This is a genomic window from Streptomyces sp. NPDC088554 (genome assembly GCF_044752945.1).
Lineage (GTDB): Bacteria > Actinomycetota > Actinomycetes > Streptomycetales > Streptomycetaceae > Streptomyces.
In genome coordinates this window covers 111,237-226,579 of record NZ_JBIVMF010000001.1, presented here as the reverse complement: position 1 = coordinate 226,579, position 115,343 = coordinate 111,237, and the positions used below count along the sequence as shown (strand labels likewise).

The 115,343-nt window shown below is 72.8% G+C and carries 57 protein-coding genes and 2 pseudogenes (2 of these 59 cut by a window edge); 26 read left to right on the top strand and 33 right to left on the bottom strand.

What is annotated here, in order from left to right:
* A protein-coding gene (locus tag ACIP8W_RS00830) for an L-serine ammonia-lyase (protein ID WP_401954038.1) crosses the window boundary here: on the top strand, positions 1-746 show its 3' portion. The gene continues 637 nt to the left of window position 1, outside the view; the window shows 746 of its 1,383 coding nt (coding positions 638-1,383); the start codon falls outside the window, past its left edge; its stop codon occupies positions 744-746.
* Between the two features lie 316 nt (positions 747-1,062).
* On the opposite strand, the gene ACIP8W_RS00825 is transcribed toward ACIP8W_RS00830, so the two are convergent.
* The 5 genes from ACIP8W_RS00825 to ACIP8W_RS00805 all read right to left on the bottom strand — a co-directional run bounded on the left by ACIP8W_RS00825 (position 1,063) and on the right by ACIP8W_RS00805 (position 7,449).
* Positions 1,063-1,716, bottom strand: coding sequence for a fasciclin domain-containing protein (locus ACIP8W_RS00825; protein WP_401954046.1), 654 nt, complete (start codon positions 1,714-1,716; stop codon positions 1,063-1,065).
* 147 nt (positions 1,717-1,863) lie between these two features.
* Complete coding sequence (locus tag ACIP8W_RS00820; protein ID WP_402201609.1) at positions 1,864-3,444, bottom strand: molybdopterin-dependent oxidoreductase; 1,581 nt, start codon at positions 3,442-3,444, stop codon at positions 1,864-1,866.
* Positions 3,445-3,689: 245 nt separating this feature from the next.
* Entirely contained in the window at positions 3,690-4,445 is a 756-nt protein-coding gene (locus ACIP8W_RS00815) for an anti-sigma factor domain-containing protein (RefSeq protein WP_401954049.1), read from the bottom strand.
* Entirely contained in the window at positions 4,442-5,026 is a 585-nt protein-coding gene (locus ACIP8W_RS00810) for a sigma-70 family RNA polymerase sigma factor (RefSeq protein WP_401954051.1), read from the bottom strand. Before ACIP8W_RS00810 ends, ACIP8W_RS00815 begins: the two co-directional genes overlap by 4 nt.
* 323 nt (positions 5,027-5,349) lie before the next feature.
* Positions 5,350-7,449 carry a BTAD domain-containing putative transcriptional regulator gene (locus ACIP8W_RS00805; RefSeq protein ID WP_401954053.1) on the bottom strand — a complete coding sequence of 700 codons (2,100 nt, stop codon included), beginning with the start codon at positions 7,447-7,449 and terminating at the stop codon, positions 5,350-5,352.
* 617 nt (positions 7,450-8,066) lie between these two features.
* Here ACIP8W_RS00805 and ACIP8W_RS00800 point away from each other — a divergent pair.
* Together ACIP8W_RS00800 and ACIP8W_RS00795 are read left to right on the top strand one after the other, a co-directional pair.
* Positions 8,067-8,837, top strand: a complete 771-nt coding sequence (locus ACIP8W_RS00800; protein WP_401954056.1) for a thioesterase II family protein — start codon at positions 8,067-8,069, stop codon at positions 8,835-8,837.
* 223 nt (positions 8,838-9,060) lie between these two features.
* Positions 9,061-9,729 carry an O-methyltransferase gene (locus ACIP8W_RS00795; RefSeq protein ID WP_401954058.1) on the top strand — a complete coding sequence of 223 codons (669 nt, stop codon included), beginning with the start codon at positions 9,061-9,063 and terminating at the stop codon, positions 9,727-9,729.
* Positions 9,730-9,775: 46 nt separating this feature from the next.
* On the opposite strand, the gene ACIP8W_RS00790 is transcribed toward ACIP8W_RS00795, so the two are convergent.
* From ACIP8W_RS00790 to ACIP8W_RS00750, 9 genes are all read right to left on the bottom strand, one after another.
* Positions 9,776-10,915, bottom strand: a complete 1,140-nt coding sequence (locus ACIP8W_RS00790) for an HAD-IIIC family phosphatase (RefSeq protein ID WP_401954061.1) — start codon at positions 10,913-10,915, stop codon at positions 9,776-9,778.
* The gene (locus ACIP8W_RS00785; RefSeq protein WP_401954063.1) at positions 10,912-12,027 is read right to left on the bottom strand and encodes an acyl-CoA dehydrogenase family protein; all 1,116 of its coding nucleotides are present in this window, start codon (positions 12,025-12,027) and stop codon (positions 10,912-10,914) included. The genes ACIP8W_RS00790 and ACIP8W_RS00785 overlap by 4 nt, the downstream gene beginning before the upstream one ends.
* Entirely contained in the window at positions 12,020-12,289 is a 270-nt protein-coding gene (locus ACIP8W_RS00780) for an acyl carrier protein (protein ID WP_401954066.1), read from the bottom strand. The genes ACIP8W_RS00785 and ACIP8W_RS00780 overlap by 8 nt, the downstream gene beginning before the upstream one ends.
* A 5-nt stretch (positions 12,290-12,294) precedes the next feature.
* On the bottom strand, positions 12,295-13,167 hold the full coding sequence (locus tag ACIP8W_RS00775; RefSeq protein ID WP_401954068.1) for a 3-hydroxyacyl-CoA dehydrogenase family protein: 873 nt from the start codon (positions 13,165-13,167) through the stop codon (positions 12,295-12,297).
* Positions 13,168-13,203: 36 nt separating this feature from the next.
* Entirely contained in the window at positions 13,204-19,404 is a 6,201-nt protein-coding gene (locus tag ACIP8W_RS00770; RefSeq protein ID WP_402201513.1) for a type I polyketide synthase, read from the bottom strand.
* A 37-nt stretch (positions 19,405-19,441) separates the two neighbouring features.
* Complete coding sequence (locus tag ACIP8W_RS00765) at positions 19,442-34,882, bottom strand: type I polyketide synthase (protein WP_402201511.1); 15,441 nt, start codon at positions 34,880-34,882, stop codon at positions 19,442-19,444.
* A gap of 60 nt (positions 34,883-34,942) precedes the next feature.
* Positions 34,943-45,733, bottom strand: coding sequence for a type I polyketide synthase (locus tag ACIP8W_RS00760; RefSeq protein WP_402201509.1), 10,791 nt, complete (start codon positions 45,731-45,733; stop codon positions 34,943-34,945).
* A 70-nt stretch (positions 45,734-45,803) separates the two neighbouring features.
* On the bottom strand, positions 45,804-60,740 hold the full coding sequence (locus ACIP8W_RS00755; RefSeq protein ID WP_402201507.1) for a type I polyketide synthase: 14,937 nt from the start codon (positions 60,738-60,740) through the stop codon (positions 45,804-45,806).
* A gap of 1,079 nt (positions 60,741-61,819) precedes the next feature.
* The gene (locus ACIP8W_RS00750) at positions 61,820-62,596 is read right to left on the bottom strand and encodes an SDR family oxidoreductase (RefSeq protein ID WP_401946246.1); all 777 of its coding nucleotides are present in this window, start codon (positions 62,594-62,596) and stop codon (positions 61,820-61,822) included.
* Between the two features lie 209 nt (positions 62,597-62,805).
* Between ACIP8W_RS00750 and ACIP8W_RS00745 the strand changes: the two genes are divergently transcribed.
* Positions 62,806-63,696: a helix-turn-helix transcriptional regulator gene (locus tag ACIP8W_RS00745; RefSeq protein WP_402154311.1), complete on the top strand. Its 891-nt coding sequence runs from the start codon at positions 62,806-62,808 to the stop codon at positions 63,694-63,696.
* Positions 63,697-63,816: 120 nt separating this feature from the next.
* Positions 63,817-65,295 carry an MFS transporter gene (locus tag ACIP8W_RS00740; protein ID WP_401946252.1) on the top strand — a complete coding sequence of 493 codons (1,479 nt, stop codon included), beginning with the start codon at positions 63,817-63,819 and terminating at the stop codon, positions 65,293-65,295.
* A gap of 69 nt (positions 65,296-65,364) precedes the next feature.
* On the opposite strand, the gene ACIP8W_RS00735 is transcribed toward ACIP8W_RS00740, so the two are convergent.
* From ACIP8W_RS00735 to ACIP8W_RS00700, 8 genes are all read right to left on the bottom strand, one after another.
* Entirely contained in the window at positions 65,365-66,321 is a 957-nt protein-coding gene (locus ACIP8W_RS00735) for a CopD family protein (RefSeq protein ID WP_401946254.1), read from the bottom strand.
* 7 nt (positions 66,322-66,328) lie between these two features.
* Complete coding sequence (locus ACIP8W_RS00730; RefSeq protein WP_402153942.1) at positions 66,329-66,619, bottom strand: hypothetical protein; 291 nt, start codon at positions 66,617-66,619, stop codon at positions 66,329-66,331.
* A gap of 176 nt (positions 66,620-66,795) precedes the next feature.
* Positions 66,796-68,028 (bottom strand): hypothetical protein, encoded by a 1,233-nt coding sequence (locus ACIP8W_RS00725; protein WP_401946260.1) that lies wholly within the window; start codon positions 68,026-68,028, stop codon positions 66,796-66,798.
* A complete protein-coding gene (locus ACIP8W_RS00720; protein ID WP_401946262.1) occupies positions 68,028-68,837 on the bottom strand; it encodes a polysaccharide deacetylase family protein in 810 nt (269 codons plus the stop codon). Before ACIP8W_RS00720 ends, ACIP8W_RS00725 begins: the two co-directional genes overlap by 1 nt.
* Before the next feature lie 336 nt (positions 68,838-69,173).
* Positions 69,174-69,791: an ATP-binding protein gene (locus tag ACIP8W_RS00715; protein ID WP_401947378.1), complete on the bottom strand. Its 618-nt coding sequence runs from the start codon at positions 69,789-69,791 to the stop codon at positions 69,174-69,176.
* A gap of 195 nt (positions 69,792-69,986) precedes the next feature.
* Entirely contained in the window at positions 69,987-70,757 is a 771-nt protein-coding gene (locus tag ACIP8W_RS00710; protein ID WP_401946264.1) for an enoyl-CoA hydratase/isomerase family protein, read from the bottom strand.
* A 109-nt stretch (positions 70,758-70,866) separates the two neighbouring features.
* Positions 70,867-72,045 carry an Ig-like domain-containing protein gene (locus tag ACIP8W_RS00705; RefSeq protein ID WP_401947380.1) on the bottom strand — a complete coding sequence of 393 codons (1,179 nt, stop codon included), beginning with the start codon at positions 72,043-72,045 and terminating at the stop codon, positions 70,867-70,869.
* 355 nt (positions 72,046-72,400) lie between these two features.
* Entirely contained in the window at positions 72,401-73,621 is a 1,221-nt protein-coding gene (locus ACIP8W_RS00700; RefSeq protein WP_402201504.1) for an Ig-like domain-containing protein, read from the bottom strand.
* A gap of 147 nt (positions 73,622-73,768) precedes the next feature.
* Here ACIP8W_RS00700 and glgX point away from each other — a divergent pair, with 147 nt between their 5' ends.
* From glgX to ACIP8W_RS00670, 6 genes are all read left to right on the top strand, one after another.
* A complete protein-coding gene (gene glgX, locus ACIP8W_RS00695; protein WP_402201502.1) occupies positions 73,769-76,051 on the top strand; it encodes a glycogen debranching protein GlgX in 2,283 nt (760 codons plus the stop codon).
* Between the two features lie 73 nt (positions 76,052-76,124).
* Positions 76,125-77,939 (top strand): ABC transporter ATP-binding protein, encoded by a 1,815-nt coding sequence (locus ACIP8W_RS00690; protein ID WP_401946273.1) that lies wholly within the window; start codon positions 76,125-76,127, stop codon positions 77,937-77,939.
* A complete protein-coding gene (locus ACIP8W_RS00685; protein WP_402201500.1) occupies positions 77,936-79,828 on the top strand; it encodes an ABC transporter ATP-binding protein in 1,893 nt (630 codons plus the stop codon). Before ACIP8W_RS00690 ends, ACIP8W_RS00685 begins: the two co-directional genes overlap by 4 nt.
* A 186-nt stretch (positions 79,829-80,014) precedes the next feature.
* Positions 80,015-80,887, top strand: coding sequence for an oxaloacetate decarboxylase (locus ACIP8W_RS00680; protein WP_401946277.1), 873 nt, complete (start codon positions 80,015-80,017; stop codon positions 80,885-80,887).
* Between the two features lie 16 nt (positions 80,888-80,903).
* On the top strand, positions 80,904-81,476 hold the full coding sequence (locus ACIP8W_RS00675; RefSeq protein WP_402201498.1) for a hypothetical protein: 573 nt from the start codon (positions 80,904-80,906) through the stop codon (positions 81,474-81,476).
* Between the two features lies 1 nt (position 81,477).
* Positions 81,478-82,500, top strand: a complete 1,023-nt coding sequence (locus ACIP8W_RS00670; RefSeq protein WP_401946282.1) for a bile acid:sodium symporter family protein — start codon at positions 81,478-81,480, stop codon at positions 82,498-82,500.
* A gap of 13 nt (positions 82,501-82,513) precedes the next feature.
* Here the strand turns inward: ACIP8W_RS00670 and ACIP8W_RS00665 are convergent, their stop codons facing one another.
* Positions 82,514-83,257 (bottom strand): SDR family NAD(P)-dependent oxidoreductase, encoded by a 744-nt coding sequence (locus ACIP8W_RS00665; protein ID WP_401946285.1) that lies wholly within the window; start codon positions 83,255-83,257, stop codon positions 82,514-82,516.
* Positions 83,258-83,684: 427 nt separating this feature from the next.
* Here ACIP8W_RS00665 and ACIP8W_RS00660 point away from each other — a divergent pair, with 427 nt between their 5' ends.
* Both ACIP8W_RS00660 and ACIP8W_RS00655 read left to right on the top strand, forming a co-directional pair.
* On the top strand, positions 83,685-85,709 hold the full coding sequence (locus ACIP8W_RS00660; protein ID WP_401946287.1) for a M4 family metallopeptidase: 2,025 nt from the start codon (positions 83,685-83,687) through the stop codon (positions 85,707-85,709).
* 366 nt (positions 85,710-86,075) lie between these two features.
* Positions 86,076-86,918: a hypothetical protein gene (locus tag ACIP8W_RS00655; RefSeq protein ID WP_402201496.1), complete on the top strand. Its 843-nt coding sequence runs from the start codon at positions 86,076-86,078 to the stop codon at positions 86,916-86,918.
* On the opposite strand, the gene glgP is transcribed toward ACIP8W_RS00655, so the two are convergent.
* A complete protein-coding gene (gene glgP, locus ACIP8W_RS00650) occupies positions 86,804-89,407 on the bottom strand; it encodes an alpha-glucan family phosphorylase (protein ID WP_402201494.1) in 2,604 nt (867 codons plus the stop codon). The genes ACIP8W_RS00655 and glgP overlap by 115 nt on opposite strands.
* Positions 89,408-89,933: 526 nt before the next feature.
* Here glgP and ACIP8W_RS00645 point away from each other — a divergent pair.
* The 6 genes from ACIP8W_RS00645 (at position 89,934) to ACIP8W_RS00620 (ending at position 101,152) form a co-directional block, all read left to right on the top strand.
* Positions 89,934-91,922 (top strand): alpha-1,4-glucan--maltose-1-phosphate maltosyltransferase, encoded by a 1,989-nt coding sequence (locus tag ACIP8W_RS00645; RefSeq protein ID WP_401947383.1) that lies wholly within the window; start codon positions 89,934-89,936, stop codon positions 91,920-91,922.
* Positions 91,919-93,646, top strand: a complete 1,728-nt coding sequence (gene treS / locus ACIP8W_RS00640; RefSeq protein ID WP_401946294.1) for a maltose alpha-D-glucosyltransferase — start codon at positions 91,919-91,921, stop codon at positions 93,644-93,646. The genes ACIP8W_RS00645 and treS overlap by 4 nt, the downstream gene beginning before the upstream one ends.
* 292 nt (positions 93,647-93,938) lie before the next feature.
* Entirely contained in the window at positions 93,939-95,402 is a 1,464-nt protein-coding gene (locus ACIP8W_RS00635; RefSeq protein WP_401946296.1) for a maltokinase, read from the top strand.
* Between the two features lie 336 nt (positions 95,403-95,738).
* Positions 95,739-97,904 carry a 1,4-alpha-glucan branching enzyme gene (glgB, locus tag ACIP8W_RS00630; RefSeq protein WP_402201608.1) on the top strand — a complete coding sequence of 722 codons (2,166 nt, stop codon included), beginning with the start codon at positions 95,739-95,741 and terminating at the stop codon, positions 97,902-97,904.
* A 207-nt stretch (positions 97,905-98,111) separates the two neighbouring features.
* Entirely contained in the window at positions 98,112-99,626 is a 1,515-nt protein-coding gene (locus tag ACIP8W_RS00625; RefSeq protein WP_401946298.1) for a hypothetical protein, read from the top strand.
* Positions 99,627-99,748: 122 nt separating this feature from the next.
* Positions 99,749-101,152, top strand: coding sequence for an alpha/beta fold hydrolase (locus ACIP8W_RS00620; RefSeq protein WP_401946300.1), 1,404 nt, complete (start codon positions 99,749-99,751; stop codon positions 101,150-101,152).
* Positions 101,153-101,504: 352 nt separating this feature from the next.
* Here the strand turns inward: ACIP8W_RS00620 and ACIP8W_RS00615 are convergent.
* Positions 101,505-102,055, bottom strand: a pseudogene (locus tag ACIP8W_RS00615) (helicase); the annotation flags it as partial.
* Entirely contained in the window at positions 102,010-103,377 is a 1,368-nt protein-coding gene (locus ACIP8W_RS00610) for a mucin-1 (protein WP_401946303.1), read from the bottom strand. The pseudogene ACIP8W_RS00615 and the gene ACIP8W_RS00610, both read right to left, overlap by 46 nt.
* 206 nt (positions 103,378-103,583) lie before the next feature.
* Here ACIP8W_RS00610 and ACIP8W_RS00605 point away from each other — a divergent pair, with 206 nt between their 5' ends.
* The 7 genes and pseudogenes from ACIP8W_RS00605 to ACIP8W_RS00575 all read left to right on the top strand — a co-directional run.
* Complete coding sequence (locus ACIP8W_RS00605) at positions 103,584-104,603, top strand: LacI family DNA-binding transcriptional regulator (protein ID WP_401946306.1); 1,020 nt, start codon at positions 103,584-103,586, stop codon at positions 104,601-104,603.
* A gap of 151 nt (positions 104,604-104,754) precedes the next feature.
* Positions 104,755-106,095, top strand: coding sequence for an ABC transporter substrate-binding protein (locus ACIP8W_RS00600; RefSeq protein WP_402201490.1), 1,341 nt, complete (start codon positions 104,755-104,757; stop codon positions 106,093-106,095).
* A gap of 64 nt (positions 106,096-106,159) precedes the next feature.
* Positions 106,160-107,176 (top strand): carbohydrate ABC transporter permease, encoded by a 1,017-nt coding sequence (locus ACIP8W_RS00595; RefSeq protein WP_401946311.1) that lies wholly within the window; start codon positions 106,160-106,162, stop codon positions 107,174-107,176.
* 1 nt (position 107,177) lies between these two features.
* Entirely contained in the window at positions 107,178-108,014 is an 837-nt protein-coding gene (locus ACIP8W_RS00590; protein WP_401946314.1) for a carbohydrate ABC transporter permease, read from the top strand.
* A gap of 5 nt (positions 108,015-108,019) precedes the next feature.
* Positions 108,020-109,075 (top strand): carbohydrate kinase, encoded by a 1,056-nt coding sequence (locus ACIP8W_RS00585; RefSeq protein WP_402201488.1) that lies wholly within the window; start codon positions 108,020-108,022, stop codon positions 109,073-109,075.
* A 245-nt stretch (positions 109,076-109,320) separates the two neighbouring features.
* Positions 109,321-110,778: a glycoside hydrolase family 16 protein gene (locus ACIP8W_RS00580; protein ID WP_402201487.1), complete on the top strand. Its 1,458-nt coding sequence runs from the start codon at positions 109,321-109,323 to the stop codon at positions 110,776-110,778.
* Positions 110,779-110,862: 84 nt separating this feature from the next.
* Positions 110,863-111,240 (top strand): annotated as a pseudogene (locus ACIP8W_RS00575) (hypothetical protein); the annotation flags it as partial.
* A 215-nt stretch (positions 111,241-111,455) separates the two neighbouring features.
* Here ACIP8W_RS00575 and ACIP8W_RS00570 read toward each other — a convergent pair.
* The 7 genes from ACIP8W_RS00570 to ACIP8W_RS00540 all read right to left on the bottom strand — a co-directional run.
* Entirely contained in the window at positions 111,456-112,259 is an 804-nt protein-coding gene (locus ACIP8W_RS00570) for an SDR family NAD(P)-dependent oxidoreductase (protein ID WP_402147805.1), read from the bottom strand.
* 18 nt (positions 112,260-112,277) lie between these two features.
* Positions 112,278-113,429: an MAB_1171c family putative transporter gene (locus ACIP8W_RS00565; protein ID WP_402201485.1), complete on the bottom strand. Its 1,152-nt coding sequence runs from the start codon at positions 113,427-113,429 to the stop codon at positions 112,278-112,280.
* Positions 113,419-113,955, bottom strand: coding sequence for a hypothetical protein (locus tag ACIP8W_RS00560; RefSeq protein ID WP_402147811.1), 537 nt, complete (start codon positions 113,953-113,955; stop codon positions 113,419-113,421). The genes ACIP8W_RS00565 and ACIP8W_RS00560 overlap by 11 nt, the downstream gene beginning before the upstream one ends.
* A 119-nt stretch (positions 113,956-114,074) precedes the next feature.
* Complete coding sequence (locus ACIP8W_RS00555; protein ID WP_402147814.1) at positions 114,075-114,464, bottom strand: hypothetical protein; 390 nt, start codon at positions 114,462-114,464, stop codon at positions 114,075-114,077.
* Positions 114,465-114,888: 424 nt separating this feature from the next.
* Positions 114,889-115,080 (bottom strand): DUF397 domain-containing protein, encoded by a 192-nt coding sequence (locus ACIP8W_RS00550; RefSeq protein ID WP_402147816.1) that lies wholly within the window; start codon positions 115,078-115,080, stop codon positions 114,889-114,891.
* The gene (locus ACIP8W_RS00545; protein ID WP_402147819.1) at positions 115,077-115,301 is read right to left on the bottom strand and encodes a DUF397 domain-containing protein; all 225 of its coding nucleotides are present in this window, start codon (positions 115,299-115,301) and stop codon (positions 115,077-115,079) included. The genes ACIP8W_RS00550 and ACIP8W_RS00545 overlap by 4 nt, the downstream gene beginning before the upstream one ends.
* On the bottom strand, positions 115,301-115,343 hold the 3' end of the coding sequence (locus ACIP8W_RS00540) for a helix-turn-helix domain-containing protein (protein WP_402147822.1). It continues 833 nt past the right edge of the window; 43 of the gene's 876 nt are visible here — the last part of the coding sequence; its start codon lies off the right edge, out of view — the gene reads right to left on this strand; it ends in the stop codon at positions 115,301-115,303. The genes ACIP8W_RS00545 and ACIP8W_RS00540 overlap by 1 nt, the downstream gene beginning before the upstream one ends.

The window sequence follows — 115,343 nt, the reverse complement described above, 5'->3', positions numbered from 1 at the left end:
TCCTCGGCATCTGGCGCGTCATGCAGGCCTGTGTCGCGCGCGGCATGGCCCGCGAGGGCATCCTCCCCGGCGGCCTCAAGGTCCGCCGCCGCGCCGCCCACTCCGCGCGCCAGCTCCGCGCCGAGGGCGACCCGCAGACCCACGCCATGGAGTGGATCACCCTCTACGCCATGGCCGTCAACGAGGAGAACGCCGCGGGCGGCCGCGTCGTGACCGCCCCGACGAACGGCGCGGCGGGCATCATCCCCGCCGTCCTGCACTACTACATGAACTTCGCGGCGGGCGGTGCCACGGAGGCCGAGAAGGACGACAGCGTCGTCCGCTTCCTCCTCGCCGCGGGCGCCATCGGCATGCTCTTCAAGGAGAACGCCTCCATCTCCGGTGCCGAGGTCGGCTGCCAGGGCGAGGTCGGCTCCGCCTGCTCCATGGCGGCGGGCGCCCTCGCCGAAGTCCTCGGCGGCTCCACCGAACAGGTCGAGAACGCCGCCGAGATCGGCATGGAGCACAACCTCGGCCTCACCTGCGACCCGGTCGGCGGTCTGGTCCAGATCCCCTGCATCGAACGCAACGGCATGGCGGCGGTCAAGGCCGTCACCGCCGCCAAGATGGCCCTGCGCGGCGACGGCACGCACAAGGTCTCCCTCGACAAGGTCATCAAGACCATGAAGGAGACCGGCGCCGACATGTCCGTCAAGTACAAGGAGACGGCCCGGGGCGGGCTCGCGGTGAACATCATCGAGTGTTGAGAAACCCTCTCTGATCAGGGGTTTCTCATCTTTCAGCTCTGTCACGGCCTTTCCCGTCCACCCGGCGGATCGTCCCTGAAAGGTCCCTCCGACAGAGCTGGCACCACCCTCGGAAACCGGTTGACGACGATACGTGGCCAACCGGCAGGAGCGCGCCCTGTCGGCGAAAGCGCCGCCGTTCCCCTGCTTCCGGGGGACGGCCCATCCCTACGGTGTCCCGGCCCGAGTCCGGGCCCGCGACGGGCCGTGCGCTCCGGGGCGCCGTCCGTCGGCGACCCGGAGCAGGGAATGCCTCACGAGGGGGCGTGCCGTCGGCTCACATCTTCGGCATCAGGACGGTGTCGATGATGTAGACGGTCGCGTTGGCGGTCGGGACGTTACCGCACACGACCTTGGCGGAGCCGTTGACGGTGTAGGACTCACCCGAACCCTTGGTGGTGAGCGTGCTCTTCTCCAGGGTCGGGAAGGTGCCGTCCTCCAATGCCTTCGGGGCCAGCTTCTCGCCCACGACGTGGTACGTGAGGATCTTCGTCAGCGTGGCTTTGTCGGCCAGCACCTTGTCCAGGTCCGCCTTCGGGATCTTGGCGAACGCCTCGTTGGTGGGCGCGAACACCGTGATGTTCTCCGCGTTGTTGAGTGTGTCCACCAGACCGGCCTTCTTCACCGCGGTCACCAGGGTGGACAAGTCGGGGTTGTTGGACGCGGCGGTCGCGACCGGGTCCTTCGACATGCCGTCGAACGAACCCGCGCCGCTCTTCGGTACCGACGCGCACGCCGTACCGAACGGCTTGTCGCCCGTGCCGGCCGCGCCGTCCGTCGTGCTGGTGTCGGACTGCTCGGTGGCGGTCGCCGAGTCGCCGCTGCCCTTGGTGTCCTTGCTGTTGTCGCTGGAACAGGCGGTGAGGGCCAGCGGCAGGACGACAGCGCCGAGGGCGGCGAGGGCGGCGCGCTGGAAGCGGGTGGCATTCATGTCGTATCTCCTTGGGAAGTCGTGCGCGGAGCGTTCCGCCCACGGACGTTTTAATGGTTTACGCGGTGGTTCATCCGGGATCTCGGGCAAGGCGGTGCCGTGCCGAGGGGTGGGGTGACGTGGTGGTACGAGGGTGGTGACCGCCCATCAGGTCACCGTGACCACCACCGAGTGCCAGCCGGTGGCGCCGTTGGGCACCGTGCCGACGCGTCTGCCGGTCTGGGTGTAGCCGTCCTGGTCGGTGGCGCGGACCTCCAGCGTGTGGTTGCCGCTGGTGGCAGGCCAGTGCCACAGCCACTGGCGCCAGGTGTCCTTCGTATCCTGGGCCCCGAGCTTCGCGGTGTGCCAGGGGCCGCCGTCGACCCGTACCTCGACCCGGGCGATCCCCCGCTGCTGTGCCCAGGCCACCCCGGCGACCGGAACCGTGCCCGCCTGGGGAGAGGCGAACGGACGCGGGGTGTCGATCCGCGACTCGGTCTTGACGGGAGCCTGCTGGGACCAGCTCCGCTTCACCCAGTACGCGTCGTAGTCGGCGAACGTGGTGAGTTCGAGGTCCTGGAGCCACTTGCAGGCGGAGACATAGCCGTAGAGGCCGGGGACCACCATCCGTACCGGGAAGCCGTGGTCGAAGGGGAGCGGTTCCCCGTTCATCCCCATCGCCAGCATGGCGTCCCGGCCGTCCATGACCGTCTCGACCGGTGAGCCGATGGTCATGCCGTCGACGGAGCGGGCCACGATCTGGTCGGCGGGCCCGCCTCGCGAGGGCAGCCGGACGCCCGCCTCGCGCAGCAGGTCGGCCAGCCTGACGCCGATCCAGCGTGCGTTGCCCACATACGGACCGCCGACCTCGTTGGACACACAGGTCAAGGTGATGTCCCGTTCGATCAGCTCCCTGCGGAGCAGATCGTCGAAACTCAGGGTCAGCGGCCGGGAGACACCCTTGCCATGGATCTTCAGCCGCCAGGTGGTGGCATCGATTCTGGGCACGACCAGGGCCGTGTCCACCCGGTAGAAGTCCTTGTTGGACGTGGTGAAGGAAGACAGACCCCGGACCGTGAGATCCGCGCCCGCCGGTACCGGACGGGCCGGTGAGGAAGGCGCGGGGAGCACGACAGCGGCGCGGGAGGCCACGGCGCCGGCCGCCCCCGACGCGTTGAGCCGTTGTCCCAGTACACCCGCTCCGGCCGATGCCGTCACCGCCGTCGTGGCGGCGATGACGAAGCCGCGCCGGTCGAAGCCGCTCCGCGCGGCGGCGGTGCGGGGGGCTGTGGCTCCGTCCGTGCCCGGGGCGGCCCGGGAAGGGCGGAGCGTGAGCCGGGTGACCAGAACGCGGAGCACCGCCCCGGCCGTCAACGCGCCCACCACCGAGGGCATCGCGTCGAGGAGAGCGCCGTCGGGACGGCTCACCGCGGCCACCGCCCCGATCGCGCCGAATACCAGAACCGCCGCGGAACCGATCAACCGGTGGCGCAACGCGACTACTCCGACCGCCATGGCGAAGACGGCGAGGAGGGCCAGGATGCCGAGCTGGAGCACCAGCTTGTCGTGGGTGCCGAAGTTCCGTACGGCGAAGTCCTTCAGGGCCGGCGGGGCCAGGTCGATGGCCGCTCCGCCGACCGCCGTGACGGGACTCGATTCGGGCCGTACCGCCGCCGACACCAGCTCCGCGACCGCCAGCGCGGTGAACCCCGTGATCAGGCCGCTGAGCGCGGCCAGAGCGCCGCGCACCAGACGCGCCGTCGGGCCACGGTGACTCTCCTCGGTTGCCGGCACTTTCGGATCTTCGCTCACACCGGCCATTCGGTGCGGGATGCCAGGCGGATTGGTCGTGAACCCGAACGAAGGAAAAGTACGCCGAGAAGGTCGCGCCGGACATCGATGAAGCCGTCCCTCGCCCGCGGAAACGCTCCGCCCAACATGCGGCGGGCCGGGGCGGGGCAGCCGGTGGGGAAGGCCGGTGCCCTCCCCACCTGTCAGGCGGCCGGGAAGTCCATCAAGGCCAGCGGATCGGAGGTGGGCCGCTTCGAGCCACCGGCCGGCTCGACCGTTATGCCCATGCCGGAGGCACCTTCGAGGGAGCCGTCCATCAGTACCGAGCCGGAGCCCCCGGACAGGTCCAGCAGCCCGGCGGCGCGCATCGTGCCGCCGTCGTTGTACCAGAGTTCATACACCTTGCCGCGGGGTGGCTTCGGCATCCCGGTCGCGATGAACGCGGCCTTGCCCCGGCTCCGTGAGACCACGACCGTGCCGGTCGCGTCGGCCGTCAGCCTTCCGGTGACGGCCTTGGCGTCCGGGGCGGCCAGCACCGTCGCCAGCTCCTCGGACCGCTGCTGTTCCGCCCGCGTGTGACCACGCGCGTCACGCGCCTCCTGGTACTGCCAGCCCGCGACCCCGCCGAAGCCGACTGCGGCGGCCAGGCACGCCGCGAGCGCGAAGCGGGACAGCGCGCGCCCGCGTGCCGCGCCACCGCCGGGACGGGGCGACGGCGCCGCCTTCGGCGGATCCTGTCGCTCGGTCGCGATACGGCGGAGCACCTGCTCCTTGAGGTCCGGCGGTGGGGTCACGGCCACGGCACGGCCGAGTCTGGCGGCCGTGGCGGCCAGCTCCCGCACCTCTTGGACGCATGCCTCGCACACGTCCAGATGGCGTTCGAACTCGGCGCGCTCCCGCGGTGCCAGAGCGTGCAGCGCGTACGCGCCAGTGAGCGTATGCAGATCGGCGACGGTCATGCGTCCACCCCCAAGCAGTCGCGCAGCCGGATCAGTCCGTCGCGCAGGCGTGTTTTGACCGTACCCAGCGGGATCGAAAGCAGTTCGGCCACCTCCCGGTGGGCGAGGCCCTGGTAATAGGCCAGATTCACGGACTGGCGCTGGAGTTCGGTGAGCGTCCGCAGACAGCGGCGCACCTGTTCCCGCTCCAGGCCGGCCTCGACCTGTTCGGTGACCTCGTCATAGGCCGGGGTACGGTCCAGCAGCGCGGCCCGGTGTTCCCGGTCGCTGGACGCCTGGGCCGAGCGGACCCGGTCCACTGCCCGCCGGTGGGCGAGGGTCAGCACCCAGGTCATAGCGCTGCCGCGGCTGGGCTGGAAGCGGGTGGCGGTACGCCATAGCTCCAGCAGCACCTCCTGCGCGACCTCCTCCGACTGTGCCGGGTCGCGCAGGACGGAACGCACCAGCCCGAGGACGGGCCCGCAGACCTGGTCGTACACCCGGGAGAAGGCGTCCTGGTCGCCTCTGGCCACCTGGACCAGCAATTCCTGGAGATCGGGCCCCGCCGAGGCGTGGCCACCGATCTGTACGGCTTCTTTCACGCGGCTTCCTCCACCGTCCGAACATTCCCCCCTGGATTCGGAGCCGGTGCCCCGGTGGATTGGTCGGTGTGTGCGGCGGTCAGCCGGGCGGCCCCGGCCCTGCTGACCGCTTTTCGGCCGGCGGCCGGACAGCCGTCGCGGGCCTGCTGCGGCCCGGAGGGTCGGTCCGATACCGACGAGCGGTACGAGGGCGGAGGTGGCACCGGACCCTACCGGAATGCGCGCTGTGCGCGGGAGGTCGCCGCGCCCGCGCTGCTCGGAACGGACGCAGCGTCACGCGTGAGCGGGCGGGCCCTGCGCGGCCCTCGCCGAGGTGGCGGCGGTCAGCCGGACACGGCCCGGGGTGCGGCGGCGGACGGCAGCCGTCTGCGTAGCTCGCCGAGCAGGCGGAGGCCGACCGCCTCGGGGCCGACGGCCTCCGCCTGGGCCAGTGCCGCCCGGACGCCCGCGCTGTCGTGGTCCGTCCACTCCATGGTGTGCCGGCGCAGCACGTACGTCGTCGGCCCGTCCCCCGGGGTGAACGGCCGCCCGTTCCCGCTGAGGGTGTGCAGAAACGTCTGGAGCAGGCAGCGCAGCGTCTCCACCCGCCACTCGGGGCCCTCCTTGTCGGCGTGTTCGCGGGCGTACACCAGCGACAGGGCGTCCAGGTGATAGCGGTTGTGGTCGTACTCGACCAGCAGGTGCGCGTCCACCAGCGCGTCGAGTACGTCCTCGGCGTTCTCCTCGGAGCAGTCGAGCAGCACCGCGACGGTCTCGCGGCGGATGTACGACACGTTGCCGACGCCGAGTTTCCGGAAGGCCGCCGCGAGGTCGACACCGTGGACGGACCGGTGGTGCAGGGAGGCGTACGCGGCGTCCAGGCCGGTACGTACCGCGAGGTCGCCGACGCGTAGCTCGTCCAGCAGCCGCCGTGGCTCGGCCAGCCGGCCCGCCAGGTCGCCGAGGCGGCGGCGCGGCCGGGCCAGCAGGCGGCAGCCCACGACGCGCAGGGCCAGCGGCAGACCGGCGCAGGCGACGGCGATCCGGTAGGCGGCCTGTGGTTCGGCGGCGATGCGCCGGTGGCCGACGATCCGTTCCAGCAGTTCGAGCGAGGAGCCCTCGTCGAGTACGCCGAGCGGCACGCCGTGCGCGCCTTCGAGGTCGTCGAGCCGGTGGCGGCTGGTGACGATCACCCGGCTCTCGCCGCTGCCGGGCAGGAGCGGGCGGACCTGTGCGGTGTTCTCCGCGTCGTCGAGCACGATGAGCATCCGCCGACGGGCGATCAGTGACCGGAAGAGGGCGATCCGGTTGGCCATGCTCTCCGGTACCTCGCCGTCGGGCACCCCCAGGGCGGCGAGCAGCCGGGTGAGGCTCTCGGCGGGCTCCACGGGGCGTCCGGTGCTGCCTTCCAGCTCCACGAAGAGCTGGCCGTCGTCGAAGTCGCCGCGGACCAGGTGGGCCGTGTGCAGCGCCAGGGCCGTCTTGCCGATCCCGCCGGCGCCGGTGATCACCACCGTCGGCGCGGGACCGGCGGTCGGGGCCTCGCCGCGCAGCAGCCGGCCCACCTCGCCGGCCTCGGAGACGCGGGCGGTGAAGTCGACGGTTCCCCGGGGCAGTTGGGCGGGGGTCGGCCAGCCCGGCCAGGTGGGGCCGGGACCGTCGGACAGCTCCTGGCGTACCCCGGTGGAGCCCTGCGGCCGTGACTCCTCCCCGGCCCGCAGGATGTCCTGCTGGGTCGCCTTGAGCTCCGGGCCCGGTTCGGTGCCGAGCTGGTCGATCAGCGCGGCCCGGGTCCGCTGGAACAGGCCGAGGGCCTCCTGCTGCTGGCCCGAGCGGAACAGCGCCAGCATGAGGCGGCTGACCAGTCCCTCGTGGAACGGATACTCCTTCACCAGCCGCCACAGTTCGGGCAGGATCTCGGCGTGGCGCCCCAGTTCGAGGTTCATGTCCATCCGCCAGGTGCGCGTCTGGAGGTGCAGTCTCTGCAGATGGCCGACCTCCACGTCGTGGAGCGTGCGGGAGTCCACGTCCATCAGCGGCTGGTGCCGCCACAGGTCGAGCGCCTGGCGGAGCTCCTCGGCGGCCTGCGCGGTCCGGCCCGCCCCGGCCAGCGCGGCGGCCGCCCTCCGGTGGGCGGTGAACCTCCCCAGGTCGCTCTCGTTCTCGTCCAGTTCGATCAGATAGCCGGGCGCGCGGGTCATGATCCGCGCCCCGGCGGTCGCGCCCAGGACCTGACGGAGCCTCATGACGTAGGTGCGGACCGTGGCGGCGGCGCTCGGCGGCGGGGTGCCGTCCCAGACCAGGTCGGCGATGGTTTCCAACGGGACCACTCGGTTCGCGTTCAGCAGGAGCGTGGCGAGGACCACCCGCTGCCTGGGGGCGGGCACGGTCAGCTCCTTCCCGTCCGCCCGGATGACCAGGGAGCCCAGCAATAGGAATTCCATAAGCGCCTTACCCTCATGACGGCACGAGCGGTTCGTGCCGGTCCCACGGTTCTCACTGGGCGCGTGCCACGGGCGCCGCGGGACCGGATGAAGAAACAGGGGCGGACTGGTCCGCACGCCCCCGTCACCCCGGGTGGGAGGACGGAGCGGTGCGCACGATGGCGATGAGTGACAGTCCGGCCCGGCCCGGTCAGCCGCCCGGGAGTTCCGCGCGGTCGTCGGGAACGGGCGCCAGGAGCGGGGCGACAGGGTGCCCGCAGCCGGGCACGGCACCGGGCCTCGCGGCTCGGGCAGGGGTCCGGGAGCCGCGGTCGGCGAGGAGGAACAGGCGCATGAGGATGGCCTCCCGTTCTGTCAGAAGTAATCCAACCTTGGAATCTATCCAGGCAGTGATCTGACCTTAGACCTGTCTGGGCAGATGCCCACCCACACTTTCTACCGCCGCCGTCCGCACCGGAGCGGAAGGTCTGGGGGAACCTGCGGAACTCTGGGGGGATGCAGGGGTTCCTTCTATAGGGGCCCCTAGGGGTGGCCGCCACCAGCAGGTTCTGCCTAGCCTCCGGTTACGGTGCCGAACGGGCGGCGCATGACCGACCTTCTACGGAGGCAGGCGGACGATGGATCGACGCGCCGACGAACCGGGGCTGTGGCTCCGGCGTTTCGTGGCCGCCCCCGAGGCCCCGGCCCAACTGGTCTGCTTCCCCCACGCCGGTGGCTCGGCCGGTTCCTACCGCGCCCTGTCGGCCGCCCTGAGGCCGACGGCGGAGGTCCTGGCCGTGCAGTACCCGGGGCGGCAGGACCGATGGGCCGAGGAGTGCGTCGACAGCATCCCGGAGCTGGTCGACCGGCTGCTGCCCGCCCTGACCGCGCGGGCCGACGGCCGGCCGCTGGCCCTGTTCGGCCACAGCATGGGCGCCACCCTGGCGTTCGAGGTCGCGCGCCGGCTGGAGGAACGCGGAGAGACACGGGGCCCGGTCGCCCTGTTCCTCTCCGGACGCCGGGCACCGCACTTCGAGCGCGACGGGAGCATCCACCTCCGCGACGACCCGGGCCTCCTGCGGGAGGTGCGGCTGCTGGACCCGTCCACCGCGGCGGTGCTGGAGGACCCGGAGCTGCGCCGGATGGTCCTGCCGGCCCTGCGCGGCGACTACCGCGCGGTGGAGACGTATGTGTACGTACCGGGGCCGCCGCTGCGCTGCCCGGTCGTGGCGTTGACCGGGGACGCCGATCCCCTGGTGTCCGTCGAGGAGGTCGAGGGGTGGCGCACGTACACCCGGGGGCCGTTCGCCACGCATGTCTTCACCGGCGGCCACTTCTACCTCAACGATCACCCCGAGGCGCTGCACAGCGCCATCCGGGACCGGCTGCGCCCGCTCCCGGTCGCGTGAGAGAGGCCGGGCGCCCACACCTCTCCCGGGACGGCCACCGCTCCCGTACCCGCGTCGGCGGCCGTGCGGAGCGGCCGGGCCCGGCGCGCACCGACCGACCGGAACGCGGAGCCGTCCATGGCTCCGCTCCCCCACGTACCCGCCTGAAGGAGGGAGAACGTCCCGCAGGCGGAAGCCAATCCTCCACCGGCTGAAGCCGGTGGCCCCCCGCTAGGAGGATCCGATGGCCGAACAGATCAGCATGACCCCGGAACTTCAGGAGTACGTCACGGATTCCTCGCTCCGCGAGGACGACATCCTCCGCGAGCTGCGCCACGAGACGGCCGACCTGCCCGGCGGCACCGCCCTGCAGGTACCGGCCCAGGAGGGGCAGTTCCTCGCGCTGCTGATCCGGCTCGTCGGAGCCGCTTCCGTCCTGGAGATCGGGACCTTCACCGGCTACAGCACTCTGTGCATGGCCCGTGCCCTGCCCGCCGGCGGGCGGCTGGTGACCTGTGACATCACCGACCGCTGGCCGTCGATCGGCGCCCCGTACTGGAAGCGGGCCGAGGTGGCCGATCGGATCGATCTGCGGGTGGGTGACGCGGTGGAGACGATGGAGGGCCTGCTCGCCGACGGGGGGCCCGGCACCTTCGACGTCGTGTTCGTCGACGCGGACAAGGCGAACTACCCGCGCTACTACGAGCTGGCCATGGAGCTGGTCCGGCCGGGCGGTCTGATCGTCGTGGACAACACGCTCTTCTTCGGCCGGGTCGTCGACCCCGCGTGCACGGACGCCGACACCGAGGGCGTCCGCGCGCTCAACGCCCGGTTGCGCGAGGACGAGCGGGTGGAGCTGAGCATGCTCCCCGTGGCGGACGGCATCACCCTCGTACGGCGCAAGGACGTCTGATACGCCGGTCCTCACGGGGGTGACGCCCCCGTGAGGACCGGCCGGGTCAGGCCCCGGCCGCCACCGGGGCATCGGCCGGGGAGTCCCCGGCCAGCTCCGGAGCGAGGAGCCGGATCGTCGTGGAGGCGGGCTGCGGGGCAGCGGCCAGGTGCAGCCGCTCGATCGCCTCCTCGTCCCCGGCCTCCCCGCCGACGGCGGGTACGGCGCTGCGGCAGGCGCAGGGCTCGTCGTCGAATCCCGCGAACCGGTAGGCGACCTCCATCATGCGGTTGCGGTCCGTCCTGCGGAAGTCGGCCACCAGATGGACACCGGCCCCGGCCGCCTGGTCCACCAGCCAGCCGAGGATGACCGATCCGGCTCCGAAGGAGACCACCCGGCAGGAGGTGGCGAGCAGCTTGAGGTGCCATACGGTCGGGTGCTTCTCCAGCAGCAGTACGCCGACGGCCCCGTGCGGACCGAACCTGTCGGTGAGGCTGGTGACCAGGACCTCATGGCCGGGGTCGGTCAGCAGGTCGCGGAGCGCCCGGTCCGAGTAGTGCACCCCGGTGGCGTTCATCTGGCTGGTGCGCAGGGTCAGTTCCTCGACCCGGGTGAGTTCCTCCTCGGTGGCCCGCCCGATGTGCATCACCAGGTCGAGGGAGCGCAGGAACTCCTCGTCGGGGCCCTCGAAGGCGGACCGTTCGGCCTCCCGCCGGAACCCGGCCTGGTACATCTGCCGGCGGCGGCGGGAGTCCACCGTGCCGGCGGCGGGGCTGAACTCCGGCAGTCCGGTGAGGGCGAGCGCGTCCTCGGCCGGATAGCAGCGTACGTCCGGGAGGTGGAAGGCGACCTCGGCCCGCTCCGCGGGCTGGTCGTCGATGAACGCGATGGCGCGGTGGGCGAAGTTCAGGCCGTCGGCGATCCGCCCGACCGCCTGGGACTTGGGGCCCCAGCCGATCTCGGGCAGGACGAAGTACTCGGCGACGCCCAGCTCCTCCAGCCGTGCCCAGGCCGGATCGTGGTCGTTCCGGCTGCACACGGACTGGAGGATGCCACGCGAGTCCAGCTCGACGATCGCGGCACGTATCGCCTCGGGCAGCCGCACCTCCTTGTCCTCCAGCAGGGTGCCCTGCCAGAGGGTGTTGTCCAGGTCCCAGACCAGGCACTTCACCAGGGTCGGCGCGTCGGTACCGGTCTCGTCGCTCATGATGGCTCCACAGTCGTCAACACGTGTTCGGCGAGCATCAGTTCGCACATCTCGTTGCTGCCCTCGATGATTTCCATCAGCTTGGCGTCCCGGTAGGCGCGGGCCACCGGATGTCCGTCCTGGGCCCCCGCCGACGCCATGACCTGGACGGCCGTGGCGGCGCCGCGGGCCGCGTGGCCCGCGCTGACGTGCTTGGCCAGGATGGTCGCGACCACCATGTCCGGCGACCCGTCGTCCCAGCAGCGGCTGGCGTGCTCGCACGCGCGGGCGGCCACCTGCTCGCCGATGAACAGGTCGGCCAGATGCCGGGAGACCAGCTGGTGCCGCGCCAGCGGCTGCCCGAACTGCGTCCGGGACGAGGCGTGTGCCGTGGTGGCGGCCAGACAGGCGCGCAGGATCCCGACGCATCCCCAGGCGACCGACATACGCCCGTAGGCGAGGGCCGTGGTCACCAGCAGCGGCAGGGACAGGCCCGCGCCCCCGAGGACGCTGTCGGCCGGGAGCCGCACCGAGTCGAGGCGGACCTCGGCGTGCCCGGCGGCGCGGCAGCCCAGCGGGTCGGCGACCCGACGCACCTCGACGCCGGGCGCGTTGGCGGGCACCACGACGGCGGCGCCGCCGTCCCCCATCCGTCCGAACACGATGAGCAGGTCGGCGTAGTGAGCGGCCGTCATCCAGACCTTGTGGCCGTCGACCACCACGGTGTCGCCGTCGGCGGTGATCCGGGTGCCGATCCCGGACAGGTCGCTGCCCGCCTGGGACTCGCTGAAGCCGACGGCGGCCAGCTCGCCCGAGACCAGGCGCGGCAGCAGCTCCCGGCACTGCGCCCGGGTGCCCAGCCGTTCGATGGTCCAGGCGGCCATGCCCTGGGAGGTCATGACGCTGCGCAGCGAACTGCACAGGCTGCCGACGTGGGCGGTGAACTCTCCCCCGGTACGGCTGTCCCAGCCCAGCCCGCCGTACTCGGCGGGGGCCCCGGTGCAGAGGTACCCGGAAGCGCCGAGTTTTCTGAGCAGTTCGTCGGGGAGCAGCCCCGACCGGTCCCAGCCACCGGCCCGGTCACCGACCAGGCCGGTGACCGAGGCGGTGGCTTCGGCGAGCAGATCACTCACTGCCGTCTCCTGCGGCTTCCCGCAGCCGGCCGACCAGGGCCGCCATGCCGGTGACGGTACGGAAGTTGTCCAGGCGCAGGTCGGCGCCGCGGATCGAGATGCCGTACGCCTTCTCCAGGTGGACCACCAGCTCCATGGCGAACAGCGAGGAGAGCCCACCGGACGCGAAGAGGTCCGTGTCCTGCTGCCACTCGGTCTTGGTGCGGGCCCGGAGGAAGTCGAGGAGTTCCTTCTCGACGGTGCCTTCGAAGGGAATGGTCATGATGTTCACTCTCCGTATACGTAGAAACCGCGGCCGGATTTGCGGCCGTTCTCGCCTGCCCGGACCTTCTCCAGCAGCAGGTCGCAGGGACGACAGCCGTCGTCCCCGGTGCGTTCGTACAGCACGTTCAGCGAGTCGACGAGGTTGTCGATGCCGATCAGGTCGGCGGTGCGCAGCGGGCCGGTGGCGTGCCCCAGGCCGCCCCGCATCAGGGCGTCGACGTCCTCGACGCTCGCCGTGCCCTCCTGCACCACCCGGGCCGCGTCGTTGATCATCGGGTGCAGGATCCGGCTGGTCACGAAGCCGGGGGCGTCCCGCACCACGACGGGCTGTCGGCGCAGGGTGGTGAGCAGGGCCTGTACGGCGTCCACGGTGGCCTCGCCGGTGCGGGCACCGCGGATGACCTCGACCGTGCGGATCAGCGAGGGCGGGTTCATGAAGTGCGTGCCCACGAGATCCGCCGGACGCACGGCCGCCGAGGCCAGTTCGTCAATGGGAATGGACGAGGTATTCGATATCAGGGGGGTGCCGGGCGAGAGGACGGCGGAGACCTCGGCGATCACCTTGGCCTTGAGTTCCGCGTCCTCCGTGATCGCCTCGATGACCGCGGTGGACCCGGCCGCGTCCGACACCGACCGGCTCGTGACGAATTCCGCGTCGGGAACGGATTCCGGCAGCGCGTCCATCATCCGCGCCATGCGCAGCTCATGGGTGACCCGGGCCTCGGCGGTGTCGAGTTTCTCCTGGTCGACGTCTATGAGCGTCACCGCGACACCGTGTCCGGCGGCGAGCGTGGCGATACCGATGCCCATGACCCCGGCGCCCAGGATGGTGATTCTCGGCGCGGTCTCCGCATCACCGGAATTACTTTTCTGCATAGTACTCGCCTTTCACGCGAAGAGAAACTCCCGGATTCACTTCTTTCGATCCTCCGGAACGGATTCTGGAACAACGGAATCGAGCCATCCGGCGATGGATTCGGCAGTCGACCGCACATTTCCTTCCATGATCGACCAGTGGTTCCCGGGAACATCCAGGACGGAATGCGCGGACGGCCACGAGGCACGCCAGTCGACGCCGCTCCCCGGTGCCGGTTCGGCCAGCGGCTCCGAGGCGCGGACCAGCAGGACGGGTGCCTCGACGGAGGGCGGCGTCCAGCCGTCGAGGAGCTGGAGATACCGGCCCATCGCGGTCAGCCGGGTGCCGTCCAGCGGCGCGGCCAGGTCCTCCCGCTCGAACACGCCGCGCATCAGCACGTCGTCGAACTGGGTCATCGCCTCGTCCCCGTACCGATAGGTGTCCAGCAGCACCACGGCGTCCGGGCCGGCCCCGAGCGCTTCGAGCCGGGCGGCCACGGCGTACGCCAGGAGCCCTCCGGACGAGTAGCCGAGCAGCACCTTCGGACGGTTCCCGAGCCGCTCCAGGACGATCCCGGTCTGGAACTCCAGCACCGCGGACAGCTCCGCGGGCAGCGGCTCCTCCGGTGCGAAGCCCGGCGCGTGCAGCGCGCCGACCCCGTACCGGTCCCCGACGGCGGAGGCGAAGCGGGTGTACTGGTGTACGCCTCCCAGGGCCACGATGGAGGGGAAGCAGACCAGCTCCAGCGCGTCGTCGTGGACCTTCAGCCGCAGCAGATCCGGCCGCCACTCGGGCGGCGGCGGCAGGTCGGCGCCGGACCGGTGGGTGGGCCGGAGCCCGGCGGCCTGCTGGAGGATCCGGACGCCGTCGTCGATCCTGCCCGCCTCGCACGCCTGCTGGAACAGGGCGCCGACCGGGTCGCGCGCCGGCTCACCGGCCGACCGCCCGGCCCCCGGGCCGGTGTCACGGGCCAGTTCGGCCCCCAAGTGCTCGGCCAGCCGGACCGGGGTGCCGCAGTCCAGCACGGCGGTGGGGCGCAGCCGCAGATCGAGCGCGGCCGAGAGCCGGTTGCGCAGTTCGATGGCGGTCAGCGAGTCGAAGCCGCCCTCCAGGAAGGCGTCCCCGGCGGGCAGCGCCTCCGGGTCGGTGTGGCCGAGCACCTCGGCCGCCTGTGCCCGGACCAGCCGCAGCAGGATCCCGCCCCGCTCCGCCTCCGACGCCGCCGCCAGCCGGGGCCGCAGCGAGGTGTCCTGGGCCGGACCGGTCCGCCGGGCGGGGGTCCGTACCAGCGAGCGCAGCAGATGCGGCACCGGGCCGCTCCGGGCGGCCGTCAGGTCGAGCCCCATCGGTACGAGAACCGGGTCCTCGCTCGCGAGCGCCGCGTCGAACAGGGCGAGGCCCTCCTCGGTGGGCAGGGCACGCGCCCCGCCGCGCGCCATCCGTCGCAGGTCGGTGTCGGTGAGGTCGGCGGTGAGCGCGGTGCGCTGCTCCCACAGCCCCCAGGCCAGGGACGTACCGGGCAGTCCCGCGCGGCGGCGGGCCGCCGCGAGGCCGTCCAGGAAGGTGCTGGCGGCCGCGTAGGCGGCCTGCCCGGGGCTGCCCAGGACACCGGCGGCGGAGGAGAACAGGACGAACGCGGACAGGTCGTGATCGCGGGTCAGCTCGTGCAGGTTCCAGGCCCCGTCGGCCTTCGGGCGCAGTACGGCCGACAGCCGCTGCGGGGTCAGCGCCTCCAGCAGCCCGTCGTCCAGCACACCGGCCGTGTGCACGACGGCCCGGAGCGGGTGGCTCCCGGGGATCGCCGCGAGGACACCGGCCAGCGCTTCCCGGTCGCCCGCGTCGCACGCGGCGACGGTGACCTCGGCGCCCGCCCCGGTCAGCTCGTCCGCGAGGGCGGCGATGCCCTCGGTGGCGGCGCCCCTGCGGCCGAGCAGCAGCAGGTGCCGTACGCCATGGGCGGCGACCAGGTGCCGGGCCACCAGGGAGCCGAGGGTGCCCCCGCCGCCGGTGACCAGGACGGTGCCCTCCCCGTCGAACGGGGCGGCCGGTGCACGGTCGGCGGCGGGCGGGCGGATCAGCCGGGGGATGTGCACGGTGCCGCCGCGCAGCGCCAGTTGGGGTTCGTCGGCGGCGAGGGCGGCGCCGAGGGCGGCCGCGAGACCGTCGCCGCCGTCGGTGTCCAGCAGCGTGAAGCGGCCGGGGTGTTCGTGCTGCGCCGTGCCCAGCAGTCCCCGGACGGCGGCGGCCACCGGGTCGACCGGGATGTCACCGAGGTCGATCGCGCCCCGGGTGAGGAACACCAGGCGCGTACCGGTGCAGCGGGGCTCCGCCAGCCAGCGCTGGACAAGGTCCAGTGCCGCGTCGGCGGCGGCGCGGACCGCCTCGGGTCCGGTGCCCCGAGCCGGGGGGCAGAGGGCGAGTACGGCGTCGGGCGGTCCGGCGCGGTCCGCGGGGGCTGCGGGGTCCGCCGGGGCCGCCAGATCTGCCGGGGCCGCGTACCGCCTGGCCGGGAAGCCGGCCGGCAGCAGCCCCTCGTCCACGGGGCCGAGCACGCCCCACGTACCGGTGGCGGGGCCACCGGCCGACGGCGACGGCGTCCAGTCGAGGCGGAACAGCGACCGCTGGGACACGGCGGGCGCGGCGGCCGCCCGTACGGTCAGCGCGCCGACCGTCACGACCGGGCGGCCGGTGCGGTCGGTGACCCGCAGGGCGACGGCGCCGTCGCCCTGGGGCGCGGGGCTCAGCACCACCCGCAGGACCGGGTCGGCCACCGGGGCGACCGCCACGTCGTGCCAGGAGAAGGGGAGCCGTACGCCTCCCGTCCGGTCCTCGTCCGCCGCCCCGGGGCGCAGGGCGATCGTCTGCAACGCGGCGTCGAGCAGCGCCGGGTGGACCGCGAAGCCGGTCTCGCGCGCGCCCTGCGCCGCCTCGGGCAGGGCCACTTCGGCGTAGACCTCCTCGCCGAGGCGCCAGGCGGCGCGCAGGCCCTGGAAGAGCGGGCCGTAGTGGACCCCGACCGCCTCGAAGCCGTCGTACACACCGTCGATGGCGAGCGGCTCGGCGCCGTCGCCGGGCGGCCACGGCCCGGGTTCACCGGCGTCCGGCGCGGGGACCTGGGCGAGAACGCCCTCCGCCTGGAGCAGCCACGCCTCGGCGCTGTTGGGGTCGTCGGGGCGGGAGTACAGCGCGATGGTCCGGCGCCCGTCGGGGTCGGGCGGGCCCACGGTCAGCCGCAGCCGCAGCCCGCCGTCGGCGGTCGGCACCAGCGGCGAGACCAGGGTGAGTTCCTCCACCGTCGCGCAGCCGACATGGGCGGCGGCGTGGGCCGCCATCTCCAGGACCGCGGCGCCCGGCAGCAGGACTGTACCGGAGACCGCGTGGTCGGCCAGCCACGGATGGGTGCGCAGCGAGAGCCGCCCGGTGAAGAGCACGCCCCCGCCGTCCGGCAGGTCCACGGCGGCACCCAGCAGCGGGTGGCCGGTGGGTTCCTGGCCGGCCGACTCCGGGTCCCCGGCCGACGCGGGCACGTCCAGCCAGTAGCGCGCGCGCTGGAAGGCGTAGGTCGGCAGGTCGGTACGGCCGGCCCCGGTGCCGTCGAACTCCCGTCGCCAGTCGACGGATACGCCGTGCGCGTGCGCCTCGCCCAGCGCCAGCAGCATCCGGCGCCGGTCGCCCTCGTCGCGCCGCAGGGTGCCCAGGACGACGGTGTCGTCGGCCCCGGCGTCGGCGGCGGCGTCGGTGATGCCGTAGGCGAGCAGCGGGTGCGGGCTCACCTCGACGAAGGTGCGGTGCCCGGCGTCGAGCAGCAGGCGTACGGCGTCGTGGAAGCGGACGGTCTGCCGCAGATTGCGGTACCAGTAGTCGTGGGTGAGGTCGTCGGGGCCGATCCAGTCGGCGTCCACCGTGGACAGCAGGGGTACGGCGGGGGCGCGCGGGGTGAGACCGGCCAGGTCCTCGCGCAGCTGGTCCCGCACGGTGCTCACGTCGTCGGAGTGCGAGGCGTAGTCCACCGGGATGGACCAGGCCATGACGCCCTCGGCGGCGAGTTCGTCGACGAGCGCGCCGACCTCGTCGCCGGTGCCGGTGACGACCTGCACCCGGGGGCCGTTGACGGCGGCGACCGTCACCTTGCCCGAGTGGCGTTCCAGGTACGGGGCGAGTTCGGCCGGGGAGAGCAGCACGGTGGCCATCCCACCGCCACCGGCCAGGCCCGACAGCGCCCGGCTGCGCAGCGCCACCACGCGGGCCGCGTCCTCAAGGGTGAGGGCGCCCGCGACGCAGGCCGCGGCGACCTCGCCCTGGCTGTGGCCGACGACCGCGGCGGGCTCGACCCCGTACGAGCGCCAGAGCGCCGCCAGCGACACCATCACGGAGAACAGGACGGGCTGGATCACGTCCACCCCGTCCAGGGCGGGCGCGCCCGGCTCGCCGCGCAGCACCGCGCTCACCGACCAGCCGGTGTACGGGGCGAGCGCGCGTTCGCACTCGGCCATCCGCCGGGCGAACGCGGGGGATTCGTCGAGCAGTCCGGTGGCCATGCCGGGCCACTGCGTGCCCAGTCCGGGGAAGACGAAGACGGCCTTGCGGACGGTGGCCGCGCGGCCCGTCGCGACCGCCGGGTCGGGCCGTCCCCCGGCCAGCGCGGCCAGACCCGCCAGCAGGGCGGGGCGGTCCTCGCCGACGACGACGGCGCGGTCGCGGAACAGGGACCGCCCGGTGGCCAGCGAGAAGCCGACGTCCAGGGGGCGTACGGAGGGGGCGGCGGACAGATGGGCGTGCAGGGCGGCGGCCTGGCCGCGCAGCGCCGGCTCGTCCCGGCCGGACACCACCCAGGCGACGGGTCCGCGCGCCGTGTCCTCGGCCGGGGCCTCGGGTGCGGCGGGCGGGGCCTCCAGGACGGCGTGGGCGTTGGTGCCGCTGATGCCGAAGGAGGAGACCCCGGCCCGGCGCGGGTGGCCGGTGTCCGGCCAGGGGGTGGCGGCGGTGAGCAGGGCGACGTGTCCCTCGCTCCAGTCCACCTGCGGGGTGGGCCGGTCGACGTGCAGGGTTTTGGGCAGCAGGCCGTGCCGCATCGCGAGCACCATCTTCATGATGCCGCCCACCCCGGCGGCGGCCTGGGTGTGGGTGACGTTCGACTTCATCGAGCCGAGCAGCAACGGCCGGTCGGCGGGCCGGTCCTGGCCGTACGTGGCGAGCAGCGCCTGGGCCTCGATGGGGTCGCCGAGCCGGGTCCCCGTGCCGTGCGCCTCCACCGCGTCGACCTCGTCCGCGCGCAGCCCCGCCGAGGCCAGGGCCTGACGGATGACACGCTGCTGGGAGGGGCCGTTGGGGGCGGTCATGCCGTTGCTGGCGCCGTCCTGGTTGACCGCCGTGCCCCGGACCAGCGCGAGCACCGGATGGCCGTTGCGCCGCGCGTCCGACAGCCGCTCCAGCAGCAGGACGCCGACGCCCTCGCCGAACCCGACACCGTCGGCGGCCGCGGCGAAGGACTTGCTCCGGCCGTTGGCCGCCAGACCGCGCTGGCGGCTCATTCCGACGTACGGGTTCAGGGTGGACATCACCGTGACACCGCCCGCCAGGGCGAGGCCGATCTCGCCGGACCGCAGCGCCTGGCAGGCCAGGTGGACGGCGACCAGCGACGAGGAGCACGCGGTGTCGACCGTGACGGCCGGCCCCTCCAGCCCCAGGGTGTAGGCGACGCGTCCGGTCAGAACGCTGGGCACCGTGCCGCCCATGAACGCCTCGACGTCCTCGGGCAGCCGGGTGAACCGCGCGAGGTACTCGTTGTACATGATCCCCGCGTAGACGCCCGTGGTGCTGCCGTGCAGCGACTTCGGGTCGATCCCGGCGCCTTCGATCGCCTCCCAGCAGGTCTCCAGCAGCAGCCGGTGCTGGGGGTCCATGGCCTGTGCCTCACGGGGCGAGATCCCGAAGAACGCCGCGTCGAAGTCGGCCGCGCCCTCCAGGAAGCCGCCCTCCGTGACGTACGAGGTGCCCCGGACGTCGGGGTCGGGGTCGTACACCCCGGTGATGTCCCAGCCCCGGTCGGTGGGGAACCCGGTGACGGCGTCGCGCTCCTCGGCCAGGAGCCGCCACAGCTCCTCGGGGGTACGGACCCCGCCGGGGAACCGGCAGCTCATCGCGGTGATGGCGATCGGTTCCCGGGAGACGTCCAGCAACCGCCGGTTCTCGTCGCGCAGCCGCTCGTTCTCCAGCAGGGAGGCGCGCAGCGCCTCGACCACCTTGTCCTGGGACATCCCACTCCTCACAGATCGTTCCGGGGCCGGTTCGGTGTCAGGCACTCTCGTCCCCCAGCGCCAGCCGTACGAGGGCGTCCGCGTCCATCTCCTGGATGCGGCCCGTGGGTTCGGCGGACTCCGGGGCGCCGTCGGCGCCGTCCCCCGCTCCGTCCGGCTCCGCCAGCTTCAGCAGGGCCTGGAGCAGGCCGGAGGCGCGGAGCCGGTCCGCCGGGATACCGGCCAGGGTCCGGCTGATCTCGTCGTCGGCCACGGCGGGTGCCGGGGCCGCGGCGGTGGCCGTGACGAGCCGCTGCGCGCAGTACGCGGCGACGGCGGCCGGGCGCGGGTAGTCGAACACCAGGGTGGCGGGGAGCCGCAGCCCGGTCGCCGTGTTGAGCCGGTTGCGCAGCTCCACCGCGGTCAGCGAGTCGAACCCGAGCTGGCTGAAGGCGCGTTCGGGGTCGACGGCCGACGCCCCGGCGTGGCCGAGCACATCGGCGGCGTGCGCGCACACCAGGTCGGCCAGGACCGTACGGGCCTCCTCGTCGGACAGGCCCGCCAGCCGTTGGCGCAGCCCGTCCGCGCCGTCGGCGCCGACGCCGGTGGCCGCCGTACGGCGCTCCGCGCCACGTACCAGCCCCCGGAAGAGGGCCGGTACGCCGACGGTGCCGGCCCTGGCCCGCAGCCGGGCCAGGTCGAACCGGACCGGCACCAGCACCGCGTCGGTCCTGGCGAGCGCGGCGTCGAACAGGGCCAGCCCCTCGTCGGCGCCGAAGGCCCCGACCCCGCTGCGGGAGACCCGCCGCAGGTCGACCTCGTCGAGGGTGCCGGTCAGGGTGGAGCGGTCGGCCCACATGCCCCAGGCGAGCGAGTGGGCGGGCAGACCGGTGGCGCGGCGGTGCTCGGCCAGCGCGTCCAGGAAGGTGTTGGCGGCGGCGTAGTTGCCCTGGCCCGAGCTGCCCAGGGTGCCGGAGGCGGACGAGAAGAGCACGAAGGCGGAGAGCGGCAGCTCCCGGGTCAGCTCGTGCAGGTGGACGGCGGCGTCCGCCTTGGGGCGCAGGACGTGGTCCAGGCTCTCCGGGGTGAGCGAGCCGATCACCCCGTCGGCCAGGACACCGGCCGCGTGGACCACGGCGGTCAGCGGGTGCGGCTCGGGGACGGCCGCGAGCAGCGCGGCCAGGGCGTCCCGGTCGGCGGTGTCGCAGGCGGCGGCCGTCACCTCGGCGCCCAGGGCGGTGAGTTCGTCCACCAGGGCGAGCGCCTCGGGGGTGTCGGCGCCGCGCCGCCCGGTCAGCAGCAGATGGCGCACCCCGTGGGTGGCGACCAGATGGCGGGCCACCAGGGAGCCGAGGAGGCCGAAGGCTCCGGTGACCAGCACCGTCCCTTCGGAGTTCCAGGGCGCGGCGACGGCGTCGTCGGGCGCGGGTGTCCGCGCCAGCCGGGCCACCAGCGTCCGCCCGTCCCGTACCGCGATCTGGGGTTCCGCGGCGGCGAGGGCGGCGGGCAGGGCCGCGAGGGCCTCGGCCGGGTCCTCGGCGTCCGCGAGGACGAACCGGTCGGGGTGTTCGGACTGTGCCGAGCGCACCAGTCCCCATACGGCGGCGGCGGCCAGGTCGCCGATGTCCTCGCCGGGCGCGGTGGCGACGGCGCCCCGGGTGATCAGGGCCAGCCGGGTGTCGGCCCAGCGGTCGTCGGCCAGCCACGCCTGGAGCAGCCGCAGCGTCTCGGCCAGGACGGTACGGGCGGCGTCGGCGCTGTTCCCGCCGGACGGGCAGACCGCGACGACCACGTCGGGCAGGGCCGCGTCCGCGTTGTTGACGGACTTGGTGAGCGCGTCGAGGTCCGGGTGGGTGTCGGGCAGCAGCGCTCGCGCGCCGAGCGCGGCCCACCGGCCGACGGGCGGTCCCGCGAGGGCGGGCAGCGCGGTCCAGTCCAGCCGGAACAGCGCGTCGCGCCCGGTCCCGACGGCGCCGCGCAGGGCGTCCTCGGTGGTCGACCGGGTGACCAGCGCCGCCACGTCGACGACCGGCAGGCCGGCCGGGTCGGTGGCGCTGACCGCCACGGACCCGCTGTCGTCGGGGCTGAGGCGGACGCGCAGCTCGGTGGCGCCGGAGGCGTGCAGGCGTACGCCTTCCCAGGAGAAGGGCAGCCTGGCGCCGCCGGACTGCTCCCCGTCGGCCGCGAAGACCGGCCACAGGCCGTGCAGGGCCGCGTCCAGCAGCGCCGGGTGTACGCCGAACCCGGCGGCCTGGGACCGCTGGTCCTCCGGCAGCCGTACTTCCGCGTAGATGTCCCGGCCCAGGCGCCAGGCGGCGCGCAGACCGTGGAAGGCGGGGCCGTAGCCGTAACCGCCCTCGGCGAACCGCTCGTAGAGGTCGGCGACGGGCAGCGGCTGCGCCCCGGCGGGCGGCCACGCCCTGCCGTACGGGTGCCCGGCCGGACCGTCCGCCTCCGTCGCGGGGGCGAGGGCTCCGGTGGCGTGCCCGGTCCACGGCGTACCGATGCCGTCCGCCCCTCGGGAGAACACGCCGAGGGTGCGCCGTCCGGCGCTGTCGGGCGCGCCGACCCGTACCTGGATCTGGACGGCCGCGTCCCGGTCGAAGACCAGGGGGGCTTGCAGGGTCAGTTCCTCGACCCGGGGGCAGCCCGCCTCGTCCCCGGCCCGTACCGCCATCTCCACGAAGCCCGTGCCGGGCAGCAGCACCACGCCGAAGACGGCGTGGTCCGCGAGCCAGGGGTGGGTACGCGTGGACAGGCTTCCGGTGAGCAGGAGCTCCCCGGTGTCGGCGACCTCGATGGCGGCGGAGAGCAGCGGGTGACCGGTGGCGCCGGGGCCCTGGTCGTGGTGGGTGGCGGGCGGCAGGATCCAGTAGTGGCGGCGCTGGAAGGCGTAGGTCGGCAGTTGCGTCCGGCCCGCCGCGGGGATGCCCGCGGCCCAGTCCACCGTGCCACCGCGGACCCACAGTTCGGCCGCGGACAGCAGGACGCGGCGCGGTCCGCCCTCGTCACGGCGCAGGGTGCCGAGCACCAGGGCCTGGCGTCCGGCGTCCTCGACGGTCTCCTCGATCGCCATGGTCAGCACGGGGTGCGGGCTGACCTCGACGAAGGTGGTGAACCCCTCGGCGGCCAGGGCGCGCACGGCCGGGCCGAACCGGACGGTCCGGCGCAGGTTGCGGTACCAGTACCCGTCGTCGAGGCCGGCCGTCTCCAGCCAGCCGCCGTCGACGGTGGAGTACATCGGTACCTTCGCCCCGACCGGGGTCAGTCCGGCCACGGCGTCCATGACCTCGTCGTGGATCTCCTCGATGTGGGCGGTGTGCGAGGCGTAGGCCACGTTGATCCGCCGGGCCCGTACGCCCTTCGCCGCACAGTCCGCGAGCAGCGCGGTCAGGGAGTCGGGATCGCCCCCGACCACGGTGGTGGCGGGGCCGTTCAGCGCGGCCACCGACAGGGCGTCGGCCCAGGGCGCGAGAGCGGCCCGCGCCGCGTCCTCGGGGAGCGCCAGCGACACCATGCCGCCGCGTCCGGACAGCGCGCCCAGGGCCTGGACACGCCGTGCCACCAGCCGCGCGCCGTCCGCCAGGGAGAGGGCTCCCGCCACCACGGCGGCGGCGATCTCGCCCTGGCTGTGGCCGACCACCGCGTCGGGTTCGACGCCGTACGACCGCCAGAGCGCGGCCAGCGACACCATCACGGCCCACAGGGCGGGCTGGACCACGTCGTCCCGCTCCAGCGAGGGGGCGCCGGGCTCCCCGCGCAGGACGGCGGTCAGCGACCAGTCCACGTACGGGGCGAGGGCGGCCTCGCACGCGGCCAGCCGCTCCGCGAAGACCGGGGCGTCGTCCAGCAGCCCGACGGCCATGCCGACCCACTGGGACCCCTGGCCGGGGAAGACGAACACGACGGGGCCCGAGGTGTCGGCGACGCCGTGGACGAGCCCGGACGCCGTCGCGTCGCCGTCGGCGAGCGCGGCCAGCGCGGCGGGGTGCCCGGGGCCGTCACCGACCAGGACGGCGCGGTGCTCGAACGCGGTACGGGCGGCCAGGGCCCGGCAGATGTCGGTGGCCGGGAGGTCCGGCGCGCCGTCCAGATGCGCCGTCAGCCGCTGCGCCTGGCCGCGCAGGGCGTCCGGGGACTTCGCCGACAGCGGCCAGGCGACGACGGGCGGCGCGGCGCCGGTCCCGGGCTCCACCGGGCCGGAGGCCGGCTCCGGGGCCTCCTCCGGGGCCTGTTCCAGGATCACGTGGACGTTGGTGCCGCTGATGCCGAACGCGGAGACACCGGCGCGGCGGGGGCGGCCGGTCTCCGGCCACGGGCTCGGGGCGGTGGCCACCTCGACGGCGCCCGCCGTCCAGTCGATCCGGGTCGAGAGCCGGTCGGCGTGGAGGCTGGACGGCACCTGCGCGTGCTGGAGCGCCAGGACGGTCTTGATCACGCCCGCCACACCGGCGGCGGCCTGGCTGTGGCCGATGTTGGACTTCAGGGAACCGATCAGCAGCGGCCGGTCCCCGGTGCGCTCCTGCCCGTACGTGGCGATCAGCGCCTGGGCCTCGATGGGGTCGCCGAGCCGGGTGCCGGTGCCGTGCGTCTCGACGACGTCGACATCGGCCGGGGAGAGCCGGGCGTTGGCCAGGGCGGCCCGGATGACCCGCTGCTGGGAGGGGCCGTTGGGCGCGGTCAGGCCGTTGCTGGCGCCGTCCTGGTTGATGGCGCTGCCGCGCAGGACGGCCAGCACGGGGTGACCACGACGGCGCGCCTCGGAGAGCCGCTCCAGCAGCACCACGCCGACGCCTTCGGCCATGCCCATGCCGTCGGCGTCGTCGGAGAACGCCTTGCAGCGGCCGTCGGCGGCCAGGACGCGCTGGCGGGAGAAGCCGACGAAGACGCCCGGGTTGGCCATCACCGCGACGCCGCCGGCCAGCGCGAGCGAGCAGTCGCCGACGCGCAGGGACTGGACGGCGAGGTGCAGTGCGACCAGGGAGGCGGAGCAGGCCGTGTCGACGGTGACCGCCGGGCCCTCCAGGCCGAGGGTGTAGGAGATCCGGCCGGAGAGCACGCTGGCCGCGCTGCCGGTGAGCAGGTAGCCGTCGTTCTCCGGGGACTCGGCCGCCCAGATGCCGTAGTCGTGGTAGTTGGCCCCGGCGAAGACCCCGGTGGCGCTGCCGCGCAGCTCTTCCGGGTCGATGCCGGCCCGTTCCAGGGCCTCCCAGGTGGTCTCCAGCAGCAGTCGCTGCTGCGGGTCCATCGTGACCGCCTCGCGCGGCGAGATACCGAAGAAGTCGGCGTCGAACTCACCGGCGTCGTGGAGGAATCCGCCGTGCCGCACATAGGAGGCGCCGGGCTGGTCCGGGTCGGGGTCGTACATCTTCTCCAGCGGCCAGCCCCGGTTGTCCGGGAACTCCGAGATGACGTCGTCACCGTCCGACAGCAGCTGCCACAGCTGTTCTGGGGTCTGCACCCCGCCGGGGAAGCGGCAGCTCATGGAGACGATCGCGATGGGCTCGTCCTCCTGTGCCGCGGTGCTGGTGGACGCGGGCGGTACGGCGGCGGGGGCCTCGCGTACGCCCAGTACCTCGGCGCGCAGATGCTCGGCGAGGACGGCCGCGGAGGGGTAGTCGAAGACCAGGGTGGCCGGCAGCGCCAGGCCGGTGGCGGTCCGGAGCCGGTTGCGCAGTTCGACGGCGGTGAGCGAGTCGAAACCCAGCTCCCGGAACGCCTTGCGGGCGCTCAGGTCCTCCGGGGACGCGTGGCCGAGGACGGCGGCGGCGTGGGTGCGTATCAGCTCCAGGGCCGCGCGGCGCTGCTCGGCCTCGGCCAGCCCCGCCAGCCGCTGCCGGAACGCGGAGACGGCCGGGGCCCCGGCGTCCGTGCCGGTGGCGGCCTCCTCCAGCTGACGCCTGGCCTCCGGTACGCCGGTGAGCAGACGGCTGGGGCGTACGGAACCGAAGACCGCCGCGAACTGCTCCCAGTCGATGTCGGCGAGGCCGATGACGGTCTCGTCGTCGTCCAGGACCTGCTGGAGTCCGGCGAGCGCGGGCCCGGACTCCAGGAGCCGCAGCCCCTGCTTCCGCACCCGGTGGACGGTCTCGGCGGCGGTGCCGTCGGCCCGGTTGGCCGCCGCCCAGATGCCCCAGTCGACGCTGGTGGCGGTCAGCCCCCGGGACCTGCGGTGTGCGGCGAGGGCGTCGAGGCAGGCGTTGCCCGCGGTGTAGGCGGCGTGGTCGCTGCTGCCCCACACACCGGCGATGGAGGAGAACAGGACGAAGGCGTCCAGTTCGCGGTCGAGCAGTTCGTCCAGGTGGCGGGCGCCGTCCGCCTTGGCGGCGACGGCCTCGGCGAAGTCGGCGAGCGAGGTGCCGTCCAGGGTGCCGAGCCGGATGTGGGCGGCGGCGTGGAAGACGGCGGTGACCGGGGTGCCCCGCTCGTCCAGCGTGGCGAGCAGCCGGGCCAGCTGGTCGCGGTCGGAGACGTCGCAGACGGGCAGGGACACCTGGGTGCCCAGCTCGGCGAGTTCGGCCCGCAGCGCGTCCGCTCCCGGTACGTCGGCGCCGCGCCGGCCGGGCAGCACGAGGTGTTCGGCGCCGCCCCGGGCGAGCCAGCGCGCGATGTGCGGCCCGAGGCTGCCCGTACCGCCGGTGAGCAGGACGGTGCCGCGCGGCTTCCAGGCGGGCCGGGTGCCGGTCGGGCGGGCGGCCCGGACCAGGCGGCGGCCGAGCAGCCCGGACGGGCGGAGGGCGAGCTGGTCCTCGCCGGTGGCCCCGGCGAGGACGGCGCGGAGCCGGTCGCGGGAGGGGGCGTCCAGGGCCTGCTCCAGGTCGATCAGGCCACCCCAGCGGGCGGGGTGTTCCAGCCCGGCGACCATTCCGGCGCCCCAGATCAGCGCCTGGTGGGGGGCGGTGAGCGGGTCGGTCCCGCCGGTGGACACGGCGCCGCTGGTGGCGCACCACAGCGGGGCCTCGATCCCGAGGTCGCCGAGCGCCTGGACGAGGACGAGGGTGAGGGCCGTGCCCGTGGGGATGGCGGGGTGGTCGGTGTGCGGCTGTCCGGCGATGGCCAGCAGGGACAGGACGCCCTGCGGGGTGTGGCCGTCCAGGGCGGCGGTGAGCAGCTCCGCCAGGGCGGCGCGGTCGGCGTCGCCGTCCGTGAGCCGTACGGTCACGGGCGCGGCCCCGGCCTCGGTGACGGCCAGGGCGGCGTCCCGGACGAGCGGATCGTCGTCGTGCCCGGCGGGCAGGACGAGCAGCCAGGTGCCGGACAGCGTGGCGGCGGACGGGTCGGGGACCGGCTTCCAGTCGACGCGGTAGCGCCAGGTGTCGACGGTCGCGTTCTCCCGCTGCCTGCGGCGCCAGGCGCTCAGGCCCGGCAGCACCGTACCGAGCGCTTCGGCATCCACCTCCAGGTCGCCGGCGGCCCCGGCGGCGTCGCCGCCCTCGACGAGCTGCCAGAACGCGGTGTCCACCGCGTCCGTGGCGCCGGTACCGGCGGCCGGTTCGGGGGCCTTCGGCCAGTAGCGCCGGTGGTCGAACGGGTAGGTGGGCAGCTCCGTACGGCGGGCGTCCGTGCCCTCGAAGAGGACCGGCCAGCGCACCGGGACACCGCGCACCCACAGTTCGGCCGCCGAGGTGAGCGCGCGGGCGAGACCGCCCTCGTCCCGTCGCAGCGTGCCGGTCACCACGGCCTGCGGGGCGTCGGCGTCCTCCAGGGTCTCCTGGAGGGCCATGCCGAGGACCGGGTGGGGCGAGACCTCGACGAAGACCTCGTGCCGCTGGGCGGCCAGGGCGCGTACGGCCCCGTCGAACTCCACGGTCTCGCGCAGGTTCTGGTACCAGTACCCGGCGTCCATCTCCGTGGTGTCGAGCCAGTCCCCGGTGAGGGTGGAGAAGAGCGGCACCCGCCCGGCGACGGGCCGGATGCCGTCCAGCGCCGTCAGCAGTTCCGCGCGGATCCGCTCGACGTGTACGGAGTGGGAGGCGTAGTCCACCGCGACGGTACGGGCCCGTACGCCGTCCTGCTCGCAGACGGCGAGCAGCTCGCGCAGCGCCTCCGGGTCACCGGAGACGACGACCGCGGACGGTCCGTTGACGGCGGCGACGGAGAGCCGTCCCGGCCACCGCTCGACGAGGGCGGCGGCCCGCTCGCGCGGGACCGCCAGCGACATCATGCCGCCGTGCCCGGCGAGGGCGAGCAGCGCGCGACTGCGCAACGCCACGACCTTGGCGCCGTCCTCCGGACAGAGCGCTCCGGCGACCACGGCGGCGGCGATCTCGCCCTGGCTGTGGCCCAGTACGGCGTCGGGCTCGACGCCCCAGGAGCGCCACAGGGCGGCCAGCGAGACCATCACGGCCCACAGGGCGGGCTGGACGACGTCGACCCGTTCGAAGGGGGGCGTGCCCGGTTCGCCGCGCAGGACGGCGCCGAGCGACCAGTCGACATGCGGCCGCAGGGCCTGCTCGCACGCGTCCATGGACGCGGCGAACACCGGTGAGGTGTCCAGCAGTTCCACCGCCATGCCGGCCCACTGGGCGCCCTGTCCGGGGAAGACGAACACCCGGCGGCCGTCGGTGTCGGCCTCGCCGCGGATCAGCCCGGGGGCGGTGTCGTCGCCGTCGGCCAGCCCGTCCAGGGCGGCCGTCGGGGCCGTACCCCCGGCGCCGATCAGCACCGCGCGGTGTTCGAAGGGGGCGCGGCCGGTCGCCAGCGAGTAGCCCGTGTCCAGCGGCTCGGGGGCGCCGTCCCGGCCGAGGTGGTCGCGCAGCCGCTGGGCCTGGCGAGCCAGGGCGCGCGGGGTCTTGGCCGAGAGCGGCCAGGGGACGACGGGCGCCGCGCCGGGCGCGGGCCGCCGCGGCGCGGGCTCGGCGGGGGCGGGCGGGGCCTGTTCGAGGATGACGTGCGCGTTGGTGCCGCTGATCCCGAACGACGAGACGCCCGCCCGGCGTACGCGGTCGGCGTCGGGCCACTCCCGGGCCTCGGTCAGCAGCCGTACCGCGCCCTCGGTCCAGTCGACCTCGGGCGTCGGCTCGGTGACGTGCAGGGTCTTCGGCAGCACCCCGTGCTCCAGCGCCAGCACCATCTTGATGATGCCCGCGACCCCGGCGGCGGCCTGGGTGTGCCCGATGTTGGACTTCAGCGAACCGAGCCACAGCGGCCGGTCCTCGGGCCGGTCCTGGCCGTACGCCGCCAGCAGGGCCTGCGCCTCGATCGGGTCGCCGAGCCGGGTGCCCGTGCCGTGCGCCTCCACCGCGTCGATGTCGGTGGTGGTCAGCCCGGCGTTGGCCAGGGCCTGGCGGATGACGCGCTCCTGCGACGGGCCGTTCGGCGCCGTGAGCCCGTTGGACGCGCCGTCCTGGTTGATCGCGGAGCCGCGTACCACGGCGAGGATCCGGTGGCCGTTGCGCTCGGCGTCGGACTGCCGCTCGACGAGGAGCATGCCGACGCCCTCGCCCCAGCCCGCGCCGTCGGCGGTGGCGGAGAAGGACTTGCAGCGGCCGTCGGCGGACATGCCGCCCTGCTCGGAGAACTCGACGAAGAGGCCGGGCGTCGACATGACCGTGATACCGCCGACGAGCGCCATGTCGCACTCGCCGGCCCGCAGTTCCCGTGCCGCGAGGTGCAGCGCGACCATGGAGGAGGAGCAGGCCGTGTCGACGGTGACCGCCGGGCCCTCGAAGCCGAAGGTGTACGACAGCCGGCCGGACATCACGCTGAGGGCCGTGCCGGTCAGCGCGTGGCCCTCGGCGTTGTCGGACGCCTCGTGCAGCCGGGTCCGGTACTCCTGGTCGAAGCTGCCCACGAACACGCCGGTCATGCTGCCCTTGAGGCCGGTCGGGTCGATGCCGGCGCGTTCGAAGGTCTCCCAGGCGGTTTCGAGGACGAGCCGCTGCTGCGGGTCCATCGCGAGCGCCTCGCGCGGGGAGATGCCGAAGAAGCCCGCGTCGAAGCCCGCGGCGTCGGCGAGGAAGCCGCCCCGGTCGGTCACGCTGGCGCCGGGGGCGAGCACCCAGCCCCGGTCGTCGGGCAGTCCGGTGGTCGCGTCCGTGCCCGAGGCGACCAGCTCCCACAGCTGTTCCGGGGTGGCGATCCCACCGGGGAAGCGGCAGGCCATGCCCACGATCACGATCGGGTCGTCGGCGGTGTCCGCCCTGGCCGGTACGCGGGCGGCCGGGGCCCCCGCGACGGCGCCGCCGAGCCGCTCCAGCAGATGGTCGGCGAGTACGCCCGGGTTGGGCCGGTCGAAGACGAGGGTGGCGGGCAGCCGCAGTCCGGTCGCCTCGTTGAGCCGGTTGCGGAACTCCACGGAGATCAGCGAGTCGAAGCCCAGCTCCTTGAACGGCCGGTCCGCCGAGAGCGCGTCGGTGCCCGCGTGGCCCAGCACCGCGGCCGCGTGCCGCGCCACCAGCTCGACGAGTACGCCCCGGCGGTCCGCCTCGGGCAGCGCCGCCAGCCGCTCGCGCAGCCCGCCGCCGAAGCCTTCGGCGTCCAGGACCGCGCGGCGCCTCGGCGCCCGTACCAGCTTCCGCAGCAAGGACGGCACCCGGCCGCCCGACAGGGCCCGCTCCCGCAGCACCCGGAGGTCCCAGTGGACCGGGACCAGCAGGGCTTCGCCGCTGCGCCAGGCCGCGTCGAGGAGGCCCATGCCCTCGTCCTCGGTGAGCCCGATCACGCCGATCCCGTCCAGGCGGCGCAGGTCGGTGTCGCTCAGGTTGGCGGTCAGCGCGCTGGCCGTCGCCCAGAAGCCCCACGGCAGCGACAGCGCGGCCAGGCCCTGGGCGCGCCGCTGCTGGGCGAGCGCGTCGAGGAACACGTTGGCCGCCGCGTACCCGGCCTGGCCCGCCGAGCCCATCACTCCGGACAGGGACGAGAACAGGACGAACGCCGCCAGGTCCAGCTCCGCGGTCAGCTCGTGCAGATGGAGCGCGCCGTCCACCTTGGGGGCCAGCACCCGGGCCAGCCGGGTGGCGTCGAGGCCGGTGACGATGCCGTCGTCCAGGACGCCCGCCGTGTGGAAGACACCGGTCAGCGGGTGCTCCGGCGGGACGGCGGCCAGGAGTTCGGCCACCGCCGCGCGGTCGGCCACATCACAGGCGGCGGTCCACACCTGGGCGCCGAGGTCCGCCAGCTCCTGTACGAGGGTGCCGGCGCCGTCCGCCCGCTCTCCCGAACGGGAGGTCAGCAGCAGGTTCCGTACGCCGTGTTCGGTGACCAGGTGCCGGGCGAGCAGCCCGCCCAGCAGGCCGGTGCCACCGGTGATCAGGACCGTGCCGTCGGGGTCCAGGGCGCGCGGCACCGTCGGTACGGCCTCGCCGGTGTGCCGGACGAGCCGGGGGAGGTACGCCTGCCCGCCCCGGAGGGCGAGCTGCGGTTCCTCGTCGTCGGTGAGGGCTGCCAGGGCCTGCCAGGACGCGGCGGAGCCGTCGGTGTCGACGAGCAGGAACCGGCCGGGGTTCTCGGACTGGGCCGACTTCACCAGCCCCCAGACGGCGGCGCCGGCCAGGTCGGTGAGGAGTTCGCCGGGGTGCGTGGCGACCGCGCCCCGGGTGACGACGATCAGGCGCGAGCCCTCGAAGCGGTCGTCGGCGAGCCAGTCCCGCACCCGGCCGAGCGCCCGCTCGACCGTGCCGTGCACCTGGGCGGCGATGCCGTCCGCCGGGGTGGCGCCGACGACGGCGACGACCGTCGGCAGTACGGCATCGGGGGCGGTGCCCTCGACCAGCGTCACCGCGTCCGGGTGGACCGGGGCGTCCGGCCTGGGAGCGTCACCGAGCACCGCGGGGAGGGTGCCGGGGTCGGCGAGGAAGGCGTACGCGGGGACGTCGGGGGCGGGGTCGCCCACGAGTTCGGGGGCGTGTTCCCAGGCGACCCGGAACAGGCTGTCCTGGGTGGTGTCGGTGTCGCTCTCGCCGGAGGTGAGGTCGCGCAGGGCGAGGCTGTCGACGACGGCGACCAGGTCACCGGCGCGGTCGGCGACGGTGGCCGACATGCCGTCCGTACCGGACCGGGTCAGCCGGACCCGCAGGGCCGAGGCGCCGGACGCGTGGACGCCCACACCGGACCAGGCGAACGGCACCCGCAGCCGGCCCTCGCCCTCCTGCGGGAGGACGAACAGCGAGGCGTGCAGGGCGGCGTCGAGGAGGGCCGGGTGGAGGGCGTAGGAGGCCGCCTCGTCCCGTACCGCGTCGGGGAGCCGGACCTCGGCGTAGACCGCGTTGCCCTGCCGCCAGGCGGCCGTCAGCCCCTGGAAGGCGGGGCCGTAGCCGTACCCGGCCTCGGCCAGGTCATCGTAGAAACCGTCCACGGGCAGGGCCTCGGCGGCCACCGGCGGCCAGGTGCGGGCCCAGTCGGTGTCCACGGGGGCGGCCGCGTCCTCGGTCAGCAGGCCCTGGGCGTGCCGGGTCCACGGGGCGCCCTGGTCGGCGTCCTGCGGCCGGGAGTACACGGCCACCGGCCGGCGGCCCTCGGCGTCCGGGGCGCCCACCGTGACCTGGACGGCGACGCCGCCCTGGAGCGGGAGGACCAGGGGCCGGGTCAGCGACAGCTCCTCCAGGCCCGCGCAGCCGGCCTCGTCACCGGCCCGGACCGCCATCTCCACCAGCGCCGTGCCCGGGACGAGGATCGTGCCCCCGGCGGCGTGGTCCGCCAGCCACGGCTGTGTCCGGAGCGACAGCACACCGGTGAGGAGGAACCCGTCGACATCGGCCAGCGCCACGGTGGCGCCGAGCAGCGGGTGGCCGGAGGCCGACAGACCCACCCCGCGGACGTCCCCGCGGCCGGTGCCCGGACGCGGCCAGTAACGGGTGTTCTGGAAGGCGTACGTCGGCAGCGCGGCCGTCGGGCCCGCACCGAGCACGGCGGACCAGTCGACGGGGACGCCGTGGGCGTACAACTGGCCCAGGGAGGAGAGGAGTTCGCGCTCGTCCTCCCGTTCCCGGTGGAGGGTGCCGACGACCACGTGCGCGGACCCGGTGTCCGCCAGGCTCTCCTGGAGCCAGACGGTCAGCACCGGGTGCGGGCTGGACTCGACGAACGTGTCGTGGCCCGAGGCGATCAGCGCGCCGACGGCCTCGTGGAACTCCACCGGCTCCCGCAGATTGCGGTACCAGTACGCGGCGTCCAGACCCGTGGTGTCCAGGACCCCACCGGTCACGGTCGAGTAGAAGGGAACGTCCGAGCGGCGCGGGGTCACCCCCGCGAGCACGTCCAGCAGCTCCTGGCGCAACGCGTCGACCTGGGGCGAGTGCCCGGCGAACGTCACCCCCGGGATCATCATCCGCTGCACACCGTCCTGGGACAGCTGCTCGCCGAACTCCTCCAACGCCTCCGGATCGCCCGAGACCGTCACCGAGGCGACCCCGTTGACCGCCGCGACACCCAGCCGGTCGCCCCAGGGCGCCAGCCGCTCCCGTACCTCGGCCGCCGACCTGACGACGAACAGCATCGCCCCCCGGTCCGCCAGCGCGAGCAGCGCCCGGCTCCGCAGCGCGACGACCTTCGCACCGTCCTCCAGGGACAGCGCACCCGCCACCACGGCGGCCGCGATCTCCCCCTGCGAGTGCCCGATGACGGCCGCCGGCTCGACACCGTACGACCGCCACACCTCCGCCAGCGACACCATCACGGCCCACAACGCGGGCTGCACCACATCGATCCGCTCCAGCGAGGGGGCGCCGGGCTCGCCGCGCAGAACGGCGACGACCGACCAGTCCACATACGGGGCGAGAGCACGTTCACACGCGGCCAGCCGCTCCGCGAACACCGGCGAGGAGTCCAGCAGCCCGGCCGCCATCCCCTCCCAGTGCGACCCCTGCCCCGGGAAGACGAAGACCGCGCCCGTGCCGAAGTCCCCCGCGTTACCGGCGTTCTCCCCGGCGGCCACGGCGGCGAGCCCGTCCAGCAGCTCCTGCCGGTCCCGGCCGACGACCACCGCGCGCTGCTCCAGCGCCGCGCGCGTGGCGACCAGCGAACGGGCCACGGTCGCCGGGGTCAGCTCCGGCCGCTCCTCGACGTACGACCTGAGCCGCTCGGCCTGTCCCCGCAGACCCGCCGCGCCCCGGCCCGACACCACCCACGGCACGAGACCGGTCCCCGCCGCCACGCCCGGGGCGGGGTCGGCGGACGCGGACTCCTCGGCCTCGGGGGCCTGTTCGACGATGACGTGCGCGTTGGTGCCGCTCATGCCGAAGGAGGAGATGCCCGCCCGGCGCGGCCTGCCGGTCTCCGGCCAGGGGCGCTGCTCGGTCAGCAGCCGTACGCGGCCGGAGTCCCAGTCCACGTGCGGGGTCGGCGCGTCCACGTGCAGGGTCCGGGGCAGCACCCCGTGCCGCATCGCCATGATCATCTTGATGACGCCGGCCACGCCCGCGGCGGCCTGGGTGTGCCCGATGTTCGACTTCAGCGAACCGAGCCACAGCGGCAGTTCCTCGGCGCGGTCCTGGCCGTACGCCGCCAGCAGCGCGTCGGCCTCGATCGGGTCGCCGATCCGGGTACCGGTGCCGTGCGCCTCGACGGCGTCCACCTCGGCGGGCGACAGCCCGGCGTCGGCGAGCGCGGCCCGGATGACCCGCTGCTGGGAGGGGCCGTTGGGCGCGGACAGGCCGTTGCTGGCGCCGTCCTGGTTGACGGCGCTGCCGCGCAGGACGGCGAGCACGGGGTGGCCGTTGGCGCGGGCGTCGGACAGCCGCTCCACCAGGAGCACGCCGATGCCCTCGCCCCAGCCGGTGCCGTCGGCCGCGGCGGCGAACGCCTTGCAGCGGCCGTCGGCCGCGAGGTTCTTCTGCCGGGCGGTCTCGACGAAGACCGTGGGGGTGGCCATCACGGCCACGCCACCGACGAGCGCGAGTGAGCACTCGTCGTTGCGGAGGGACTGCGCCGCCAGGTGCAGCGCGACCAGCGAGGCGGAGCAGGCGGTGTCGACGGTGAGCGAGGGCCCTTCCAGACCCATGACATAGGAGATACGCCCGGACGCGACACTGACCGCGTTGCCGGTCAGTACGAAGCCCTTGACCTCCTCGGGCGCCCCGTCGGTCAGCGACATATAGCCGTAGTCGATGGTGGAGGCGAACACTCCGGTACGGCTGCCGCGCAGCGAGAGCGGGTCGATCCCGGCCCGTTCGACCGTCTCCCAGCAGGTCTGGAGCATCAGCCGCTGCTGCGGGTCCATGGCCAGCGCCTCGCGCGGCGAGATCCTGAAGAAGTCCGCGTCGAAGTCGGTCGCGTCGTCCAGGAAAGCCCCGTGGAGAGGTGCTCCCGAGCCGGCCAGCGCCTCGATGTCCCAGCCGCGGTCGGCGGGCATGCCCCCGTAGACGTCCCGGCCGGACTCGACCAGCTCCCACAGATCCTCGGGGTTGCGCACACCCCCGGGGAAACGGCAGTTCATCGCGACCACGGCGATGGGCTCGTGGCTGCGCTCCTCGACGTCCTGCAACCGCCGCCGGGTCTGCTGGAGATCGATCGTCACGCGGTTGAGGTAGTCGCGGAGCTTCTGTTCGACCTGCTCACTCATGGGGCATCTCGCCTTCTCCGGCAAACGGCGTACATAGATCGTGGGGGTGGGCCGTGGGTGTCACGAGATGCCCAGTTGGTTGTCGATGAGGTCGAAGATCTCGTCGTTGGTGGCGCATTCGATGCGGTCCGCGCTGACCGCGCCGTCCGCCGCTCCGCCCGCCTCCAGGCGGGCCAGTACCTCCCGCAGCCGCTGGGACAGCCGGTCGCGGTCGGGGGCGTCCGGCGCCAGGCCGGCGACCAGTTCGGCGAAGCGGTCCAGCTCCGCGAGCGGGGCGGGGGCCTCGGCCGGGCGGCGCCGTCCGGTGGCGCCGATATGGCGGGCCACCGCCTCGGGGGTCGGGTGGTCGAAGACCATCCCTGCGGGCAGCCGTATGCCGGTGGCGGACGTCAGCCGGTTGCGCAGTTCCAGCCCGGTGAGGGAGTCGAAGCCGAGCTCCTTGAAGGGCCGTGAGGTCTTGAGCAGTTCGGGCGAGGCATGGCCGAGGACAGCGGCGGCGTGGGCCTGCACCAGGTCCAGCAGCGCGCGGTGGGCGTCCGCCTCGGAGAGCCCGGCGAGCCGGTCCATGAGGCCGACGGTCTCTCCTCCGCCGTTGCCGTGCGCGGCGGCGGTGCGCCGACGCGGTGTACGGACGAGGTCGCTCAGCATCGCCGGGACGTCCTGCCCGGTACCGGCGCGCAGCGCGGCGATGTCCAGCCGGGCGGCCAGCAGGTACGCCTCCTGCGAGACGAGGGCCGCGTCGAACAGCGCCAGCCCTTCGGCGGAGGTCAGCGTGGTGATGCCGGCCCGGCGCAGCCGGAGCAGGTCCACCTCGCCGAACATGCCGCTGCTCTCCTCCCACAGGCCCCAGGCGATGGACAGGCCCGGCAGTCCCTCGGCGCGGCGGCGCTCGGCAAGTGCGTCCAGCGCCGTGTTGGCGGCGGCGTAGTTGGCCTGTGCGCTGCCCGCGAGCAGGGTGATGGAGGAGGAGAACAGGACGAAGGCGGCCAGGTCGGCGTCCCGGGTCAGCGCGTGCAGGTTCAGCGCCGCGTCCGTCTTCGGACGCAGCACCCGCTCCAGCCGCTCGGGGGTCTGCGAGGAGAGCACCCCGTCGTCGAGCACCCCGGCCGCGTGGACCACGGCCGTCAGCGCGTGCTGGGCGGGCACCGCCGCCAGCACCGCCGCGAGCCGGTCGCGGTCGGCCGCGTCGCACGCCTCGATCCGCACCTCGGCGCCCAGCGACACCAGTTCCTCGCGCAGCGCGTCCGCGCCCGAGGCCTCCGGACCGCTGCGGCTGGTGAGCAGCAGATGACGCACCCCGTGCTCCGTCACCAGATGGCGGGCGACCTTGGCGCCGAGCAGACCGGTACCACCGGTGATCAGCACCGTGCCCTCGGGATCCAGCGGGGCCGGCGGCGGCGCCAGGGTGCCCGGCCGTCCCGCCCTGGCCAGCCGGGGTACGGACGGGGTCCCCGCGCGTACGGCGAGCTGCGGTTCCCCGGCGGCGAGGGCCCCGGCGAGCACCTGGCCCAGGGCGTCCGCCGACGCGTCGGCGCCGTCCAGGTCCACCAGGACGAACCGGTCCGGGTGCTCGGCCTGGGCGGCCCGCACCAGCCCCCAGGCGGCGGCCTGCGCCGGGTCGGCCGGGTGGCCGCCGGGTCCGGTCACGACCGCGTGCCGGGTGAGGACCACGAGCGGGGCGTCGTCGGGCCGGGCGTCCGCCGTCCACTGCCGCACCACGGCCAGCGCGGCGGTGGCGGTGTCCCGGACGGCGTCGGCCGGGTCGGGGGCGGTGGCGGGGGGGCAGGTCCAGACGACCGGCGTGGCCGGATCGGCGCCCCGGTCGGCGTACGACACCCACCCGGTGAGGGGTGCGACCGCCTCGGCGCCGCCGGGCAGCGGTGTCCAGGCCAGGCGGTACAGCCCGTCCCGGCCCGCGGCGGCGGCCGCGAGCAGCCCCGGGGCGGGCGGGCGCAGCACCAGCGACTCGGCCGACAGGACCGGCTGCCCGGCCGGGTCCCAGCAGTCGAGGACCACCGTGTCGGTCCCGGCCCGGCCGATCCGTATCCGCAGCGCGGTGGCCCCGGTGGCGTACGGGGTGACGCCGTTCCAGGAGAAGGGCAGCAGGGCCGCCGCCGACCCGCCTTCGAGCAGGGTGGACGCCTGTACGGCGCCCTCCAGCAGGGCCGGGTGGAGCAGGTAGCCGGCGCCGTCGGGCTGTCGTTCGAGCGCCGTCTCGGCGTAGACGTGGGTGCCGGTCCGCCAGGCGGCGCGCAGCCGCTGGAAGGCGGGGCCGTACCCGCAGCCGGCCTCGGCGAGGTCGTCGTACAGACCGGTCAGGTCGACCGGCTCGGCGCCGGGCGGCGGCCAGGCCGCGGGCGCGGCGGGTCCTTCGGCGTGGTCGCCGGGGGCGAGGGTGCCGGTGGCGTGCGAGGTCCAGTCGGCGCCGGGGTCGCGTTCGGCCCGGGAGTACAGGCCGAGCGGTCGCCTGCCGCTGTCGTCGGGCGGTCCGACGCGCAACTGGACCTGGACGGCGTCCTGTTCGGGCAGGACCAGCGGGGTGTGCAGGGTCAGTTCGTCGATCAGGACCCGGTCGACCTCGTCGGCGGCGCGGAGCGCGAGTTCCAGGAAGGCGGTGCCGGGGAGCAGGTTCGTCCCGGTGACGGTGTAGTCGGCCAGCCAGGGGTGGGTCCTGGCCGACAGCCGTCCGGTGAGCAGTTGCTCACCGGAGTGGGCCAGATCGACGGCGGCGCCCAGCAGCGGGTGGTCCGTGGCGCCCAGCCCGGCGGCGGTGACATCGCCGCCCCGGGCCAGGACGTCCAGCCAGTAACGGCTGCGCTGGAAGGCGTACGTCGGCAGCGCGGCCGTCGGGCCCGCACCGAGCACGGCGGACCAGTCGACCGCCACGCCCCGGACATGGGCCTCGCCGAGGGAGAGCAGCAGCCGGTCCAGCCCCCCGTCGTCGCGGTACAGCGAACCGACGACCACGCCCGTGGCCTCGGCGCCCTCCAGGCGCTCGTGGAGCCAGACGGTCAGCACCGGGTGCGGGCTGGACTCGACGAACGTGTCGTGGCCCGAGGCGATCAGCGCGCCGACGGTCTCGTGGAACTCCACCGGCTCCCGCAGGTTGCGGTACCAGTACGCGGCGTCCAGACCCGTGGTGTCCAGGACCCCACCGGTCACGGTCGAGTAGAAGGGAACGTCCGAGCGGCGCGGGGTCACCCCGGCGAGCGCGTCCAGCAGCTCCTGGCGCAACGCGTCGACCTGGGGCGAGTGCCCGGCGAACGTCACCCCCGGGACCGGCAGCCTCGGCACACCATCGGCGGACAGTTGCGCGCCGAACTCGTCCAGCGCCTCCGGATCGCCCGAGACCGTCACCGAGGCGACCCCGTTGACCGCCGCGACGCCCAGCCGGTCGCCCCAGGGCGCCAGCCGTTCGCGTACCTCGGCGGCGGGCCGGGCGACGAACAGCATCGCCCCTCGGCCCTCCAGTGCGAGCAGCGCCCGGCTCCGCAGCGCGACGACCTTCGCACCGTCCTCCAGGGACAGCGCACCCGCCACCACGGCGGCCGCGACCTCGCCCTGGCTGTGGCCGATGACGGCCGCCGGCTCGACACCGTACGACCGCCACACCTCCGCCAGCGACACCATCACGGCCCACAACGCGGGCTGCACCACATCGATCCGCTCCAACGACGGAGCACCCGGCTCGCCGCGCAGAACGGCGACGACCGACCAGTCCACATACGGGGCGAGAGCACGTTCACACGCGGCCAGCCGCTCCGCGAACACCGGCGAGGAGTCCAGCAGCCCGGCCGCCATCCCCTCCCAGTGCGACCCCTGCCCCGGGAAGACGAAGACGGTGCGCCCGACGGCGGTCGCCGTGCCCTGGGCGAGGGTGGCGCCGGGTGTGCCGGTGGCGCCGGGTGTGTCAGTGGCCAGCGCCCGCAGTCCGGCGGCCAGTTGCTCGCGGTCACCGACCAGAACGGCCCGGTGGGTGTGCGGGGTACGGGTGGTGGCGAGGGCGAGACCGATGGCGGCGGCGCTGTCGTCGGGGTGGGTGTCCGCGTGGTCGGCGAGCCGTCCGGCCTGGGCGCGCAGCGCTTCGGGGGTGTGGCCGGAGAGCATCCAGGGAACGTCGGTGGCGGGCCGCGTGTCGGCGGCGGGCGCCGGCTCCTCGATGTCCTCCAGGATGACGTGGGCGTTGGTGCCGCTGATGCCGAACGAGGAGACCCCCGCACGACGGGAACCGCCGGGAGCGACCGCCCAGGGACGCTCGGCGATGAGCAGCTCCACCCCGCCCGAGGACCAGTCCACCTCCGGCGTCGGCGCGTCCACATGCAACGTCCGGGGCAGCACCCCGTGCCGCATCGCCTCCACCATCTTGATGACACCACCCACCCCGGCAGCCGCCGAGGTATGACCGATGTTCGACTTCAACGACCCCAGCCACAACGGCCGGCCCTCCGGACGCTCCCGCCCGTACGTCGCCAACAGCGCCTGCGCCTCGACAGGATCACCCAGCCGGGTGCCCGTCCCGTGCGCCTCCACCACGTCCACCTCGGAAGCGGCCAGCCCGGCATCGGCCAGCGCCGCCCCGATCACCCGCTGCTGCGAAGGACCGTTCGGCGCGGTCAGGCCATTGCTCGCGCCGTCCTGATTCACCGCGGAACCCCGGACCACCGCCAGCACCCGACGCCCGTTACGCCGCGCGTCCGACAGCCGCTCCAGCAGCAGCACGCCGACGCCCTCGCCGAAGCCGACGCCGTCGGCCGCGGCGGCGAACGCCTTGCAGCGGCCGTCGGCCGACAGGCCGCGCTGGCGGCTGAACTCGACGAACAGCTGGGGACTGGACATGACCGTGACGCCACCGGCCAGCGCGAGGGAGCACTCGCCGGACCGCAGCGCCCGCACCGCCAGGTGCAGGGCGACCAACGAGGACGAGCAGGCCGTGTCCACCGTCACCGCCGGACCCTCCAGGCCCAGGGCGTAGGAGACGCGGCCCGATACGACGCTGCCCGAGTTCCCCATGCCGAGGAACCCCTCCACGTCCTCGGGAACGTACGGCAGCCGGGAGGCGTAGTCCTGGTGCATCACACCGGCGAAGACGCCGGTCGTACTGCCACGCAGTGTTGCCGGGTCGATGCCCGCGCGTTCCACGGTCTCCCAGGACGTCTCCAGCAGCAGCCGCTGCTGCGGGTCCATCGCCAGCGCCTCGCGCGGCGAGATCCCGAAGAAGTCCGCGTCGAAGTCGGCCGCGTCGTCCAGGAAGCCGCCGGACCGGGTGTAGGAGGTGCCGTGGTGTCCGGCGGAGGGGTTGTAGAGGGTGTCCAGGTCCCAGCCCCGGTCGGCCGGGAAGGCGGAGATCGCGTCGGTGCCGGAGGAGATCAGGCGCCACAGGTCCTCGGGCGAGCGGACGCCGCCGGGGTAGCGGCACCCCATGGCGACGACCGCGATCGGGTCCTCCTCGGCCGTCGCACCGCCGGTGGCGGCCGGGGTGACGGCCCGTGGGGCGCCCTCGCCCAGCAGTTCGGCGCCGAGGTGGACCGCGAGGATCTCGGGGGTGGGGTGGTCGAAGACGAGGGTGGCGGACAGCCGCAGCCCGGTGGCGTTGCCCAGCCGGTTGCGCAGGTCGACGGCGGCCAGCGAGTCGAAGCCGAGGTCCCGGAAGGCGCGTCCGGCCTCGATGGCGTCGGATGACGGGTGGCCGAGTACGGCGGCCACCTGGCCGCGGACCAGGTCCAGCAGGGCGCGGCGGCGGCCCGCGGCGTCCAGCGCGGCGAGCCGCTCCAGCAGCGGGTGCCGGTCGCCGTCGGCGGCGGCGAGCGCGGCCTGCCGCCGGGCGGGCAGCCGTACCACTCCGTGCAGCAGCCGGGGTACGGAGTCGGTGGCGGCGCGGGCGCGCAGCGCGGCGGTGTCCAGTCGCACGGCCACCAACAGCGGTTCGTCGACCGTGAGCGCGGCGTCGAGCAGGGCGAGGCCCTGTTCGTCGGTGAGCGACGGCAGGCCCGAGCGGGCGATGCGGCGGACGTCGTCGTCGCTGAGGTGGCCGGTCATGCCGCCGCGCCGCTCCCACAGCGTCCAGGCGATGGACTGCCCCGCCAGGCCCTTCGCCCGGCGGTGGTGGGCCAGGGCGTCCAGGAAGACGTTGGCGGCGGCGTAGTTGCCCTGTCCGGCGCCGCCGATGGTGCCCGTGGCGGAGGAGAACAGGACGAAGGCCGCGAGGTCCATGCCCTCGGTCAGCTCGTGCAGGTGGAGCGCCGCGTCCGTCTTGGGACGCAGCACCCGGTCCAGCCGCTCGGGGGTCAGCGAGGAGAGCACCCCGTCGTCGAGCACCCCCGCCGTGTGGACCACGGCGGTCAGCGGATGCCCGGCGGGCACCTCCGCCAGCACCACCGCGAGCAGGTCACGGTCGGCCGCGTCGCACGCCTCGATCCGCACCTCGGCGCCCAGCGCCTCAAGCTCCTCGCGCAGCGCGTCCGCGCCGGAGGCCCCCGGGCCGCTGCGGCTGGTGAGCAGCAGATGACGCACCCCGTGCGCCACGACGAGGTGCCGGGCGACCTGGGCGCCGAGCAGACCGGTGCCACCGGTGATCAGCACCGTGCCCTCGGGATCCAGGGCGGGTGCCGCGCCGTCGGATACGGGGACCCTGGCGAGCCGGGGTACGTACGCCTGGCCGCCGCGTACCACGAACTGCTCCTCGCCGGTGGTGGCGAGGACGGCCGCGAGGGCGGCCGACGGGTCGGTGTCCGCGTCGAGGTCGGCCAGGAGGAAGCGGTCGGGGTGCTCGCTCTGGGCGGAGCGCGCCAGCCCCCACACCGCGCTGTGCGGCAGGTTCGGTACGTCCTCGCCGGGCCGGGCCGCGACCGCGCCACGGGTGACCAGGACCAGCCGCGCCCCGGTGAACCGGTCGTCGGCCAGCCAGTCCTGGAGGAGTTCCAGGGCCTGGTGCGTGCCGGTCCTGGTGGCGTCGGCGAGCGCGTCGGCCCCGGTGTCCGGTCCTGCGGGGGCCGGGCCGAGGTCGGCGAGGACCAGCTCCGGTACGGGCGCGCCGGAGTCGAGGGCGGCCCGCAGCGCGGCGAGGTCCGGGTAGGTGCCCGCCGCGCCGGGGTCGCCCACCGGGGCCAGGAGCGCCCAGGCCGCCGGGGCGGAGCCCGGGGTGGGGCGGAGGGGGGTCCAGTCGAGGCGGTACAGCGAATCGTGGTGGCGCTCGCCGCCCGGCGCGGGGAGGTTCCCGGGGGTGGGCGAGCGCAGGGCGAGACCGGCGACGGTCAGGACGGGCCGGCCGGCCGGGTCGAAGGCCCGCAGCGACACGGTGTCGGGGCCGGCGGGGGCGATGCCTACGCGCAGGCTCGTCGCGCCCTGGGCGTGCAGGGTGGCCCCGTTCCAGGCGAACGGCAGCCTGCCCTCGGTGGACTCCCCCAGCCCGGTGGCGTGCAGGGCGCTGTCCAGCAGGGCGGGGTGCAGCCCGAACCGGGCGGCCTCCGCCTGCTCCTCGGACCGCAGCCCCACCTCCGCGAACACCTCGTCACCCCGACGCCACACCGCACGCAACCCCCGGAACGCGGGCCCATAACCGAACCCACCCGCCGCGAACCGCTCGTACAGACCATCCAGCTCCACCGGCTCGGCACCCACCGGCGGCCACACCACCAGCTCACCCGGACCGGCCTCACCCACCGGACCCAACAACCCCCGGGCATGACAGACCCACGCCTCATCGGCGGACGCGTCACCGGACCGCGAATGCACACTCACCGGCCGCACACCCGAACCATCCGGGCCACCGACCGACAGCTGCACCACCACCCCACCCCGCTCGGGCACCACCAACGGAGCCTCCAGCACCAACTCCTCGACCAGACCACACCCCACCTGATCCCCGGCCCGCACCACCAACTCCAGGAACGCCGTCCCCGGCAGCAGCACACTGCCGAGCACACCGTGATCCGCCAGCCAGGGATGGGTGTGGGTGGAGAGGCGGCCGGTGAGGATCAGGCCGTCGCCGTCGGCGAGGGTCACCATCGCGCCGAGCAACGGGTGGTCGGCGGCGGCGAGTCCGGCGGAGGTCATGTCGCCCGGGGAGGCGGCGGTCTCCTCCAGCCAGTACCGCTGCCGCTGGAACGCGTAGGTGGGCAGGTCGGCCCGGCCGGGGCGGTGCCCGGCGTAGGCGGCCCGCCAGTCGACGGGGACGCCGTGGACGTGCAGTTCGCCGACGGCCGCGAGGAAGGTGTCCCGGCCGCCGTTGTCACGGCGCAGGGTGCCGGTCACCACGGCTCCCTCGGCCCCCGCCGACCGGGTGGTCGCCTCCATCGGGACGGTGAGCACCGGGTGGGGGCTGACCTCCAGGAGGATCTGGTGGCCGTCGGCCAGCAGGGCGCGGGTGGTCTGTTCGAACTCGACGGTCCGGCGCAGGTTGCGGTACCAGTAGTCGGCGTCGAGGCCGGTGGTGTCCAGCGGCTCCGCGGTGACCGTGGAGTAGAAGGGGATGTCCGAGGGGCCGGGGCTGATGTCGGCGAGCAGCCGCAGCAGTTCGTCCCGGATCCGCTCGACGTGGGCGCTGTGCGAGGCGTAGTCCACGTCGATGCGCCGGACCCCGAGGTCACGGGCGGTGAGCAGACCGACCAGGTCGTCCAGCGCGGACCGGTCACCGGAGACCACCACGGAGGCGGGCCCGTTGACGGCGGCGACGGACAGCCGGTCGTCCGTCAGCAGGGCGCGGACCTCCTCGACCGGCAGCGGTACGGAGACCATGCCGCCGGCCCCGGACAGCGCGCCCAGGGCGCGGCTGCGCAGCGCGACCACCTTGGCGCCGTCCGCCAGGGACAGCGCCCCGGCGACCACGGCGGCGGCGATCTCGCCCTGGCTGTGCCCGGCGACGGCCGCCGGTTCGACGCCGTACGACCGCCAGAGCGCGGCCAGCGACACCATCACGGCCCACAGGGCGGGCTGGACCACGTCCACCCGCTCCAGCGAGGGGGCGCCGGGCTCCCCGCGCAGGACGGCGGTCAGCGACCAGTCCACGTACGGGGCGAGGGCGGCCTCGCACGCGGCCAGCCGCTCCGCGAAGACCGGGGCGTCGTCCAGCAGCCCGACGGCCATGCCGGCCCACTGGGACCCCTGGCCGGGGAAGACGAACGCGGTCTCGCCGCCGGACGCGCCGGTCCCGCGCACCACTCCGGGCGCGGGGGTGTCCTCGGTCAGGGCGCGCAGGCCGCTCAGGAACCCGTCCCGGTCGGCCGCGACCACGACCGCGCGGTGTTCGAGGGCGGCCCGGTGGGTGGCCAGGGCGTGGCCGACGTCGACGAGTTCCTGTCCGGGGTGCTCGTCGAGGTGGGCGGCGAGGGAGCGGGCCTGGGCCCGCAGGGCGTCGCGGCTGCGGCCGGAGACCGGCCACGGCAGGGCCTGCGGGGGTCCGGGGACATCGGACGCGCCGGTCCCGTCGGGGCCGTCCGCCGCCTCCTCGGAGGGGTCGGGTCCGGCCTCCTCCAGGACGACGTGCCCGTTGGTGCCGCTGATGCCGAAGGACGACACGGACGCCCGGCGGGGCGCGCCGGTCTCCGGCCAGGGCACGGTCTCGGTGACCAGCTCCACGGCCCCGGCGGACCAGTCGACGGTGGGGGTGGCGTGCTCGGCGTGCAGGGTGGGCGGCACGGTGCCGTGCCGCATCGCCATCACCATCTTGATGATGCCGCCGACACCCGCCGCCGCCTGGGTGTGGCTGATGTTGGACTTGAGCGAGCCGAGCAGCAACGGCCGGCCGGCGGGCCGGTCCTGGCCGTACGTGGCGAGCAGCGCCTGGGCCTCGATGGGGTCGCCGAGCGGCGTACCGGTGCCGTGCGCCTCGACCACGTCGACCTCGGCGGGGGTGAGCCCGGCATCGGCCAGCGCCCGCCGGATGACCCGCTGCTGGGCGGGCCCGTTGGGGGCGGTCAGCCGGCTGCTCGCGCCGTCCTGGTTCACGGCGGTGCCGCGTACCACGGCGAGGACGGGGTGGCCGTTGCGGCGGGCGTCCGAGAGGCGCTCCAGCAGCAGCATGCCGACGCCCTCGCCCCAGCCGGTGCCGTCGGCTCCGGCGCCGAAGGACTTGCAGCGGCCGTCGGCGGCCAGCCCGCCCTGCCTGCTGAACTCCAGGAACGGGAACGGGGTGGACATCACCATGGCGCCGCCGGCCAGCGCCAGCCCGCATTCCCGCCGGCGCAGGGCCTGACCGGCCAGGTGCAGGGCGACCAGGGAGGAGGAGCAGGCGGTGTCGACGGTGACCGCCGGGCCGCCGAGGCCGAAGGTGTAGGAGAGCCGGCCCGAGGCGATGCTGTCGGAGTTGCCGTTGGCGATGTAGCCCTGGATGTCGTCGGGCACCTGGCTCAGCCGCTCGGCGTAGTCCTGGTACATCACGCCGACGAAGACTCCGGTGTCGCTGCCGCGCAGCTCGCCGGGGTCGATGCCCGCGCGTTCGAAGGACTCCCAGGTGGTCTCCAGCAGCAGCCGCTGCTGCGGGTCCATGGCGAGCGCCTCGCGCGGCGAGATCCCGAAGAAGGCGGGGTCGAAGTCGGCGGCGCCGGTGAGGAATCCGCCCTCCGCCGCGTAGGTCGTCCCGGGGCGTTCGCGGCTGGGGTCGTACAGGGCGTCCATGTCCCAGCCCCGGTCGGCGGGGAAACCGGAGACCGCGTCGGTGCCCGAGGCCACCAGCCGCCACAGCTCCTCGGGGGACCGGACGCCGCCCGGGTAGCGGCAGCCCATGCCGATGATGGCCAGCGGCTCGTGCTGCTGGGCCTCCATGTCCTGCAACTGCCGCCGGGTGCGGTGCAGATCGGTCGCGACCCGCTTGAGGTAGTCGCGGAGCTTGTCGTCGTTCACTGTGCCGTCAGTCACTGGGTACCGTCACCTTCGAACGCGCGGGCATGAGCGTGGGGGGAGCGCCGATTCACGGCGGTGCTGGGGTTCACGACATGCCTAGTTCGTTGTCGATGAACTCGAAGATCTCGTCGTCGCTGGCCGTGCCCATCCGCTCCTCCAGACCGTCCCGCGCCGGCTCGCCGGGTTCCGGGCGCACCCGGCCGAGCAGGGCCTGGAGCCGGGCGATCAGCTCCGGTCCCGCCGTACCGCCGTCCAGGGCGCCTTCCAGCAGGCCGAGTTCGGCCAGTCCGGTGGTGTCGGCGGCCGGGTCGGCGGCTTCCGGTACGAGTTCGGTGGCGAGGTGCCGGGCGACGGCGCCGCAGGTGGGGTGGTCGAACAGCAGGGTGGCGGAGAGCCGCAGGCCGGTCGCGGCGCCGATCCGGTTGCGGAGTTCGACGGCGGTGAGCGAGTCGAAGCCCAGCTCCAGGAAGCCGCGTTCGACCTCGACCGAGGCGGGCCCGGGGAAGCCGAGCACGATGGCGGCGTGGCCGCGTACCAGGTCCAGCAGGGTCCGTCGGCGCCGGCTCTCGGACTGGCCGCCCAGGGTGCGCCGGAGCGTGTCGACCGCGTCGGGGGATGTCTCGCCGGCGGTCACGCTGCGGCGGGCGGGGGCGCGCACGAGTCCGCGCAGCAGTGCCGGGACGCCGCCGGTCGCGCTCTGGGCGGCCAGGGCCGCGGTGTCCAGCCGCAGGGGCAGCAGGACGGGGTCGCCGGTGGCGGTGGCGGAGTCGAACAGGGCCGCGCCCTCGGCCGGTGAGAAGGCGACGATGCCGCCTCGGGCGAGGCGCCGGAAGTCGGCTTCGTCGAGGCCGCCGCTCATGCCGCTCTCGTTGTCCCACAGGCCCCAGTCCAGCGACGCGGCGGGCAGGCCGAGCGTCCTGCGGTGGTGGGCCAGGGCGTCCAGGAAGGCGTTGGCGGCCGCGTAGTTGCCCTGGCCCATGCCGCCGAGGACACCGGCGACGGAGGAGAACAGGACGAAGGCGGCCAGCTCCCTGCCCTCGGTCAGCTCGTGGAGGTTCCAGGCGGCGTCGACCTTGGGCCGCAGCGCGATATCGAGCTGTTCGGCCGTCATCGCGGCGACGACCCCGTCCGCGAGCGCGCCCGCCGCGTGGACGACGGCGGTCAGCGGATGGGCGGCGGGCAGCCCGTCGAGCAGCCGTGCCAGCGCGTCCCGGTCGGCGGCGTCGCAGGCCACGACCTCGGCGTGGGCGCCGAGTGCGGCGAGGCCCGCGACCAGTTCGGCGGCTCCCTCGGCGGCGGGGCCGCGGCGGCCGGTGAGCAGCAGGCGCCGCACTCCGTGCTCCGTCACCAGGTGACGGGCGATCACACCGCCGATGGCGCCGGTGCCGCCGGTGATCAGGACCGTGCCGGGGCGTCCCCAGTCGGGCGCCGTCGGCTCTCCGGAGTCCGGTACGCGGGCCAGTCGGGCGAGGTGCGCCCGGCCGTCGCGCAGGGCCAGTTGGGGTTCGCCGGTGGCAACGGCGGCGGTGAGGCCGGCCCGCGAGGCGTCGGTGTCGTCGAGGTCGGCCAGGACGAAGCGGCCCGGGTTCTCCGTCTGCGCGGAGCGCACCAGCCCCCATACGGCGGCGTGGGCCAGGTCCGGTGTGTCGCCGGGCTCCGCCGGTACGGCGTCCCGGGTGGCCAGCACCAGGGTGGCGCCGTCGAACGTGTCGTCGGCCAGCCACTCCCGTACGAGGGCGAGGACATGGCCGGTGAGCTGTCGTACCGCGTCGGCCATCGCCGGTCCGGCCGGTGCGGCCGGGACGGGGGCGAGGACGACCGCGGGCGCGGCGGCCCCGTCGGCGATCTGCCGGGAGAGCGCGCCGAGGTCGGTGGCGGAGCGGGTGACGCCGTGGAGCGCCCATTCCGGCGCGTCGGCGCCGATGACGGCCCATCCGTCGGGGGCGGGGGCGGCCGGCAGGGGCAGCGTGGGCCACTCGACGCGGTACAGGTCGTCGTGGTGCGCGGTCCTGGCGGCCCGTACCTGGTCCGGGGAGACGGTGCGGAGCACCAGGGACCGGATGGCGGCGACCGGTTGCCCGGTGGTGTCGGCGGCCAGTACGGACACGGCGTCCCGCCCGGCGGGCGTCAGCCGGACCCGCAGCGCGGGCGCTCCGGAGGCGTACAGCCGGACACCGTTCCAGGCGAACGGCAGCCACTGTCCTTCGGTGTCCTTCAGTACGCCGAAGGGCAGCGCGTGCAGGGCGCTGTCCAGCAGGGCGGGGTGCAGCCCGAACCGGGCGGCCTCCGCCTGCTCCTCGGACCGCAGCCCCACCTCCGCGAACACCTCGTCACCCCGACGCCACACCGCACGCAACCCCCGGAACGCGGGCCCATAACCGAACCCACCCGCCGCGAACCGCTCGTACAGACCATCCAGCTCCACCGGCTCGGCACCCACCGGCGGCCACACCACCAGCTCACCCGGACCGGCCTCACCCACCGGACCCAACAACCCCCGGGCATGACAGACCCACACCTCATCGGCGGACGCGTCACCGGACCGCGAATGCACACTCACCGGCCGCACACCCGAACCATCCGGGCCACCGACCGACAGCTGCACCACCACCCCACCCCGCTCGGGCACCACCAACGGAGCCTCCAGCACCAACTCCTCGACCAGACCACACCCCACCTGATCCCCGGCCCGCACCACCAACTCCAGGAACGCCGTCCCCGGCAGCAGCACACTGCCGAGCACACCGTGATCCGCCAGCCAGGGATGGGTACGCGTGGACAGCCTGCTGGTGAACAGGACCCCGTCGGTGTCGGCGAGCGGGACGGCGGCGCCCAGCAGCGGGTGATCGGCGGACTGGAGCCCGGCGGCAGCGATGCCCCCGGCGGGCGCGGACGCGTCCAGCCAGTACCGCTCGCGCTGGAAGGCGTAGGTGGGCAGGTCGGCCGGGGCCGCCCCGTCCCCCGCCCGGCCGGTGCCGGTGGCGTCCAGCACCGTCGGCCAGTCCACGGCCGTACCCCGGACGTGGAGGTGTGCGAGGGCGTCGGTCGCGGCACGGGTCTCGGGCCGGTCCTTGCGCAGCAGCGCTACGAGGGCGCCCGCGGCGGACGGGTCCGCCGGGTCCGTGAGGGCGGCGGTGTCGTCGTCGAGGCAGTCGCGGCCCATGGCCGTCAGCGAACCGTCGGGGCCGAGTTCGAGGTACGTCACGGCGCCTTCGGCGGCGAGCCGCCGCATGCCGTCGTGGAAGCGCACCGCCTCACGGACGTGCCGTACCCAGTAGTCGGCCGAGCCCAGCTGCTCCGCCGTGGCGAGTGCTCCGGTGAGGTTGGAGACGATCGGAATGCGCGGCGGCCGGAAGTCCAGGCTCTCGGCGACCTTCCGGAACTCGTCCAGCATGGCGTCCATGTGGGGCGAGTGGAACGCGCGGCCGACCTTGAGCCGCCGGGCCTTGCCGCCCCGGGCGCGCCACTGTTCCGCGAGCTCGTCGACGGCGTCCGCGTCCCCGGAGACGACGACGGAGGCCGGTCCGTTGACCGCGGCCACCGCGACCCGGTCCTCGCGGCCCGCCAGCAGCGCCGTGACGTCCTCCTCTGAGGCGGTCAGCGCGACCATGGCGCCGCCCTCGGGCAGGGCCTGCATCAGCCGTCCCCGGGCCGCGACCAGCGCGGCGGCGTCGGCCGCCGACAGCACCCCGGCCACGTGCGCGGCCGCCAGTTCGCCGATCGAGTGTCCGAGCAGCAGGTCGGGGGTCACGCCCCAGTGGGCGACCAGCCGGAAGAGGGCGACCTCCAGGGCGAACAGGGCGGGTTGGGTGAATTCCGTACGGTCCAGCAGGGCCGCCGCGTCCGAGCCCTCGGGGGCGAAGACCACCTCGCGCAGCGGCCGGTCCAGCAGCGGATCCAGCTCGGCGCAGATCGCGTCGAAGGCGTCCGCGAAAACGGGGTGCCCCGCGTAGAGTCCGGCGCCCATGCCGGCCCGCTGGCTGCCCTGTCCCGAGAAGAGGAACGCGGTCCTGCCGGACACGGCCGTGCCGTGGGTCACGCCGGGCGCGCCGCCGGACGAGGCGAGCGCCTTCAGCCCGTCGGTCAGCGCCTCGCGGCTGTCGCCCACGACGACGCCCCGGGACTCCAGGACGGCGCGGCCGGTCGCCAGCGTGTACGCGACATCGGCCGGGTGCGGCGCGGTACGGGTGTCGGTGTGCTCCAGCAGCCGCCGGGCCTGGGCCCGCAGGGCGGCCGGGCTCCGGGCCGACAGGAGCCACGGGACGACGGACTCGCCGCTGTCGCCACCGGCGTCCGTGCCGGCCGGCGGCGCGTCGGCGTCCTGCGGCCGTACGGCCTCGTCCGGGACGTGCTCCACGATCGTGTGCGCGTTGGTGCCGCTGACGCCGAAGGCCGAGACCGCGGCCCGGCGCGGGTGGCCGGTGTCCGGCCAGGGGGTGTCCTCGGTGAGCAGCGCCACGGCGCCCGCCGACCAGTCGACGTACGGAGTCGGCGCGTCGACGTGGAGGGTGCGCGGCAGGACGCCGTGGCGCATCGCCATCACCATCTTCTGGAGACCCGCGATGCCGGCGGCGGCCTGGGTGTGGCCGATGTTGGACTTCATCGAGCCGAGCAGCAACGGCCGGTCGGCGGGCCGGTCCTGGCCGTACGTGGCGAGCAGCGCCTGGGCCTCGATGGGGTCGCCGAGCCGGGTCCCCGTGCCGTGCGCCTCCACCGCGTCGACCTCGTCCGCGCGCAGCCCCGCCGAGGCCAGGGCCTGACGGATGACACGCTGCTGGGAGGGGCCGTTGGGCGCGGTCAGGCCGTTGCTGGCGCCGTCCTGGTTGACCGCGGAGCCCCGGACCAGCGCGAGCACCGGATGGCCGTTGCGCCGCGCGTCCGACAGCCGCTCCAGCAGCAGCATCCCGGCGCCCTCGCCCCAGGCGGTGCCGTCGGCGGCCGCGGCGAAGGGCTTGCAGCGGCCGTCGGCGGACAGCGCGCGCTGCCTGCTGAACTCGACGAAGGTGCTGGGGGTCGACATCACCGTGACCCCGCCCGCCAGGGCGAGCGAGCACTCGCCGGCGCGCAGCGCCGAGACCGCCAGATGGACGGCGACCAGCGACGAGGAGCACGCGGTGTCGACGGTGACGGCCGGGCCCTCCAGTCCGAAGGTGTAGGCGATACGGCCGGAGGCGACGCTGCCGAAGCTGCCGAGGCCGAGGTAGCCCTCGATCTCCTCGGGGGGCTGCTGGACGCGGGGGCCGTAGTCGCGGTGGCCTGAGCCCACGAAGACCCCGGCGCGGCTGCCCTTGAGCGTCGCCGCGTCGATGCCGGCCCGCTCGAACGCCTCCCAGGAGATCTCCAGCAGCAGCCGCTGCTGGGGGTCGATCGCCAGCGCCTCGCGCCGGGAGATGCCGAAGAACTCCGGGTCGAAGTCGGCGGCGTCGTGCAGGAAGCCGCCTTCACGGGCGTAGGTCCGGCCCGCCTTCGCCGGGTCGGGGTCGTACAGTCCGTCGAGGTCCCAGCCCCGGCCGGTGGGGAACTCGGAGATGGCGTCGGTGCCCGAGGCGACCAGCCGCCACAGCTCCTCCGGGGTCGTGACCCCGCCGGGGTAGCGGCAGCTCATCGCGACGACGGCGATCGGGTCGTCGTCGGCCCGGACCGCCGCCCCGGCCGGGGTGGGGACGGCCGGGGCGGCGGAGTGCGCCGGCGCCGTGCCCGCCAGTTCGGACCAGATGTGGCCGACCAGGGCGACGACGGTGGGGTGGTCGAAGACCAGGGTCACCGACAGCCGCAGTCCGGTGACCGCGGCGAGGCGGTTGCGCAGGTCGACCGCGGTGATCGAGTCGAAGCCGAGGTCCTTGAAGACCCGGTCGTCGATGTGGGCGGGGTCGGGGTGGCCGAGGACGGCGGCGGCCTCGGCGCGGACCAGCCGGGTCAGTTCCGCGTACCGCTCCTCCTCGGGCAGTCCGGCGAGGAGGCCGTCGGGGGAGGCCGCCGTGGGGCGCCGGGTGGGGGCGGGGGTGTCCCGTGCCTCGATCAGTTCGCGCAGCACGGCGCCGGGGCGCAGCGCGGTGTGGGCGGGTATCAGCCGGTCCCAGTCGAAGTCGCAGAGGACCAGCCGGGTCTCGGCCCGGTCCAGGGCCTCGCCCAGGGCGGTGACCGCGAGTTCCGGGTCCATCGGCGCCAGGCCGCTGTGGACCAGCCGGTCCCGGGCGGAGGTGGCGGAGCTGTCGCCCGCCCACAGCCCCCAGGCCAGGGAAGTGGCGGGCAGGCCCCGGGAGCGCCGCTGTTCGGCGAGGGCGTCCAGGAAGGCGTTGGCGGCGGCGTAGCTGCCCTGCCCGGGGCTGCCCAGGGTGCCGGTGACCGAGGAGAAGAGGACGAACGCGCTCAGCTCCAGGCCCTGGGTGAGGGCGTCCAGGTTGAGCGCGGCGTCCAGCTTGGGGCGCAGGACGGCGGCGAACCGTTCGGGGGTGAGGGTGTCGAGGATGCCGTCGTCCAGGAAACCGGCGACGTGCACGACGGCGCGCAGCGGGCGGTCCTCGGGGATCCCGGCGAGCAGCGCGGCGAGCGCGTCCCGGTCGGCGGCGTCGCAGGCGGCGACCCGGGCCTCGGCGCCGAGGTCCGCGAGTTCGGCGACCAGTTCGGCGGCGCCGGGCGTGTCGGGGCCGCGGCGGCCGGTGAGCAGCAGGTGCCGGGCGCCGGAGCGGGCGAGCCCGCGCGCGACATGGGCGCCGAGCGCGCCGGTGCCGCCGGTGATCAGTACGGTGCCGGTGGGGGTCCACCCGGGGCCGGGCGTCCCTTCGGCAGGCCGGGCCCGCACGAGCCTGCGGCCGAAGGCGCCGGACGGCCGGACCGCGATCTGGTCCTCGCCACCGGTCCCGGTGAGGACGGCGGCCAGCCGGGCGCCGGAGCGGTCGTCCAGGTCGGACGGCAGGTCGATCAGTCCGCCCCAGCGCTGCGGGTACTCCCCGCCCGCCACGACGCCGAGGCCCCACAGGGCCGCCTGGGCGGGAGCGGTGAGGGCGTCGGAGCGTCCGACGGAGACCGCGCCGCTGGTCGCGCACCACAGCGGGGCGTCGATGCCGACGTCGCCGAGTGCCTGGAGCAGGGCGACGGTGAGGGCGAGTCCGGCCGGGAGCGCGGTGCCCTCGGCGTACGGCTCCTCGGCGAGGGCGAGCAGGGAGAGTACGCCGCCGGTGGCGTCCGGGGCGGGCAGCGCGCCCAGCCGGCCGGCGAGGGCTGCCCGGTCGGCGTCGGCGGCGATCTCGACGGGAACGACCCGGGCGCCGTGCCGTTCGAGGGCGCGCAGCGCGCCCGTCACGACGGGCCGGTCGGCCGCGGCGGCCGGGACGACGACCCACCAGGTGCCGGTGAGGGTGGCCGCGCCGGTCGTGGCCAGGTGCAGGGGGGTGAAGGTGACGCGGTAGCGCCAGCCGTCGAGGGTGTCGCGGCCCCGGCGGTCGCGCTGCCAGCCCGCGAGGGCGGGGAGCACGCTGTCCAGGGAGGCCCGGACGGTCTCGTCCTCCTCCGGCAGGCGCAGCGCGGTGGCGACGGCGGGGAGGTCCCGGCGTTCGACGGCGTCCCAGAAGGCCGTGTCGGCCGGCCCCCGGCCGCCCGGGGCGGCGGGGCCGTCGGCCGACGCGGGCTCCAGCCAGTAGCGCTGCCGCTGGAAGGCGTAGGTGGGCAGGTCGACGCGGCGGGCGCCGGGCGCGGCCCGGTCCAGGATGTCCGGCCAGTCGATCGGCGCGCCGACGGTCCACGCCTCGGCGAGCGAGGCGAGCAGGCGGGTGGGGCCGCCGTCGTCGCGGCGCAGCGTCCCGACGGCGGTGACGGGCCGGCCGGCCCGCTGTGCGGTCGCGTCGACGCCGATGGTGAGGACGGGGTGCGGGCTCGTCTCGACGAAGAGGTCGAATCCGGCGGCGAGCAGGTTGGTGGTGGCGCGGGTGAACTCGACGGGTTCGCGCAGGCTCCGGTACCAGTAGTCGCCGGTCAGCAGCGCTCCGTCGATCGGCTCGCCGGTCACCGTGGAGTACATGGGCACCTCACCGGTGCGCGGCCGCAGGCCGGTCAGGGCGGTGAGGAGGTCGTCCTGGACCTGGGCCACATGGGGTGAGTGGGCCGCGTAGTCGATCGGGACGCGCCGGGCGCGTACCCCTTCGGCCGCGCAGGTCGCGAGCAGTTCGTCCAGGGTGGCCGGGTCACCGGCCACCACGATCGCGTCGGGTCCGTTGACGGCGGCCACGCAGAGCCGGTCGCCGTGGGGGGCCAGCAGGGCGCGTACCCGGTCCTCGTCGACGGCGAGGGAGACCATGCCGCTGGTCCCGGCCAGCCGTCGCAGGATCTGTCCGCGCAGGGCGACGACCTTGGCCGCGTCGTCCAGGGACAGCGCCCCGGCGACGCAGGCGGCGGCGATCTCGCCCTGGCTGTGGCCGACCACGGCGCCGGGTTCGACGCCGTACGACCGCCAGAGCGCGGCCAGCGAGACCATGACGGAGAACAGCGCGGGCTGGACCACGTCGTCCCGGTCGAGCGAGGGCGCGCCGGGCGCGCCGCGCAGGACGGCGGTCAGCGACCAGTCCACGTAGGGGGCGAGGGCGGCCTCGCACGCGGCCATGCGCTCCGCGAAGACCGGCGAGCCGTCCAGCAGTCCGACGGCCATGCCGTCCCACTGGGACCCCTGGCCGGGGAAGACGAAGACGGTACGGCCCGTGGCGGTCGCGGTGGACCGGACCACGGCCGAGTCGCTCCGCCCGGCGGCGAGGGCGGCCAGGCCGCCCAGCAGCGTGTCGCGGTCGGTGCCGACGACGACGGCACGGTGTTCGAGGGCGGCCCGGGCGGTCGCCAGCGTGTGGCCGACGTCGGCGGGGCGCAGCTCGGGACTGTCCGTCAGACGGGCGTGGAGCCGGGCGGCCTGGTCGCGCAGCGCCTGCGCGCCACGGCCGGAGAGCGGCCAGGCGACGGCGGCCCGGAGCGGCTGCCCGTCCGGCGCCTCGACGGGCTCCTCGGCGTCCGGCTCCGGGGGCTGTTCGAGGATGACGTGGGCGTTCGTACCGCTCATCCCGAAGGAGGACACCCCGGCCCGGCGGGGGTGGGCTTCGCGGGTCCACGGCCGGGGTTCGGTCAGCAGTTCCACCGCGCCCGCCGACCAGTCGACGCCCGGTGAGGGCTCCTCGGCGTGCAGGGTCCGGGGCAGGACGCCGTGGCGCATCGCCTGGACCATCTTGATGACCCCGGCCACACCGGCGGCGGACTGGCTGTGCCCGATGTTGGACTTCAGCGAGCCGAGCAGCAACGGCCGGCCGGCGGGCCGGTCCTGGCCGTACGTGGCGATGAGGGCCTGGGCCTCGATGGGGTCGCCGAGCCGGGTCCCCGTGCCGTGCGCCTCCACCACGTCCACCTCGGCGGGCGCGATGCCCGCACCGGCCAGCGCGCTGCGGATGACGCGCTGCTGCGCCAGGCCGCTGGGCGCGGTCAGGCCGTTGCTGGCGCCGTCCTGGTTGACCGCGGAGCCCCGGACCAGCGCGAGCACCGGATGGCCGTTGCGCCGCGCGTCCGACAGCCGCTCCAGCAGGACCAGGCCGACGCCCTCGGCCATGCCGAAGCCGTCGGCGGAGGCGCCGAACGCCTTGCAGCGGCCGTCGGGGGCCAGTCCGCGCTGGCGGCTGAAGCCGGTGATGGGCGTCGGGGTGCCCAGGACGGACGCGCCGCCCGCGAGCGCCAGCGAGCACTCCCCCGAGCGCAGTGCCTGGGCCGCCAGGTGCACGGCGACCAGCGAGGACGAGCAGGCCGTGTCGACGGTGACGGCGGGGCCCTCCCAGCCGAAGGTGTAGGCGATACGGCCGGACAGGAGGCTGGGCGAGACCCCGGTGAGGAGGTGGCCCTCCACCTCCGCCGGTATGTCGCCCGTACCGCCGTAGCCCTGGTAACCGGCCCCGGCGAACACGCCGACCTGGCCGCCGCGCAGGGCGGCGGGGTCGATGCCCGCGCGCTCCAGGGCCTCCCAGGTGGTCTCCAGCAGCAGCCGCTGCTGCGGGTCCATGGCGAGCGCCTCGCGCGGCGAGATCCCGAAGAAGGCGGGGTCGAAGTCGGCGGCGTCGGTGAGGAATCCGCCGCCCTCGCTGTAGGTGGTGCCGGGCCGGTCGGGGTCCGGGTCGTACAGCCGCTCCAGGTCCCAGCCGCGGTCGGCGGGGAGTGCGGAGATGACGTCCCGGCCCTCGGCCACGATGCGCCACAGGTCTTCCGGGGTCCGTACGTCACCGGCGTAGCGGCAGCTCATGGCGATGATGGCGATCGGGTCGTCGCCGTCGGCGGACACCAGGGCGGGGGCGGCGGACAGCGCCGGGGCGGCGGCGGATCCGAGCAGTTCGTCGCGCAGGTGTCCGGCGAGCGCGGTGACCGTGGGGTAGTCGAACAGGACGGTGAGCGGGAGCCCGAGGCCGGTGGCGGCGTTGAGCCGGTGGCGCATCTCCGTGCTGGTCAGCGAGTCGAAGCCGAGGTCCTTGAAGGCGCGGTCGGGCGCGATGGTGTCGGCGGATCCGTGGCCGAGCACCCCGGCCGCGTGGGCGCTTACCAGCTCGGTCAGCAGCCGGTCGCGGTCGGCGGGGGCCAGCGCGGCGGTCCGGTCGCGCAGCGCGGCGGCGGTCCCGTCGCCGTCCGGCCGCCGGGGGACGCTCTCCCCGGCGAGGGCGTGGCGGGCCTCGGGCAGGTCGCGGAGGAGCGGGCTGGGCCGGGCCGAGGTGAACGCGGGGGCGAACCGCTCCCAGTCGACGGCGGTGACCAGGGTGGTGGCCGCGCCGTCGGAGAGGAGCTGCTGAAGGGCGGTCAGCGCGACCGCCGGGGCCATGAGGGGGTCGCCCGCGGGGGCGGCGGCCGGGTCCGCGTCGCCTTCGGACCGCCAGCCGCCCCACGCCACGGAGGTGGCGGTACGGCCCCGACCCCTGCGCAGGTCGGCGAGGGCGTCGAGGTAGGCGTCGGCCGAGGCCGGGGCGGCCTGACCGGCGCTCCCCCAGACGCTGGAGGCGGAGGAGAACAGGACGAAGGCGTCCAGGCCGTCCCGGTCGAAGACGGCGTCGAGGACGGCGGCCCCGGCGACCTTGGCGCGGAGGGCGTCGGCGAACTCCTCGGGGCCGGTGTCGCCCAGCGGCGCCGACGGGCGGGTTCCGGCGGCGTGGATCACGGCCCCGATGCGGTGGCCGTCCTGCTCGATGCCCGCCACCAGCGCGGTGAGCCGGTCCCGGTCCGCGACATCGCAGGCGGCGAGGGTGACACGGGCGCCGAGCGCGGTCAGCTCCTCGGCCAGGTCGGCCGCGCCGGGGGCGTCGGCGCCCCGGCGGCCGACCAGGACCAGGTGTTCGGCGCCGTGCCGGGCCAGCCGGCGCGCGACGTGCCGCCCGAGGGTGCCCGTACCGCCGGTGACCAGGACGGTGCCGGACGGCTGCCAACCGTCCGGGCGGGCGGGGTCGGCGGAGCGCGCCCGGACCAGCCGCCTGCCGTAGACGCCGCCGTGGCGTACGGCGACCTGATCCTCGCCGTCCCAGCCGGCCAGGACCCGGCACAGCCGGGTGGCGGCCCGCTCGTCGAACGTCCCGGGCAGGTCGACCAGACCGCCCCAGCGCTCCGGGTGTTCCAGCGCCGCGACCCGGCCGAGCCCCCAGACCAGGTGCTGTCCGGCGGCGGCCACCAGGTCGCCGCGGCCCGCCGTGACCGCGCCCCGGGTGGCGCACCACAGCGGGGCGTCGAGGGCGCTGTCGCCGAGTGCCTGTACGAGGGTCAGGGTGCGGGCGGTGCCGAGAGGGAGGTGGGGGTGGTCCGGGTGGGGCCGCTCGTCCAGGGCGAGCAGGGAGAGGACGCCGCGGACCGGACCGGCCGCGCCCGCCGCCGCCTCGGACAGCCGGGCGGCCAGCGTCGCCCGGTCGGCGTCCGCGTCGGTCAGGACGGTGGGGACGGGGACGGCTCCGGCCGCGCGGAGGGCCTGGACACAGGCGTCCGGCAGCGCGCCGCCGGCCAGCGCGTCGGTGACCACGACCAGCCAGGTCCCGGCCAGGGCGGCCGGGCGGCCGGCCACGTTCTCGGCGAGCGGGCGCCAGTCGATCCGGTAGCGCCAGGAGTCCGCCGTCGCCCGTGCGTCGCGCCGCCCGCGCCAGTCGGCCAGGGCGGGCAGCAGCACGGTCAGCGGGTCCTCCGGGCGGACGCCGAGCAGCGCGCCGAGCGCGGGGAGGTCGTGTCCGCCGACGGCCTCCCAGAAGGCGGTGTCCACGGGGTCGGTGGTGGTCTCCGTACCGGCCGGGCGGGGTTCCAGCCAGTACCTCCGCCGCTGGAAGGGGTACGTGGGCAGCTCCACGGCGTCGTCCGGGTGCCCGGAGAAGAGCGTGTCCCAGTCCGGCGCGAGACCGCCGGCATGGGCCTGTGCCAGGGAGAGCAGGAACCGGTCCAGACCGCCCCGGCCCCTGCGGAGGGTGCCGAGGGCGAGCGCGTCGGACCCCGCGGCCTCGGCCGTCTGGCCGACGCCCACGGTCAGCACCGGGTGGGCGCTGCTCTCGACGAAGAACCGGAACCCCTCGGCGAGCAGGGCGCGGGTGGCCTCTTCGAACCGTACGGTCTGCCGCAGATTGCGGTACCAGTACCCGGCGTCCAGCTCACCGGCGTCCAGCCAGCGCAGGTCCACGGTGGAGAAGAACGGCACCTCGCCCGCCGTCGGCTCGATGTCCGCCAGGCACTCCAGCAGCCGCTCGCGGATCTCCTCGACATGCGCGGAGTGCGAGGCGTAGCCGATCGGGACCCGGCGGGCGGGTATGCCCTCGGCGGTCAGCTCGGCCAGCAGCGTGTCGATCGCCTCGATGTCGCCCGACAGCACGGTGGAGGCCGGTCCGTTGGTGGCGCCGACGGAGAGCTTGCCGTCCCGGCGCCGGAGCCGGTCGGCCAGTTCCTGGAGCGGCAGCGGGATCGAGAGCATGCCGCCCCGGCCGACCAGGTCGGCCAGGGCCTGGCTGCGCAGGGCGACGATCTTCGCGCCGTCCTCCAGGCTGAGCGCGCCCGCCACGACGGCGGCGGCGACCTCGCCCTGCGAGTGGCCGAGGACGGCGTCCGGCTCCACCCCGGCCGAGCGCCAGAGCGCGGCCAGCGACACCATCACGGCGAACAGCGCGGGCTGGACGACCGCGTCCCCCTCCAGCGAGGGGGCGCCGGGCTCGCCGCGCAGGACGGCGGTCAGCGACCAGTCCACGTACGGGGCGAGGGCGGCCTCGCACGCGGCCAGCCGCTCCGCGAAGACCGGCGAGGAGCCGAGCAGGTCGAGGGCCATCCCGTCCCACTGGGACCCCTGGCCGGGGAAGACGAAGACGGTACGGCCCGAGGGCCCGGCGGTGCCACGGACCACATGGGCGGCCTCGGCCCCGGCGACCAGGCCGGTCAGTCCCGTACGGAACCCGTCCCGGTCGCCCGCGACCACCACGGCGCGGTGCGCGAACGACGAGCGGGTGGTGGCGAGGGCCCGCCCGAGGGCGCCATGGCTCAGGCCGGGCTCCGCGTCCAGGAGGGCGAGCAGCCTCCGGGCCTGTCCTGTCAGCGCCTCCTCGGTACGGCCGGAGAGGACCCAGGGCAGCAACGGCAGCGGGTCGCGGGAGTCCGTGGCCCCGGCCTGGGCGCGCGCCTCCGCCGGGGGTGCCTCCTCCAGGATGACGTGGGCGTTGGTGCCGCTGAGACCGAACGAGGAGACCCCCGCACGACGGGAACCGCCGGGAGCGACCGCCCAGGGACGCTCGGCGATGAGCAGCTCCACCCCGCCCGAGGACCAGTCCACCTCCGGCGTCGGCGCGTCCACATGCAACGTCCGGGGCAGCACCCCGTGCCGCATCGCCTCCACCATCTTGATGACACCACCCACCCCGGCAGCCGCCGAGGTATGACCGATGTTCGACTTCAACGACCCCAGCCACAACGGCCGGCCCTCCGGACGCTCCCGCCCGTACGTCGCCAACAGCGCCTGCGCCTCGACAGGATCACCCAGCCGGGTGCCCGTCCCATGCGCCTCCACCACGTCCACCTCGGAAGCGGCCAGCCCGGCATCGGCCAGCGCCGCCCCGATCACCCGCTGCTGCGAAGGACCGTTCGGCGCGGTCAGGCCATTGCTCGCGCCGTCCTGATTCACCGCGGAACCCCGGACCACCGCCAGCACCCGACGCCCGTTACGCCGCGCGTCCGACAGCCGCTCCAGCAGCACCAGGCCCGCGCCCTCGGCCCAGGTGGTGCCGTTGGCGGCCGTGGCGAAGGGCTTGCAGCGGCCGTCGGGCGCCAGGTTGCGCTGGCGGCTGAACTCGACGAACAGCTGAGGGGTGGGCAGGACGGTGACGCCACCGGCCAGCGCGAGGGAGCACTCGCCGGACCGCAGCGCCCGCACCGCCAGGTGCAGGGCGACCAACGAGGACGAGGAGGTGGTGTCCACCGTCACCGCCGGACCCTCCAGGCCCAGGGTGTAGGAGATCCGGCCGGAGATCACACCTGCCGCCGTGCCCGTGGGCAGCATGCCCTGGACGTCGGCCCGGTCGTGCGATCCGTCACCGTAGCCGTTGGCCGTGGCGCCGATGAAGACACCGGTCGCGCTGGAGCGCAGCGCCGCCGGGTCGATGCCCGCGCGTTCCACCGTCTCCCAGGAGACCTCCAGCAGCAGCCGCTGCTGCGGGTCCATCGCCAGCGCCTCGCGCGGCGAGATCCCGAAGAAGTCCGCGTCGAAGTCGGGCGCCTCGTGCAGGAAGCCGCCGGACCGGGTGTACGAGGTGCCGGGGCGATCCGGATCCGGGTCGTAGAGGGCGTCCAGGTCCCAGCCCCGGTCGGCGGGCCACTCGGAGATGGCGTCGGTCGCCGAGGAGACCAGGTCCCACAGCCGCTCGGGGCTGTCCACACCACCCGGGTAGCGGCAGCCCATCGCCACGATCGCGATCGGCTCGTGACCGGCTTCCGCCTCCTCGTACCGGCGCCGCCGTGTCCGACCGGCGTCCCCGGTCACCCGTTCGAGATCCTCAAGACGCTTCTGCTCATCCGGCATCTTCGCGGCGCTCCCTCATGCCATTCCGAAGTTCTTGTCGAGAAGGTCGAACAACCCGTCGGCGCCGACCGCCCCCGAGGACAGTGATGTCCTCGGGGGCGGGGCGCGTACGAGGTTCCACAGGCACACACCGGCGTTGTCGCACGGGGGCCAGGGGGGTCAGGGCCGCGTCCGGCGCCTCCGTCCCGGCAGGCCGCACGGGCCACCGCGAACACGGCGTGGCCGCCCCGGCACGAGCGGACGGCAGAGGGCTCCCGGGGCGGGCGCGCCGGGCAGTCGACGGGAGTGACCCATAACCGCGGCCGCTGCGCGCGGGGCGATTCCGCCCTGGGAAGGTATTTCTTCCGTTTCAGGCTTCCCAGATATACAGAAAATGCGAGTTCTTCGGGCCACGGGAGCACTCTCCCAGCCCGGCATATCGTTTCGATAGCGCCGGACGCGACGCGCGGCCGAACCTCACGGACACAGAACTTATTGTTTCAAGTAACCAGCGCCATGGGTATCCTGCCTGCCAAAACGGTCCCATCCGGTCACGCGGCCCCATTACCTGAGCGAGATCCTGCGCCCGCATCATGAATTTTCCGTCGTATTTACGCGTTTCCCGTCGCGCATTCATGAAGGTAATAGTCCGCCGCCCCCGAGTCCGCCCCCCATCGTGTCGCCGCGCCCGGCCGGAGAACTGTCTCCGGCAAAAAAGTCCTTGATCTGCGGAACACGCAAGAAACCCCCTGATCCACAGATCAGGGGGGTGGTCGCGCAAGGCGCCGATATGTCCGCCCATAAAGGAAACGGTCCAGGGCGGGCTCACCGTGAACCGGCCCCGGGCCGTCCGCATGGTCACCGGTACCACCGGGCCGGGCCCGCCGAGCCGAGCCGGGCCGAGCCTGCCGAGCCGGGCCCACCGGGCCGAGCCGAGCCTGCCGAGCCGAGCCGGGCCGGGCCTGCCGAGCCGAGCCGGGCCTGCCGGGCCGAGCCGAGCCTGCCGAGCCGAGCCGGGCCGGGCCTGCCGAGCCGAGCCGGGCCTGCCGGGCCGAACACCGTGCCGCCGCCCGTCGAAGCGGGCGGCGGCACGGAATCGGTCAGCTGGGCTGGCCGGTCGGCATGATGGTGACCTGCTGCAGGTTGACCCGCGGCGGGAGGCTCGCCAGGAAGCCGACGGTCTGGGCGATGTCCTGCGGCGTGAGCCACTCCATCGTCTCCTTGGAGCCCTCCAGCCACTCCTGCGCGCCCTCGTCGGTGACGTGGCTCTGCAGTTCGGTGCCGACGAGGCCCGGCTCGATCGCCGCCACGCGCACCTTCTTCGCACCCAGCTCGCTCCGCAGGTGACGGGAGAGGTGGGTGACGTACGCCTTGGTCCCGGAGTAGACGGCGAAGCTCGGGAAGATGTTCTGCGCCGCGATCGACGAGGTGTTGATCAGGTCGGCCACACCGCGCTCGGCGGCGGCCCGCACCAGCTGCGGGGTGAACGCGGCGATGGCGTTCATCAGGCCGGTGACGTTGAGGTCGATCTGCTGCTGCCACTGATCGGTGGCCAGCTCCTCGATCGGGGCGGGCAGCATGACGCCCGCGTTGTTGAACAGCAGGTCGGCACCGCCCAGTTCGGCCTCGATCCGGTCCGCGGCGGTCCGCAGGGCCGCCTTGTCCGTCACGTCGACGGCCAGAGCCAGCGCCTGGCCACCGTTCTTCCCGATCCGGGCGACCAGCTCGTCGAGACGCTCCGCGCGCCGGGCCAGGACGACGACGCGGGCGCCGAGCGCGGCCAGGTGCTCGGCGGTCGCCTCACCGATGCCGCTGGAGGCTCCGGTGACGACCGCGACACGGCCGGCGAGGGGAAGGGCGGAAGACTGCGTGGCCATGGTGCACGCCTTTCAAGGTGAGGCAGCGAGGTGGTGAGGGTTCGAAGCGATGACGGCCGGTGCCGCCGTACCCCTTATCCAGAACACCACCCAGAACATCGCCGCAGGCCGCCGAAGTGGGTCCTGACCAGGCAGGTATCCGTGAGGCAGGTACTGGCAGGGCCACCCGGGGGCGCGCGGGCCCCGTCCCGCGCGACGACACTGAAGACATGGACCGCAGCCGCGAGATCGCCGACTTCCTGCGCACCCGGCGCGCCGGGCTCACCCCGGACAGGGCAGGACTGCCCGACGACGGGCGCACCCGCCGTGTCCCCGGGCTGCGCCGCGACGAGGTGGCCCGGCTGGCCGGGGTCAGCACCGAGTACTACACCCGGCTCGAGCAGGGCCGTGCGGTCAACCCCTCCCCCGAGGTCCTCGAAGCCCTCTCCCGGGCCCTGCACCTCGACGAGTCCGAGCGCGAGCACCTCACCGATCTGCTGGCCCGCCCCACGCCTGCCCGCCGCGGCCCGACCAGCCCCCAGCGGGTGCGTCCCGGACTGCACCTGATGCTCCAGACGCTCGACCACGTGCCCGCCTTCATCCTCGGGCGCCGTACCGATGTCCTCGCGGGCAACCGCCTCGCCCGCGAAGTCCTCACCGACTTCGACGCCCTCCCCGCGCCCCGCCGCAACCTGGCCCGCTACTACCTCCTCGATCCCCAGGCCCGCGAACGCGTCGGCGACTGGGAACGTATCGCCGCCGAAACGGTCGCCGTCCTCCGCCTCGAAGCGGGCCGCCACCCCCACGACAGGCAGCTCGCCGACCTCGTGGGTGAACTCACCCTGAAATCAACGGAGTTCTCCATCTGGTGGAACGACCACCGCGTGCTGCGCCGCACCCACGGCGCCAAGTCCTACCACCACCCCCTCGTCGGCGACCTCCACTTCGCCTACGAGTCCTTCCAGGTGCCCGGCGACAGCGAGCAGACCCTGTGCGTCTACAACGTCGAGCCCGGCTCGGAAACCGCCCGCTCCGTCCAGCTCCTCGCCAACTGGACGACACCGCGACAGGGCGGCCTCCCCCGTCCGGAGCCCACCACCCCGCCCACGACGGCTCCGTAAACGATCGCGCCTCCCCGCCACCGGGCCGGCATTGCCAAGACTTAACTTGCCTAACTTAAGCAATCTCAATATGGTTGACCGAGTCAAGCAATCCGCCCGTACCCGCCCGGAGGCCCCCTCATGCCCGACACCCCCACCCCGACCGGTCGGACCGGAGGTGCCGTCCCGCTCCGGCCGAACGCTGTGGTGGCGGTCCTCGCACTGGCCGGGATCGTCGTATCGCTGATGCAGACGCTCGTCATTCCGATCGTTCCCGCGCTGCCGGAGTATCTGCGCACCTCCCCCTCGAACGCGGTCTGGGCGATCACCGCGACCCTGCTGGCCGGCTCGGTCGCCACGCCCGTGGTGGGGCGGCTGGGCGACATGTTCGGCAAGCGGCGGATGCTGCTGGTCAGCGTCACGCTCCTGGTGACCGGCTCGATCGTCTGCGCGCTCAGCGACTCCCTCGTCCCCATGATCACCGGCCGCGCCCTCCAGGGCCTGTCCTCCGCCGTCATCCCCCTCGGCATCAGCGTCATGCGCGACGTCCTGCCCGCCGAGCGGCTCACCGGCTCCACCGCGGTCATGAGCGCCTCGCTCGGTGTGGGCGGCGCGCTGGGGCTGCCCTCCGCCGCGTTCATCGCGGACCGCTTCGACTGGCACCTCCTCTTCTGGGCCGCCGCCGTCCTCGGCGCCGTCGTCCTCGCCCTCGTCCTGGCCTTCGTACCCGAGTCCAGGGTCCGTACCGGCGGCAGCTTCGACCTGGTCGGGGCCATAGGTCTGTCGATCGCGCTGGTCTCCCTGCTGCTGGCCGTCTCCAAGGGCGCCGACTGGGGCTGGGACAGCGGCACCACCCTCGGCCTCTTCGCCGTCGCCGTCATCACGCTGATCGCCTGGGGAGCGTACGAACTGCGCACCGCCCAGCCGCTGGTGGACCTGCGCACCCTCGCCCGCCGCCAGGTGCTGTTCACCAACCTCGCCTCCATCGCCTTCGGGTTCTCGATGTTCGCGACGGCCCTGTCCCTGCCGCAGCTCCTCCAGCTCCCCGAGCAGACCGGCTACGGCCTCGGCAGGTCCATGCTCACCGTGGGGCTCGTCCTCGCACCGCAGGGCCTGGTCATGATGGCGATGGCGCCGCTGTCCGCCAGGATCACCACGACCCGGGGGCCGAAGACCACCCTGATGACCGGCGCCGTCATCGTCGCCGCCGGCTACAGCCTCAACATCGTGCTGATGTCCGAGGTCTGGCACCTCATCCTGGTCTCCTGCGTCATCGCCGCCGGTGTCGGCTGCGCGTACGGCGCGATGCCCGCCCTCATCATGGGCGCCGTCCCCGCCTCCGAAACCGCCGCCGCCAACAGCCTCAACACGCTGATGCGCTCGATCGGTACGTCGTTCGCCAGCGCGATCGCCGGGGTCGTCCTCGCCCGGATGACCACCACCTTCGGCACCACCGCGCTGCCCTCGGAGAACGGTTTCAAGGTCGTCATGGCCATCGGCGCCGGGGCGGCCCTCCTCGCCTTCGCCCTCGCCTCGTTCCTCCCCGGCCGGAGCGCCGCCGCCCGGACGGCGCCCGTGGCGGCGGAAGAGGTGGGGACCCCGGCGGCCGTCAAGCCGTAAGGCCGCCGGCGGAAGGCGGGCGGTCGTCTCCCCCACGGAGCAGGCCACCCCGCCCGTCCCGGCGCATCGTCAGCGGACGCTCAGCCAGTGGGGGTCCGGGACCACCGTCAGGATCGCCGACAGCAGGACGACCACCCCCAGCACCGCCAGTTCCGCGCGGGCGGCCCGCCCGGGGTCGGCGCCCCGGCGCAGCCGCGCCCTGGCGGCCAGGGCGAGCGCGCTCACCACCCCGACCAGCAGGAGTTTGGCGATCAGCACCCGGCCGTACGCCGTACCGAACACGACGTCGGCGGGCAGCCGCCGGATCGTCGACACCGTGCCGGTGGCCACGAGCGCCGCGAACAGCCAGCCCGCGAGCCGCGCGTAACGCGCCAGCGGCCGCCCGGCGGGATCACCGCGCCGCAGCCGCACCGTGCGCAGTACGTACAGCAGCCCGCCCGTCCACAGCGACGCCGCCGTCAGATGGACGACGGTGAGCGCGGCGCCCAGCAGGGGCGTGTACGGCTCCGGGTGTGCCCGGAGCGCCTCGGCGCCGACGACGAAGGCGAGCGGGAACGCGGCGAGGGCCGGGCGGTCCAGCGCGACGCACCCGGCGGCCAGCAGGAACCCGTTGGCCATGACGAGGAGGAACCGGCCGTCCGCCGTGCCGTACACCTCGGTGATGTCCAGCCCGCTGACCGAGGCCAGCAGGACGATCTGCCCGGCCGCCCCGAGCGCGCCCGCCGACGCCGCCGCGCCCGCCGTGCTCCGGGGCACGGGGCCGGTGCCGACGAGCCGGGCGCCCACCAGCTCGCCCAGGTGGAGCGCGAGGGCCACGAGGACGACGGCGCGCAGGACGGTGGTGGCGCCCGCCGCGGGGATCCGCAGCTCTCCCGTACCGCGCGCGGCGAACCCCGCGCCCAGCAGGACGACGAGCACGGCCAGCGCGCCGCCGCCGACGAGAAGGGCCGTCCGGGCGGGACCGCGGCCGGCTCCGGTCCCGACGGAGCCGGTGGTGTCATCGGCAGACGAACCCGAAAGTGTCATCAGCCGATTATCTCCGCCCAGTCCCCTCTCCCGCCGCCGGACGAGCCCAAATGGGAGCCCCTGGCCGCGCCAGAAGCCGTTCGCAGCCGGTACGCCAGGACGGGGCCGGGGTGATGCGGCCGGCCGAGAGCCGGCGGTCCGCCGCGGCGAAGACCGGGTCGTCGGCCGGCGGACAGAAGTCGACCAGCGTGGGCTCCCCCACGGCGGAGGCGGAGGGGGAGGCGGAGAACAGGAGGAGGGCCGGGCCGAGGGAGAGCGCGAGCACCGCGGCCCGGCGCCGGATACGTGAGGTGATCATGGGATGCACCTTTCACTCCGCACCGCGGCGGGCCGTGGACCGTCACTCTTCGTGGCGAGTCGGGTGTAACGCCCCTCCCCGAGAGTCCAGTTGGTGCGGCCCGACGGTCCGACCCGGCCCCTGACCCGTTTCCGGCCCGGCCCGGGACAGCACCGAGACGTACATCTGACCACCCGTCAGCGGAAGACCCCCGTGTGACCCAGCGAGTAGCGGCCCGGCTGGGGGTAGACCGCGAGGCCGTGCGGGCCGCCGCCGACCGGGATCCTGGCGAGCTGCTTACCGCTGGTGGTGTCGATCGCGTACACCTCCGAGTTGTAACGCCCGGACAGCCACAGGACCTTGCCGTCCGCCGAGACGCCGCCCATGTCGGGGCTGCCGCCGTCCGGCAGCACCCACTTCTTGGTGAGCTTGTTCCGCGCGAAGTCGAAGACGGAGACGGAGCCCTCGCCCCGGTTGGGGATGTACATCACCTTGGAGTCGCGGCTGATGTAGAGGCCGTGGGCGCCCTTGCCGGTGGGCAGCAGCTTCGGGGTGGTGAACTTCTCGCCGTCCAGCACCCAGACGCCGTGCGCCATCATGTCCGCGACGTAGAAGGTCTTGCCGTCGGGCGAGATCTTCACGTCCTGCGGCATCGCCCCGTCGAACGGCAGCTTCTGCTGGCCGATGACCTTCATCCGCTCGGTGTCGACCTTGAGGAGTTCGCCGGAGAACTCGCAGGACACCACGAAGTACCGGCCGTCCGCCGAGAAGTCCGCGTGGTTGACCCCGGCGCAGGTGACGGGGACGGTCTTGCGGATCTTCATGGAGTGCGGGTCGCGGAAGACCAGTTCGCGGTCGAGGGAGGCCATCACGACGGCGTACTTGCCGTTGGGGGTGAAGTAGAGGTTGTACGGGTCGTGTACGTCGACGGGCTCGCCCGCCTTGCCGGTGGCGGGGTCGATCGGGGTGAGTGTGTGGCCGCGGTTGTTGTTGACCCAGAGGGTCTTGAGGTCCCAGGAGGGGACCACGTGCTGCGGCTGTCTGCCGACCGGGATGGTCTCGATGACCCGGTAGGTCGCCGGGTCGATGACCGAGACGGTGTCGGAGTGGGTGTTGGGGACGTACACCCGGGAGGGGAAGTCCTTCACCACGGGCGAGAGCATCCCGGGCCGGTCGGCGGCGTAGATGTCCTGGGGGTCGCGGACCGGCGGCATGCCCGCCAGCCCGGGCGGCGCGGTCACCTTGGCGACGGCGGGGCTCGCCGCGGGCTCGCTGGCGGCGGCTTTCGTACGGCCGGAGTCGGCGCTCCCGCAGCCCGCGAGGAGCGCGAGCACGGCGGCGGCGAGCAGGCCCGTGGTGCGGTGGCCGAGGGGGCGTCGGGTCGAGGTGTGGTGGTGGGAGGTTCGGTGGTTGGAGGTTCGGTGGTGCATCAGGTCAGCAGCTCCGTGGTCGTCACCGCGCGCAGGCCGCGGCGTTCCAGTGCGTCGAGAAGGGCGGGCAGCGCGGCGACCGTGTCCGCGTAGCCGAAGTGCAGGCTCACGACGGAGCCGTTGCGGATCTGCCCGGTGACGGTGCGGATGACGGCCGGGGCGCCGGGCGAGGTGAAGTCGAGGGAGTCGACGTCGTACGAGAGGACGTGCGGATAGCCCGCACGCCGGGCCAGCCGGCCGACGAGCGGGGTGGCGTGCTGGGTACGGGAGGGCCGGAACCAGCTGCCGATGGAGCCGGTGAGCCTGCGCAGCCGCTCGGCGCAGCCGGTGATCTCCGCGTAGGCGTCCGCCTCGTCCATCGTGGAGATGTCGGTGTGGTGCAGCGTGTGGTTGCCCAGATCGTGGCCGCCGTCGAGGATCCGGCGGGCGAGCGCCGGGTGGGCGTCGAGCCAGCTGCCGACGGCGAGGACGGTGATCCGGGCCCCGGCCCGCTCCGCCTCGGCGAGGACGGCGGTGGCGGTGGCGGGGTCGCCCTGGCCGTGGAAGGTGAGCGCGACCCGCGCGCGGTCGCGGGGTCCGTGCGCGATCTCGGCGGGCTGCCCGGGAAACCGCCGGGGCGCGGGCGCGGTGATACGGGCGGAGGGGCGCCCGGTGCCGGGACGCGGACCGTTCGGCGGCGCGGAGGCGCCGGGGGCAGAGGGGTCGGGCGGGGCGGGGGGCGTGGCGTCCGTGCAGCCGGTGGCGAGGGCGCCCGTGACGGCCGCTCCCGCGGCTGCGCGCAGCGCGCTGCGGCGGTCGATCGGGATCACTCCCCCATTTAAGGGGGCAGGAGGACAAAAGGTGACGATCGACGCGTGAGGGGCGCTTCGTACGACTTATCCGGCCCGGCTGTCGACACGGCGCGGCCGGTCGTTCAGGGTGACCGACGGTCGTTCAGGGGTGCCTGGTGGTCGTTCAGGGTTACCTGGCCGCCGTTCAGGGGTGCCTGGTGGTCGTTCAGGGGTGCCTGGTGGTTGTTCAGGGTTACCTGGCCGCCGTTCAGGGGTGCCTGGTGGTTGTTCAGGGTTACCTGGCCGCCGTTCAGGGGCGCCTGACGGTCGTTCAGGGTTACCTGGCCGCCGTTCAGGGTGCGCCCGACGGTCGCCTCAGGGCGCCTGGCGGTCGGTGACCCGCATCTCGAACCAGGTGGTCTTGCCGCGCGGCAGCAGATCCACGCCCCAGCGGTCGGAGAGCCGGTCCACCAGGAAGAGCCCGCGTCCGCTGATGTCCAGCTCATGGACCGGCATCAGACAGGGCAGCCCGCGCGAGGGGTCGCGCACCTCGATCCTGATCCAGCCCCGGCGCCTGAGCATGCGTAAGCCGAAGACGCGGGCGCCGGTGTGGCGTACGGCGTTGCCGACGAGTTCGGAGACGAGCAGGACCGCGTACTCCGCCGTCTGCGGCGAGAGCGCCCACTGCCGCAGGACCACGTTGTGCGTGATCCTCCGGGCCGCCGAGGCGGACTCGGGGCGGGACGGAAGCCGTACCTCGCCCTCCGTCGGATTGCCGAACAATTCGAGCGCCCTGAGCGCCTGTTCGTCCTCGACGGACGGTATCCACCGCCCGGCGGCCGCGTTACCGCGCTGCCGCGGCTGCTCCACACCCTCCAGGCCCGCCATGCCCCCATCATGGCCGCACAGAGCCTTTTCCGGGGCCGTTACAGGCGAATCGATCCCCCGGAACGAGTGATTCCGGGGGATCGGCCTCGCATATGCCAAGGGCAGCTCTTGAGCCCGTACGGCCATTCTGACCTGCGGTAACGACGCGAACCAAAAAGATCACCAAGAGTGATCACAACGAATAACTTAAGGCTCCCTTAAGGCTGCGCCACATCGTGCGCGGAGTTGACGCGGTCACGCTTCGCCTTCCACAGAACCACCCTCCGTGTCCAACGGGCCGTGCGGCCAACCGGGCCGCGCTCAGAGGAACTTGGCCTTGCCCGGACCGTCCTCCACGAAGGACCGCATCCCGCGCTCGCGGTCCTCGGTCGCGAACAGCCCGGTGAACCAGGCGCGTTCGACCGCCAGTCCGGTGTTCAGGTCGGTTTCGAGTCCCGTGTCAACCGCCTCCTTCGCGGCCCGCAGCGCGAGCGCCGGACCCTTGGCCAGCCGTGCGGCCCAGGCGTGCGCCTGTTCGTACACCTCGGCGGCCGGCACCACCCGGTCGACCAGACCGAGCGTCAGCGCCTCCTCCGCCGTGACCTGACGGCCGGTGAAGATGAGGTCCTTGGCGCGGGAGGGGCCGATCAGCCGGGAGAGCCGCTGGGTGCCGCCCGCGCCCGGGATGAGCCCGAGCAGGATCTCGGGCTGGCCCAGCTTCGCGGTGTCCCCCGCGATCCGGTAGTCGGCGCAGAGCGCCAGCTCGCAGCCGCCGCCCAGCGCGTAACCGGTCACGGCGGCGACGACGGGCTTGGGGATCCGGGCGACGGCGGTGAACGCGTCCTGGAGCGCCCGGGAGCGGACGACCATCGCCGCGTGGTCCATCTCCCGCATTTCCTTGATGTCGGCGCCGGCCGCGAACACCTTCTCGCCGCCGTACAGGATCACGGCGCGGACGTCGTCGCGCAGGGCCGCCTCCTCGGCCAGCTCGCGCAGCCGGTCCTGGATCGCGGCGTCCAGCGCGTTCATCGGGGGGCGGTCCAGCCGGATCGTACCGACGCCACCGGAGACTTCGAGGGTCACGTATGTCATGCCCGAAGGTTAACGTTCGCTTACGACAACGGGCCCTGCGCAGGAGATTGCCCGCGCGGGGCCCGTCGTCACGCGTGCGGCCGGTGTGCCGCGAGCTGTACAGCGGGACTTACTTCGTCCACTGCGCCCAGGACATGTTCCAGCCGTTCAGGCCGTTGTCCGGGGCGATCTGCTTGTCGTCGGAGTTCTTGACGACCACCACGTCACCGATGATCGAGGAGTTGTACATCCAGGCGGACGGGGTGCCGTTGTCACCGCCGCCGCGGATGTCCCGCAGCCCCACACAGCCGTGGCTGACGTTCCGCGAGCCGAAGGTGTCCGAGGACGCCCAGTAGTTGCCGTGCATGAAGGTGCCGGAGGTGGACAGGCGCATCGCGTGCGGGACGTCCTTGATGTCGTACTCCCCGCCGAAGCCGACCGTCGCGCCGTTCATCCGGGTCACCGCGTACTTCTCGCTGATGACCATCTGGCCGTTGTACGTGGTGGTCGACGGGGCGCCCGCCGTGATCGGGATCGTCCTGATCAGCTTGCCGTCCCGGACGACCTTCATGGTCTTGGCGCTCGCGTCGACCGTCGAGACCTGGCTGCGGCCGATGGTGAACGAGAACGACTTGGCCTGCTCGCCGTAGACCCCCGGGCGGCCCTCGACACCGTCCAGGTCGAGCTTCACCGTCACCTTCGTGCCCGCCGCCCAGTACTTCTCCGGGCGGAAGTCGAGCCGGTCGTTGCCGAACCAGTGGCCCTCGACCGGCACCGGCGGTACGGCGGTCACGGTGATCGCCCGCTCCACCGCGTCGGGCTCGGTGATGCCCCGGGTGAAGTTGATCGACACCGGCATCCCGACGCCGACCGTCGAGCCGTTCTCGGGGGTGTACCGGCCGATGAAGGTGTTCTTCGGTACGAGCGTGGTGAAGCTGGTGTCCTTGGCGGACTCGCGGCCGTCCGCGTCCTTGGCGAGGGCGTGCACCTTGTACGTGGTGGCGCCGGCCAGATGCTGGAGCGGCCGCCAGCTCGTACCGTCCGCGGAGAGCCTGCCCTCGACCGGCTCGCCCTTGTCGTCCTTGACGGTGACCGAGGTCAGCCTGCCCCGGGCGGCGGTCACCTTGAGGGCGCCGGTGGTGCCGACCGCCTCGGCGCCGTCCTTCGGAGTGACCGTCACGACCGCGACGGACGCGGCGTTCTCGACCCGGGCGGCGGCCTTGTCGTCGCCCGTGCCCGAGCCGCCGTCACCGCCCTTCCCGCCGGAGTCCCCGCCACCGCCGCACGCGGTGACCAGCAGGAGCAGCATCCCCAGCAGCAGCGCGAGCAGGCCCGTGCCGCCGCGTCCCCGCCGTCCTCCCGGCCCCCGGCCGCTCGCCCCCGGCCCCGGCGCGGCCGATATCCCGGTTGTCCCGCTCTTCCCGGTTGTTCCCGATATCGGCAGCCCGTTCACCATCGTCGTCTCCCCTCGCACGGCCTGGCCCCGGCCACGGCCCGCACTCATGCGCCCTCAATAGCGCGCGTCTGGCGCAAGATAATCACACCGAACAGCACGAAAGAGAGCCACGCGTGTGACCGTTCCGTCCCAATCTCCTCCGGGACAGCGCAGGTCATAGGGGTACGGCACGGACGGGCCCGCGAGCGGCCGGTGACGCGCCGCCGGCTCAGTGGACCGCCGAACCCGCCCTCCACCGGTCCCAGTCCATGTTCCAGCCGCCGAGTCCGTTGTCCGCGGCGACCGTACGGTCACGGGAGTTGACCACTTCGACCACATCCCCGATCAGGGTCCGCTCGAAGAACCAGCTCGCCGGGGTGTCGCCGCGACCGCCCTTGACATCGCGCAGCCCGATACAGCCGTGGCTGACGTTCTCGGTACCGAAGGTGTCCTCGGACGCCCAGTAGTTGCCGTGCAGAAAGGTCCCCGAGGTGGTCAGCCGGATCGCGTGCGGGACGTCCTTGATGTCGTACTCCCCGCCGAAGCCGACCGTCCTGCCGTCCATCCGCGTCATGTCGTACAACTCCGTGACCACCATCTTCCCGTTGTACGTGGTGGTCTTCGGGGCGCCCGCCGTGATCGGCACCGTCGAGAGCACCTCCCCGTCGCGCCGTACCTCCATGGTGTGGTTCGCCGCGTCGACCAGCGAGACCTGTGAACGGCCCACGGTGAACGCGACCTTCTTGTGCTGGATGCCGAACACCCCCGGCGCGCCCTCGACATCCCGCAGCGCCAGCCGGACGGTGACCTCGGTGCCCGGCTCCCAGTACGCGCGCGGCCGGAAGTCGAGGCGCTCGTGGCCGAACCAGTGGCCCTCGATCTCCACGGGCGGGTCCGCGGTGACCGCGATGGCGCGCTGGACGGCGGCGCGGTCCTGGATCTTCCGGTTGAAGTCGAAGGAGACGATCATGCCGGTGCCGACCGTCGAGCGGTTCTCCGGCGAGAAGTAGCCGATGAACCGGTCGGTGGGGACGGCCGTCGCGAAGGTCGTACGCCGGGCGGAGCGCCGCCCCTCGCCGTCCACGGCGACCGCGTCGACGCTGTACTTGGCGGCGAGCGAGACCCGTACGCCCGCGCTCGGCCTCCAGGAGCGGCCGTCCGCCGCGATCTCCCCGGCCAGCTCCGTGGGGAACGCGTCCTCGACACGCTTCACCACGACCCGCTCCAGTCGGCCGTCCGCCACCCCCACCTCGATCCGGTCCGCCCGGCCGATCCCCTTCGCCCCGTCCTCGGGGGTGACCCGGATCGTGTCCCCGGGGGCACGCGACTTGCCCTCCAGGAACGTCGTCCCGCCGGTGCATCCGGCGAGGAGGGCCAGTACGGCCACCAGTCCTGCCCATGTCGGGGTGGCGGCCGCGCCGCTCCCCGCCCGCTTCAGTACGTGTCTCACGCCCCGCCCAACGACCACCCCCCTCCGGGGGAAACGTGAGGGCGGGCCCTCTTGCGGGCAGAACAGAGGAGGGACCCCGCGAGGGAGGGCCACGGCCGGGACGCCGTGCGCACCGCGCGGGGCCGACGAGCCGCGGGAGGCCGGACGGTGGCGAGCGCAGCCGAGCAGAAGGCAGTGCAGGACGGGACCGAGGAGGACGCGCCGGCCGGTGTCCCGCCCCGTACCGGACCCGGCGGGCGCCCGCCCCCCGAGGTATGGCCGGGGTCCCCGACCCCGCTGGGCGCGCGCTTCCGGGTCGGCCCCGACGGGGTCGCGGGCACCAACTTCGCGCTCTGGGCGGGCGGCGCGGAGGCCGTCGAGGTCTGTCTGTACGACGAGCCGGGCGCAGGTCAGGACAGCGGCAGCGACAGCGGCAGCGAGACCCGGGTCCCGCTGACCGAGCTGACGCACGAGATCTGGCACGGCTTCATCCCCGGCGTCCGCCCCGGCCGCCGCTACGGCTTCCGCGTGCACGGCCGCTGGGACCCCTGGACCGGTGCCCGCTGGAATCCGGCGAAGCTGCTCCTCGACCCGTACGCCCGCGCCGTGGACGGGGACTTCCGGCTGCCCCCGGAGGTCTACGGCCATGTCCGCGACTGGCCTCAGCCGGGCGTCGCCGACACCGTGCGCGACGACCGCGACTCCGCCCCCTTCGTCCCCAAGGGCGTCGTCGTCCACGACGGCGCGCCCGACGACGAGTGGACCGACGACCGGCGCCCCAAGACCCCCTGGGCCGACACCGTCATCTACGAGCTGCACGTGAAGGGGTTCACCCAGCGTCACCCCGGGATCCCCGAGGAGCTGCGCGGTACGTACGCGGGGCTCGCGCACCCGGCGGCCATCGGCCATCTGCGGCGGCTCGGGGTGACGGCGGTCGAGCTGCTCCCCGTCCACCAGTTCGCCCACGAGGACCACCTGCTCCGGCGCGGGCTGCGCAACTACTGGGGCTACAACTCCATCGGCTACTTCGCCCCGCACGCGGGCTACGCGGCGGGCTCCACCCGGGGTCAGCAGGTCGGGGAGTTCAAACGGATGGTGCGGGCACTGCACGACGCCGGGATCGAGGTGATCCTCGACGTCGTCTACAACCACACCGCGGAGGCCGGGGAGCGGGGGCCGACGCTCTCCCTGCGCGGCATCGACAACCGCGGCTACTACCGGCTGCCGGCCGATGCCCGCCGCTACACGGACTACACGGGCTGCGGCAACACCCTCCACGTGGTCCAGCCGCACGTCCTGCGGCTGATCACCGACTCGCTGCGCTACTGGGTCACCGAGATGGGCGTGGACGGCTTCCGCTTCGACCTGGCGGCGGCCCTCGCCCGCTCCATGCACGACGTCGACATGCTCTCGCCCTTCCTCGCCGTCATCGCCCAGGACCCGGTGCTGCGCCGGGTCAAGCTCATCGCCGAGCCGTGGGACGTGGGCAGCGGCGGCTACCAGGTGGGCGCGTTCCCGCCGCTGTGGACGGAGTGGAACGACCGCTACCGGGACGCCGTACGCGACTTCTGGCGCGGCGCCCTGCCCGACGTACGGGACCTCGGCTACCGGCTCTCCGGCTCCAGCGACCTGTACGCCTGGGGGGGCCGGCGGCCGTACGCGTCCGTCAACTTCGTGACCGCGCACGACGGTTTCACCCTGCGCGACCTGGTGTCGTACGGGCACAAGCACAACGAGGCCAACGGGGAGGACAACCGGGACGGGACCGACGACAACCGTTCCTGGAACTGCGGCGCCGAGGGCGAGACCGACGACCCCGGGATCAACGCCCTGCGCCGGCGCCAGCAGCGCAATCTGCTGACCACGCTGCTGCTCTCGACGGGCGTCCCGATGCTGGTCGCGGGCGACGAGCTGGGCCGTACGCAGGGCGGCAACAACAACGCGTACTGCCAGGACACCCCGGTGAGCTGGCTCGACTGGTCGCTGCTGGACGAGGAGGCGGGACGAGGGCTGTACGAGCTGACCGCCCGGCTGCTCGCCCTGCGCCACGCCCATCCCGTACTGCGCCGCCGCGCCTTCTTCTCCGGGCGCCCGCAGAATCCGGACGGGCTGGCGGACCTGGCGTGGTTCACCCCGCGCGGTACGGAGATGACGGAGGTCGACTGGTACGCGCCCGCCTCGACGCTCGGGCTCTTCCTCTCCGGCCGGGACATCCCCGGCCGGAACGCGCGCGGACAGATGATCACGGACGACAGCTTCCTGACGGTCCTGCACGCGGCGGACGGTCCGGTCGACTTCGTCCTGCCGCCCCCGCCCTGGGCCGGGACGTACGAACTGGTCGTCGACACCTCCCGCGAGGAGCAGTCCGAGGAGCCGGGGACGGTGTACGAGGCGGGGGCGGAGGTACGGATCCCGGCGCGGGCGGTGCTGCTGTTCCGGGTGTGCGGCTGAGGTGCGCGGCCGGCCGCGCACCGAGAGGAAATCCACATGAGCGATGTCAGTGGTGGACCGTAGGCTCCCCCCGATGCCAGAAACACATGCAGTTGCCAAGGACCGGTCGGCCGTACGTTCACTGCTGAGGCTGTGGCCGTACGTACGACCGGTGCGCGCGCGTCTCCTCACGGCGGCGGTCGTCGCGATCGTGGCGTCCTGCCTCGGTCTGGTGATGCCGCTTGTCCTGAAGTGGGTGGTGGACGGGCCGGTCACCGACCGGGACCCGGGCGGTGTCTGGCTGGGGGCGCTGGTCCTGCTGGTGCTCGGGGTGGCGGAGGCGGTGCTGTTCGGGGTGCGGCGCTGGCTGGTGGCCCGGCCGCTGGCCTCGGTGGAGGCGGCGATGCGGGCCGGTCTCTACCGACATCTGCAACGGCTGCCGATCGCCTTCCACGACCGGTGGCCCTCGGGGCAGCTGCTGTCGCGCGGGACGACGGATCTGATGCTGGTGCGGCTGTTCCTGGCGTTCCCGCTGACCTTCCTGCTGGTCAACTCGGTGACGATCCTGGTCGGCTTCGTCATCCTGCTGATCCAGGACTGGTCGCTGGGGCTGGTGCTGCTGCTGCCGGTCGTGCCGCTGGTGATCTTCTGTTCGCTCTTCGAGACGAAGTACTCCCTGGTGGCGCGGCAGGCCCAGGACCAGGTCGGTGATCTGACGACGGTGGTCGAGGAGGGTGTGCTCGGTATCCGGATCATCAAGGGGTTCGGCCGGCACCGCAGCCAGTCCCTCGCCTTCCGGGCGATGACCGAGCGGCTGCGCGGCACGGAGCTGCGCAAGGCGCGGCTGCTGGCGGGCATCTGGGCGCTGATCACGGCCGTTCCGGAGCTGGCCATCGGCGTGGCGCTGGTGCTGGGCACGATCCAGGTCGCGGACGGCGGGCTCTCGGCGGGCACGCTGGTCGCGTTCCTGTCGACGGCGCTGACGCTGCGGTGGCCGGTGGAGTCGATCGGGTTCCTGCTGGCGATCAGTCAGGAGACCGCGACGGCGACGGAGCGGTTCTTCGAGGTGATGGACGTGCCGCGGGAGACGGAGACCGCGCGGGAGACGGTCCCCGCCGGGCCCCGGAGACCGGACGGGCTGCGCTTCGAGGGCGTCTCGTTCCGCTACCCGGCGGATCCGGGGACCGGTGCGGACAGCGGCGCCGGGGGCTCCGTACCCGTACTGGCGGGGATCGATCTGCACATCGGGCCGGGCGAGACCATGGCCCTGGTCGGTGCCACCGGGTCGGGCAAGACCACACTGACCGCGCTGGTGCCCCGGCTGCACGAGGTGACCTCGGGGCGGATCACGCTGGACGGCGAGGACATCGCCCTGATGGAGCGGCGGCGCCTGCGCGAGCTGGTGTCGGTGGCCTTCGAGGAGCCGACGCTGTTCTCCACGAGCATCGGGGAGAACGTGCTGATGGGCGCGGCGGACGCCGACGAGGACGCGCTGCGGCGGGCGCTGGACGTGGCCCAGGCGGGGTTCGTCGGGGAGCTGCCCGAGGGGACCGGGACCGAGGTCGGCGAGCAGGGGCACAGCCTCTCCGGCGGCCAGCGCCAGCGGCTCGCGCTCGCCAGGGCGGTGGTCGGACGGCCGCGCTTCCTGGTACTGGACGATCCGCTGTCGGCGCTGGACGTGCATACGGAAGCGCTGGTGGAGGCGGCGCTGCGGCAGGTCCTCCGGGAGACGACCGCGCTGGTGGTGGCGCACCGCCCGTCGACCGTGCTGCTCGCCGACCGGGTGGCGCTGCTGTCGCGGGGCCGTATCGCGGCGGTGGGCACGCATCAGGAGCTGCTGCGGAGCAACGAGGAGTACGCGTGGCTGATGTCCGGGGCCGCTGAGGGGAACGGGGCGAGCAAGCGATGACGACATCGACCACCACCACCGGGAAGACCCCCGAGGAGACGCCCGGGGCGGCGCGCGAGGAGATATCCGGGGCGGCGCCCCCGGCCGGATCCGCCGCCGGGGACCCGTTCACCCGGGACGACCTGCCCGCTCCCCCGGGCGCGACCGGGACCCTGCTGCGGTCGCTGCTCGGGGCCATGCGCGTACGGCTGGCGGTGACCGCGCTGCTCCTGCTGCTCCAGCAGGCGGCGGCCCAGGCCGGGCCGCTGTTCGTGGCGTACGCCATCGACCGCGGCGTGCCCGCCTTCCGGGACGGTGACACCGGGCCGCTGTACGCGATCGGCGCGGGGTATCTGCTCTGCGCGGTGGGCTCCGGCGTCTTCCAGTACGTCTTCGTCCGGGCCGCCGCCCGGATCAGCCAGGACGTCCTGCTCGACCTGCGCGGCCGGATCTTCCGCCATGCCCAGGCGCTGAGCGTGGACTTCCACGAGCGGTACACCTCGGGGCGGCTGATCTCCCGGTCGACCACCGATGTGGAGTCCCTGCGCGAGCTGCTGGGCGAGGGGCTCCAGGAGCTGATCGGCGTGGTGCTGGCGTTCGTCTGCATCGGGGGGATGCTGCTCTATCTGGACACCGGGATCGGTGGTCTCGCGGTGCTCTCGTTCGTCCCGCTGTATCTGCTGGTACGGCTCTACCAGCGGCGGGCGGCCACGGTCTTCGGCCGGCGGTCCACGGCCATCGCCGCCGTCATCGTGAAGTTCGCGGAGACGATGAACGGCATCAGGCCGGTGCGGGCGTTCCGGCGCGAGCGGGCCAATGACGCGGAGTTCCACACGCTCAACGCCCGGCACGAGCGCACCAACGGCGACGCGCTGCTGGAGATGGCCCGCTATGTGGCCGGCTCCCGGCTGGTCGCCAACGCGGCCATCGCCGCCATGGTGCTCTGGGGCGCCTACCGGGTGGCGGACGGCACGCTGGCGCTCGGGGTGCTGGCCGCGGCGGCGCTGTATCTGCGGCGGCTGTACGAGCCGATCGACCGGATGGGGATGTTCCTCAACTCGTACCAGTCGGCGGTGGCCTCGCTGAAGAAGATCGCCGGTCTGCTGGCCCAGACGCCGTCCGTACCGGAGCCTGCGGAGCCCCGGCCGCTGCCCGCGCGCTCCGGCGAACTCCCCGGCCGCGAGGCCCACTTCGAGGGCGCGAGTTTCTCGTACCGTACGGGCGGTGAGGTGCTCCCCCGCTTCGACCTGCGGATACCGGCCGGGCAGACGGTCGCCGTGGTCGGCTCGACGGGGGCGGGCAAGTCCACGCTGGCCAAGCTGCTGGCCCGGTTCTACGACCCGTCGGCGGGGCGGGTCCTGCTCGACGGGGTCGACCTGCGCGAGCTGGACACCCCCGAGCTGCGGCGCGGTGTGGTGATGGTGACGCAGGAGGCGTTCCTGTTCTCCGGGACAGTCGCGGAGAACATCGCCATCGGCCGCCCCGACGCCTCCCGTACCGATATCGAGCGCGCGGCCAAGGCCATCGGCGCGCACGACTTCATCAGCGGTCTGCCCGAGGGGTACGACACGGACGTACGCAAACGGGGCGGTCGCATCTCGGCGGGCCAGCGGCAACTGGTCGCCTTCGCCCGCGCGTTGCTGGCCGATCCGGCCATCCTGATCCTCGACGAGGCCACCAGCTCGCTGGACGTCCCCGGCGAGCGCGCCGTGCAGCGCGCGATGGACACGGTCCTGCGCGGCCGTACGGCGGTGGTGATCGCCCACCGGCTCTCCACCGTCGAGATCGCGGACCGGGTCCTGGTGATGGAGCACGGCCGGATCGTCGAGGACGGCGCCCCGGCCGAGCTGATCGCCGGTACGGGCCGCTTCGCGGGTTTGCACCGCGCGTGGCGGGACAGTCTGGCCTGACAGCGGCTCGCGCGCTCCCGGCGTACGCCGCATTCCACATTCATTCATTTCGGTTAATTAATTGCGCAAGTAGCGCATCTATACACGAATTTTACTAGATCGAGAAAAGATCCGGTGTGTCGCATTACGCGTCCTTGGTTCTCTGAGAATCTCTTCCCCGTCATCACCATGAATTGAGGGAGAGCCATGCGCTACGGCACCGCCTTGCGCGAAGCGGTCGAATCGCCTCGCACAACGCCACTCATCGGGATTTACGACATGTACTCGGCCTCCATCGCGGCCCAGCACTACAACGGATTCTTTGTCTCCGGATTCGGATTCGCCGCTTCCCATTACGGACTTCCCGACATCGGCTACATCGCCTGGCCCGACATGGTCGCCTTCGCCGAGCGGCTGCGGCTGGCCTTCCCCGAGCACCACATGCTCGTGGACATCGACGACGGCTATGTCGACCCCGAGGTCGCGTGCCATGTCGTCCAGCGGCTGGAGCGGATCGGCGCCTCCGGGGTGATCCTGGAGGACCAGAAGCGCCCCCGCCGGTGCGGGCACGCGGACGGGAAGGTGATCCTGCCGCTGGAGGAGTATCTGGAGAAGCTCGACCTGGTGCTCAGCAGCCGGGACGATCTGCTGGTGGTGGCCCGTACGGACGCCACGGAGGAGGCGGAGATCATCCGTCGGGCGCAGGCGCTGGCGGAGACCGACGCGGATGTGATCCTGGTCGACGGGGTGCGGAGCGTGGAGTGGATCCGCAGAATCCGCGCGGTGGTCGGTGACAAGCCCCTGCTGTTCAACCAGATCGCGGGCGGAAAGTCACCGAGGCTCTCCCTCACGGAACTCACCGAGCTGGGGGTCGATGTCGCCATCTACAGCACCCCCTGCCTTTTTGCCGCGCACGGTGCGATCGACGGCGCGCTGATCGATCTGAAAATGTCGGACGGGCGCCTTCCGGACACCCGGGAAACCGGTTCCATCGGGGTGAAGGGTTCCACGGAACTGCTGGAGAAGAACATCAGCAGACACCACCAGCGCGACCGGCGTTCGATTTCGGTCTCCGTCTGACGGCGGGCGTTGTTCCATGTCGACGAACCCCTTTCGGGCCGGCACCGGCCGGCACCGGAATTCGCCCAGCGGGCCCCGCTCGCTGCGGGCGTCCACGGCGGGCATGGCCATCGCCGCCACCGCGGGAATTCTCTGCGGTGGCGGGGGCGGCGCCGTCGCCCAGGCCGACGAGTGGGACTCGCCGGTGGGCGCCCAGGACCGTCCGCCCGCCCAGCCCGCGGCGCTCATCTCCGGACGGAACGTCGGTCTGCTGGTGATCGACAACTCCTACGCGGACTCCTGGCTGGAGATCGACCGCACGCTCAACATGCTGTTCCGCGCCAAGGGCACGGCGGGCAGCGACCACGACGGGGGCGGCGGCGCCATCGACGTACAGGCGGGGGACGGCTCGGGCACGGCGCTCGCACCCGCACCCGCACCCGCTTCCGCGCCCGCACCCGCACCCGCGCCCGCACCCGCGCCTGTGCCTGTGCCTGTGCCTTCGACGGCGCCCGCGCCCGCTCCTGCTCCCACTGCGGCCCCGGAGCCCGCCGGGAGCTGGATTCCGCTGATCGGCCACCCCCCGTGGCAGGGCGAGAACGGTGAATGACGTGACGCCACCACCCCGATCCTGGCCGGACCGGCTGAGGAGGGCGGTCGACCCCTACGTCGCCGCCCTCCTCGCCACCGTCGTGCTCGCGGCCCTGCTGCCCGCGAGCGGGCGGGCGGCCGAGGCCATCGGCGGCGCCGCCGATCTCGCCATCGGTCTGCTCTTCTTCCTGTACGGCGCCCGGCTCTCCACCCGCCAGGCGGTGGACGGTCTGCGGCAGTGGAAGCTCCATCTGGTGGTGGGGGCGAGCACGTTCGCCCTCTTTCCGCTGCTGGGGCTGGCCGCGAGCGGGCTCGTCCCGTTCGCGCTCACCGAGGGGCTCTGCACCGGGCTGCTCTTTCTCTGTGTCGTCCCCTCCACCGTCCAGTCGTCGATCGCGCTGACCTCCACCGCCCGGGGCAATGTCCCGGCGGCCATCTGCGCGGGCACGTACTCCAGCCTGTTCGGGATGGCCGCCACCCCGCTGCTCGCCGCGTGGCTGATCGGCTCCACGGCGCAGTTCTCGGCGCGGGGAGCGATGGCCGTCGCCGTGGAGCTGCTCCTGCCGTTCCTGGCGGGGCAGTTGCTGCGGCGGTGGGTCGCGGGCTTCGTCGGGCGGCACAAGCGGGCGATCGGGCTGCTGGACCGGGGGGCGATCCTGCTGGTCGTCTATACGGCGTTCAGCAGGGGCGTGTCTGAGGGCATCTGGCAGCAGGTCACCCCGGTACGGCTGGCCGCGCTGGTGTGTCTGTGCGGGGCGCTGCTCGCGGTGGTGCTCGGGGTGACCTCGTTCGCCGCGCGGCGGCTCGGGTTCGGCCGACAGGACCGTATCGCCATCGTCTTCTGCGGCTCGAACAAGAGCCTGGCCACGGGGCTGCCCATGGCGGCGGTGCTGTTCGGCGCCTCGGCCGGGCCGGTGATCCTCCCCCTGATGCTCTATCACCAGATCCAGCTGATGGTGTGCGCGGTCATCGCGGGCCGCTGGTCGCGCGATGACCGTACGGAGACGGTTCCCGCGACCGTCGAGGTGGCGGCGGTCCGTTAGACGCGGCGGTCCGTCAGCCCAGGCCGCCCGTCGCCCGGATGTTCTGGCCGGTGACCCAGCGGCCGTCCGGGCCGACCAGGAAGCCCACCACATCGGCCACGTCGGACGGCCGGCCGAGCCGGCGCAGCGGGGTCAGGCCGACGACCATCTCCAGCACCTCGGGCGAGTTGGCCGCCCGGAGCAGTTCCGTGTCCGTCGCTCCGGGGGACACCGTGTTGACGGTGATGCCGCGCGGGCCCAACTCGTGCGCCACCACGGCCGTCAGCTGCTCGATCACCCCCTTGCTGGCCGCGTAGGGCACAATGCCCGCTGTCGGGCGGACGGTGTTGAGGCTGGAGATATTGACGATGCTGCCGCCCTCGCGCATGTGCCGGGCGGCGTAACGCGTGGTCAGGAAGACCGACTTGGCGCTGACGGTCATGATCTCGTCGAACCGTTCCTCGCTGGTCTCGGCGAGCGGGACCGCGCTGAAGTTCAGTGTGGCGTTGTTGACCAGGATGCCCAGCTCCCCGAAGTGTTCCTCGGCGTCCTCCATCAGCCGCTCCGCCGCCCCCGGTTCCGCCAGGTCGAGCCGGATGGCCCGGGCGGTGCCGCCCGCCTCCTCGACCGTACGGACGACGTCGTCCGCCGCTTCCGTACTCCGCGCGTAGTTGAACACCACCCGCGCGCCGTCCCGGGCGAGGCGCTCCACGATCGCCCGGCCGATCCCCCGTGAGCCTCCGGTGACAACGGCCGTTCTGCCCTTCAGTACCGACACTGCGCCCTCCTGGGTCCATGAGGGGTCCACTCGCCCCCCGCACCCTAAGCGCTGCGAGGGGTACGCGGACAGGGGGCGTACCAGGGAGTCGGAACGCGCCAACAGCCGCGAGCGAAGAGGAGGTTGGATTGCCTCGCTTCTCAACTGGTGCTCCACAGAAGGACTGTTGCCCCCGAAGACCCGCGTACTCAGCGAATTCGGGTCGCGGCGAAGCCGGTACGGCACCGCCATGGCGGCCCGTGAAACGTTCGCTTAATGAACACGCAATTTCGGGCAGCGAACCATTTCCGGCCAATATTTTGACGCGGTCCTGACAGGAACCCCTCCCTGCTGCCACTCTTCCCCCGTTCTCCGCACCACCCAGCTCCGCGTTGCCTCGTTCGAGCCGCTCACCGAGTCGTCCGCCCCCTCAGCAGAAGGAGTCCGTGTGAGACCCACGCCCAGCCGTCGCGCCAGCGCGACCGGTGCCCTGATCGCCGCCGCCGCCCTGCTCGCCGTCGCCGTACAGCCCGCCACCGCGCAGCCGGGCAGCGCGCCCGCCGCGCCGGTCGCGGGGAAGGCCGACCCCGGCGCGCTGCCGAAGGCGCTCTCCCCCGCCCAGCGCGCCGCGCTGCTGCGCGAGGCCGACGCCACCAAGGCGGAGACCGCCGAGGACCTCGGCCTCGGCGCACAGGAGAAGCTCGTCGTACGCGATGTCGTCCAGGACGTGGACGGCACCACGCACACCCGGTACGAGCGCACCTATCAGGGGCTCCCCGTCCTCGGCGGGGACCTGGTCGTCGCCACGTCGAAGGCGGGCACCACGCAGACGGTCAGCAAGGCCTCCCGGGCCGAGCTGAAGAACGTCGCCACCACGGCGAAGGTCGCGCCGGCCACCGCCGAGCGGCAGGCGCTGAGCGCCGCCGCCGCGGAGGGCTCGAAGAAGACCGGGGCCGACAGCGCGCGCAAGGTCGTGTGGATGGCCTCGGGCACCCCGGTCCTCGCGTACGAGACCGTCGTCGGCGGCCTCCAGCACGACGGCACGCCGAACGAGCTGCACGTCGTCACCGACGCGGCCGACGGCAAGAAGCTGTACGAGTGGCAGGCCGTCCACAACGGGGTGGGCAACACCCAGTACAGCGGCCAGGTCACCCTGGGCTCCACCCAGTCGGGGACGTCGTACAACCTCACCGACGGCGGACGCGGCAACCACCGTACGTACAACCTGAACCGCGGCACCTCGGGCACCGGCACGCTCTTCTCCAACACCACCAACACCTTCGGCAACGGCCTGCCGGCCAACCTGGAGACCGCGGGCGCCGACGCCGCCTACGGGGCCGGGCTCACCTGGGACTACTACAAGAACGTGCACGGCCGCACCGGGATCCGCGGTGACGGGGTCGGCGCGTACTCCCGCGTCCACTACGGCAACGCGTACGTCAACGCCTTCTGGCAGGACTCCTGCTTCTGCATGACGTACGGCGACGGCTCGGGCAACACCCGCCCGCTGACCTCGATCGACGTGGCCGCGCACGAGATGACCCACGGGCTCACCTCGGTCACCGCCAAGCTGAACTACAGCGGTGAGTCCGGCGGTCTCAACGAGGCCACCTCCGACATCTTCGCCGCCGCCGTCGAGTTCTCCGCCAACAACCCCGACGACCCGGGCGACTACCTGGTCGGCGAGAAGATAAACATCAATGGCAACGGCACCCCGCTGCGCTACATGGACCAGCCGAGCAAGGACGGCTCGTCCCGTGACTACTGGTCCTCGTCCCTCGGCAGTGTGGATGTCCACTACTCCTCGGGCCCGGCGAACCACTGGTTCTACCTGATCTCCGAGGGCAGCGGCGCCAAGACCATCAACGGCGTCTCGTACAACTCCCCGACCTTCGACGGGCTTCCGGTGACCGGCATCGGCCGCGAGAAGGCCGAGCAGATCTGGTTCAAGGCGCTGACCACGAAGTTCACCTCGACGACGAACTACGTGGCCGCCCGGTCCGGCACCCTCGCGGTCACCGCCGACCTGTACGGCGCGACCAGCGACGAGTACACCGCCGTGGCCAACGCCTGGGCCGCCATCAACGTGGGCACCCGCGGCGGTGGCGGCGGTGGCGGTGGCACCGGTCAGGCCTTCGAGTCGACCACGGTCGTCGCCATCCCGGACAACGGCCCGGCGGTCACCTCCTCGCTCGCGGTCACGGGTGTCACGGGCAACGCGCCCGACGCCCTCCAGGTGGATGTCAACATCACCCACAGCTACCGCGGCGACCTGGTCATCGACCTGGTCGGACCGAGCGGCACCTCGTACCGGCTGAAGGACTCCAGCGGTGGCGACTCGGTGGACAACGTCATCGAGACGTACTACGTGAACACCTCCGCCGAAACCGCCAACGGGACCTGGCAGTTGAAGGTCCAGGATGTCGCCTCGGCGGACACCGGCCGGCTCAACAGCTTCAAGCTCACCTTCTGAATTCCGTACGAGACATGATCCGTACGAGACGTGATGTACGAGACGTGATCCGTACGAACCCCTGATCCGTACACGGATACACAAGTGACACCGGCCGCCCGGAGTGTGTTCCCACACTCCGGGCGGCTCCGTGTCATGCGCGGGGGTCGGCGGCGCGGACGAGCGGGTGTGTGGTGCTGTGCGGCGCCAACACGGACGTACGGTCGCCTGCCGAGCCGGACGGAACCGGACGGCAGGTGACCCCAGCGGTTTTGCCGGACCGGCAAGGAACTTTGCCGGCTGTCCCGGCGCGGGCGGAGTATCTCCGGCAGGAGGTACACGCCATGAGCGAACGAACAGAAACACATCGGGGAACGCCATGATGTCGTGGTCATCGGCGGTGGGGCCGCGGGGCTGAGCGACGAGGTGACCCTCTTCCCGTACACCGGACCCGAGCCGTACGCCGAGCAGCACGAGCAGCACGAGCAGCCGATGGCCCGCCATATCGCGGTGGTGAGCGGTGAAGTGACGGGGCTCCAGGTGACGGACGACCGGCTGACCTGTGTGGTCCTGGCGGACGGCCGGGGCGTCCCCGGCGAGGCGCTGGTGGTCACCCCGCGCTTCACCACCCGCGCCGGGTTCCTCGAAGGGCTGGGCCTCGAAACCGTCGACCAGGCGCGGTCCGGGCAGGTCATCGGCGGCCGGGTCCCCGCCGGCCCGACCGGGGCGACGGAGGTCCCCGGGGTGTGGGTGGCGGGCAATGTCACCGATCTCACCGGCCAGGTGATGGCCTCCGCCGCCGGCGGCGTACTCGCCGGGGCGGCGATCAACGCCGATCCGACCGCCGAGGAGACCCGCCGGGCCGTCGACGCGCGCAGAACCGCCGACGCCCGCCGCGCGGCCCGGCACGCGGAGGCCCAGCGCACGGACACCCAGCGTACGGACACCCAGCACACGGAGCCGTACGCGGACCAGCACACGGACCCGCACGCGGACACCCAGCGTACGGACGCCCGGCACACGGACCCGCACGCGGACACCCAGCACACGGACCCGCACGCGGACCACCACGCGGACCACCACCGCGTTCCCCGGTGGTGGCCACCCGCGCGTGCTCAGCGCATCAGCACCCCCGCGCCCTCCCCCGTGGCCTCCGTGGGCAGCGCCACCAGCCCCAGCTCCGCGCCGGTCGCCAGCAGCGGATGGGCGGGCAGGACCCGGACCGTGTAGCCGTACGGTCCGGTGCGGTCCAGGGCGAGCGGGCCCTCGTACACCCAGCGGCCCTCCAGGTCGGGGCCGCCGGTGGGTTTGAGCGGGCAGGTCCGGGCGTCGGCGATCGCGTCGTCGGCGCCGACCCGGCCCGCGACGGCCTGGACCTCCACCTCGTCCGGGCGGAGTTCGCCGAGGGCGACGCGCACCCGCAGCGAGAGGGTGGACCCCAGCTCGGCGCTGCCGCCCGCGCCGCTCACGGCGACCGCCTCGACATGGTCGACGGAGACATACGGCCACCGGGTGCGCGTACGGTACTTCCAGCCGGCCAGCTCCGTCGCCGTGTCCGCGTCGAGCGCGCGGTGGGCGCCCGCGGCGGGTGCGTACAGCCGCTCCACGTACGCGCGCACCATCCGGTCCGCGAGGACCTTCGGCCCCAGCGCGGTCAGCGTGCGGCGGACCATCCCGATCCAGCGGTCGGGCAGCGCGCTGTTCTCCCCCCGCTCGTAGAACCGGGGCGCGACGCGGTCTTCGAGCAGTTCGTAGAGGGCGCCCGCCTCCAGCTCGTCGCGGCGGTCCTCGTCGGCGGCGGAGCCGTCGGCCGTCGGGATGGCCCAGCCGAAGTCCGGCTCGAACCACTCGTCCCACCAGCCGTCCAGCACCGACAGGTTGAGACAGCCGTTGAGCGCGGCCTTCATCCCGCTGGTGCCGCACGCCTCCAGCGGGCGCAGGGGGTTGTTCAGCCAGACGTCGCAGCCCGGGTAGAGCTTCTGCGCCATGCCCATCCCGTAGTCGGGCAGGAAGACGATGCGGTGGCGCACCCGGGGGTCGTCGGCGAACCGCACCAGCTCCCGCACCAGCCGTTTCCCGCCGTCGTCGGCCGGGTGCGCCTTGCCCGCGACGACGATCTGGACCGGCCGCTCGGGGTGGAGCAGCAGATTCGTCAGCCGCCCGCGGTCGCGGAGCATCAGGGTGAGGCGCTTGTACGAGGGGACGCGCCGGGCGAAGCCGATGGTGAGGACGTCCGGGTCGAGGACGCCGTCGATCCAGCCCAGTTCGGCGGCCTCGGCGCCGCGCAGCCGCCAGGACGCGTGGAGCCGGGTGCGTACCTCGGTGACGAGCTGTTCGCGCAGGGTGCGGCGGACGTCCCAGAGGGCGGCGTCGGGGGTCTCCTCGACCGGGCCGAGCCGGGTGACCTCGGGCGCGGTCCAGGTCGGGGCGTGCACCCCGTTGGTGATGGAGGTGATGGGCACCTCCTCGGGGTCGAATCCCGGCCAGAGTCCGGCGAACATCCCGCGGCTGACGGCGCCGTGCAGGGTGGAGACGCCGTTGGCGCGCTGGGCCAGGCGCAGCCCCATCACGGCCATGTTGAAGAGGTGCGGTTCGCCGCCGGGGTAGCTCTCCAGGCCGAGGCCGAGGACACGTTCGGCGGCGACTCCGGGCAGTTCGCCGTCGTCGCCGAAGTGGCGGGCGACCAGGTCGCGGTCGAAGCGGTCGATCCCGGCGGGGACGGGGGTGTGGGTGGTGAAGACCGTACCGGCGCGGACCGCTTCGAGCGCGGCCTCGAAGCCGAGCCCCTCGCTCTCGCCGTCGCCCGCGACCCGTTCGCGGATGCGCTCCAGCCCCAGGAAGCCGGCGTGGCCCTCGTTGGTGTGGAAGACCTCGGGCGCGGGGTGTCCGGTGAGCCGGCAGTACGTACGGACGGCCCGGACCCCGCCGATGCCGAGCAGCATCTCCTGGAGGAGCCGGTGCTCGCTGCCGCCGCCGTAGAGCCGGTCGGTGACCTCGCGCTCGCCCGGTCCGTTCTCCTCGACGTCGGAGTCGAGCAGCAGCAGTGGGACGCGTCCCACCCGGGCCTGCCAGACGCGGGCGCGCAGCGAGCGGTGGCCGGGCAGGGCGAGGACGACCTGGGCGGTGGTGCCGTCGGCTTCGCGCAGCGGGGTCAGCGGCAGCTCGTCGGGGTCGAGTACGGGGTACTGCTCCTGCTGCCAGCCGTCGCGCGACAGGGACTGGCGGAAGTAGCCGTGGCGGTAGAGCAGCCCGACGCCGATGAGCGGTACGCCGAGGTCGCTGGCGGCCTTGAGGTGGTCGCCGGCGAGGATGCCGAGGCCGCCGGAGTACTGCGGCAGGGCGGCGGTGACCCCGAACTCCGGCGAGAAGTAGCCGATGGCGGCGGGCAGCCGGGCGCCCCCGCCGTCGCGTTCCCGCGCGTCGTGCCGCTGGTACCAGCGGTCGCCGCGCAGATAGGTGTCGAGGTCGGCGGCGGCCCCGGCCAGCCGGTCGAGGAAGGGGCGGTCCCCGGCCAGTTCGGCGAGGCGCGCGGCGGGGACGGCGCCGAGCAGCCGTACGGGGTCGGCGCCCGATCCCCGCCAGCCCGCGGGGTCGACGGCTTCGAAGAGTTCACGGGTCTCGGTATGCCAGGACCAGCGCAGATTGCGGGCGAGGTCGCCGAGTGGTCGGAGGGGTTCGGGCAGGACGGGGCGGACGGTGAACCGACGGATTGCCTTCACGTGTTCCACCTTCGCAGGGGGCATACGAGTCGGAGGGACCAACACCACGCCGTGTGTCCCGGCGTCCGTTCGACGGTAGCCCCACAGCGCGCTCCGCGAACACGGCGCACACGCGCACTCACCCGCACTCGTCCGTGCGTCGACGCGTGGTTCCGCGCCCTGTCGTAGTGACTGCGTATGTGTTGCGGTACGTGTCCGCACCCGGGGAGTGGTTCTCCGTACGCCCCGGTAGTTAACAGAACGTCGGATTGCCCACCCGAACGGAGTGGGAAGGCTCCTGCGGTACGCACGGCCCGGCCCGGCACGTACTTACCGCACACGAGCGCGTCTCCACACGATTCCAGCGCTATTCGAGTGAACGCGGACAGGAGCGGCCATGCTCGCAGCCTCCCAGTCGTCCATCGAGCAGTTACAAAGAGCTGCCAAACCCGGTAAACCACCAGATATCCACAGATCCCCCACCGAACCCGTTCCACCTGCCCTGCCTGTCCCGCCCGCACAGCCCTCAGGTGATCCAGTGAAACCGCTGATCGGTCGCATTCCCGTCCTGGACGTATCTCCGCTCGTCGACGCTGGCAGACGCCCTGTGAAGGCGGTGAGCGGTGAGTCCTTCCAGGTCACCGCGACCGTCTTCCGCGAGGGGCATGACGCGGTCGCCGCCAACGCCGTACTCATGGATCCGGGGGGCCGGGCCGGCCCCTGGACGCCGATGGCCGAACTGGCCCCCGGCACCGACCGCTGGGGCGCCGAGGTCACCCCCACCGGGGAAGGCCGCTGGACCTACTTCGTCGAGGCGTGGAGCGATCCGGTCGCCACCTGGCGCCACGCCGCCGGGATCAAGATCCCGGCGGGCATCGACACCGACCTGGTCCTCGAAGAAGGGGCGGCGCTCCATGAACGCGCCGCCGCCGGGGTGCCCAAGCGCGACGGCCGGGAGGCCGTGCTCGCCGTCGTGGACGCCCTGCGCGACACCGCGCGCCACGCCGCCGACCGGCTGGCCGCCGCGCTCGCCCCCGAGGCCGTCGCCGCGCTCGCCCGCCATCCGCTGCGCGACCTGGTCAGCGCCTCGCGCCCGCTCCCACTGCTGGTGGAGCGCGAGCGCGCGCTGTACGGCTCCTGGTACGAGCTGTTCCCGCGCTCCGAGGGGGCCATCGTCAAGAAGGGCGAGCCGCCGGTCAGCGGCACCTTCCGGACGGCCGCCGAGCGGCTGCCCGCGGTGGCCGCGATGGGCTTCGACGTCGTCTATCTGCCACCGGTCCACCCCATCGGCACCACCCACCGCAAGGGTGCCAACAACAGCCTCGACCCCACCGCCGAGGATGTCGGTGTGCCGTGGGCGATCGGCTCGGCCGAGGGCGGCCACGACGCGATCCACCCCGACCTCGGCACGATCGAGGACTTCGACCACTTCGTGGAGCGGGCCCGCACCCTGCGGATGGAGGTCGCGCTCGACTTCGCGCTCCAGTGCTCCCCGGACCACCCCTGGGTCACCAAGCACCCCGAATGGTTCCACCACCGGCCCGACGGCTCGATCGCGTACGCGGAGAACCCGCCCAAGAAGTACCAGGACATCTATCCGATCGCCTTCGACAGCGATCTGCGCGGGCTGGTCCGGGAGACCACCCGCGTCCTGAAGTACTGGATGTCCCACGGCGTACGGATCTTCCGCGTCGACAATCCGCACACCAAGCCGGTGCTCTTCTGGGAGAAGGTCATCGGGGCGATCAACCGCACGGACCCCGACGTGATCTTCCTGGCCGAGGCGTTCACCCGGCCCGCGATGATGCGCACGCTCGGCGCGGTCGGCTTCCAGCAGTCGTATACGTACTTCACGTGGCGCACCACCAAGCGGGAGCTGACGGAGTACCTGACGGAGCTGTCCGGGGAGTCCGCCGCGTACATGCGGCCCAACTTCTTTGTGAACACCCCCGACATCCTTCACTCCTACCTCCAGGAAGGCGGCCGGCCCGCCTTCGAGACGCGTGCCGTGCTCGCCGCGACCATGTCCCCGTCCTGGGGTGTGTACGCGGGATATGAACTCTGCGAGAACACCCCCGCCGAGCCCGGCGGCGAGGAGTACCTTGACTCGGAGAAGTACCAGCTGAGGCCCAGGGACTGGGAAGCGGCCGAGCGCGAGGGCCGTACGATCGCCCCCCTGATCACCACGTTGAACCGGATCAGACGGCGCCATCCCGCCCTGCGTCAGCTGCGCGACATCCACTTCCACCACACCGACAACGACGCGGTTCTCGCGTACAGCAAGAGGTCGGGCACGGACATCGTTCTGGTGGTCGTCAACCTCGACCCTCACCACACCCAGGAGGCGACGGTCTCGTTGGACATGGAGCGGCTCGGCCTCCAACGGCACGAGACCGCCCCGGTGCGCGACGAGCTCACCGGCGAGACCTATCACTGGGGCAGTTCCACCTATGTGCGTCTGGAGCCGGGCGTCACGCCCGCGCACATCGTGGCGCTGCGACCGTCCCCGCCGATCGGAGGGTCACCCACATCATGATCGTCAATGAGCCCGTCCACGACACGTTCGAGGACACCCCGGCCCAGGACCGTCATCCCGACTGGTTCAAACGAGCCGTCTTCTACGAGGTCCTGGTGCGTTCGTTCCAGGACAGCAACGGAGACGGCATCGGCGACCTCAAGGGAATCACCGCCAAGCTGGACTATCTCCAGTGGCTCGGCGTCGACTGCCTCTGGCTGCCGCCGTTCTTCAAGTCGCCTCTGCGCGACGGTGGTTACGACGTATCGGACTACACGGCGGTGCTCCCGGAGTTCGGCGACCTCGCCGACTTCGTGGAGTTCGTCGACGCCACGCACCAGCGCGGCATGCGTGTGGTCATCGACTTCGTCATGAACCACACGAGCGATCAGCACGACTGGTTCCAGGAGTCCCGCAAGGACCCCGACGGCCCGTACGGCGACTACTACGTCTGGGCCGACGACGACAAGCAGTACCAGGACGCCCGGATCATCTTCGTCGACACGGAGTCGTCCAACTGGACCTTCGACCCGGTGCGCAAGCAGTACTACTGGCACCGGTTCTTCTCCCACCAGCCGGATCTCAACTACGAGAACCCGAAGGTGCAGGAGGAGATCATCTCCGCGCTGCGCTTCTGGCTGGACCTGGGCATCGACGGCTTCCGGCTGGACGCCGTCCCCTATCTGTACCAGCGGGAGAACACCAACTGCGAGAACCTCCCCGCCACCCACGGCTTCCTCAAGCGGGTCCGCGCGGAGATCGACGCACACTATCCCGACACGGTGCTGCTCGCCGAGGCCAACCAGTGGCCGGAGGACGTCGTCGACTACTTCGGCGACTTCCAGAAGGGCGGCGACGAATGCCATATGGCGTTCCACTTCCCGGTGATGCCACGGATCTTCATGGCCGTACGCCGCGAGTCCCGCTACCCCGTCTCCGAGATCCTGGCGAAGACCCCGGAGATCCCGACCGGCTGCCAGTGGGGCATCTTCCTGCGCAACCATGACGAGCTGACCCTCGAAATGGTCACGGACGAAGAGCGCGACTACATGTACGCGGAGTACGCCAAGGATCCGCGGATGCGCGCCAACATCGGCATCCGGCGCCGCCTCGCCCCTCTCCTGGACAACGACCGCAACCAGATCGAGCTGTTCACGGCGCTGCTGCTGTCCCTGCCCGGCTCCCCGATCCTCTATTACGGGGACGAGATCGGGATGGGCGACAACATCTGGCTGGGCGACCGGGACGGCGTACGCACCCCGATGCAGTGGACCCCCGACCGGAACGCGGGCTTCTCCTCCAGCGACCCCGGCCGGCTCTATCTGCCGACGATCATGGACCCGGTCTACGGGTACCAGGTCACCAATGTGGAGGCGGCGATGGCGTCGCCGTCCTCGCTGCTGCACTGGACGCGCCGGATGATCGAGATCCGCAAGCAGAACCCGGCCTTCGGGCTCGGCTCGTACACCGAGCTGCCCTCGTCCAACCCGGCGGTGCTCGCCTTCCTGCGCGAGGCGCCCTCGGAGCGGGGCGACGGCGACGACCTGGTGCTCTGCGTGCACAACTTCTCGCGCTTCGCGCAGCCCACGGAGCTGGATCTGAAGGCGTTCAGCGGACGCAGGCCGGTGGAGCTGATCGGCGGGGTGCGGTTCCCCGCGATCGGGGAGTGGCCCTATCTGCTGACCCTCGCGGGCCACGGCTTCTACTGGTTCCGCCTCAGAAAGGACTCCGGCACCCCCGCGTGACACGGTGTGCCGCGTCCAGCTGACAGGGAGTCGGGGCACGGCCCCGTGCGAGACGGTTTCCGCCGCATCGCACGGGGCACGCTTCTTCACATCCCGTTCGATTTACATCCCGATATCCCCAACTGATCCATAGCCAGTTCGATCGATTCGATCATATCCGTATCTATTTCGTACGAAATCGATCCGTACGGATCATCCTCACCCGACACGTCCCGCACAGCCGGACAGCCATTGCCGCAATCCGGGACACTCTGCGCATCCTGTGGTGTGCCCGGGGAAAGGACGCGATGCCATGTCGAAGGCTGCATCCACCCGGACTACCCCGCGCCTCATCGACACCTCGCCCGCGACTGCGCCCACCGGGTCACCCCCTCCACCGTCCGCCGGCGCGCGAGCGCTGATCGGCTCGCTGGCGCCACTGCTCCACGACTGGCTGCCCCGCCAGCGCTGGTTCGCGGGCAAGGGCAGCCCGGTCACCGGCTTCACCCCGGTGACGGTCACGGAGCTGCTGCCGATGGGCGCGGGTGGTCCCGGGCTACTGCATCTGCTCGTACGGGTCGAACAGCGCGGCGGCTCGGGGCCGCCGCCGGACGCCCCGCCACCCGCCGGGGACTGCTACCAACTGCTGCTCGGGGTCTGCGACACCCTGCCCGACCGGCTGACCGCCGCGCTGATCGGCCGGGCCGTACAGGGCCCGCTGGCCGGCCGCACCGTCTACGAGGGCCTGCGCGATCCGCTCCTCGCCGAACTGCTGCTGGACCGGCTGCGGACCCCGGGCGGCCCCGGGCCGCTGCGGTTCGACCGGACGGGCCCGGTCCCCGCCGGGCTCACCGGCCGGCTGCTCGACGCCGAACAGTCCAACTCCTCCCTGGTCTTCGGGGACGCGGCGGGCGACGCGTACATCCTGAAGATCCTGCGCCGGGTCTTCCCCGGACCCCATCCCGATCTGGAGCTGCCGCTCGCGCTGGCGGCCCAGGGGTGCGAGCGGGTGCCCGCGCCCATCGGCTGGTTCGAGGCGGACGATCCGGGTGGCGGGGAGACCCTCACCCTGGGCGTCCTCCAGCCGTATCTGAGCGGTTCGCGGGACGGCTGGCAGCTGGCGCTGGCCGCGCTCGGCCACCACCACGAGTTCACCACCGAGGCCCGCGCGCTGGGGCGGGCCACCGCCGAGGTGCATCTGGCGCTGGCCGCCGCGCTGCCGACCGTACCCCTCGGCGGCGGACGGCTGGCCGACGGGATGACCGAACGCCTGGAGGCGGCGGCGCGGGCGGTGCCCGCGCTCCTGCCGTACGTCTGCGGGCTGCGCACCGCCTTCGACGCGCTCGCCGCGCTCGACGGGGCCGGGCTCGGCAGACCCGCGCAGCGCGTCCACGGCGATCTGCACCTGGGGCAGACCCTGCGGACCCCCGACGGCCGCTGGTCGGTCATCGACTTCGAGGGCGAGCCCGCCCGCCCCCTCGCCGAACGCCGCACCCCACAGCCGCCGGTCCGCGATGTCGCGGGCATGCTCCGTTCCTTCGACTACGCGGCCCGCTCGCACGAACCCTGGCGCCCCGACTGGGCGGCGCGCTGCCGGGCGGCGTACTGCGAGGGGTACGCGGCGGCCTCGGGCACCGACCCGCGCGCCGAACCGGAACTGCTGCGCGCGTACGAGACCGACAAGGCGGTCTACGAGGTGCTGTACGAGGCCAGGCACCGCCCCGACTGGCTACCGGTCCCGATGGCCGCGATCCGCAGGCTGGCGGCGGGCGCCTGACCCCCGGGCGCCCCCGCTCACCACCCCTGTCCACCCATCCACCGTCCATCAGGAAGCCCCGCCGAGGAGGCAGCCCCTGTGACCGCCCGCACGCCGTCCGACCGCACGTCCCCGCCCGAACCACCCCGCGTCGCCGCCCCGGCCACGGTCCCGGCCCCCGCGAAGGCGGTGACGAAAGCGGTGGCGAAGAAGCCGAAGGCGAGGAAACCCACCCGCGCCACCGACCGGCGGACCGGCCCGCGCACGCCCGCCGCCACCGAACCGGTCGCCGTCGAACCGGGCGCCGTCGCCGGACCCCTCGCCGCCGAACCGCTCGACGGCGGCGACCGGGAGCGGCTGCTCGCCGGGGCACACCACGATCCGCACGGGCTGCTGGGGGCGCACCCGGTGGCCGGCGGGGTGCTCTTCCGGACGCTGCGCCCGTACGCGAAGGCCGTGACCGTTGTCGTCGACGGGGCCCGGAGCCCACTGTGCGACGACGGCGACGGCCTCTTCTCCGGGGTGCTGCCGCTGGCCGCCGTACCGTCGTACACCCTGCTGATCCGGTACGGCGACATCGACGAGAACCCCGACGAGCTGGAGGTGGTCGATCCGTACCGCTTCCTGCCCGCGCTCGGCGAGCTCGATCTGCATCTGATCGGCGAGGGCAGACACGAGGAGCTGTGGACGGCGCTCGGCGCCCGCCCGTTGACCCACCAGGGCGTGACCGGCACCCGCTTCACCCTCTGGGCGCCCAACGCCAGGGGGGTGCGGATCGCCGGTGACTTCAACTACTGGGACGGTACGAGCCTGCCGATGCGCTCGCTCGGCTCCACCGGGGTGTGGGAGCTGTTCGTCCCCGGCATCGGCGAGGGCGCGCTCTACAAGTTCGACATCGCCCGCCCCGACGGCTCGCACACACTGCGCGCCGACCCGATGGCCCGGCACACCGAGGTGCCGCCCGCGACCGCCTCCGTCGTCACCGCGTCCCACCATGTGTGGCGCGACGAGCGGTGGATGGCACACCGCGCCGACCGCCCGGTCCACGAGGCGCCGTTCTCGGTCTACGAGGTCCATCTCGGTTCCTGGCGACCTGGGTTGACGTATCGTCAGCTGGCCGAACAACTGCCCGCGTACGTCAAGGATCTCGGCTTCACCCATGTCGAGCTGATGCCGGTCGCCGAGCACCCCTTCGGCGGCTCCTGGGGCTACCAGGTGACCGGCTTCTACGCGCCGACCTCCCGGCTGGGCACCCCGGACGACTTCCGCCATCTGGTGGACGCGCTGCACCGCGCGGGGATCGGGGTGCTGGTCGACTGGGTGCCCGCGCACTTCCCGAAGGACGAGTGGGCGCTCGCGCGGTTCGACGGAGAGCCGCTGTACGAACACGCCGACCCGCAGCGCGCCGAGCACCCCGACTGGGGGACGCTGGAGTTCGACTACGGGCGTACGGAGGTACGGAACTTCCTGGTCGCCAACGCGGTGTACTGGTGCGAGGAGTTCCACATCGACGGGCTGCGGGTCGACGCGGTCGCCTCGATGCTCTACCTCGACTACTCGCGCGAGGAGGGCCAGTGGTCGCCCAACGAGCACGGCGGCCGGGAGAATCCGGACGCGGTGGCCTTCCTCCAGGAGATGAACGCCACCGTCTACCGCCGCTGCCCCGGGGTGGTGACCATCGCCGAGGAGTCCACCGCCTGGAACGGTGTCACCCGCGCCACCCACCATGTCGGGCCCGACGGCTTCGGCGGCCTGGGCTTCGGCCTGAAGTGGAACATGGGGTGGATGCACGACTCGCTGGAGTACATCGCCAAGGAGCCGGTCCACCGCAAGTACCACCACGGGGAGATGACCTTCTCCATGGTGTATGCGTACAGCGAGAACTACGTCCTGCCGATCTCGCACGACGAGGTGGTGCACGGCAAGCGCGCGCTGGTCTCCAAGATGCCCGGAGACTGGTGGCAGCAGCGGGCGGGCCACCGCGCCTACCTCGGCTTCATGTGGGCCCACCCGGGCAAGCAACTGCTGTTCATGGGGCAGGAGTTCGCCCAGGGCGCGGAGTGGTCGGAGAGCCATGGCCCGGACTGGTGGCTGCTCGACCCGTCGTACGGCGCGGAGCCGGACCACCGGGGGGTACGGGACCTGGTCCGCGATCTCAACACGGTGTACGGGGCGACGCCCGCGCTCTGGGAGCGGGACACCGCGCCCGAGGGGTTCGCGTGGGTGGACGGGGACGCGGCCGAGGACAACGTCTTCGCGTTCCTGCGCTTCGACGCGACGGGCTCGCCCCTGCTGGCGGTCTCCCACTTCTCCCCGGTGGTCCGCCAGGGGTACCGGCTCGGCGTACCGGAGGAGTTCGGCGCGTGGACCGAGGTCCTCAACACGGACGCGGCGCGCTACGGCGGCGGCGAGGTGCTCAACACCGATCCGCTGAAGCCGGAGGCGGTGGGGGCGCACGGCCGGCCGGTATCGCTCCAGCTGACCCTGCCGCCGCTGGCGACGCTCTGGCTGCGACCGCTGTAAACCCTTCTTCGCCACGCCCTCTCCGTATGACGTACCATCAGAACACGTTATCCCAGATGTAGTTGGGGCGGCCGAGGCTGTCGTGACGGCAGACTGTGGCCCCGCCGGCCGCTCCGGCGGGGCCACTCATGTACAACCCCCGACGGGTTTCGTCGGTCCTGCTGTCAGTAGGTCCTGTCAGCAGGCCCACCGACCCCGGGAGCCGTCTTGACCCCACATGAGATCACCCGACGCGAAATGTCCCGGCCCGGGACAGCCCGACGCGGCACGAACCGTCGCCTCGCAGCCCCCTTCCTCGCCCCCTTCCTGGCGATCTCCGCCGCCTCCGCGCTGCTCGTCACCGGGGCCGCGCCGGCCCTGGCCCAGGGTACGGAACGGAGCTGGGACCAGTTGTGGATCTCCGCCCCGTACGAGATGGCGCTGCTCGGGGCGGACGACGCGGGCCACGCCCCCGTCCGGACCCTGGACATCCGCCTCTCGCACGACAACACGGAGAACACGGTGCCCGGCGGCACCCTCACCGTCGATGTGACCGCGCTGACCGAGCTGGCCGAGATCGGCTGGCCCGCGAACTGCGCCGAACACACCGCCGGGACGGGCCAGGAGCGTACGGTCACCGGTGTCTGCTCGTTCCCCGGACTGTCGGGGGGCAATTCCGGCCCCGGCGCGGAGATCTCCGTACGGGCCAAGGCCGGAGCGGCCCAGGGCGCGTCCGCCACGGTCACCTCGACGGCGGTCGCCGGAGAGCTGACCGCCGTCCCCACCGAGACCACGGTGACGGTGGCCGACGGCCCCGATCTGGGCCTCGGCGACACACCGGTCCTGACCGGTGTGGTCCCGGGCAGCGCCGTCGAGGTGCCGATCGTCCTCACCAACACCGGCAACCGCACCGCCGACCGCACCCTGCTGACCCTGTTCGCCTCGCACGGCCTGGACTTCGCCGCCCGGTACGGCAACTGCGCGTACCTCGAACGCGATCCGGCGAACGGCCCGGCCGGTGCGCAGGCCATCTGCGTCCTGGACGAACCACTGGCCCCCGGCCGGACGGTCGCGCTCGACGCGGGCAAGCTGCGGGTCAAGAGCAACGCGCTGTACGACCGCTTCGACCACACGGTCGAGCCGTACTCGGACGAGGCGCTGGAACGGGCGCGCGCCGGACAGCCGTACGTCCAGGGCGTCGGCGCCGATCTCACACCACGCCCGGTGACCGCGCCGGCCCGTGCGGCGGCGACGGACCCGGATGTCGACCTGTCGGACAACTACCGTTCCACCATGGTCAGAGCCGTCAACACCGCCGACCTGCGACTGATCGGCAGCACCCCCTCCGGAGCCGCCGGTGAGACCGTCACCGCGTCGGTGACGGTGGAGAACCGGGGACCGGCCTGGGTCGCCTCCCTGGGCGCGGGCGAACCGATCGCGACGGTCGACATCATCGTGCCGGAGGGCGCGACCGTCACCGCCAAGCCGGAGGGGTGCTCCGCGCGCACCGCGTCCGGCGAGTGGCAGCGCCCCCAACTGGGCGCCCCCCGCTACAGCTGCGCGACCAACATCTGGCTGGACGAGAACGGCAGCGAGTCCTTCATGTTCTCCCTCCGCGTCGACCGCGTCGTCCCCGCCGCGACCGGCCGCGCCGTCACCCTGAACGACAACCCGGAGCTCCGGATCCGCGACTTCGACCCGGACCTCTCCAACAACGAGACCTCCATCGTCGTGAACGGCTGACGGACCGCGCGCACGGCGGGCGGTCCGGGCAGGAGGGCGAGGACGTCCGGGGGCCCTGGTGCGTGGCGCGCCGGAGGGGGGAGGGAAGCTGTGGCGAGCAACTCTCACTGGAGGTATGTGAAATGACGAGCCGACTGCCGCGCCGTACGGTGCTGGGCGGAATGATCGGTGGTCTGGCCCTGGCGTCGGCCGCCGCCGGCGCGGGGGCAGGTTCCGCGCAGGCCGTGGGACGTGTACCGGGTGCCGCGGGACGTGTACCGGACGCCATCGAACGGGAGCCGTATGTGCCGGTGGCCGTGGGCGGTGGGGGTGGGCCCGTCGGGACGGACCGGGTGCATGTCCTCAAGGTCGGTCCCGACGCGGCGGGCACCGTTCTCGTGCTGGTGCCCGGTATGTTCGGCGCGGCCAACGACTTCCGTCTCATGGCCCGTGATCTGGTCGCGGCCGTGCCCGGGTTGCAGGTGTGGGCCCTGGACCGGCGGGAGGAGAACCTCGCCGACCGGTCGGGGTTCGCCGGACCGGACCCCGTCGGCTACTACCTGGACGGGCACTACCGTACGCAGAACCCGGCCGCGTCCCCCTTCGCCGCGAACTGGGGTCTGTCCCTGACCCTCGCGGATCTCCGGGCCGTCGTCCGGGCCGCGGGCCGGGGTGGCCGGCGCGTGGTGCTCGGCGGGCACTCCTGGGGAGCGACGACCGCGATGGCGTACGCGGCCTGGGACTTCGACGGCCGCCCCGGCTACCAGGACCTCGCCGCGCTGGTGGTCATCGACGGCGGGGTGCGCGGGGCGTTCGACGGGACGGGCGATCCGGTCGCCGACTCACCGGAGGAGGTACGGGAACGGCTGGCGGCCATCGACGCCGGGGCGGTCTTCGACCTGACCCTGAGCGGGGTGGGACTGGGCAGCCGCGCGGAGAGCACCCAGATCTGGTACCAGCTCGCCGGCCACTACGCACTCCACGCCCCCGACAGCCCCTCCGTCCTCCAGCCCCGCCTCCCCGACACCCTGCGCCTGCCGTACACCGTCACCAACGCGGGCCTGCTGGGCTTCCTGGTCGACACGGGCTTCGGCTGGCCGAACACCATCAGCGTGCACTCCGGACACCTCGCCGACAGCGGAGACGTACGCGGCTGGATCGACACCGGCAGCACACCGATCAGCCGGGTCGCGACGGCGTACGCCGGTCCGGTACCGGCCGTATGGGAGTGGTACTGGCCCGCCCGGCTCTCCATCGACCTCGACATCACCGACGCCTACACCGACTCCGCCCTCGCCCGCTCCCTGGGCCTGCGGCTCCACCACGCCCACCGCCTCAACATACCGCTGTACACCTTCGCAACGAGCTACGCCAAGGGCACGATCACCGAGGCGGCGCGCACGGTGGTCGCCGACTCCCTTATCCCGTACGCCACTTACGAGACCGACAACGGCATGAACCACCTCGACCCGCTCTTCGCGGCCCCCGCCCACAACACCCTGACCCGGACACTCACGGAGTTCCTGAACGGACCGGCGGCCCGCTGACGGAGAAACCCGGCCGGCCCCCTCGCGAGGACCGGCCGGACAACCGTCATGTCCTCCATGTCCGGCGGGAACCAGGGCAGTTGGCGCCGGGCCCCATGTCTCGGCCTCGCAGCGAGGGCAGCCGTGCCGGGGTGTCGCGGTCGCGGATGATCCCGGGGTGCTGGGTGGCGCGGGTCAGGGCTGCGTACAGGTCGTTGGCGCCTCGGGGCGAGGCGGCCATGACGCCTTCCGGGTCGACGACGATCACCGTGTCGAATTCGGGCCCTTCGCCCGGCGGGCGTCGAGCAGGACCGTGGGGCGGGTCAGGTCCGGGGTCGGGCCCCAGGAGGCGGCCGGGAGTTCGGTGGCGAGGGCGGGTGTCGGCCTCCTCGTAGCGTTCCGCGAAGCGTTCGGCGTCGATGACGTCGTGTGCGGCGAGCGCCTCCGAGTCCTCGTCCTCCCCGTCCTCGAACTCCTGGGTACGCGAGCCGTACGACAGCTCCGACACACCCTGCGCACAGGCGATTCGCTCCTGCCGGTCCAGTGCGGCGGCGGCGCGGGCGGCGCTGTCGTCCTCACCGAGCAGCTCGGCGGCCTCGTCGAGCAGGGGTACGTCGGCGGGGGGCCAGTCGTCGACGGCGTCGGTGCCGGTACGGGGCCCGGCGCGGCGCACGGCGGCGTCCCCGCGCGTCGAGCCGGCGCGGCTCCGCGAGGAAGTCCGCGACGAGCCGCTGCGGGGTGAGCGTCGGCCACAGCGCGTCGATGGCGGCCTGGACCTCGCGGCCGACGGCGATCTCCTTGCCGAGCTGGGTGATATCGGCGGGGTCGAGCCGGGCAGCCGAGAGGGTCGGCGCCGATGCGCGCCGCCAGCCGTTCGGTCAGCGCGTCGATGGTCCGGAAGGCGAAGGCGGGCCGGGCCAGATGGCCGAGGCGTCGTCGCGGTGGGGGTCGGGCAGCCGGACCGGGCGGACGGGGACGGTGTGTTCGCGGCCTTCGGTGACGGCCGTCCACGCGGTGGGGTGGCCGGTGTAGCACAGGGCCGTGAGGACGAAGACGTTGTCGGCGTAGATCTCGACGTACTCGCCGATGGTCAGAACGCGCAGGGTCGCGGCGGGTTCGGTCAGGACGGTCTCGGCGAGCCGGGTCCCGGCCGGGCCGGTCACCCAGAGGTTCTTGCCGTCGCAGCCCACGGCGAGGGCGGCGCGGCCGGTGTCCGGGCCGGCGGTGCGCAGGGTGATCCCGACGGGTCCGGAGACGTCGATGTCGCCGACCGCGTGCGGGGTGGGACGGTCGGTCTCCTCGCCGAGCCAGGTGTCCAGGCCGGGCCACCACTCCAGGCGGGGCGCCGAACCCTCCCGTACGACAAGGGACTTGGGCTGGGCGAGCATCCCGCGACAGCGCTCGCCCGTGTCGGTGAGGCCGATCTGGCGGGGCGTGGTGTGCAGGACGACACGGGAGCCGTCGGGCGCGGCGATGACACGGGGGGCGTAGGCGCCGGTCGGGCCGAGGGGGCCGCGCCGGGTCCAGGGGCCGCGCAGGTTCGGGGCGGTCCATGACTCGAAGCCCCGGGAGGAGCCGATCGAGCCGAGCAGCAGCCAGCTGCCGTCGTCGAGGCGCTCCAGGACCGGGCACTCCAGCTCGTCGACGTCGCCGGGCGAGATGAGCGGCGGGTGGACGGTCCAGTGCTCCAGGTCGTCGGAGGTGGCCAGGGCGACGCATCCGCCGGTCTCGACGGGCCGGGAGGCGTCGCTCGCGCAGACGACCATCACCCAGCCGTCCGACGCGTCGTCGCGTACGACGAAGGGGTCGCGCCAGCCCATGTTCTCGCCCGTGCGATACCACCGCGGGTCCGCCTCGACGACCGGGCCGGTGCCGTGGCGGCGCCAGCCCGTACCGTCCGTACGGTCGGAGTGGGCGAGGCCGACGGACTGGAGCGGCCAGCCGCCCGGTGTCAGCCCGCTCACACCGGTGTAGAACATCGCCATCCCGTCGCCGTGCCGGAGGGGATGCATGGTCCACACGGCCTGCTGGTCGAAGCGGCCGGGCAGACCGTTGCCGAAGGCGGTGCCCTGCGGCTGCCAGCCGACCAGGTCGGTGGAGGTGGCCCGGCCGTAGGAGGTCTCCATCCGCAGATGGTCGAACTCCGTTGTCCAGGGGCCCTGGAGGTGCAGCACCGCATACGTGCCGTCCTCGTCGCGCAGGAGGGCGAAGTCGTTCACGCAGAGGCCGGGCGGGGCGTATCGCATGCACAGTTCCTGTCGGCTCACAGCACCCACATCACAGCACCCAAGCGCGTGCGCTGTTCCGTGCGCTGATCATTGATCACAACGGACTTTCTTAAGGACCGGCCCAAGTAAATATGAACGCAAACGCTTGCGCAAGACGCCACGTAGGTTTACGGTCACGTCACCCACAGATCACACCGATGTGAAACCGACGGGAGAAAAGCGCTGTGCCGGTCAGCATCACCGATGTCGCCCGCGCCGCCGGGGTCGCGGCGTCCACCGTGTCCCGCGCGCTGCGTGGCCAGCCTGGCGTGTCCGACGAGGTACGGGCGCAGATCACGGCCGTCGCCGCCCAACTCGGCTACACCGCCTCGCGTTCGGCGTCGAGCCTGGCCAGCGGCCGTACGTACACCATCGGGGTCGTCGTCCCGTACGTGGGCCGTTGGTTCTTCGGCACCGTGCTCGACGCGGCCGAGCAGGTGTTCAGCGCCGCCGGGTACGACGTCCTGCTGTACAACCTGGGCTCACCGGAGACACGCAAGCGTTTCTTCACCAAGCTGCCGGTCCGCAAGCGCGTGGACGCCGTGCTGTCGCTGCTCATCCCCGACGAGGCGGAATCCGCCGCGCTGCGCTCGCTGGGGGTGCCGCTGGCCAGTACCGTCGGCGGCGCCCGGTCCGGCTTCACGGTGGTCGGCATCGACGACCGGGCCGGCGCGGAGAGCGCCGTACGGCACCTGGTCAACCTCGGCCACCGCCGGATCGGCATGATCAGCGGGACCAGCGGGCCGCTGCACTGGACCACCCCGATCCAGCGACGCCAGGCGTATCTGGACATCCTGGCCGACGCGGGGATCGCACACGACCCGGCCCTGGAGGCGGACGGCGACTACACCGTCGAGGGCGGCGAGCGGGCCGCGACCGAACTGCTGGCCGCCGCGCGGCCGCCGACCGCGGTGTTCGCGCAGTCCGACGAGATGGCGATGGGCGCGCTGCGCGCGCTGCGCCGCCACCGGCTGAAGGTGCCGGACGACGTGTCCGTCATCGGCTTCGACGACCACGAACTCGCCGATGTGGTCGGGCTGACCACCGTCGCCCAGCCGGTCGCGGGACAGGGCGCGGAGGCCGCCCGGCTGCTGCTGAGGCAGCTGGACGAGCCGGACGCCCCGCTGCCGGGGCACGTACAGATGCCCATCCGCCTCGTCCTGCGCGAAACCACCGCCCCGCCGCGCCCGCGCGGACCGCAGTAACCCGGGTCCGCGGCAACCCGGTTCCGCGGCAACCCGGTTCCTTAGCGCCTCACTTGAGGTGCCCGCCGCCCCACTCACGTCCCCCCTGTCACTCCCCTGTCGAACCCCTCGCGCCCTCGCGGCAGCACCGAACGCACGGAGGCACACACCCATGAGCTCACGAAGCAGAAGGTTCCGCCGTACCTCTCGTACGGGCCTGGCCCTCGCCCTGCCTCTGGCGGCGCTGGCCGCCTGCGGTGGGGGCGGCACCACCGCCTCCGTGGAGGCGGGCAGCGGCAAGGGCACCATCAGTGTCTGGGCCCACCAGGGCCAGAAGAGCGAGGACGCGGCGCTGCAGAACGCGGTGAAGTCCTTCAACTCCTCGCAGAGCGGGATAAAGGTCGACCTGAAGCTGGTCCCCGGCAACGACTACACGAAGACCATCACCGCCACCGACGCCTCCAAGCTGCCGGACATCGTGGAGTTCGACGGCCCGACCATGGCGAACTTCGTCTACAACAAGAAGCTCGCCCCGATCGACCCGTACGTCTCCGCCAAGACCCTCGCCAACGCCACTGACGCGAGCAAGGCGCAGGCCGCGATCGGCGGCAAACACTACGGCTTGGGCATGTACGACTCCGGGCTCGGCGTCTACGGCAACAAGAAGCTGCTGGACGCGGCCGGGGTGACGTACCCGACCGGGCTGTCGGACAGTTGGACGGCGGAGCAGTTCACCGCCGCGCTGGGGGCGCTCAAGGCCAAGGACTCCGACGGCAAGCCCCTCGATCTCCAGGAGAGCGGCGGATACGCCAACGAGTGGGGCACCTACGGCTTCGCCCCCATCGTCTGGTCCGCCGGCGGCTCCCTCCTCAAGGACGGCAAGGCGACCGGCGCCCTCGACACACCCGCCGTGGTCTCCGCCCTGGACACCTTCCAGTCCTGGAAGACGTACGTCGACCCCAACACCGACGGCAACGCCTTCGCCAAGGGCCGTACCGCCCTGAGCTGGGTCGGCCACTGGATGTACCCCGCCTACAGCGAGGCACTCGGCGACGACCTCGTCGTCCTGCCGCTGCCCGATTTCGGCAACGGCCCCAAGACCGGCCAGGGTTCCTGGGCCTGGGGCATCGGCGCCGACTCGAAGAACGCCAAGGCGGCGGGCGCGTTCCTGGACTACCTGCTCAACGACGCCAACGTCGCCGCCATGACGACGGCCAACGGCGCCCCGCCCGCCACCCGGACCGCTCTCGCCAAGAGCCCCCTGTACCGGCGGGGCGGCCCGCTCCAGCTCTTCGCCGACCAGCTCGCCAAACCCTGCGGCGACAGCGACATCACAGCCTCCTGCATCGCCGTCACCCGCCCGGTGACCCCCGGATACCCGGTCATCACCTCGAAGTTCGGCGAAGCCCTGAACTCGATCTACGGGGGCACCGACCCCAAGAGCGCCCTGGCCAAGGCCGCCCGCGCCATCGACCAGGACTTCTCCGACAACGCCGGCTACAAGATCCCGTAGGCCCCATCGGCCGGGGCGGGCCCGCGCACGCCGCACCCGCCCCCGCCGGGAACAGGACCCACCCGTGAAATCAGTCGAACCCGCGCACGCCGCGCCCCCCGGCCCGGAGCAGGCCCCGCCCGTGACAGACATGAAGCCCGCGAGGCCGGCTCGGACCCCGCGAACCGCGCGCGCTGTGCGAAAGAACCGCGACTGGGTGCACGGACTGCTGATGTCCACTCCCGCCGTCGTCGGCCTCATCGCCTTCGTCGGCGTACCGTTCGGCTACGCCGTTTTCCTCTCCTTCCACAACGTCCGCCTCGGCTCCCCACTGGAACCGTCCTTCTTCGGTGTGGAGCAGTACCGGCGGCTGTTCACCGATCCCGACCTGTCCGGCCCGTTCCTGCGGGCCCTGCTCAACAACCTGACCTTCGCCGTGGTCGTCGTACCCCTGCAGACCGCCCTCGCGCTCGGGCTGGCGATCCTGCTCAACCGCAAGCTCAAGGCCATCGGCCTGTTCCGGTCCCTCTTCTTCCTGCCGGTCGTCTTCCCCATGGCACTGGTCGCCGTGATCTGGCGGCTCATCCTCAGCCGCAGCGATCAGGGCATGCTCAACTCCGCTCTGAACGCGGTCAGTTTCGGCGACTGGGGCGCCTTCGACTGGCTGGGGAACAGCGCCACCGCGATGGCCTCCATCATCGTGCTGTCCATCTGGCAGGGGGTCGGCTTCCAGATGGTCATCCTGCTGGCCGGTCTCCAGCAGATACCCACCGAGTTGTACGAGGCCGCCGACCTCGACCGCGCCACCCGCTGGCAGCGGTTCCGCCATGTCACCCTGCCCGGCATCCACGGCACCCTGGTCTTCGTCGCGATGCTCACCTCGGTGCTCTCCTTCCGGGTCTTCGACCAGGTGTACGTCCTGATCCGCGGCGGCGGCCTCGACGAGGACGCCACCCGTACCGTGATGTACCAGGCCGTCACCACCGCCTTCGACCAGAACAACATCGGCCAGGCGTCCGCGATCACCGTTGTCTTCTTCCTGATCGTCGTCGCCCTGACCCTCATCCAGCGCCGCGTCGTCCGGCCCGAGAACGAGGACTGACATGACCCGTACGCCGCTGCGCCGCTTCCTCGACTACGCCGTCCTCGCCGTCCTGGCCTTCATTTTCGTCCTGCCCGCCCTCTACCTGTTCATGGGCAGCCTCAAGCCCTCCGACGAAGTCCTGAACGGCGTCTCGGGGTTCCTCCCCACCCATCTCTCCTTCGACAACTACTCCGCCGTCCTGAACAGCCTCAACTCCGACAGCACCGGCTACTTCTGGCGCTTCATGGGCGTCTCGCTGCTGCTGGCGTTCGTGGTGGTCACGGGGGGTCTGTTCATCAACTCGATGGCGGCGTACGGGCTGTCACGGCTGAAGTGGCGCGGCCGGGAAGCCGTCTTCGGCCTCATCCTCCTGCTGATGCTGGTGCCGTTCGAGTCGGTGGCCGTCCCGCTCTTCTACATGTTCAACGGCCAGCGCAATACCCTGTTCATCCAGGCGATCCCGTTCCTCGCCAACGCCTTCTCGGTCTACCAGTTCCACACGTTCTTCCGCTCGATCCCGCCCAGCATCGAGGAGGCCGCGCGGCTCGACGGCGCGGGCCCCTGGCGTACCTTCTTCGCGATCATCGTGCCGATGAGCAAGCCGGCCTTCGCGTCGGTGGCGATCCTGACCTTCCTCACGCAGTGGGGTTCGTTCCTGTGGCCGGTGCTGATGGTCTCCGACCCCTCGGTACGCCCGCTGCCCCTGGAGATGAGCGTCTTCCAGGGCCAACTTCCCCCGGACTGGGGCCAGATACTCGCCTTCGGGGTGCTCCTTGTCCTCCCCGTACTGGTGATCTTCACCTTCTTCCAGCGCTGGTTCGTCCAGGGCGTCGCCAGCTCCGCCGTCAAGGGATGACCCGGATGCACCAGAAACACATCACCGTCCTCGGCGAGTGTGTCGCCGACGCCTTCACCACCCCGGAACCGGGCACCGCACCACACGCCCTCACCACCCCGGAACCGAATGCCGGAACACACGCCCTCCCCACCCCGGATCCGGCTGCCGGAACACACGCCCTCCCCACCCCGGATCCGGCTGCCGCACCACACGGCCTCACTCTGCGGGTGCTGCCCGGCGGCGGGCCCGCCAACACCGCTGTCGCCCTCGGCCGGCTCGGCACCCCCACCCGCTTCCTCGGCCGGCTCTCCCACGATGTCTTCGGCACCCTCTTCCGCGCCCGGCTCACCGCCTCCGGCGTCGATCTGACCGGCTGCGCGACCGCGCCCGAGTCCAGCACCCTCGCCGTGGCCGATCTCGACCCGGCCGGCCAGGCCACGTACTCCTTCTTCGCCGACGGTACGGCCGACTGGCAGTGGACCGACGCCGAACTGGCCGCCGCCCCACTGGACGACACCGTCTGCCTGCACACCGGCTCGCTGGCGCTGGTACGGGACCCCGGCGGCCCCCGGATCGAGGAGTTCCTCGGCCGCGTACGTTCCCACACCACCGTCTCCATCGACCCCAACGTCCGCCCCCTGCTGGTGGCGCCCGCCGTCTACCGCGAGCGGCTCGCCCGCTGGTGCGCCCTCGCCGACATCCTCCGCCTCAGCGAGGACGACCTCGCGTTCCTCGCCCCCGGAGCCACTCCCGAGGACGCCTGCGACACCTGGCACGCGGCCGGTGCCCGGCTGGTCGTGATCACCCTCGGCGAACGCGGCGCCCTCGCCTCCCTCGACGGCGAACGGGCCACCGTCCCCGCCCCGCCCACCACCGTCGTCGACACGGTGGGCGCGGGCGACTCCTTCACCGCCGGCCTGCTGCACCGGCTCGACGCCCACGGACGCCTCGGCGGCCGGCTGGACGGCCTCACCCTCCACGAGGTCGTCGACGCCTGCTCGTACGCGGTACGCGTCGCCGCCCGAACCTGCTCGGTGCCGGGCGCCGACCCGCCATGGGCGGACCGGGAAGCGATCTGAGGCGATGGCCGCACCAACCCGCTTGGACCGGCTGCCGGTTCAGCCACCAGCGATTCGATCGGCTTCCGGTTGATCGCAAAATCAACCGGAATCAATGGCCCCGACGCATCACAACCGCGTCGGGGCCATTGACGTCCCACCAGCCACACCGCTAAAGACGTACGGAGAACGCCCCCGACCGACCCCCGACCGACCTGGTTTTCCCCTCGGCGGCATCCGTACGTACCACGCACGTGAGGTGTTTCTTGAGAACGAGCCGTGTCAGACACACCCAGCCCTCTCCCTTTCTCGCCACCACCCTCGCCCTCTCCCTGATCGTCACCCTGGCCGGGCTGCTCGGCCTCGGCGGCGCCGGTCCCGCACAGGGCGCCGTTCCTCCCGCGCCCGGCTGGAACCTCCAGTGGAGCGACGACTTCAACGGGGCGAACCGTACCCCGCCCTCCGCCGCCAACTGGCAGACGGACACCGGCCACAGCTACCCGGGCGGCCCCGGCAACTGGGGCACCGGCGAGATCCAGAACTACACCGCGAGCCCCGACAACCTCAGCCTCGACGGCAACGGCAACCTCCGGATCACCCCGCTCAGGGACAGCGCGGGCAACTGGACCTCCGCCCGGATCGAGACACAACGCGCCGACTTCAAGGCCCCGGCGGGCGGCACCCTGCGTATCGAGGGCCGGATCCAGATGCCGAACGTGACCGGCAGCGCCGCACTCGGCTACTGGCCGGCCTTCTGGGCGCTCGGTTCGCCGTACCGGGGCGACTACTGGAACTGGCCGGGCACCGGCGAGTTCGACATCATGGAGAACGTCAACGGGCGCAACTCCGTCTGGGGCGTGCTGCATTGTGGCGTCAACCCGGGCGGAGCCTGCAACGAGAGCACCGGCATCGGCGCCAGCCGCGTCTGTCCCGGGGCGAGTTGCCAGTCCGCCTTCCACACCTACCGCTTCGAGTGGGACCGCTCGATCGCGCCGAACGAGCTGCGCTGGTACGTGGACGACCAGCTCTTCCACCGGGTGAGCCAGAGCCAGCTGGACGCCACGACATGGGCCAACATGACCGACCACGCCGGGTACTTCATCCTGCTCAACGTGGCGATCGGCGGCGCCTTCCCCAACAACGAGCTGGGCAGCCCGACCCCGACCCCGGCGACCGTCCCCGGCCGCCCCATGCTCGTCGACTACGTGGCGGTCTGGACCCGGGGCGGTGGTACGACCACACCGCCGCCCACTGGCTCCTCCACCCTGTACGCGCTGACGGGCGCCGGCCTCGGCGACCCGGCGGGCTCGGCGGCGACCACCACGATCTCCTCGGCGGGCGGCGCCAACTACGACGGCACACCGCGCAACCCACAGGTCTTCACCTCCGGCGGGATCACCAGGACGTACAACGGCGGCGCCACTCAGTTCGACCTCTTCGTGGACGCCGGTACGGCGATCGGCAACGGCCAGCAGATCAGGGTGAGTTACGACCGTACGGGCGACGGCGTCTGGGACCGCACCGAGACATACCAGTACTTCGCGACCGATCCGGTGCCGGGGTACGAGCGCTACACCCAGGGCCGGGGCCTGAAGTCCGCCACCGGTTCACACGGCGACCTGGTCAACGGCAAGGTCCGGATCGAGGTCTGGAACGCCATCGGCGGCGGAGCCAGCACCCTGGGCATCGGCAACCAATCGGTGATCCGCATCCCGTTCAGCTGATCCGCGCGGACGCCACCGACGGGCACCACCGATCGGCCGCCACCGACCGGCCGCCACCGACCGGCCGCCACCGACCGGACGTCGCTGATCGGACGCCGTCACGGACCTGCCACCCGGGCGACGCGGCAGGTCCGCATACATACCGGAGGGAGGCATGATGGGGACAGGACGCCCACCTTCTCCCCTCCGGCCCCCGTACCGGTCCACGACGGGGACTGCGGCTTCTGCACCACAGCGGCGACCTTCACCGAACAGCACATCCGGCCCCACCGCACAACGGCCCCGTGGCAGTTCCCGGATCTGGACGACCTCTGCGCCGACCGGCGACAGGCCGAGTACGAGCTGCCGTGGATCACCCCGGCCGGAGCGGTCCACAGCGGCACCCAGACCGTCGCCAAGCTGCTGATGAGCACGGACGGCGGCTGGACCGCACCGGGGGCACCGCTCACACTGCCGCCCGTCCGCTGGATCGCACACAGCGTCTACCGGCTCGTCACGAACAACCGCGCCCGCATGCCGGGCTCCACACCAGCCTGCGCACTGCCTTCGGAACGGCGGCAACGAGGACCGCTCACCAGTCCGCAACCGACAAACGGCCCCCGTTCCATGACCACCCTCCGCAACCTCGCCACCAGCACCTGCCGCCTCGCCCAACTTCCGGCATCCGGTGACCCTGGCTACGGCGTCGTTTCATTTGGTGAGGCGACAGTGGCAGATGCGGGCTGCGTCCGCGGGCGGGCCATCTTCTTGGCGACCACAGCACGCGGCAGATGCCGAGCAGCAAGGGCAAACGCCTTGTAGCGCCAACCGGTAATGCTGACTGGCCGGTTGCGATGTAGATCCTTCAACGCCTGGGTTACCACGGCGTCCGCTTCCAGCCATGCCGACGAGGGGAGTGCGCTCACATCCATCCGCGCCCGTTCCTGGAACTCCGTGCGAGTGAACCCGGGGCAAACGGCGAGCACGCGCACCCCGTACGGCGCCAAGTCAACACGCAAGGATTCGCTGAACGCAGTGACCCACGCCTTGGCGGCACCGTAGGTCCCGGTGGGCAGCAGACCGGCCACGGAAGAAATGTTCACAATGGCACCCCTCCCTCTCGCCCGCATCCCCGGGACAGCTGCGTGGCTGAGCCGCAGAGGCACGCGGACCAAGATCTCCAGCATCCGCTCCTCGTCCTCGAGCGAGTTGTACGGGAAGGGAGCCGCCAGTCCGAAACCGGCGTTGTTGACCAGAACATCGACGGGCCGCTCCTCCGAAGCAACCCGATCGGCCACCATCTGGCAATCCGTGGAATCAAGGAGGTCGGCGACGATGACGTCGACGGAGATACCAAACTCAACCCGCAGGTCGTCGGCGGCGCGCGCCAAACGTTCCTTGTCGCGAGCAACTATGACGAGATCGCAGCCTTTGGCCGCGAAGCGACGAGCGAACGCCGCGCCAATACCTGCGGTAGCGCCGGTGATGAGAACTGTGGTCACGAAAATTCGCTTTCAGAGTCATGACTTGAAGGTTCGAGCAGAGGCTGAGCCATAGGCGCGCGCCACGTCGACGAGAAACTTTTTCTCGTCCTCGAAATCGCCACTCGAAAGAGTGACTGTACTGAAAGAGCTCTGTCGTTTTGGCCGACCTGCCAGCTTTCCCCTGCTCGCTTCCATGATCACACACGCCAGTACGGCCGCGTCACTGCCCGAGATGGAACCGCGGGCGATCACTGTGTGGCTCCGGGCGAGGTCCGGAACTCCAGGCTCGATGTATTCGCTGAGAACCAGGATGGCATCCCGAATTTCGATGACCTTGCGGTACACGAGCAGCCTGCGAGGGACAAGAGGGAACAGCAACTCGACAAATCTTGCCCGGGGCTTGGTCAGCGCCACATGCGGCACAGCCTCCAGAAGATCTCGCCAGAGCGGCCAAAGATGCCATGCGACGATAGCGTCCGCCGCAATACGACGTAACGCGAAGAACGTCGGCAGCAGGATGGAAGCCGCTCTCAACAGGCCGTGCAGATTCATGAGGAGAGGTAGATAAGGAAGGGCCCAGGTACTGTCAAAGATCACTCGGATCAGGTAGGCGAGCCAGAAGAGTCCAGCCAGCGCAGTACCCAGAGCGAACAGCCGCAGACCGGCCGCGACACTACGACTCTCCGTGCGTCGGCTGTAATGCCAGCACACGAAGACACAAACGATGTTCGTCAGCAGATGTGTAGCAATCAGGGTCAGCCAGTAGCCAAGAAGAGGAATGGCGTCACCGGCCGCCGTGATGCCGTGTTCCCGGTGAGGCGGCGCCAGGATGTCAAGAACCACAAGGGCCGTCATTATCAAGCCAGTCGCGATGCAGAAACTGCTCTTCAGTCGACGACCGCCGATGGGTTCGGCTACAAAATACAGCACAGCACCGGCCGAAACCACACCGGTCAAGTTCCTCACCAAAGCGATGAGGTGAGTTGACCCGGATTCTCTGACGGCGAGAGCGACGACGTCGGGAAGGTTCAGAGTCATCGCCACGGCCGCTGTCATTACAGCAAGCCACAGCCCTCGCTGCTTCGGTGAACGGATAACCGAAGGAAGACGAGCCAGCACAGCCGCCCAGAGAAACACAACACTTGGATAATCGAGCGATTTACCGATGTCCGCTATATCAGCGGACATCTGATACCCCTACACCGAGCGCCGATTCGATTTTGGCCAGAGATCCTTGCGGTTGCGCCCCATGCGGTTGTGATCCATGCGACTTATACGCGCTCATCCGTATCAGACTGGCGAGCATCTCGGCCTCCTGTTCCTGGCGAGCATTGTAGTTGGTGCGTCCGAGAAAATATTGCACACGTCCCGGATCCAGATCTGGAAGCTTTTTTCCAATTCCATCACCAACACTCTGCCATTGTTCATTGTGTTCAAATAAAATATGCCCGATTTCATGCAAAATAATGTGCTCCTGATGCAATCTGGAGGTCTGGCTCTCATAAAATATGTGGTCAGCTCCGGAGGTTGCGAGCCACAATCCACAAACGCCGGCTGCCGCACCTTCTCGCGGTAACGGGTGAAGATGCAGAGGTTTTTTTCGGAGCTTCTCTATGCGACAACAGAGAACATCGAGAGAGAATGGATCCGGTACGTCGATATTTCGCAACATAACTTGGCAGAATTTACGCAGCTTAAGGTACTCGTACGACATGTACGACACGCACTCCTCTTCAGATTCACTCCGCCGGCAACGATGGTAGCCATACATTCGGGGCGACATCCTACCTTCTCCCTTCGGTCGGTTGGGTCAACAGGGGCGCGCCGGTAATTTCACGCAAAACATCCTCCGATGTCATCACAGCCGTAACCGTCGACGACGAAATCCTCTCCCCCAAGCAAGTTTGCCGATAAATCGACCAGAATGACCGTAGTCGAACCGATCCTCGAAGGCGAGAGGTTTGGAATATTGCAACGCCAGAAATTGTCCGAATTTAAATGTTTGAACACCACCTTGGCGGCGATGGCGAGAAAGGAAAGGCGGTACTCGACCTTGCCTTCGCAGCGGTGGCGCAGTCGGAGGCATCCGGCGAAGCAGGTGGTTGGGGCAGACTGTTCGGCAAGATCTCTGCCGTGGCGAGTCCCGTTCGACTCGGCCTCCCACCGAACCGGACGTGACGACTCCTCCTCATCCGCCTTCCCGTGATCACGGCGTGAAATCATCTGACCTTCTGCGCCTTGCCCGACAGCCGGGCGCCGGTGCTTCCCGAAACATCCAACAAGCCGGAACGGCCCATCGGGTGGCCTGACGAGCCGTCATGAAACACCGGATCGGCGCACCTGCGCCGGCCCGCGAGTACGCCCAGGCCGACACGGCATGGAGGCTTCAACTACGTCTCCCGCCAAGTCACTTCAACCTCACTCGGGCGCGGCCTCATCGCCCGGGCGGGGCGGGCCGATGGCTTCTTGTCGGCAGGTCGTACCACTTCGAACTGCTGGAGGCTCTGGTTGCCACGCCGGCGTTCCCGGCCTGATGTGCGGGTCACTCACGGCAGTACCTCTCTTCGGCCCCGAGGATCGGGACCGGGTCCCTGTGGGCCGCCTCCTGGAATTTCACTCGGGGAGGCGGGCCCACAGGGTTGCGGCCTTACGGGCGGGACTCGTCGCCCAGGGCGTGGACGAAGGTTGTCCACACGGCGGCGGTGACGACGAGGGCGGGGCCGGTGGGGATCCTGGAGTCGCGTACGGCCATGGCGGCACTGGCTAGGCGCGCGCCCTCGACGCAGTTGCCGCCGTGGCCGTCGCTACAGCTCGACTTGAACCAGTCGGCACCGGTCATCGCGCGTTCAGCTCCCCCTCGTTGAGGGCATGGACGAAGGTGGTCCACACCGCGCCGACCAGGACGAAAGCCGGGCCCTGGGGGTGCTTGGAATCTCGTACGGCCATGGCTCCGCCAGCGAGACGGGCGCCTTCCAGGCACAGGCGGTTGTCGTCGTTGCTGTAGCTCGACTTGAACCAGTCCACCCCGGTCAGCGTGTGAGCCGAGGTCACCATCGGCATCAAAGCTCCTCCATCGCTCTCTCGATCATGCTCAGAGACTCC

Bases quoted from the DNA above. Each gene is read 5' to 3' on its own strand.
- ACIP8W_RS00825 (WP_401954046.1), bottom strand. From the start codon at position 1,716: ATGAATGCCACCCGCTTCCAGCGCGCCGCCCTCGCCGCCCTCGGCGCT.
- ACIP8W_RS00815 (WP_401954049.1), bottom strand. From the start codon at position 4,445: ATGACCGTCGCCGATCTGCATACGCTCACTGGCGCGTACGCGCTGCAC.
- ACIP8W_RS00805 (WP_401954053.1), bottom strand. From the start codon at position 7,449: ATGGAATTCCTATTGCTGGGCTCCCTGGTCATCCGGGCGGACGGGAAG.
- ACIP8W_RS00800 (WP_401954056.1), top strand. From the start codon at position 8,067: ATGGATCGACGCGCCGACGAACCGGGGCTGTGGCTCCGGCGTTTCGTG.
- ACIP8W_RS00795 (WP_401954058.1), top strand. From the start codon at position 9,061: ATGGCCGAACAGATCAGCATGACCCCGGAACTTCAGGAGTACGTCACG.
- ACIP8W_RS00790 (WP_401954061.1), bottom strand. From the start codon at position 10,915: ATGAGCGACGAGACCGGTACCGACGCGCCGACCCTGGTGAAGTGCCTG.
- ACIP8W_RS00780 (WP_401954066.1), bottom strand. From the start codon at position 12,289: ATGACCATTCCCTTCGAAGGCACCGTCGAGAAGGAACTCCTCGACTTC.
- ACIP8W_RS00775 (WP_401954068.1), bottom strand. From the start codon at position 13,167: ATGCAGAAAAGTAATTCCGGTGATGCGGAGACCGCGCCGAGAATCACC.
- ACIP8W_RS00770 (WP_402201513.1), bottom strand. From the start codon at position 19,404: ATGTCCCAGGACAAGGTGGTCGAGGCGCTGCGCGCCTCCCTGCTGGAG.
- ACIP8W_RS00765 (WP_402201511.1), bottom strand. From the start codon at position 34,882: ATGAGTGAGCAGGTCGAACAGAAGCTCCGCGACTACCTCAACCGCGTG.
- ACIP8W_RS00755 (WP_402201507.1), bottom strand. From the start codon at position 60,740: ATGCCGGATGAGCAGAAGCGTCTTGAGGATCTCGAACGGGTGACCGGG.
- ACIP8W_RS00750 (WP_401946246.1), bottom strand. From the start codon at position 62,596: ATGGCCACGCAGTCTTCCGCCCTTCCCCTCGCCGGCCGTGTCGCGGTC.
- ACIP8W_RS00745 (WP_402154311.1), top strand. From the start codon at position 62,806: ATGGACCGCAGCCGCGAGATCGCCGACTTCCTGCGCACCCGGCGCGCC.
- ACIP8W_RS00740 (WP_401946252.1), top strand. From the start codon at position 63,817: ATGCCCGACACCCCCACCCCGACCGGTCGGACCGGAGGTGCCGTCCCG.
- ACIP8W_RS00735 (WP_401946254.1), bottom strand. From the start codon at position 66,321: ATGACACTTTCGGGTTCGTCTGCCGATGACACCACCGGCTCCGTCGGG.
- ACIP8W_RS00730 (WP_402153942.1), bottom strand. From the start codon at position 66,619: ATGATCACCTCACGTATCCGGCGCCGGGCCGCGGTGCTCGCGCTCTCC.
- ACIP8W_RS00725 (WP_401946260.1), bottom strand. From the start codon at position 68,028: ATGCACCACCGAACCTCCAACCACCGAACCTCCCACCACCACACCTCG.
- ACIP8W_RS00710 (WP_401946264.1), bottom strand. From the start codon at position 70,757: ATGACATACGTGACCCTCGAAGTCTCCGGTGGCGTCGGTACGATCCGG.
- ACIP8W_RS00705 (WP_401947380.1), bottom strand. From the start codon at position 72,045: ATGCTGCTCCTGCTGGTCACCGCGTGCGGCGGTGGCGGGGACTCCGGC.
- ACIP8W_RS00690 (WP_401946273.1), top strand. From the start codon at position 76,125: ATGCCAGAAACACATGCAGTTGCCAAGGACCGGTCGGCCGTACGTTCA.
- ACIP8W_RS00685 (WP_402201500.1), top strand. From the start codon at position 77,936: ATGACGACATCGACCACCACCACCGGGAAGACCCCCGAGGAGACGCCC.
- ACIP8W_RS00680 (WP_401946277.1), top strand. From the start codon at position 80,015: ATGCGCTACGGCACCGCCTTGCGCGAAGCGGTCGAATCGCCTCGCACA.
- ACIP8W_RS00675 (WP_402201498.1), top strand. From the start codon at position 80,904: ATGTCGACGAACCCCTTTCGGGCCGGCACCGGCCGGCACCGGAATTCG.
- treS (WP_401946294.1), top strand. From the start codon at position 91,919: ATGATCGTCAATGAGCCCGTCCACGACACGTTCGAGGACACCCCGGCC.
- ACIP8W_RS00635 (WP_401946296.1), top strand. From the start codon at position 93,939: ATGTCGAAGGCTGCATCCACCCGGACTACCCCGCGCCTCATCGACACC.
- ACIP8W_RS00620 (WP_401946300.1), top strand. From the start codon at position 99,749: ATGACGAGCCGACTGCCGCGCCGTACGGTGCTGGGCGGAATGATCGGT.
- ACIP8W_RS00610 (WP_401946303.1), bottom strand. From the start codon at position 103,377: ATGCGATACGCCCCGCCCGGCCTCTGCGTGAACGACTTCGCCCTCCTG.
- ACIP8W_RS00600 (WP_402201490.1), top strand. From the start codon at position 104,755: ATGAGCTCACGAAGCAGAAGGTTCCGCCGTACCTCTCGTACGGGCCTG.
- ACIP8W_RS00590 (WP_401946314.1), top strand. From the start codon at position 107,178: ATGACCCGTACGCCGCTGCGCCGCTTCCTCGACTACGCCGTCCTCGCC.
- ACIP8W_RS00585 (WP_402201488.1), top strand. From the start codon at position 108,020: ATGCACCAGAAACACATCACCGTCCTCGGCGAGTGTGTCGCCGACGCC.
- ACIP8W_RS00565 (WP_402201485.1), bottom strand. From the start codon at position 113,429: ATGTCCGCTGATATAGCGGACATCGGTAAATCGCTCGATTATCCAAGT.
- ACIP8W_RS00560 (WP_402147811.1), bottom strand. From the start codon at position 113,955: ATGTCGTACGAGTACCTTAAGCTGCGTAAATTCTGCCAAGTTATGTTG.
- ACIP8W_RS00555 (WP_402147814.1), bottom strand. From the start codon at position 114,464: ATGATTTCACGCCGTGATCACGGGAAGGCGGATGAGGAGGAGTCGTCA.
- ACIP8W_RS00550 (WP_402147816.1), bottom strand. From the start codon at position 115,080: ATGACCGGTGCCGACTGGTTCAAGTCGAGCTGTAGCGACGGCCACGGC.
- ACIP8W_RS00545 (WP_402147819.1), bottom strand. From the start codon at position 115,301: ATGCCGATGGTGACCTCGGCTCACACGCTGACCGGGGTGGACTGGTTC.